The sequence below is a fragment of the Haloferax sp. Atlit-4N genome (assembly GCF_003383025.1).
Classification (GTDB): Archaea; Halobacteriota; Halobacteria; order Halobacteriales; family Haloferacaceae; genus Haloferax; species Haloferax gibbonsii.
The window spans coordinates 168,517-283,859 of sequence record NZ_PSYY01000004.1 but is presented as its reverse complement, the minus strand read 5'-3'; the positions used below and the strand labels follow the sequence as shown (position 1 = coordinate 283,859).

95 protein-coding genes (1 of these 95 running past the window's edge) are annotated in these 115,343 nt (G+C 66.3%); 48 read left to right on the top strand and 47 right to left on the bottom strand.

What is annotated here, in order from left to right; translation table 11 throughout:
- The first annotated feature begins 131 nt into the window (after positions 1 to 131).
- The 4 genes from C5C07_RS18845 to C5C07_RS18830 are packed head-to-tail and all read left to right on the top strand — an operon-like array spanning position 132 to position 3,476.
- Positions 132 to 959 carry a DUF4129 domain-containing protein gene (locus C5C07_RS18845; protein WP_115805807.1) on the top strand — a complete coding sequence of 276 codons (828 nt, stop codon included), beginning with the start codon at positions 132 to 134 and terminating at the stop codon, positions 957 to 959.
- Entirely contained in the window at positions 956 to 1,537 is a 582-nt protein-coding gene (locus tag C5C07_RS18840; RefSeq protein ID WP_233510456.1) for a hypothetical protein, read from the top strand. The genes C5C07_RS18845 and C5C07_RS18840 overlap by 4 nt, the downstream gene beginning before the upstream one ends.
- Entirely contained in the window at positions 1,534 to 2,796 is a 1,263-nt protein-coding gene (locus C5C07_RS18835; protein ID WP_004977908.1) for a DUF58 domain-containing protein, read from the top strand. Before C5C07_RS18840 ends, C5C07_RS18835 begins: the two co-directional genes overlap by 4 nt.
- A complete protein-coding gene (locus C5C07_RS18830; protein ID WP_004977909.1) occupies positions 2,793 to 3,476 on the top strand; it encodes a hypothetical protein in 684 nt (227 codons plus the stop codon). The genes C5C07_RS18835 and C5C07_RS18830 overlap by 4 nt, the downstream gene beginning before the upstream one ends.
- Here the strand turns inward: C5C07_RS18830 and C5C07_RS18825 are convergent.
- Positions 3,454 to 4,422 carry a MoxR family ATPase gene (locus C5C07_RS18825; RefSeq protein WP_004977911.1) on the bottom strand — a complete coding sequence of 323 codons (969 nt, stop codon included), beginning with the start codon at positions 4,420 to 4,422 and terminating at the stop codon, positions 3,454 to 3,456. The two genes, C5C07_RS18830 and C5C07_RS18825, sit on opposite strands and share 23 nt — an antisense overlap.
- A gap of 115 nt (positions 4,423 to 4,537) precedes the next feature.
- On the opposite strand from C5C07_RS18825, the gene C5C07_RS18820 reads away from it, so the two are divergent.
- Complete coding sequence (locus C5C07_RS18820; RefSeq protein ID WP_050460407.1) at positions 4,538 to 5,452, top strand: glycosyltransferase family 2 protein; 915 nt, start codon at positions 4,538 to 4,540, stop codon at positions 5,450 to 5,452.
- Between the two features lie 52 nt (positions 5,453 to 5,504).
- Here C5C07_RS18820 and C5C07_RS18815 read toward each other — a convergent pair whose 3' ends face one another.
- The 4 genes from C5C07_RS18815 to C5C07_RS18800 form a co-directional block, all read right to left on the bottom strand.
- Positions 5,505 to 6,809: a helix-turn-helix domain-containing protein gene (locus C5C07_RS18815; RefSeq protein ID WP_115805805.1), complete on the bottom strand. Its 1,305-nt coding sequence runs from the start codon at positions 6,807 to 6,809 to the stop codon at positions 5,505 to 5,507.
- Positions 6,810 to 7,133: 324 nt separating this feature from the next.
- Positions 7,134 to 7,736 (bottom strand): hypothetical protein, encoded by a 603-nt coding sequence (locus C5C07_RS18810; RefSeq protein ID WP_115805804.1) that lies wholly within the window; start codon positions 7,734 to 7,736, stop codon positions 7,134 to 7,136.
- A 262-nt stretch (positions 7,737 to 7,998) separates the two neighbouring features.
- Positions 7,999 to 8,988, bottom strand: a complete 990-nt coding sequence (locus C5C07_RS18805) for a Gfo/Idh/MocA family protein (protein ID WP_115805803.1) — start codon at positions 8,986 to 8,988, stop codon at positions 7,999 to 8,001.
- Positions 8,981 to 10,123: a DegT/DnrJ/EryC1/StrS aminotransferase family protein gene (locus C5C07_RS18800; protein ID WP_004977921.1), complete on the bottom strand. Its 1,143-nt coding sequence runs from the start codon at positions 10,121 to 10,123 to the stop codon at positions 8,981 to 8,983. The genes C5C07_RS18805 and C5C07_RS18800 overlap by 8 nt, the downstream gene beginning before the upstream one ends.
- A gap of 249 nt (positions 10,124 to 10,372) precedes the next feature.
- Here C5C07_RS18800 and C5C07_RS18795 point away from each other — a divergent pair, with 249 nt between their 5' ends.
- Together C5C07_RS18795 and C5C07_RS21360 are read left to right on the top strand one after the other, a co-directional pair.
- Positions 10,373 to 10,981 (top strand): hypothetical protein, encoded by a 609-nt coding sequence (locus tag C5C07_RS18795; protein ID WP_049905290.1) that lies wholly within the window; start codon positions 10,373 to 10,375, stop codon positions 10,979 to 10,981.
- Between the two features lie 286 nt (positions 10,982 to 11,267).
- Positions 11,268 to 11,429: a hypothetical protein gene (locus C5C07_RS21360; RefSeq protein WP_156224453.1), complete on the top strand. Its 162-nt coding sequence runs from the start codon at positions 11,268 to 11,270 to the stop codon at positions 11,427 to 11,429.
- Positions 11,430 to 11,554: 125 nt separating this feature from the next.
- Here C5C07_RS21360 and C5C07_RS21965 read toward each other — a convergent pair whose 3' ends face one another.
- The 5 genes from C5C07_RS21965 to C5C07_RS18770 form a co-directional block, all read right to left on the bottom strand.
- Positions 11,555 to 12,034: a hypothetical protein gene (locus tag C5C07_RS21965; RefSeq protein ID WP_231608393.1), complete on the bottom strand. Its 480-nt coding sequence runs from the start codon at positions 12,032 to 12,034 to the stop codon at positions 11,555 to 11,557.
- Between the two features lie 384 nt (positions 12,035 to 12,418).
- Complete coding sequence (locus C5C07_RS18785; RefSeq protein WP_004977928.1) at positions 12,419 to 12,988, bottom strand: helix-turn-helix domain-containing protein; 570 nt, start codon at positions 12,986 to 12,988, stop codon at positions 12,419 to 12,421.
- A 146-nt stretch (positions 12,989 to 13,134) separates the two neighbouring features.
- A complete protein-coding gene (locus tag C5C07_RS18780) occupies positions 13,135 to 13,968 on the bottom strand; it encodes a phosphatase PAP2 family protein (RefSeq protein WP_004977931.1) in 834 nt (277 codons plus the stop codon).
- Positions 13,965 to 15,863 (bottom strand): ABC transporter substrate-binding protein, encoded by a 1,899-nt coding sequence (locus tag C5C07_RS18775; RefSeq protein WP_233510454.1) that lies wholly within the window; start codon positions 15,861 to 15,863, stop codon positions 13,965 to 13,967. The genes C5C07_RS18780 and C5C07_RS18775 overlap by 4 nt, the downstream gene beginning before the upstream one ends.
- A 63-nt stretch (positions 15,864 to 15,926) precedes the next feature.
- Positions 15,927 to 17,396 (bottom strand): hypothetical protein, encoded by a 1,470-nt coding sequence (locus C5C07_RS18770; RefSeq protein WP_004977935.1) that lies wholly within the window; start codon positions 17,394 to 17,396, stop codon positions 15,927 to 15,929.
- 139 nt (positions 17,397 to 17,535) lie between these two features.
- Here C5C07_RS18770 and C5C07_RS18765 point away from each other — a divergent pair, with 139 nt between their 5' ends.
- The 4 genes from C5C07_RS18765 (at position 17,536) to C5C07_RS18750 (ending at position 22,701) form a co-directional block, all read left to right on the top strand.
- A complete protein-coding gene (locus tag C5C07_RS18765; protein WP_004977936.1) occupies positions 17,536 to 18,888 on the top strand; it encodes an arylsulfotransferase family protein in 1,353 nt (450 codons plus the stop codon).
- Positions 18,889 to 18,898: 10 nt separating this feature from the next.
- A complete protein-coding gene (locus C5C07_RS18760; protein WP_115805802.1) occupies positions 18,899 to 20,602 on the top strand; it encodes a glycosyltransferase family 39 protein in 1,704 nt (567 codons plus the stop codon).
- Between the two features lie 28 nt (positions 20,603 to 20,630).
- Positions 20,631 to 21,965: a phosphoglucosamine mutase gene (locus C5C07_RS18755; RefSeq protein WP_115805801.1), complete on the top strand. Its 1,335-nt coding sequence runs from the start codon at positions 20,631 to 20,633 to the stop codon at positions 21,963 to 21,965.
- A 139-nt stretch (positions 21,966 to 22,104) separates the two neighbouring features.
- On the top strand, positions 22,105 to 22,701 hold the full coding sequence (locus C5C07_RS18750) for a SprT-like domain-containing protein (RefSeq protein ID WP_115805800.1): 597 nt from the start codon (positions 22,105 to 22,107) through the stop codon (positions 22,699 to 22,701).
- A 32-nt stretch (positions 22,702 to 22,733) separates the two neighbouring features.
- On the opposite strand, the gene C5C07_RS18745 is transcribed toward C5C07_RS18750, so the two are convergent.
- Positions 22,734 to 22,928 carry a hypothetical protein gene (locus C5C07_RS18745; RefSeq protein WP_049905292.1) on the bottom strand — a complete coding sequence of 65 codons (195 nt, stop codon included), beginning with the start codon at positions 22,926 to 22,928 and terminating at the stop codon, positions 22,734 to 22,736.
- 403 nt (positions 22,929 to 23,331) lie between these two features.
- Here C5C07_RS18745 and C5C07_RS18740 point away from each other — a divergent pair, with 403 nt between their 5' ends.
- Positions 23,332 to 24,021: a DUF1028 domain-containing protein gene (locus C5C07_RS18740; RefSeq protein WP_004977943.1), complete on the top strand. Its 690-nt coding sequence runs from the start codon at positions 23,332 to 23,334 to the stop codon at positions 24,019 to 24,021.
- 45 nt (positions 24,022 to 24,066) lie between these two features.
- On the opposite strand, the gene C5C07_RS18735 is transcribed toward C5C07_RS18740, so the two are convergent.
- The 4 genes from C5C07_RS18735 to C5C07_RS18720 are packed head-to-tail and all read right to left on the bottom strand — an operon-like array spanning position 24,067 to position 29,764.
- The gene (locus C5C07_RS18735) at positions 24,067 to 26,220 is read right to left on the bottom strand and encodes an ABC transporter ATP-binding protein (protein ID WP_115805799.1); all 2,154 of its coding nucleotides are present in this window, start codon (positions 26,218 to 26,220) and stop codon (positions 24,067 to 24,069) included.
- On the bottom strand, positions 26,217 to 27,116 hold the full coding sequence (locus tag C5C07_RS18730; protein ID WP_004977945.1) for an ABC transporter permease: 900 nt from the start codon (positions 27,114 to 27,116) through the stop codon (positions 26,217 to 26,219). Before C5C07_RS18730 ends, C5C07_RS18735 begins: the two co-directional genes overlap by 4 nt.
- On the bottom strand, positions 27,116 to 28,075 hold the full coding sequence (locus C5C07_RS18725; RefSeq protein WP_004977946.1) for an ABC transporter permease: 960 nt from the start codon (positions 28,073 to 28,075) through the stop codon (positions 27,116 to 27,118). The genes C5C07_RS18730 and C5C07_RS18725 overlap by 1 nt, the downstream gene beginning before the upstream one ends.
- Before the next feature lie 15 nt (positions 28,076 to 28,090).
- Complete coding sequence (locus C5C07_RS18720) at positions 28,091 to 29,764, bottom strand: ABC transporter substrate-binding protein (protein ID WP_004977948.1); 1,674 nt, start codon at positions 29,762 to 29,764, stop codon at positions 28,091 to 28,093.
- Between the two features lie 422 nt (positions 29,765 to 30,186).
- On the opposite strand from C5C07_RS18720, the gene C5C07_RS18715 reads away from it, so the two are divergent.
- Together C5C07_RS18715 and C5C07_RS18710 are read left to right on the top strand one after the other, a co-directional pair.
- On the top strand, positions 30,187 to 31,434 hold the full coding sequence (locus C5C07_RS18715) for a Zn-dependent hydrolase (RefSeq protein WP_115805798.1): 1,248 nt from the start codon (positions 30,187 to 30,189) through the stop codon (positions 31,432 to 31,434).
- Positions 31,435 to 31,835: 401 nt separating this feature from the next.
- Positions 31,836 to 32,651: an IclR family transcriptional regulator gene (locus tag C5C07_RS18710; RefSeq protein ID WP_115805797.1), complete on the top strand. Its 816-nt coding sequence runs from the start codon at positions 31,836 to 31,838 to the stop codon at positions 32,649 to 32,651.
- Positions 32,652 to 33,563: 912 nt separating this feature from the next.
- Here the strand turns inward: C5C07_RS18710 and C5C07_RS18705 are convergent.
- A complete protein-coding gene (locus C5C07_RS18705) occupies positions 33,564 to 34,325 on the bottom strand; it encodes a universal stress protein (protein ID WP_115805796.1) in 762 nt (253 codons plus the stop codon).
- Complete coding sequence (locus C5C07_RS18700; RefSeq protein ID WP_004977956.1) at positions 34,318 to 35,787, bottom strand: APC family permease; 1,470 nt, start codon at positions 35,785 to 35,787, stop codon at positions 34,318 to 34,320. The genes C5C07_RS18705 and C5C07_RS18700 overlap by 8 nt, the downstream gene beginning before the upstream one ends.
- A 203-nt stretch (positions 35,788 to 35,990) precedes the next feature.
- On the opposite strand from C5C07_RS18700, the gene C5C07_RS18695 reads away from it, so the two are divergent.
- On the top strand, positions 35,991 to 37,241 hold the full coding sequence (locus C5C07_RS18695) for a tyrosine-type recombinase/integrase (RefSeq protein WP_115805795.1): 1,251 nt from the start codon (positions 35,991 to 35,993) through the stop codon (positions 37,239 to 37,241).
- A 596-nt stretch (positions 37,242 to 37,837) separates the two neighbouring features.
- Here C5C07_RS18695 and C5C07_RS18690 read toward each other — a convergent pair.
- Together C5C07_RS18690 and C5C07_RS18685 are read right to left on the bottom strand one after the other, a co-directional pair.
- A complete protein-coding gene (locus tag C5C07_RS18690) occupies positions 37,838 to 38,302 on the bottom strand; it encodes a DUF1269 domain-containing protein (RefSeq protein ID WP_004977961.1) in 465 nt (154 codons plus the stop codon).
- 224 nt (positions 38,303 to 38,526) lie between these two features.
- Positions 38,527 to 39,783: an AI-2E family transporter gene (locus C5C07_RS18685; protein ID WP_115805794.1), complete on the bottom strand. Its 1,257-nt coding sequence runs from the start codon at positions 39,781 to 39,783 to the stop codon at positions 38,527 to 38,529.
- Positions 39,784 to 40,322: 539 nt separating this feature from the next.
- On the opposite strand from C5C07_RS18685, the gene C5C07_RS18675 reads away from it, so the two are divergent.
- From C5C07_RS18675 to C5C07_RS18655, 5 genes are all read left to right on the top strand, one after another.
- Entirely contained in the window at positions 40,323 to 41,693 is a 1,371-nt protein-coding gene (locus C5C07_RS18675; RefSeq protein ID WP_115805793.1) for a TIGR00341 family protein, read from the top strand.
- A 69-nt stretch (positions 41,694 to 41,762) separates the two neighbouring features.
- Positions 41,763 to 43,091: a metallophosphoesterase gene (locus C5C07_RS18670; RefSeq protein WP_115805792.1), complete on the top strand. Its 1,329-nt coding sequence runs from the start codon at positions 41,763 to 41,765 to the stop codon at positions 43,089 to 43,091.
- A gap of 72 nt (positions 43,092 to 43,163) precedes the next feature.
- Positions 43,164 to 44,003 carry an ion transporter gene (locus C5C07_RS18665; protein WP_115805829.1) on the top strand — a complete coding sequence of 280 codons (840 nt, stop codon included), beginning with the start codon at positions 43,164 to 43,166 and terminating at the stop codon, positions 44,001 to 44,003.
- 77 nt (positions 44,004 to 44,080) lie between these two features.
- A complete protein-coding gene (locus C5C07_RS18660; RefSeq protein ID WP_115805791.1) occupies positions 44,081 to 45,751 on the top strand; it encodes an MFS transporter in 1,671 nt (556 codons plus the stop codon).
- 452 nt (positions 45,752 to 46,203) lie between these two features.
- Complete coding sequence (locus C5C07_RS18655) at positions 46,204 to 50,361, top strand: PKD domain-containing protein (protein WP_115805790.1); 4,158 nt, start codon at positions 46,204 to 46,206, stop codon at positions 50,359 to 50,361.
- Between the two features lie 104 nt (positions 50,362 to 50,465).
- On the opposite strand, the gene C5C07_RS18650 is transcribed toward C5C07_RS18655, so the two are convergent.
- From C5C07_RS18650 to acs (C5C07_RS18620), 7 genes are all read right to left on the bottom strand, one after another.
- Positions 50,466 to 50,681, bottom strand: a complete 216-nt coding sequence (locus C5C07_RS18650; protein WP_004977969.1) for a hypothetical protein — start codon at positions 50,679 to 50,681, stop codon at positions 50,466 to 50,468.
- Positions 50,682 to 50,749: 68 nt separating this feature from the next.
- On the bottom strand, positions 50,750 to 51,232 hold the full coding sequence (locus C5C07_RS18645) for a universal stress protein (RefSeq protein WP_004977972.1): 483 nt from the start codon (positions 51,230 to 51,232) through the stop codon (positions 50,750 to 50,752).
- 3 nt (positions 51,233 to 51,235) lie between these two features.
- Positions 51,236 to 52,885 carry a VC_2705 family sodium/solute symporter gene (locus C5C07_RS18640; RefSeq protein ID WP_004977974.1) on the bottom strand — a complete coding sequence of 550 codons (1,650 nt, stop codon included), beginning with the start codon at positions 52,883 to 52,885 and terminating at the stop codon, positions 51,236 to 51,238.
- Positions 52,882 to 53,319, bottom strand: coding sequence for a DUF4212 domain-containing protein (locus tag C5C07_RS18635; RefSeq protein WP_004977976.1), 438 nt, complete (start codon positions 53,317 to 53,319; stop codon positions 52,882 to 52,884). The genes C5C07_RS18640 and C5C07_RS18635 overlap by 4 nt, the downstream gene beginning before the upstream one ends.
- 54 nt (positions 53,320 to 53,373) lie before the next feature.
- Positions 53,374 to 55,368, bottom strand: coding sequence for an acetate--CoA ligase (acs, locus tag C5C07_RS18630; RefSeq protein WP_115805789.1), 1,995 nt, complete (start codon positions 55,366 to 55,368; stop codon positions 53,374 to 53,376).
- Between the two features lie 198 nt (positions 55,369 to 55,566).
- Entirely contained in the window at positions 55,567 to 57,333 is a 1,767-nt protein-coding gene (locus C5C07_RS18625; RefSeq protein ID WP_050460387.1) for a bacterio-opsin activator domain-containing protein, read from the bottom strand.
- A gap of 143 nt (positions 57,334 to 57,476) precedes the next feature.
- On the bottom strand, positions 57,477 to 59,393 hold the full coding sequence (gene acs, locus C5C07_RS18620; protein ID WP_004977982.1) for an acetate--CoA ligase: 1,917 nt from the start codon (positions 59,391 to 59,393) through the stop codon (positions 57,477 to 57,479).
- 144 nt (positions 59,394 to 59,537) lie between these two features.
- Here acs (C5C07_RS18620) and C5C07_RS18615 point away from each other — a divergent pair, with 144 nt between their 5' ends.
- The gene (locus tag C5C07_RS18615; protein ID WP_004977983.1) at positions 59,538 to 60,701 is read left to right on the top strand and encodes a pyridoxal phosphate-dependent aminotransferase; all 1,164 of its coding nucleotides are present in this window, start codon (positions 59,538 to 59,540) and stop codon (positions 60,699 to 60,701) included.
- A gap of 37 nt (positions 60,702 to 60,738) precedes the next feature.
- Here C5C07_RS18615 and C5C07_RS18610 read toward each other — a convergent pair whose 3' ends face one another.
- Entirely contained in the window at positions 60,739 to 62,751 is a 2,013-nt protein-coding gene (locus tag C5C07_RS18610; RefSeq protein WP_115805828.1) for a histidine kinase N-terminal 7TM domain-containing protein, read from the bottom strand.
- Positions 62,752 to 62,899: 148 nt separating this feature from the next.
- On the opposite strand from C5C07_RS18610, the gene C5C07_RS18605 reads away from it, so the two are divergent.
- Together C5C07_RS18605 and C5C07_RS18600 are read left to right on the top strand one after the other, a co-directional pair.
- Positions 62,900 to 63,490 carry a TetR/AcrR family transcriptional regulator gene (locus C5C07_RS18605; protein ID WP_004977987.1) on the top strand — a complete coding sequence of 197 codons (591 nt, stop codon included), beginning with the start codon at positions 62,900 to 62,902 and terminating at the stop codon, positions 63,488 to 63,490.
- Positions 63,487 to 64,953, top strand: coding sequence for an MATE family efflux transporter (locus C5C07_RS18600; protein ID WP_115805788.1), 1,467 nt, complete (start codon positions 63,487 to 63,489; stop codon positions 64,951 to 64,953). Before C5C07_RS18605 ends, C5C07_RS18600 begins: the two co-directional genes overlap by 4 nt.
- A 28-nt stretch (positions 64,954 to 64,981) precedes the next feature.
- Here the strand turns inward: C5C07_RS18600 and C5C07_RS18595 are convergent, their stop codons facing one another.
- The 3 genes from C5C07_RS18595 to C5C07_RS18585 are packed head-to-tail and all read right to left on the bottom strand — an operon-like array spanning position 64,982 to position 67,828.
- Positions 64,982 to 66,040 (bottom strand): proline racemase family protein, encoded by a 1,059-nt coding sequence (locus C5C07_RS18595; RefSeq protein ID WP_115805787.1) that lies wholly within the window; start codon positions 66,038 to 66,040, stop codon positions 64,982 to 64,984.
- Positions 66,037 to 66,360 carry a hypothetical protein gene (locus tag C5C07_RS18590; RefSeq protein WP_004977992.1) on the bottom strand — a complete coding sequence of 108 codons (324 nt, stop codon included), beginning with the start codon at positions 66,358 to 66,360 and terminating at the stop codon, positions 66,037 to 66,039. Before C5C07_RS18590 ends, C5C07_RS18595 begins: the two co-directional genes overlap by 4 nt.
- 1 nt (position 66,361) lies before the next feature.
- The gene (locus C5C07_RS18585; protein ID WP_081605266.1) at positions 66,362 to 67,828 is read right to left on the bottom strand and encodes a sodium-dependent transporter; all 1,467 of its coding nucleotides are present in this window, start codon (positions 67,826 to 67,828) and stop codon (positions 66,362 to 66,364) included.
- Between the two features lie 360 nt (positions 67,829 to 68,188).
- Between C5C07_RS18585 and C5C07_RS18580 the strand changes: the two genes are divergently transcribed.
- Positions 68,189 to 68,413 (top strand): hypothetical protein, encoded by a 225-nt coding sequence (locus C5C07_RS18580; protein ID WP_233510453.1) that lies wholly within the window; start codon positions 68,189 to 68,191, stop codon positions 68,411 to 68,413.
- A gap of 271 nt (positions 68,414 to 68,684) precedes the next feature.
- Here the strand turns inward: C5C07_RS18580 and C5C07_RS18575 are convergent, their stop codons facing one another.
- From C5C07_RS18575 to C5C07_RS18560, 3 genes are all read right to left on the bottom strand, one after another.
- The gene (locus C5C07_RS18575; protein ID WP_004977998.1) at positions 68,685 to 69,425 is read right to left on the bottom strand and encodes a helix-turn-helix domain-containing protein; all 741 of its coding nucleotides are present in this window, start codon (positions 69,423 to 69,425) and stop codon (positions 68,685 to 68,687) included.
- Between the two features lie 352 nt (positions 69,426 to 69,777).
- Positions 69,778 to 70,470 carry a hypothetical protein gene (locus tag C5C07_RS18565; RefSeq protein ID WP_115805785.1) on the bottom strand — a complete coding sequence of 231 codons (693 nt, stop codon included), beginning with the start codon at positions 70,468 to 70,470 and terminating at the stop codon, positions 69,778 to 69,780.
- A 58-nt stretch (positions 70,471 to 70,528) separates the two neighbouring features.
- The gene (locus tag C5C07_RS18560) at positions 70,529 to 71,140 is read right to left on the bottom strand and encodes a hypothetical protein (protein WP_115805784.1); all 612 of its coding nucleotides are present in this window, start codon (positions 71,138 to 71,140) and stop codon (positions 70,529 to 70,531) included.
- Between the two features lie 191 nt (positions 71,141 to 71,331).
- On the opposite strand from C5C07_RS18560, the gene C5C07_RS18555 reads away from it, so the two are divergent.
- Together C5C07_RS18555 and C5C07_RS18545 are read left to right on the top strand one after the other, a co-directional pair.
- Positions 71,332 to 71,571: a hypothetical protein gene (locus tag C5C07_RS18555; RefSeq protein ID WP_004978002.1), complete on the top strand. Its 240-nt coding sequence runs from the start codon at positions 71,332 to 71,334 to the stop codon at positions 71,569 to 71,571.
- 377 nt (positions 71,572 to 71,948) lie between these two features.
- Positions 71,949 to 73,247: an ATP-grasp domain-containing protein gene (locus C5C07_RS18545; protein WP_050460380.1), complete on the top strand. Its 1,299-nt coding sequence runs from the start codon at positions 71,949 to 71,951 to the stop codon at positions 73,245 to 73,247.
- Between the two features lie 207 nt (positions 73,248 to 73,454).
- Here the strand turns inward: C5C07_RS18545 and C5C07_RS18540 are convergent, their stop codons facing one another.
- The 3 genes from C5C07_RS18540 to C5C07_RS18530 form a co-directional block, all read right to left on the bottom strand.
- A complete protein-coding gene (locus C5C07_RS18540; protein WP_004978004.1) occupies positions 73,455 to 73,883 on the bottom strand; it encodes a type II toxin-antitoxin system VapC family toxin in 429 nt (142 codons plus the stop codon).
- Positions 73,880 to 74,155 (bottom strand): hypothetical protein, encoded by a 276-nt coding sequence (locus C5C07_RS18535; RefSeq protein ID WP_004978005.1) that lies wholly within the window; start codon positions 74,153 to 74,155, stop codon positions 73,880 to 73,882. The genes C5C07_RS18540 and C5C07_RS18535 overlap by 4 nt, the downstream gene beginning before the upstream one ends.
- A gap of 73 nt (positions 74,156 to 74,228) precedes the next feature.
- Positions 74,229 to 75,659, bottom strand: a complete 1,431-nt coding sequence (locus C5C07_RS18530; RefSeq protein WP_004978007.1) for a twin-arginine translocation signal domain-containing protein — start codon at positions 75,657 to 75,659, stop codon at positions 74,229 to 74,231.
- A gap of 393 nt (positions 75,660 to 76,052) precedes the next feature.
- On the opposite strand from C5C07_RS18530, the gene C5C07_RS18525 reads away from it, so the two are divergent.
- The 3 genes from C5C07_RS18525 (at position 76,053) to C5C07_RS18510 (ending at position 79,867) form a co-directional block, all read left to right on the top strand.
- Positions 76,053 to 77,309 carry a polysaccharide deacetylase family protein gene (locus C5C07_RS18525; protein ID WP_004978008.1) on the top strand — a complete coding sequence of 419 codons (1,257 nt, stop codon included), beginning with the start codon at positions 76,053 to 76,055 and terminating at the stop codon, positions 77,307 to 77,309.
- Between the two features lie 322 nt (positions 77,310 to 77,631).
- Positions 77,632 to 78,747: a glycosyltransferase family 2 protein gene (locus C5C07_RS18515; RefSeq protein ID WP_004978010.1), complete on the top strand. Its 1,116-nt coding sequence runs from the start codon at positions 77,632 to 77,634 to the stop codon at positions 78,745 to 78,747.
- Between the two features lie 73 nt (positions 78,748 to 78,820).
- Positions 78,821 to 79,867 (top strand): DUF1616 domain-containing protein, encoded by a 1,047-nt coding sequence (locus C5C07_RS18510; protein ID WP_394338709.1) that lies wholly within the window; start codon positions 78,821 to 78,823, stop codon positions 79,865 to 79,867.
- A 189-nt stretch (positions 79,868 to 80,056) separates the two neighbouring features.
- Here the strand turns inward: C5C07_RS18510 and C5C07_RS18505 are convergent, their stop codons facing one another.
- Positions 80,057 to 82,816: a hypothetical protein gene (locus tag C5C07_RS18505; RefSeq protein WP_115805781.1), complete on the bottom strand. Its 2,760-nt coding sequence runs from the start codon at positions 82,814 to 82,816 to the stop codon at positions 80,057 to 80,059.
- 456 nt (positions 82,817 to 83,272) lie between these two features.
- Positions 83,273 to 84,793: a lipopolysaccharide biosynthesis protein gene (locus tag C5C07_RS18500; RefSeq protein ID WP_004978016.1), complete on the bottom strand. Its 1,521-nt coding sequence runs from the start codon at positions 84,791 to 84,793 to the stop codon at positions 83,273 to 83,275.
- 450 nt (positions 84,794 to 85,243) lie between these two features.
- Between C5C07_RS18500 and C5C07_RS18495 the strand changes: the two genes are divergently transcribed.
- Complete coding sequence (locus C5C07_RS18495) at positions 85,244 to 85,570, top strand: NifU family protein (protein ID WP_004978017.1); 327 nt, start codon at positions 85,244 to 85,246, stop codon at positions 85,568 to 85,570.
- A gap of 204 nt (positions 85,571 to 85,774) precedes the next feature.
- Here the strand turns inward: C5C07_RS18495 and C5C07_RS18490 are convergent, their stop codons facing one another.
- Positions 85,775 to 87,577, bottom strand: a complete 1,803-nt coding sequence (locus C5C07_RS18490; RefSeq protein WP_115805780.1) for a hypothetical protein — start codon at positions 87,575 to 87,577, stop codon at positions 85,775 to 85,777.
- A gap of 302 nt (positions 87,578 to 87,879) precedes the next feature.
- Between C5C07_RS18490 and C5C07_RS18485 the strand changes: the two genes are divergently transcribed.
- Complete coding sequence (locus tag C5C07_RS18485) at positions 87,880 to 89,730, top strand: asparagine synthase-related protein (protein WP_115805779.1); 1,851 nt, start codon at positions 87,880 to 87,882, stop codon at positions 89,728 to 89,730.
- Between the two features lie 356 nt (positions 89,731 to 90,086).
- On the opposite strand, the gene C5C07_RS18480 is transcribed toward C5C07_RS18485, so the two are convergent.
- Positions 90,087 to 91,145 (bottom strand): glycosyltransferase family 4 protein, encoded by a 1,059-nt coding sequence (locus tag C5C07_RS18480; protein WP_004978020.1) that lies wholly within the window; start codon positions 91,143 to 91,145, stop codon positions 90,087 to 90,089.
- Between the two features lie 226 nt (positions 91,146 to 91,371).
- Positions 91,372 to 92,451, bottom strand: a complete 1,080-nt coding sequence (locus C5C07_RS18475; RefSeq protein WP_004978021.1) for a DUF354 domain-containing protein — start codon at positions 92,449 to 92,451, stop codon at positions 91,372 to 91,374.
- Positions 92,452 to 92,816: 365 nt separating this feature from the next.
- Between C5C07_RS18475 and C5C07_RS18470 the strand changes: the two genes are divergently transcribed.
- The 10 genes from C5C07_RS18470 to C5C07_RS18420 all read left to right on the top strand — a co-directional run bounded on the left by C5C07_RS18470 (position 92,817) and on the right by C5C07_RS18420 (position 103,664).
- Positions 92,817 to 93,404 (top strand): metal-dependent hydrolase, encoded by a 588-nt coding sequence (locus C5C07_RS18470; RefSeq protein ID WP_008094128.1) that lies wholly within the window; start codon positions 92,817 to 92,819, stop codon positions 93,402 to 93,404.
- Positions 93,405 to 93,586: 182 nt separating this feature from the next.
- A complete protein-coding gene (locus C5C07_RS18465) occupies positions 93,587 to 94,162 on the top strand; it encodes an N-acetyltransferase (protein ID WP_004978023.1) in 576 nt (191 codons plus the stop codon).
- Complete coding sequence (locus tag C5C07_RS18460; protein ID WP_004978024.1) at positions 94,159 to 95,262, top strand: DegT/DnrJ/EryC1/StrS aminotransferase family protein; 1,104 nt, start codon at positions 94,159 to 94,161, stop codon at positions 95,260 to 95,262. The genes C5C07_RS18465 and C5C07_RS18460 overlap by 4 nt, the downstream gene beginning before the upstream one ends.
- The gene (locus C5C07_RS18455) at positions 95,259 to 96,299 is read left to right on the top strand and encodes a Gfo/Idh/MocA family protein (RefSeq protein WP_231608387.1); all 1,041 of its coding nucleotides are present in this window, start codon (positions 95,259 to 95,261) and stop codon (positions 96,297 to 96,299) included. Before C5C07_RS18460 ends, C5C07_RS18455 begins: the two co-directional genes overlap by 4 nt.
- Entirely contained in the window at positions 96,296 to 97,729 is a 1,434-nt protein-coding gene (locus tag C5C07_RS18450) for a nucleotide sugar dehydrogenase (protein WP_050460369.1), read from the top strand. Before C5C07_RS18455 ends, C5C07_RS18450 begins: the two co-directional genes overlap by 4 nt.
- The gene (gene wecB / locus C5C07_RS18445) at positions 97,726 to 98,811 is read left to right on the top strand and encodes a non-hydrolyzing UDP-N-acetylglucosamine 2-epimerase (protein ID WP_004978045.1); all 1,086 of its coding nucleotides are present in this window, start codon (positions 97,726 to 97,728) and stop codon (positions 98,809 to 98,811) included. Before C5C07_RS18450 ends, wecB begins: the two co-directional genes overlap by 4 nt.
- A complete protein-coding gene (locus C5C07_RS18440) occupies positions 98,804 to 99,799 on the top strand; it encodes a polysaccharide deacetylase family protein (protein ID WP_233510452.1) in 996 nt (331 codons plus the stop codon). The genes wecB and C5C07_RS18440 overlap by 8 nt, the downstream gene beginning before the upstream one ends.
- A gap of 96 nt (positions 99,800 to 99,895) precedes the next feature.
- Entirely contained in the window at positions 99,896 to 101,218 is a 1,323-nt protein-coding gene (locus C5C07_RS18435) for an antibiotic ABC transporter permease (RefSeq protein ID WP_115805778.1), read from the top strand.
- 267 nt (positions 101,219 to 101,485) lie between these two features.
- Entirely contained in the window at positions 101,486 to 102,574 is a 1,089-nt protein-coding gene (locus C5C07_RS18425; RefSeq protein WP_004978054.1) for a GNAT family N-acetyltransferase, read from the top strand.
- Between the two features lie 52 nt (positions 102,575 to 102,626).
- Positions 102,627 to 103,664: a GNAT family N-acetyltransferase gene (locus C5C07_RS18420; protein ID WP_004978056.1), complete on the top strand. Its 1,038-nt coding sequence runs from the start codon at positions 102,627 to 102,629 to the stop codon at positions 103,662 to 103,664.
- Between the two features lie 57 nt (positions 103,665 to 103,721).
- Here the strand turns inward: C5C07_RS18420 and C5C07_RS18415 are convergent, their stop codons facing one another.
- On the bottom strand, positions 103,722 to 104,018 hold the full coding sequence (locus C5C07_RS18415) for a winged helix-turn-helix domain-containing protein (RefSeq protein ID WP_049905314.1): 297 nt from the start codon (positions 104,016 to 104,018) through the stop codon (positions 103,722 to 103,724).
- Between the two features lie 469 nt (positions 104,019 to 104,487).
- On the opposite strand from C5C07_RS18415, the gene C5C07_RS18410 reads away from it, so the two are divergent.
- Positions 104,488 to 105,420, top strand: coding sequence for a DUF6544 family protein (locus C5C07_RS18410; protein WP_004978061.1), 933 nt, complete (start codon positions 104,488 to 104,490; stop codon positions 105,418 to 105,420).
- A gap of 30 nt (positions 105,421 to 105,450) precedes the next feature.
- Entirely contained in the window at positions 105,451 to 106,326 is an 876-nt protein-coding gene (gene surE / locus C5C07_RS18405; protein WP_004978064.1) for a 5'/3'-nucleotidase SurE, read from the top strand.
- 30 nt (positions 106,327 to 106,356) lie between these two features.
- Here the strand turns inward: surE and C5C07_RS18400 are convergent, their stop codons facing one another.
- Positions 106,357 to 106,761, bottom strand: a complete 405-nt coding sequence (locus C5C07_RS18400) for a CBS domain-containing protein (protein WP_042665409.1) — start codon at positions 106,759 to 106,761, stop codon at positions 106,357 to 106,359.
- A gap of 189 nt (positions 106,762 to 106,950) precedes the next feature.
- On the opposite strand from C5C07_RS18400, the gene msrA reads away from it, so the two are divergent.
- The 3 genes from msrA to C5C07_RS18385 all read left to right on the top strand — a co-directional run bounded on the left by msrA (position 106,951) and on the right by C5C07_RS18385 (position 109,635).
- Positions 106,951 to 107,484 carry a peptide-methionine (S)-S-oxide reductase MsrA gene (msrA, locus tag C5C07_RS18395; protein WP_004978068.1) on the top strand — a complete coding sequence of 178 codons (534 nt, stop codon included), beginning with the start codon at positions 106,951 to 106,953 and terminating at the stop codon, positions 107,482 to 107,484.
- A 737-nt stretch (positions 107,485 to 108,221) separates the two neighbouring features.
- On the top strand, positions 108,222 to 109,046 hold the full coding sequence (locus tag C5C07_RS18390) for a ParA family protein (protein ID WP_004978071.1): 825 nt from the start codon (positions 108,222 to 108,224) through the stop codon (positions 109,044 to 109,046).
- Positions 109,039 to 109,635, top strand: a complete 597-nt coding sequence (locus C5C07_RS18385) for a hypothetical protein (protein ID WP_115805777.1) — start codon at positions 109,039 to 109,041, stop codon at positions 109,633 to 109,635. Before C5C07_RS18390 ends, C5C07_RS18385 begins: the two co-directional genes overlap by 8 nt.
- A 533-nt stretch (positions 109,636 to 110,168) precedes the next feature.
- On the opposite strand, the gene C5C07_RS18380 is transcribed toward C5C07_RS18385, so the two are convergent.
- Positions 110,169 to 111,419 (bottom strand): orc1/cdc6 family replication initiation protein, encoded by a 1,251-nt coding sequence (locus C5C07_RS18380; protein WP_004978076.1) that lies wholly within the window; start codon positions 111,417 to 111,419, stop codon positions 110,169 to 110,171.
- Positions 111,420 to 112,111: 692 nt separating this feature from the next.
- Here C5C07_RS18380 and C5C07_RS21150 point away from each other — a divergent pair.
- Together C5C07_RS21150 and eif1A are read left to right on the top strand one after the other, a co-directional pair.
- Positions 112,112 to 112,426, top strand: a complete 315-nt coding sequence (locus C5C07_RS21150) for a hypothetical protein (protein ID WP_147299501.1) — start codon at positions 112,112 to 112,114, stop codon at positions 112,424 to 112,426.
- 147 nt (positions 112,427 to 112,573) lie between these two features.
- Positions 112,574 to 112,858, top strand: coding sequence for a translation initiation factor eIF-1A (gene eif1A, locus C5C07_RS18375; protein ID WP_013035036.1), 285 nt, complete (start codon positions 112,574 to 112,576; stop codon positions 112,856 to 112,858).
- Positions 112,859 to 113,076: 218 nt separating this feature from the next.
- Here the strand turns inward: eif1A and C5C07_RS18370 are convergent, their stop codons facing one another.
- The 3 genes from C5C07_RS18370 to C5C07_RS18360 form a co-directional block, all read right to left on the bottom strand.
- The gene (locus tag C5C07_RS18370; protein ID WP_004978079.1) at positions 113,077 to 113,553 is read right to left on the bottom strand and encodes a YbaK/EbsC family protein; all 477 of its coding nucleotides are present in this window, start codon (positions 113,551 to 113,553) and stop codon (positions 113,077 to 113,079) included.
- Positions 113,554 to 113,665: 112 nt separating this feature from the next.
- Positions 113,666 to 114,781, bottom strand: coding sequence for an aminotransferase class V-fold PLP-dependent enzyme (locus C5C07_RS18365; protein ID WP_115805776.1), 1,116 nt, complete (start codon positions 114,779 to 114,781; stop codon positions 113,666 to 113,668).
- A gap of 16 nt (positions 114,782 to 114,797) precedes the next feature.
- Positions 114,798 to 115,343, bottom strand: the 3' end of a protein-coding gene (locus tag C5C07_RS18360; RefSeq protein ID WP_115805775.1) for a M20 family metallopeptidase. It continues 792 nt past the right edge of the window; the window shows 546 of its 1,338 coding nt (coding positions 793–1,338); its start codon lies off the right edge, out of view; the stop codon is at positions 114,798 to 114,800.

The following is a 115,343-nucleotide window of genomic DNA, read 5'->3' as shown; positions in this document are numbered from 1 at the left end:
AACGAGACATCACGGCCACCCACCGTTATTATCGACCACGTAGTGGCGGCTTACCGGGCGGATAATTAGTATGAGCGGGGGCGGGTCTACACCCATCGTGATACGCCTCGACACCCGCGGAGGTCGGTCGGATGGACAGTGACGCGCTCGTCACGCTCGGACTGGCTCTCGTGTGTCTGTTCGCCGTCGGGTCGGCGGCCGGGTCCCTCGAATCGGCGGTCGACTCCTCGCCGAGCGAGGCGATCGACCTCGATTACTCCTCGCTCCCGCTCGACAAGGGCGACGCCAACGACATCAAGCGCGAATACCAGACGCTGACGGACAACCCGAGCCAGCAGGAACACGGCGGCGAGCAGTCGTCGCAGTCGGGACAGTCTAGCGCGAGCGGTCCTGACGACGGTGACGACGACTCCACGTCCGACAGTTCGACAGACAGTTCGGACGCCCAGCGCGACCAATCTTCGGGGTCGAACGAGACGCCGGGCGAGCGAGACGGGCTAGAGGCGCTCATCGATGCCCTGCTCGCGCTTCTCTCGCGTCTCGTCGAACTGGTCGTCGGAGTCGTCGCGGTGGTCGCCCTCGCGCTCGTCGCTCGGTATCGAGACCGCATCGCGGCGCGACTGTCGCCGATAGTCGCTCGCTTCCGCGGGGGAGAGTCTCCGGCGGAAGAGCGCGCCGGAGGCGGGGTCGATGCGCCGCCCGAACCGGAGAACGAGGTCACCGAAGCGTGGTACGAGATGGTCGAGCGCCTCCGACTCGACGACCGTCAGTTGCTCACGCCGCGAGAGCGGGCGGCAATCGCCCGCGAGAACGGGGCCGACGCGAACTCGGTGTGGTCGCTCACGGAACTGTTCGAAGAGGTCAGGTACGGCGGCGCGCCGGTGACCGAAGACCGACGCCGCCGCGCGAGGGAGTGTCTCGAACGGCTCGGCCCGTCCGGGGGGCGAGACCAGTCGTGAACCGCCGAAAGATGCTGTTCGGACTCCTCGGACTCGGCTGCCTCGCCGTCGGGACGGTCGCACGCGGGGCGGTCCTCCCGATGGCATCGCTCGTCTCCGAGGCGGGCGGCGACTACGTCCTCGTGGCCGCGCTCTCGGGAGTCGCGCTGCTCGCGTCGCTGCCGGTCATCGCCTCCGGCCGGGAGAGCGAACTGCGGCAGGCCGACACGCCGGACCCGGAAGTTCCCGCTCGGGTCCCGCCCGCGGGGCGCGAGTTCGACGAGACGGTTCGGGGATGGGACTATCGGACGCCCGTTCTCGGCAACAGCGCCCGGCAGCGAGTGAAAACGCGGCTCCGAACGGCGGCCGTCGAGGCGGTGATGCGCGAGCGGAACTGCGGTCGAAGCCGCGCGCGTCAGCTCGTTCGACGCGGCGAGTGGACCGACGACGCCGAGGCGGCGTCGTTCCTCGGGGGTCCGAAACGGTCGACGCTCGCCACCGCGGTCGCCGCGCTTCGGCGACGACAGACGCCCGCCGAGTTCCGCGCCCGGCGGACCGCCGAGGCCGTCTACGCGGTCGATGGAGGGACGGACCGGTGACGACGCCACAACAGACGAACCGCTGGCGCGGCGTCGTCGCCGTCGCGCTCGTCGTCGCGGCCGCCGGGCTACTGGCGAAGCGACAGGAACTCCTCTTGCTCTCGACGGTCGGCGTCGTCTTCGCGGCGTACCACCGGACCGTCCCGATGCCGACGCCGAATCTCACCCTCGACCGCCGGGTCGACACCGCCGCACCGGCGAGCGGCGACGAGGTCGAAATCGAAGTCGCGGTGACGAACGAGGGCGACGAGACGCTGTACGACTGCCGGGTCGTCGACGGCGTTCCCCCGGCGCTCTCCGTCACGGACGGCCCGGCGAGGTGCGGGATGGTGCTTCGCCCCGGCGAGACGCGGACGTTCTCGTACGCCGTCGAAGCCGAGCGCGGGCGGCACGCGTTCGACGACGCGACCGCCATCGTCCGCGACCCCAGCGGCGACAGGGAGGTCGAACTCGACGTGCGCGCCGCGGACGAGACGGAACTCGACTGCACGACCGAGATTACGAAGCCGCCGCGTCGGTCACAGACGCTCGACACCGTCGGCAGCGTCGCCGCGAACGGGACGGGCTCGGGCATCGAGTTCCAACAGACGCGGTCGTACCGCCGCGGCGACCCGGTCAGCCAAATCGACTGGAAGCGGTACGCCGCTTCGGGTGAGTTGACGACCGTCGACTTCAGGGAAGAGCAAGCGGCGTCAATCCTCGTCCTCGTCGACGCGCGGGCGGTCGCCTACAGTGGCCCGCCCGGGGAGACGCACGCCGTCGACGCCGGGGCGTCCGCCGCGGCTCAGTTGACGACTGCCCTGCTGAACGGCCGGAACCACGTCGGCCTCGCCGCGCTCTCGGCCGAAGACTGCTTCCGAGCGCCGGGCGCGGGGCGGGAACACCGACTCCGGTTGCGGAAACTGCTTTCGAGGCACTCGGCGTTCGCCGCGAGTCCGACGGACACGGACGACCCAGTCGACGAACAGGTCGAATCGTACCTCGGTCGGCTCGGCGAACAGACGCAGATTCTCTTCGTCTCGCCGCTCTGCGACGACACCGCCGTCGAAGTTGCGCGCCGGTTCGACGGGCACGGCCACGCGGTCACGGTCGTCTCCCCGGACGCGACGGCGAACGAGACGCCCGGCGAGCGCTTGGCGGCCGCAGAGCGCCGGAATCGGTTGCGGGCGCTCCGGCAGGTCGGTATCCCCGTCATCGATTGGTCGCTCGACGACCCGCTCGCGCTCGCAATCGACGCACAGCGGGGGGTTCGGCTGTGAACGGGGAGATAACCAGACGGCCGGCGCGGCTCAGCGCGGCGCTGTCGTTGTTCGCCGCCGCGCTGTCCGTCTCGCTCGTGAACACCGGCGCGTCGACCGGGACGTTCGTCGCCGTGGTCGGCCTCGTCGTCGCGATGGAGGGCGCACACCGGTTCCGAACGGGGCAGCGACTGCTCGGGACTGCCGGACTGCTCGTCGGCGTCCTCGTCGCGACGGGCGGTGCGGGCCTCGCCGTATCGAGCGCCACCGGCCAGTCACAGCTCATCGAGGCCGGACTCGGACTCTTCGGCGTGTTCTGCCTCGGACTCGGCGTGCTTCCCCTTCGCGGAGCCGGGTCGCGCGGACTGAGTAAACTCGGCTGCGCGTCGGTCCTCTTGGCTGTCGTCGCCGGCGGGCTGTTCCAGACGGCCGACGCCGTGGCCCTGCTCGTCGCGTGCGCGGCGCTCGTCGTCTCGTGGGACGCCGCGGAGAACTCGGTGACGGTGGGCGAGCAACTCGGCCGGGAGGCGAAGACGTGGACCGTCGAGGCGGCCCATTTCGGCGGGACGGCGCTCGTCGGGGGCGTCGCGGTCGGTGCCGGGCTCGTGGTTCGCGACCTCGGGACGCCCGGTCTGCCGCTTCACGCGGTCGCGTTCGTGCTCGTCGCCTTGGTCTTTCTCACGCTCGCTCTCCACGACTGACCGTCGGGACGGAGACTTCGGCGAGCACGTCGTCGACGAGTTGGCTCCGCTCGACGTTGTCGACCGTCGCCTCGGCGGTCGGAACGATTCGGTGGGCGACCGTCGCGTGGACGACGGCTTTCACGTCGTCCGGAATGACGAAGCTCCGGCCGTGGACCGCGGCCGTCGCGCGGACGACCTCGAACAGCCGCTGACAGCCGCGCGGCGAGACGCCGACCGCGACGCGGGGGTTCTCCCGGGTCGCGCGAACGATGTCGACGATGTACTGTTTTATCTCGCCGTCGACGCGGACCGTCTCCGGGACGCGCTGCATCTCGCGGACGCGGTCCGTCGAGAGGACCGAAGAGACCGTCGGCGTGGGCTCATCGCGCGCGTCGCGGCGGTCGAGCAGTTCCAGTTCGCCCTCCTCGTCCGGGTAGCCGAGGCTGTCTTTGACGAGAAATCGGTCTTTCTGCGCTTCGGGCAGGGGGAACGTTCCCTCCCCCTGTTCGACCGGGTTCTGCGTGGCGATGACGAAAAACGGGTCCGGGAGCGGGTGCGTCTCGCCGTCGACGGTCACCTGCCCCTCGGCCATCGCTTCGAGGAGCGCGGCCTGCGTCTTCGGCGAGGCGCGGTTGATCTCGTCGGCGAGGACGACGTTCGCGAACAGCGGGCCCTCGCTGAACTCGAACGACCGGTCTCGCTCGTCGAACACGTACGTCCCGGTCACGTCGGCGGGGAGGAGGTCCGGCGTGAACTGGATTCGGCTAAACGAGAGGCCGAGCGCCGTGGCGAAGCTCTGTGCGGTCAGCGTCTTTCCCGTGCCGGGAACGTCTTCGAGGAGGACGTGTCCCTGCGAGAGCGCTCCGGTGAGGATGCGCCGAAGGACGGCTCGGTCCACGACGACTGACCGAGCTATCTCGTCGAGAACGCGCGTGCTGTGGTCGTGGAGTTCGCGGACGTCCATACTCCGGAGTCAGCCCAGCCGGCCATTATTATGCGATAGGTAAGCGCGCCACCGACCCGCGCGTTACCTGCTCGATAATAATGCGCCCCCGACGGAGAGTAAGAGGCGATACCCGATGCCGACAGTGAGCGTCATCATCCCCACGTACAACCGCGCGGACGACATCCCGCGCGCCATCGACAGCGCGCTCGACCAGACGCTGTCGGACGTTGAGGTCATCGTCGTCGACGACGCCTCCACGGACGACACAGCGTCGGTCGTCACCGCCTACGACGACCCGAGAGTGAACTACCTCGTCCACGAGACGAATCAGGGTGGAAGCGCCGCCCGGAACACCGGAATCGAGGTCGCGACCGGCGACTACATCGCGCTCCTCGATTCCGACGACGAGTGGGCAGAGACGAAGCTCGAACGGCAGGTCGAGACGCTCGAACGACGGTCCGACGAGTGGGTCGCCGCGTACTGCGGGACGATGATTCTCGACGACGCGGACGCCAACCCGCTCGTGGAGCGCGTCAAGTCCGTCCTCGGAACACACGACTCCCGAGAGGGGGCGGAAGGCGGCGAGGAACTCATCAAGGAGATTCTCATGGAGAACCTCCACACCAGCGCGGGCTCGACGCTCGTCGTCGAGTCCGAGGTGGTCGAGCGAATCGGCGGGTTCGACGAGTCGTTCGACCGCTACCAGGACACGGAGTTCCTCATCCGCGTCCTGAAGGAGGGAAAGCTCGCCTACGTCGACGAACCCCTGTTGCGGCGATACCCCTCCGGCGGACCGAGCGCGGACGCCGTCCGGCGGGCCAACGCGCACTTCCTCAAGACGTTCGCCGAGGAGGTCGTCGAGCTAGAGACCCGCGGCTACGACGTGACCGGCACCCACCAGTACGCGCTCGCCGCGCAGTACCTCCGCGAGGGGCGGTTCGACGCCGGACTGGCGTACCTGCGCGCGGGCTCGACACCCGGACCGGCGCAGCTCCCCGGTCTCGTCTACAGCGTCGTCAGAGGCGTTCAGAACAGAGTGGGCGCGTAACGGGGGGTGAAACCGGGGGAAGCCGAGTCGAAACGGCGAGGCGACGCCCGAGTCACTCGTCGAACGGCGACCCCGCACCCTCGGGCATCGACCCCTCTTCGGCGACGATGTTCTGTCGGCCGACAGATATCTTCTCCACCGTTCCGAGCTCGTCCATGCTCGAAAGCAGTCGACTGACCTTCGATTTCGACCAGCCCGTCTGCTCGACGATTCTACTCTGGTAGACCCAACCGCCGTTGTCGCGGAGCAGTTGGATGACTTTGTCCTCGTCGGTCAAGACGGGCTGTGACGACTGCTGGAGTTCGTCCCGGTCGAACTCCGGCGGCGTCGATGGCGAGTCCGATTCGTCGTCTCCGTCGTCCGTCTCGGTCCCGACCGGCTCGAACAGCTGCGGCGCGGACACCGGCGCTTCGAGCTGGTACTCCGACGAGGCGAGGAACCAGCGGCCGCCGACGGCGACGACGCCGAGCAGCGTCCCGCCGGTGAACACGAGCATCGGGGTGGTGCTGCCGTCGGTGGGGTCCGTTCCGAGCTTCCGCTCTAGCCCGTCGTTCAGTCCGTCGCCGTCCGTGTCGGGGTCGACGGGGTCGGTCCCGTGTTCGTACTCGTACCCGTCGTCCAGTCCGTCGCCGTCCGTGTCGGCGGTGCTGTCGTTCGGCGGCGTCCCGAGTCGCATCTCGACGCCGTCGGGGATGCCGTCGCCGTCAGTGTCGGGGTCTGTCGGCTCCAGCGAGTTCGACAGTTCGGCCGCGTCGTTCAGTCCGTCGCCGTCCGTGTCGGGCGTCGTCGGGGACGTCCCGTAATTTTTCACCTCGGCCCCGTCTTGGAGGCTGTCCTTATCGGTGTCCATGAGGAACATCGAGGTGTTGTTGGACAGTTCGTTCGCGTTGCTGAGTTTGTCGCCGTCGATATCGCCGTCTTTCCGGAGTATCGTGATGTTGACCGTGTCGCTGGCAATCTGCTCCGACTGTCCCGGGAAACTGTTCCAGAGGACGACGGAGACGTTGCTCGAGCCCTCGAACTCCGAGAGGGATTCGTACGAGAACTCGACGGTCTGCGTGCCGGACGAGACGCCCTTATCGGTGCAGTCGACCCGGTAGCCGCTCTCGTTTCTCACACACACCTCGTAGATGTTCGACTCGTTCGGGGCGTCGAACTCGACCGAGAGCGTGTTGCGTTCGGACGCCCAGAGGAACGTCGACTCCCTCGGCTGGTCGACCGGAACCGTGTTCGTGAACGCTCCTTCGATGGCCGTCTCGTTGGTCGTCTCTTCGTCCATCGCCATCACCGGTGCGGGAAGGACCGCGCCCGTGAGAACGAGCGCGACCAGAACGAACACCACGCGGGCGTACGACATGGTTATCGGAGAGTCACCTCGATTCGGGCGCGTCGGCTCGGGGGCGACGTGACGTTCGCTCGGCTCGCGGGAGGCCATTGAGAGGCTCCACCGGGTGCTCGCGAACGAAGAGGGCGCGCGTCTGAAATCATTGGGGCCAATTTTGCGCTGTATCGATGATTCTAGTTCAACAATATGAATCTCACGGCCTGTTATGACAGCTGGGCAGTAGCTATCTATCTGGATAGTTCGAGTCGAGAGACGGATAAATCACCCTCGATATAGCGGGTACTTAGGTCGGAACCAGACGAACGGCGTGCGTTGCGCGGTAGAACTCGAAGAGCGTTATTCTTCGTCGCCCGTCTCGAAGTTGTCGAGAACCTGCCAGAACGTGAGCGCCGTGTAGACGCTCATGACCGCGAGCGCGACGAGCAGGTGAGGGATGGAGCCGAACCCGAAGAGGCCGAGCCCCGATGCACCGATAAAGAGCGTACTCAGCCCCGAGACGGAGAGGTAGTACGCCCCCCACGGTCGCTCGGACTCGCCGTCCGTCTCGTCGTCGTCATCGTCGGGGAGTTCGAGGTGAGCCGCGAGCTCGTTGGCGAGGGGCGTCTTCTCGACGATACCCCTGCTCTGATTGTAGTCGATGACGCCCTCTTCGTCGAGTTTCGGGAGGTGCGCTTGGTAGAGGGCGATATAGACGCGCTGGCGCTGGTCGGACATCAACGCCTGAACCGTCGTATCGTGCTCCCACGCGGCGACCTGCTCCGCGATGTCCCGCATCTGAACCGGTCCCTCGCGGTCGCGCAGGTATTCGAGAACCTTCCGACGGCGCTCGTTCTGGAGCAGGTGGTATATCTCGTCTTTCCCAAGTTCCGTGTTCTGCTCGGCCGAATTCGTATGCTGGTCGATGAGCGCGTTCTCGGTACCGTTCACTTGAGTGGTCATGCTCGCTCCAACCGTTACTGTGGCCCCAAATAAAGCGTCAACACCGTCCCGGATTTTCCGAACTGTTGTGAAAACCCGACCGGAATCAAGGCGTATTGCAGCAGTTTAGTGACTGTTTCAGACTGTTTCAGGGGTGCATAATCGCAAGACAGCGGCTTTGTTGCCTGTTTGACAACAGTCGAGAAGCGCCCGATAGCAATTCGGCGAAAACCGGATTGTTGTTCCAGCAAAGGCACGTGATAAGCCCGATAAATCTCGTGTTTCAGTCGACCGTGGAGGTCAGTCGGGCCCCGCCGTCGAGGGTTTCTCGCGCAGCCTCGTCGAGTTCCTTCGTCAGCTTCAACACCCGAAGCCCCTGCTCGCCGTCCACGACGGGCTCCGTACCGGTCGAGGCGGCGTGCGCGAACGACCGCAGTTCGCTCTGTAGGGGCTCGACCTGTTCGACCGCGAGCGTCTCCACGAAGTTCTCGTGGCGGTGCCGGACGAGCGACTCGTCGTCGATGTACGAGGGGACCGACGAGCGGTGAATCTCGATGTTCTGTTCGATGTAGTCGACCTTCACGCGGCAGTCGGCCGCCGAGATGGTGAGGCCGCGGACTTTCTCTTGGGTGACGCGGCTCGTCGTGAGCGACGCCGTCACTCCCGAGTCGAACGCGAGGTTCGCGTTCGCGTGGCGGCAGTCCGGCGTTCCCACGGCGTCGTACGAGTCGACCGCGCCGTCGACGATGTCGAGGACGATGTCGAGGTCGTGAATCATCAGGTCCATCACGACCGTGTCGTCGATGGCGCGGTCGACGGGCGGTCCGAGTCGCTCGGTCGAGACCGCGTGGACGTCGAGGTCGTCGACGAGGTCGCGGAGGGCGCGAACCGCCGGGTTGAACCGCTCGATGTGACCGACCTGCAACACGAGGTCCCGCTCGTCGGCGATGTCGACGAGTTCCTGTCCGTTCTCGGGGTCTTCGACGAACGGTTTCTCGACGAGGACGTGAACGTCCGATTCGAGGGCGCGCTTCGCGTTCTCGTAGTGGAACTGCGTCGGCACGACGACGGAGACGATGTCCGCCGCGTCGAGGAGGCCGTCCATCGACCGCGCGGTCGTCCCGTAGTCGTCCGCGACGGACTCGGCTCGGTCGCCGTCGACGTCGAAGACGCCGACGAGCTCCGTGTCGCCCAGTTCGTCGTACACCCGGGCGTGGTTCTGTCCCATGCTCCCGACGCCGATGACGCCGGCCGCGACGGTGTCGTCAGTCATCGGACGCCTCCGCGGTGGACGCGCGAGTGCCGGCCGGAGGGACGATGGTGACCTCGTCTCGGAGGACGGTCCCGACTCGCTCGACCTCCGCTTCGGTGAGGCTTGGGTGTACCGGGATGGAGAGAGCCTGCTCTGCGACCCGTTCGGCGACGGGCGCACGGGCGTCGAGGAAGTCGTAGGCGGGCTGGTCGTGGATGCACCGCGGATAGTAAATCCCGCACCCGATGCCGCGTTCGTCCAGCTGTTCGACGACCGAGTCGCGGTTGCCGACCCGAATCGTGTACTGGTGGTACGAGTGGTCGAACCCGTCGGGGACCGTCGGCGTCGCCGCGTCCGTGTCGGCCAACAGCTCGTCGAGTCGCGCCGCGTTCGAGCGACGGTTCTCGATGAAGCCGGGCAGGCGTTCGAGTTGGGCGCGACCCATCGCGGCCGCGACGCTCGTCATCCGGAAGTTGTGACCGAGCGAGACGTGACGGTACCCGTCGGTCTCCCGGCCGTGGTTGACGAAGCTCGCGGCGTTCTGTGCGACGGTCTCGTCGTCGGTGACGACCATCCCGCCTTCGCCGGTGGTCATGTTCTTCGTCGGATAAAACGAGAAGCTCGCGGCGTCGCCGAGCGACCCGACCGGCGTGTCGAAGTACTCGGCACCGTGGGCCTGCGCCGCGTCTTCGACGAGAGCCACGTCGTAGTCGTCGGCGATGTCGCGGAGTTCGCCCATCGGCGCGGGGAGGCCGTAGAGGTGGACGACGACCATCGCCTGCACGTCCGAGTCGAGCGATTCGAGGGTCGCTTCGACCCGCTCGGGGTCGAGGTTGAACGTCTCGGGGTCGATGTCCGCGAACACCGGCTCGGCACCGGCGAACCGAATCGCGTTCGCCGTCGCGACGAACGAGAAGGGCGTCGTCAAGACGCGGTCGCCGGGGCCGACGCCGACCGCTTCGAGCGCCGTGTGCAGCGCGGTGGTCCCGTTCGACGTGGCGACGCCGTGGTCGGCGTCGCAGTAGTCCGCGAACTCGGACTCGAACGTCCGTACCTCGGGGCCGTCCGCGATCATGCCCGACTCGACGACGGACTCGATGCGGTCGAGTTCTTCGTCACCGAGAACCGGGGAGGCGATACTGATGTCTCCAGTCATCGGCGTCGTCCTCCGCGCGTCGGAGCAGCCGCGCCGTGAAGCGCCGAACAGTCGCGTCGATAGTCGCTTGGGTGTGTGCGTCTCATAGCATGTCCTGCGGTCCTGCGACCGCTGTCGAGTGCCAGACACCAGGAACCCATTATTATGGTTTAGATAAGCCCACAGCGCCACTGAAGCGTCGATTCCAGCGATTCAGTGGGGCGGGACACCGTAGTTTTATTTTTATAGATTACATAGTCGAGCACGTCAATGGCACCATCGTGGGCACCGGGCGGCCCCGACGACACCGGAGAGCAACCTGGACCATCACTCGACGACAGACCCGGTCTCGGCGGTGTCACCGAATCTCGACGACGGGACACCATCGTTTCGCTCGTGAACGAGCGTTCCGAGACGCCGTACACCGTCGGCGAGCTGACCGTCGCGCTCTCGGAGTGGTTCCAAGACGAGACGGACGGGATGGTCCCGACGGACGAGGAGATACACAGCGTGCTCTTCGACTTCGACCTGCCGCGACTCGACGCCGACGGTCGTCTCGTCTTCCACCGCGAGACCGGGCGCGTCTTTTCGCCGACCCACGACGGTGCCCACGCGACTCGCGCGTCGAGCGAGCTGAACGCGGGTTCGACCGTCGATAACGCGGGAGACACGAACCGCGGTTCGGTCGCGCCCGAGCCGACTGACGACCGAGTGACGGTCTCGCGAAAGCGGTTAGTGAACGTCGCCGTCATCCTGGTTGGCGTCGCCGGCGTCGCCGTCACCGCATCGAGCGTGAGTCCACTGGACACGTCTTTCGCCCTCGTCCCCGCCGCGCTCGTCGTCCTCTTTTTCGGCTATCGCGCGCTCACCGAGGAGTGACGCCAGCGAATCCCTGAGCAGTCGAACGGTTCGTCTCGCGGCACTATTTCGCTCGGCTTACCGAGGCTGTAACGCCGGCCGACGCCGAGCCGACCGCAGAGAGTTCGGTGAAGTGACAACAGGATATTATGAATGCGCCGTCTGTTCCGTTTCAGTTACAGCCTGAATAAGGATATGCCGATGCGCACAATCCACGACCATGCCTCGTGGACACGTAACAAGCGGGACAGAGACGCCGAGCGGGACAGAGACGCCAATCGCTGCCCCTGAGGAGGTTCGGTAGGCGATGCTCACGGGAGAATTCGCCGCGGTGAGCGCACTGTTCGTCGGCCTCGCGGTCGTCACGTCGGGGTTGGGCCACGTGAACCGCGTCGGACCGTCGTACGTCCGAGCGCGCCAGCTCGTGTTCCTGTTCATGCTGTTCGGGACGGTCACGCTCGCGCTGTGAATCGCGACAGTGGGACTTCGCCCGGTCCGCAATCGAGTCTCACGTCGGCGTCCTCGTCGCGTCTGTGCGCGGGGGCGCGCCCTCACGGCACGCTCCACGGCGAGTCGACCGAGCGGTCGAATCGGCTACTCGTCGTCCTGCGGGAGGACGACGCACTTCCCCGACCCGAGTTGGAAGCGCTCGATTCGCCCCTGCGTCTCCATCCGACACAGCGTTCGGCTGATCGTGGAGTCGGACCACCGCGTCCGCTCGACCAACTGCGACTGCGGCAGTCGGCCGCCCTCGACGATGAGCAGTTGAAGGATTCGGCGCTCGGAGTTGAGCAGTTCGGGGTCGACGCCGAGAAGCCCGTGATTCGCGTCGGGGGCGGACGACACGTATCTCTCTGAATACGGGGACGCGTCCACCGAATCAGTGGTCGGTTGCCCACCGTTTCTGCGGCCGGAGCGGTTCGAGAGGGACACAACGAGGCGGATGAACGCGTGCCAGTAGGCCGCGAAACGCGAGGCGATGGCTCGTCGATACCCGAGCGCACCACCTCCCGCTCCGGTGGTGCCCGCCGCGGTCCCGGCCAAGTGGGTGTCGTCGTTACTGCGGTCCGCCATAGCTCACTATCTGTTCCTCATCTTTTTGTACGTGTTACCAACGTGGTTAGGGATGCGTTCTGTGTCATAGATTGCGGTAACGGTACTCGGCTGGTTCGGTCGCCGGATAGCCGGCGGCTCGTCGATGTCGATGTCGATATCGAGGGCGGGAACGAGTGCCCGTCGCGCCGAGCGTTCGACGGCGGTGGAAGCGCCGGGACGTGGGACGCAACCGATGGGACGCGCAGGTCCCGGAGCCGACAGAACAGAGCGCGCAGTCGGTCGTGGGACCGACTGCTCGGCGAGGGGTCACAGCGTACGACTCTGTCGTTCACACCGAGTACTCATTCCAACAGTTGTTACCTCGACTAGACCCCTCGTCTTATCGGTTGCAAGTGCAAGCAACTAATAGGGGAGACTCGGAGGTGGCCGCTCGACGAGCGCCCTCCGAATCAGCCGCTCGTGACCGCGTCGGAGTCGCTGCGAGGTCGCCTGGTGGGTGACACCGAACGCGTTCGAGAGCTCCCTGATACCCGAATCGCGGGGAACGCTGTAGTACCCCTGTCGGAACGCGGTGACGAGGGTGCGGTACTGCCGGTCGGTCAGCCCGAACCGCGTCGGGTCCTCGAGGTTCTCGGGCGACCGAAGCCGTTCGACGTCGAACTCCGTTCCGGTGCGTCGCCATCCGTCGCCGAGCGACCCGATCGAGTCGCGGTCGTGGGCGAAGACGCGGACCACCCACTCACCGTCTCGGCCGTGGGCGTCGAGAACGCTGAGGCCGCCGTCGACGAACAGTTGCATGAACTCGTCGGCGAGCGGTCTGAGGCTCAGGCGGTAGACGCCGCCGTGGGACGACGGGGCGAACGGTGCGACCGACCCGACGCTCGGGTCGTCACGAAGCGACGACGCAATCTGCGCTGGGTCGTCACTCCGGACCCACAGCAGCGGCGAGAGCGTGGGCCCATCGAGTTGCACGGAGCGAACCAGACGCGCCTCGGTGATGGAACTGCGTGAGAGGACATCATCGAGAACGAACGCGGACGCCGGGATTCGAAGTGTAATGATGGCGCTCACGACCGACCACAGGAACCGCCCGGACCTTATTATCCGGGCGGTAAGGGTTACGCGTCGGCGGACCGGCGGCCGACGAGCCAATCGCCGAACGCGACGCTGCCGACTCCGAGGACGACGCCGGCGACGACGTCGGTCCCCCAGTGAATCCCGAGGTACATCGTCGAGAAGGCGACCGCGGCGGCGAGCACCGACGCGACGACGGCCCACGCGGGGTACGTCTCCCGCGTCCGAATCGCAATCGCCGCCGCCGAGACCGAAAGCGACGTGTGAAGCGACGGGAACACGTTCGTGTTCACGTTCACCTCGCCGGTGAGTATCTGCGTCTGCGGGTAGGTGCTGTACAGAAGCGACTCGACCTGTCCCGGCAGGAGGTTACGGGGACCGTAGGAGATAAACAGGACGTAGCAGGTCAGGCCGATGGCGTAGTTCGCCGCGTACGTGACCGCGGTGAGTTTCAGCGGTCGCTCGTCGGCCGCCGCGAAGTACGCGACGAACGGGAACGTGAGCAGGAAGACGTACCCCGAGAGGTACACGGTCGAGAGGACGGCGGTGAGCGCCGGCGTCGCGAGCGACTGAACGTGCTGGACGAAGTTCCCCTCGATAGCGTAGATGACGCCGGTGGCGTTCCAGCCCAGCGCCCACGACACTTCCGGGCCGACGCCGCGGGCGACCTTGTTCACGAGGAGAACGACCGCCAGCAGACCGAGGTACGGCGCGGCCTCGCGCAAGCGGTCGCTCCCCGACCCGCACGCCGCCGCGAGACGCGACGGGCCGACGATAGCGAGCGTTGCGAGCGCCAACGCGACAGCCGCGCCGCCGAGCACGCGGGCGAGAACCGCGACGAGCGGTGAGAAGCCTATCGAGGACTGAGCGGAAATCATTCTTGAATGAGGAGGTCGCCGTCGCCCGAGTAGGCGTATCCCGCGTCTTCGAACACCGACCGCGCTCGCTCCGCGTCGAGCGTGCCGGTCCCCGAGTCGCCGACGAACTCGAGTTCGGACACGGCCTCGTCCCACGCATCACCCGCTGGGACGTACGTCGTCGCGACCAGCGGTGACGACGCCGGTTCGGTCTCGCCGTCGAACACCGAATCCACGAGGAACTCGCGGTCGACGAGCCGGGCGACCGCCCGTCGGAACCGGGGGTTCATGAACGGCGGCCGTCGGTGGTTGTAGCCGACGTGATAGCACCACTCGGGCCGGCTGGTGCGAACGGAGATTCCGGGTTCGTCCGCCGCGGCCGCCCTCGAATCGGCCGACAGCGAGTTCGCCGTCGCGTCGACGGCGTCGGTCGCGAGCAGTTCGACGGCGGCGCCGTCGGAGGGAACGACGTCGAACCGCAGCGAGTCGAACGAGAAGCCGCCGTCGAACCGGGACAGTCGGCCGTCGAGCGCGTCGTCGGCGAGGAAGTGGTCCTCGAACGGTTCCATCGAAACCGACTCTCTGGCCGTCGTTCCCGTCACGCGGAGCGGTCCGCTTCCGACCGGGTCGAGGTTGTTCCGGACGAGCGCCTCGGTGACGTGGCCGCCGTCGAGCCACGAGGCGCTCGTCGGGCGGGCGAACGGCTCCCAGACGTGTTCGGGGAGCACCGGAATCGTCAGCGCGCGCGCCGCGACCGGTTCGCTCACGTCGCCGAACCGAATCGTCACCTCGCGGTCGGACGCGGCGTCGACCGACTCGACGAGCGAGGCGCGGCCGCGGTATCGCGGCGACGGGACCGGCTGGTCGAGCGAGCCGAGTGCCGTGTCGGAGATGAACCGGAAGGTGAACGCCACGTCCGCCGCCGTTATCGGCTCGCCGTCGTGCCACGCGAGGTCGTCGCGGAGCCGGACCGAAAGCGTCGTATCGTCCCCGTCGGCCCACTCCCACGACGCGGCCATCCACGGCCGCATCCGGTCGTAGACCGGACGACCCAACGAGTCGTAGACGAGGTCGAGGAGCGTCCCGTCCGACCGAAACGGCGTCGAAAGCGGGTTGAGGTTCTCCGTCGGACGCGAGTCGCCTATCGTCATTCGGAGTTCGTTTTCGGGGGTCGGTTCGTCGGTCGTCGTCGCGGGCGTCGAGGTCGGGGCGGGCGTCGAGGTCGTCGCTGACGTCGACTGCTCGGTCGGGGCGGGCGTCGCCGACGGCGTGACCGTCGACTCGGTCCGCGAGGCGGTCGCCGTGGTGGTGACAGCCCTCGCACCGAGGTATCCCGTGAGGCTGTGGATTCCAACGCCGTCGGGCCAGTCGACCCGCACCGGCCGCGTCGCCTGAGCCGGGGCGGGGGCCGCGACGGGCGTGAACGGTTGGGCCTCCACGACGCGCCGTTGAATCTCCGCGAGCGTCGCGGCGCGGACGGAACCGGTCTCGGTCCGCTGTCGCTCCAGAAGCGAGTCCAACGACAGGTCGCCGTATCCGAACGGGTTTTGCCAGCCGCGGCCCGGACCGTAGCGAGAGTGGAGCAGGGGACGGAGGAAGTCCGGGTCGCGCCGGAGCAGCAGCCGGGAGACGTAGATATCGAAGTCGTGGTTCGAGAGCACGTCGCGGAGGAGTTCCTCCCGGCTCATCGGGACCACGGTCGCCGCGACGCCGACCGTCTGGAGGCGGGTGGCGAGGTAGCGGGCGAGCCTCGTCGCCGTCGCGTCGGTGTCCGCGGGAACGGTCTTGATAGAGAGCGAAAGCGGCGTCCGCTCGTCGCGCGAGACCGTCGATTCGAGCTGCCGGACGCACCCGCTGGTCAGGCCCGCGCCTGCGAGCGCCAAAACCGACCGTCTAGAGAGCCGTGTTGATGACATGTACGGGAGGGCAGGTAACTGTCTTCGAGCGCGGTGTCGTTATTATCCGGGGGCTAAGAGCGCCTAGATACCCAAGAAAAGCGGCCACGCGAACAGGAGCAGCCACAGGCAGACGGCCGCCGAAAGCGCCGCTCGGCGGGGTTCCGACGACTCGAAGTGACGGCGGCCGGCGACGGCGAGAACCCCGAGGGCAACGAGCACGGCGAACCGGTGGAGGACGACTTCGACCGGGACGACGGCGACTCCTATCATCGCGAAGTCGGCGACGAGACCCGTCCCGTAGCCGACGAACGCGGTGCCGAACCACAGTTCCGACGAGTACCCCCGCGGCAGGCGAGCGGCGAGGACGGCCGGCGCGAGCGCGAACACCGGAAAGAGCAGTCCGGCGACGACCTTCGGGTGGTTCGGAACGACGCGTTCGAGCCCGAGTGCGGCCGAGCGGACCAAAACCGGGAGCGCGACGAGTGCGACCGCGAGCGCGACGACGCGCTGGAATCGGTCGTCGGCGAGCCGCGACCAGCGGAGGCGCTCGACGAGCGCGCCGAGTTCGTCTCGGCGAGTGGCGAGCGCGGCGAGTCCACCGACGGCGACGAAGCCGACGGCGAGCATGGACAGGACGGTTCCGACGCCCGCCGGCCCCGTCTGCGGCGTATCGAGTACCGAGGGGGTGTCGTCGCGTTCGGAGCCGGCGCGCTCTGCGGCCTCGTCTCTGCCTGTCGCCGACCCGACGCTCGCGGGGCGACGCGCGTCGTCTCTCGGGAGCGTCGAGAGTTGCGGCGGCCCGAGTTCGACGACCGACACCCAGCCGTCGGCGTCGATGATGCCGCCGTTGGCGAACCGCTCGCGACGAACGTCGACGACGGTCGGGCGGCGCATCAGGTCGCGTTCGACGGCGTGTTGCGGGCCGGCGAGGCTCGTCACCGTGTGGCGAAGCCGGAACCAGTCCCAGTAGTCTCGGTGGGCCTGAATCGCCGTCCACGAGTCGTCCGGCGTCCCGCCGCCGTACAGTCGGAGGTGAGTTCGGCTCCCGAAGTACGTCCCGTCGTGGAGCTGCATCGACTCCGCAATCCACAGCCCGCCCGAGTCCGCGGTGTCGACGAAGGTAAACCGGTCCGCGCCCGTGGCCGACCCCCACGGGGAGGCCGGCTCGTCGGTGGGGGCCTGTTCGGTGGACGCCTGTTGCCACGACTCGTTCGTCTCGTCCCACGTCGCGTCGCGCGAGTACAGGAGCAGCGAGCGGACCCGCGCGGGGTTCCCCTCGACGACGACGTTCACCGGGAGCGTCAGCGCGTCAAACGACCGGTCTCGGCTGGTGAACGGCCAGAGCCGGTCCCCCCGGTCGCCGACCGGGACCAGCCGAACGTCGTCGGCAGATTTCGGACCGTTCGGTGCCGACTCGGCCGTCGCGGCCGTCGAAGCGCCCCCGTTCGCGCCGAAATCGACGACGCTCGCGGTCGGCACCGCTGTCGTCGCCAACAGGAGGACGACACCGAGGACGACGAGGCTCTCGGCCGCCCCGAGACGAGACGCCATTGTGTCGTCTACCCGCCCTCGGGACCCTAATTATTCCGTGCGTAAGGTCCGAGTGGACGGATTCCGCGTCGGTGGCCACGAGCCCACCCGCGGTTTAGCACCCGGATAGTAAGACCGTCAACCCACGGACGACTACGCAATGGTCGAGCGGACGCATCTGCGAGTCGCCGCGGCAGTCGCCCTCCTCGTCTGCGCGGGTATCGTCGGGGCCGCGTACCTGAGCCGACCGACCTCGGCGGTGACGGACGCGACCGGCGAGAGCGCACGGGTCGCGCCCGCGAACGGGACGACGGTCATCGCGACCGACTCGAACACGTGGCTCGGACGAGAGAGCGACGGCCCGCGAGCGAACGCCGAACTCGTCGCGTTCGGTGCCGACGGAGAGCGGCAATACTACGACGATACCCACACCCGCTACTGGGACGTCGACCCCGTCGAGGGGACGAACGCGACGGTCGAGTACCTCTACGCGGACCACCTGACACCCGAAGAGTGCGGCGGCGAGAGCGCGTGCACGCGAAACGGCATCGAGCGCGTGAACCTCACCACCGGGAGCGTCGAGGGGATTTACAGTCGCGTGACCGCCGGGAAGCACTCGACGCGGTGGCACGACGGCGACAGACTGAGCGATTCGACGTACGTCGTCGCCGACATCGCCGCTGACCGCGTGTTCGTCGTGAACACGACGACGGACATCGTCGAGTGGTCGTGGGACGCGCAGGCGGCGTTCGACCCCGCGACGACCGGCGGGCCGTACCCGTCCGATTGGACCCACCTCAACGACGTCGAGGTGCTCGAAAGCGGGCTCATTCAGGTCAGCCTCCGCAACCACGACAGAGTGGTGTACCTCGACCGCGAGACCGGCCTCGTCGAGAACCGGACGCTCGGAAACGGGTCTCACGGCGTCCTCTACGAGCAACACAACCCCGATTACATCGAGAACCCGGACGGCGACGACGCCGTCCTCGTCGCCGATTCGGAGAACAACCGCCTCGTCGAATACCGCGACACCGGTGGCGAGTGGGTTCGCTCGTGGGTCTGGCAGGACAAGCGACTCCAGTGGGCGCGAGACGCCGACAGACTCCCGAACGGGCACACGCTCGTGACTGACTCGAACGGCAACCGCGTGTTCGAACTGGACGAGACCGGCGAGGTCGTTTGGAGCGTCCCCGTCGCGTTCCCCTACGAGGCCGAGCGCCTCGGGACCGGCGACGAGAGCGCTGGCGGTCCGCCGGCACACGAACTCGGCCTCCGGAATCGGACGGCCGGCGGCTCGACGGTCGGAGACGGCGGCCCGTCTCAGTCGTCGGTACTCCCCGGACCGGTCGTGAACGCCGTCTACTACGTCCTCCCGCGGTGGATGGGCGTCACAGAGCTGCTGGTGTCCTGTCTCGGGCTCGCCGTCGGAGCCCTGTGGGCCATCGCCGAACTGCGGTGGCTCCCGTACCGCGTCTCGCTCACGAACCCCGTCTCGCTTCGAAAGCGGAGGTGAGAGCTACTCCATGAACTCAACGACCGACGACACGGCGAACGGCCTCGACCCCGCGGCACCGGGCCGCGCGAACGCGTTCACCGACGGCGTTCCCGGCCTCGGCCGCGAGAGCCACGCGTGGTTCGCCCTCGCCCTCGTCGCCGGACTCGTCGTCTCGGTGACGTACGTGGCGACCCACGACTACCCGGCCTACGGGTCCGGGCTGTACCTCGAAATCGCCGAGCAGATTCGGACCGGCGGCTACGCGCTCCCGACTTCGATTCCGTACTACGACGGCGGGATTCCGTTCGCGTACCCGCCCCTTCAGTTCTACGCGGTCGCGCTCCTGACCGACCTCGGCGTCTCGGGAACGACGCTCAGCCTCGTCCTCCCGGCCGTGGTGACGGTACTCTACCTCGTTCCGTACTACGGAATCGCGCTCGAACTCCTCCCCACGCGGCGGCAGGCGGGGGTCGCGACGGCGATTCTCGCGGTCGCTCCACCGGTCCTGCAGTGGCACCTCTCGGCCGGCGGCATCGTCCGCGCGTCCGCGTTCTTCCTGTCCCTCTGCGGGGTTTACGTCGGGGCGAGGCTGTTCCGCCGCGGCACCCGGCGGCCGCTGTGGGTCGGCTCCGGCGTCATCTGCTTCGGACTGACCGTCCTCTCGCACCCGACGTACACCGTGTTTTTCGGGGTCAGTTGGCTCGTCCTCTACGCGATGCTCGACCGAACGCTGCCCGGGCTCCTCAGCGGCGCCGCGGTGGCTCTCGGGGGACTCGTCCTCGCCGCGCCGTGGTGGGCCAACGTCGTCACCACTCACGGCGTCGGGGCCTTCGTGGGTGCGGCGGGCAGTCACAGCGGTATCGCCGGCGGCGTCGGTCGGCTCCTCGACCAGTTCGTCTACCCGCTGGACCCGACCGTCGTCACGGTGTTCTTCCTCGCGAGCTTCGCCGCCGCGGGCGTGCTCGTCTCTCGGAGGACGTTCACGCTGCCGCTTTGGCTCTTCGTCTGCGCGTACGTCATCGGGAAGGAGCGCTTCCAGTTCGTCGCCGGCGCGATGATGATTTCGACGGTGCTTTTCGGCGTCGTCGTGCCGCGGCTGACCGACGGCGTTCGCGGGTCGCTCGACAACCGGCAGTTGATGGCCTCGTCGCTGGTCGTGGTCCTCGTCGTCGGGACGAGCCTCGGCGGGTTCTACGCCGCGAGCGGTCTCGGCGCGGCACACCACGGCAGTCCGAGTCTCCCCTCGTTCATGGACGACGACGACCGAGAGGCCATGGAGTGGGCGAGAAACGACACCGACGCGAACGCGTCGTTCGTCGTGCTCTCGGACGCGGCCGAGTGGTTCCCGCACCACGCGAAGCGGACGATGCTCGTGGGCCCGTGGGGGGTCGAATGGAAGAGCCCCGACAGGTACTACGACCAGATTTCGGCGTTCAAAACGGCGAGCACCTGCGAGAACGCGACCTGCGTGACCGCGTCGATGGAGTCCGTCGACGCCTCGCCCGACTACCTGTACGTCCCCCGCGGGACGTACACCGTCCGGGGGCTCGAAGAAGACGGGACCGAGCGGCTTCGCGCCTCGCTCGCGGACAGTTCCCGGTATCGACGAGTCTACGGAAACGACGGGGTCGTGGTGTACGAGGTCGTGTCGGGTGATACCGACGCCTCGACGACCGAACCCGCCGTTTTGTCGGACGCTAAGCGACGCCGACCGGGATTATCCGGCCGATAGTAAACACCCCTCGGGCGGACAGTGGGGTATGTTCGCACCATCACGAATCCGCGGTTCGTACGGGACGCAGGTGACCGCGAAACTCGCCCTCAAAGCCGGTCGCGCCCTCGCCGGAACGGGCGACGAAATCGTCGTGGGCCACGACCCGAGCGACAGCGCTCGCCTCCTCGCTGACGCGGTCGCGACCGGGGTCTGCGAGTGCGGCGGCACCGTCCACCGACTCGGGCCGGTGGCGAGCCCGACCGTCTCTCACGGCGTGCGGCGACTCGGCGGCGACGCCGGCGTGGCGGTGACGACCGTCAGCGACCCCGCCGAGGACACCGGGCTGAAACTGTTCGACGACGACGGCTCGCGCCTCTCGTGGGAGCGACAGAGCAGGGTCGTCCGTCGGGTCAACGGCTCGTCGGCCGAGGTCGCCCCGTGGGACGAAATCGGCGAGGAACGTCGCTGGGACGACGCCGCGGCACATCACCTCGACCACCTCTGCGAGGGGCGAACTTCGGTTTCCGACACGCGCGTCGTGGTCGACGTCGGCGAGCGGGACGACGACATCATGGCCGACGCGCTCGACCGACTCGGCTGTGACGTCGAGCGCCTCGACGGAACCGCGGACGACTCGTTTCCGCGCCGTCGGGTCGCCGCGGGCGACGACGCGTGCGGGACGCTCCGCCGAGCGGTCGCGGCCTCGGACGCCGATATCGGTCTGGCTCACGACGCCGACGCGGACCGTCTCGTGGCCGTCGACGAGACCGGCGAGGTCGTCGGCGGAGACGCGCTCCTCGCGCTGTTCGCGCGAGAGACGGTCCGCGATGCGGACGGGGACGCCCGCGTCGCCGTGCCGCTGGAGGCGAGCCGTCGCATCGGAGAGGTCGTCTCCGACGCGGGAGGAAGCATCGTCCGGGTCGAGATGGACGGGATTCCGGGGTCCGGACCGGCGGCGGACGCGGACGTCGTCTTCGGCGGCGAGCCGACCGGCGTCTACCAGTGGCCGGCCGAGTCGCCCTGCCCGGACGCGACGCTCTCGGCGATTCGCCTCGCGCGGCTCGTCGACGAGGGGGCGGCGCTCTCCGAACAGGCGGGCGACGTGGCGGCGTACCCGCTGTTTTTCGACTCGTTCGCGGTCGACAACTGCGCCCGCGAGATGACGCGGCTCGCGACGGAGTGTCAGGCGCGCTTCGACGACGTTCGGACCGACGACGGCATCTTCGTCGACCGCGGCGACGCGTGGTTCGTCGTCAGGGCGAGCCGAACCGAGCGCGTCCTTCGCGTGACCGTCGAAGGGACGTCCCGGAACAGCGCGAAGCGGCTGTTCGACGCGGTTCGGGAGCTCGTGTCCGACGAGAAAGCGACGCTCACAGCCTGACCGAACCCGCACCCATACCCGTACCCCACCTGCACCCACACCCGTACCCCACCCGCACCCGAACCAACACCGCTCGTCGGCGACCGCGCGGGTGGGCACAACACACATATCGGCTCGCTCCGAACCACGGCCCGAAACCGTGGGACACGAAGACGGGAGCCTCGGCGGGTACGACGCTATCGAGACCGGCGACGAGCTGGTGAGCTGGTCGCGGACGTACTGCCGCCGCGCGGCGAGCCACTACGACTTCACCGTGGACTTACACCGCGTCCGATGGAAAGTGTCTACCCGCGCGAAGCGGCGGGCGGCGGCCGTGAAGACACCGAGCGTCGACGACGCGAGGGTCGGGGAGCCGAGGCGGTGGACCGGCACGTCGTCGCAATCGGCCGAACTCGACGCCGCGCCCACGTGTACCATGTCGCTGTCGTGGCGGGCGTTCGAGTCGTTCGACCGCGAGGAATGGACGGCGACGCTCCGGCACGAACTCGTCCACGTCGAGCAGTTTCAGGCGTTCGGCGCGACCGACCACGGCCCGGCGTTCAAGCGCCGCGCCGAGGCGGTCGACGCGCCGGTCCGCGTCCGCCGGTTCGCGGAGCCGAAGTACACCCTCACCTGCGAGGCCTGCGGCGCGGACGTCGCCTACCGCTACCGCGAGTGCAAACTGGTCCGCGAGTCGGCCGCCTATCGCTCCGCCTGCTGCGAAGCGCCGCTCGACTGCAGAGAGCGCGAAGAGTAGCGGGCGAAAACCACGTTCCGAGCGGCGAACGACTACCGACTCGGCGGGTGCGCCCGGGCCTCCCGAATCGCCACGAACGCGACGACGAGGACGAACACGAGCGCCAAGAAGAACTCGACGCCGGGGACGGTTCCGGCGACGGCCCAGACGTACACGTCCTCCGCACCGAGGATGACGAACAGTCCGAGGAGAATCACCACGCCGGTTCGACCGATGCCGAGTCTCATACGTTCGTCTTGCCACCGCGACAACATAAGCCTTGGATTCGACTGCCGGCCCGCGAGACGGTCGGTATTGCCCACCAATACAAATACTGCACCGCAGCAGAGCGTCTCCCGAATTAGCTTTTCCGCTCAATCAGAAGCTGGGGTGACAATGCAATCATTCACGACCGATTCAAAAACATCCGAATAGGAAAGTCCGATAAATAAGAAATAGCGTTCAGCAATAATTTATATTGTTTGCAATACTATCTCGGCAGTTGCGAACGGGAAGAGCGCCGAATCCGGTGCGAGACTCGACAGAGTCCTAACTGTTACGCCGCACTCGGACACCACCCGCGTCTCCGTTCCGCCCCGCGAGAGGGAGAGTATTTACCGCGCGAGCGTGACCGAAACGCAGTACCGAACCATGCGACACGTCCCAGGAACCTTCTCGATAGCGGCGCGCGACCCGGACGCGAACGTCTTCGGCGCGGCGGTGACGACCGGCACGGTCGCCGTCGGCGCGACCTGTCCCTACGTGAGCGCCGGCGGCGCGGCCGTCACGCAGTCGTACACGAAGACCGAACACGGCCGCGACGCGGTCGCCCGCGCGGAAGCCGGCGAGCGCATCGACGACGCCTTCGAATCCCTCCTCGACGCCGACGACCACGCCGCCTACCGGCAGGTCCACGGCGTCGGCGCGGCCGGCGAGTTCGCCTTCACCGGCGGCGAGTGCGTCTCGTGGGCCGGCCACCGCGTCGGCGACGACTACACCGTCGCGGGCAACATGCTCGCCGGCGAGGCGGTCGTCGAGGCGACCGCCGAAGCGTACGAGTCCGCCGACGGCGACATGGCCGACCGACTCGTCTCGGCGCTCGAAGCCGGCGAGGCGGCCGGCGGCGACGACCGCGGCGAGATGAGCGCCGCGGTGCTCGTCCACGCGCCGACGCCGGAGTTCTACCACAACCTCCGGGTCGACCTCTCCGACGAACCGGTGTCCGACCTCCGCGACCTGCTCGCGGAGGCGCGGCGCGCGAAAGACCAGATTCGCCGCGAGACGGACGCGCAGTTCGGCGACTACCCCGACGAGATTCTCGACTTCGGCGTCAAGTACTGAACCGGCTTCGGCGCTAAATACTGAGAAGAGACCGCGCGGGCGGATTCAGTCCGAGTCGGCCGGACTGGTCTCCGCGCGCTTCGACGGCGTGATGAACGAGTCACGCTGGCTCATCTCCTCCTCCGAGAGGTGACAGGAGATGTAGTGGTCCGCGCCCCCGACCGATTCGAGCTCCGGGAGCTCCTGCTCGCAGACGTCGCCGATTTTCTTCGGACAGCGCGTCTGGAACGGACAGCCCGACGGCGGGTTGATCGGGCTCGGGACGCTCCCCTCCAAGAGGATGCGGTCCGTCTCGCGGTCCGGGTTCGCGTGGGGGACCGCCGACAGGAGGCTCTCCGTGTAGGGGTGGAACGGCGGCGAGAACACCTGCTCGATGCTCCCGAACTCCGCTATCTTCCCGAGGTACATCACGGCCACGCGGTCGCAGATGTGCCGGATGACGCCGATGTTGTGCGAGATGAACAGGAACGAGATGTTCTCGTCTTCCTGAATCTCGTTCAGGAGGTTGAGAATCTGCGCCTGCACGCTCACGTCGAGCGCCGAGACGGGCTCGTCGCAGACGATGAGCTTCGGTTCGACGGCGAGCGCGTGCGCGATGGCGACGCGCTGTTGTTGTCCCCCGGAGAACTCGTGGGGGTACTTGCTCGCGGCGGCCCGCGACAGGCCGACGCGTTCGAGCAGGTCGCCAACTCGTTCGCGCTTTTCCTCGCCGGTGGCGATGCCGTGTTTCTCCATCGCGCGCCCGACGATTTGGCCCACGGTCTTCCGCGGGTTGAGCGAACTCTGAGGGTCCTGGAATATCATCTGCATCTCGCGGCGCAGACTCCGAATCTCCGAGGAGCCGAGCTCGTGGAGCGGCTGTCCCTCGAAGTACACCTCGCCGTCGGTCGGTTCGAGGAGCCGGAGCGCGGTGCGAGCGACCGTGGACTTCCCGCAGCCGGACTCGCCGACGAGCCCGACGGTCTCGCCGGGATAGACGTCGAAGCTCACGTCGTCGACGGCCTTGACGTGCCGCCGTTCGACGGTCGGCAGGCCGCCGCCCTCCCACGTGAGGTGGACGTTGCCGAAGACGCCCTCGCCGGCGTTGAAGTACTTCTTCAGGTTCCGCACCTCGAACAGCGGCTCGCCGCTGCGGTCGATGTCGCGGCGGCCGGCCCCGGATTCGGGGACCGTGCTCTCCGAGAGGTCGAGGTCGGCGGCGTGGAGACACGCCGCGCGCGAGGAGTCGTCGCCGACGGAGTCGAGCGACGGGTCGCCGCCGGTCCGGCACGCCTCGGTGGCGTGGGGACACCGCGGCGCGAAGTTACACCCGCTCGGGAGGTTCCCGAGGTCGGGCATCGCGCCGTCGAGCGTCGGCAGTTCGTCGTAGTCGGTGTCGACCTCCGGGATGGAGTCGATGAGCGCGCGGGTGTAGGGGTGTCGCGGGCGGTCGAACAGGTCGCCGAGTTCGGCCGTCTCCACGAGGTTCCCGGCGTACATCACGCCGACGTGGTCGCACGTCTGGGCGACGACGCCGAGGTTGTGGGTGATCATCAGCACGGCCGTCCCCTCGCGCTCCTGCATCTCGTTGAGCAGGTCGAGAATCTTCGCCTGCGTCGTCACGTCGAGCGCGGTGGTCGGCTCGTCGGCGATGATGAGGTCCGGCTCGCAGGAGAAGCCGATGGCGACGAGGACGCGCTGGCGCATCCCCCCGGAGAACTCGTGGGGGTAGTCGTCGATGCGTTCTTCCGCGTCGGGGATGCCGACGTCGTCCATCGATTCGATGGCGAGCTGGCGTGCCTCTGACTTGGAGACGTCCTGATGGCGGCGAATCGTCTCCGTGATTTGCTCGCCGACGGTCATCACCGGGTTGAGCGACGACATCGGGTCCTGCGGAATCATCGCGATGCGGTTGCCGCGGATGTCGCGCATCTCGGCTTCCGTCTTCTGCAGGAGGTCTTCCCCGTTGAAGACGACCTGCCCGCCGGTGATTTCGCCGGGCGAGTCGATGAGGCGCATGAGCGACCGCGCCGTCACGGACTTGCCCGCGCCCGACTCGCCGACGAGACCCATGGTCTCGCCGCGGTCGAGCGAGAACGACACCTCGTTGGAGGCGACGATGGGGCCGGCGTCGGTGCGGAACTCGGTTCTGAGTCCGCGCACGTCGAGCAGCGGGCCGTCGTCGGCCTCGCGGTCGGTCGCGGTGGTTGGTGCGCTCATTCTATCGCCTCCACTTTGGGGTCGAGCACGTCACGCAGTCCGTCGCCGAGCATGTTGAACCCGACGACGGCGATGCCGATAGCCAACGCGGGGAACAGCAACATCCACGGCGCGGTCTCCATGAAGCCGCGACCGGTGTTAATCATCAGCCCCCACGACGGCCGCGGCGGCTGCGCGCCGAGGCCGAGGAACGACAGGCTCGCCTCCGCGAGGATGGCGAACGAGACGTTCAGCGACCCCTGAACCAGCATGGGAGCCATGCAGTTCGGGAACACCTCGCTGAAGACGATGCGCGAGTCGCTCTCGCCGCGGGCGACGGCGGCCTCGACGTACGCCTCGTTGCGCTCGGCTAACGCCGCGCTCCGCGAGACGCGGGCGATGTACGGCGTGTAGACGAACGCCAAGGCGATGACGACGTTACTCAACTCCGGGCCGAGGACGACGAGCAGGGTGAGCGCGAGCAACACCGGTGGGAACGCCATCGCGGCGTCCATGACGCGCATCAGTATCTCGTCGGTCAGGCCGCCGGCGTAACCGGCGACGACGCCGACGACCGCTCCGACCGCGAGCGCGCCGGAGATGGCTCCGAAGCCGACGTACAGCGAGATTCGGCTCCCCATGACGACGCGGCTGAAGATGTCGCGGCCGAGGTCGTCGGTGCCGAACGGGTGTTCGACCGACGGGGCCTGCGAGCGGTCTTCGATGTTCGTCGCGTCGATGGGGTACGGCGCGATAATCGGCGCGAAGATGGCGACGAGCACGAGCAGCACCACGATGGAGAAGCCGAGCATCGCCTTCGTGTTGCTGCGGAACTTCCGGACGAACCGGGCGATGCGGTCGCGCTGTGACTGCGTGATGGTGAAGCGACCGCGGTCGGTCTCCTGTTCGGTCGCCATCAGTCGTCACCTCCGTAGCGGATGCGCGGGTCGAAGTACGCGTACAGCAGGTCTGCGGCGAAGTTCGAGAACATGTAGATGAGTGCGACCACGAGGATGCACCCCTGAATCAGGGGGATATCGCGGCTCTGAATCGCGGTCAGCGTCAGCCGACCGATGCCGGGCCAGAAGAACACCTCTTCGAGCACGACGACCCCGCCGAACGCGTAGCTGAACTGGAACGCGATGACCGTGATGACGGGGATGATTGCGTTCTTGAGCGCGTGTCTGAGGACGATGACCCGTTGGCTCATCCCCTTCGCACGCGCGAGATTGATGTACTCCTCGCTGAGAACCTCCAGCATCGACGACCGGGTCATCCGCATGATGTACGCGGTGAGCGCGAAGCCCATCGCCCCCGCGGGGAGGACGAGTCGCGTGAGCGACCCGACGAGGTCCTCGCTCGGGGAGACGTACCCCCCGGTCGGAAAGAGGTTCAGCCAGACGGCGAACACCAGGATGAACACCAGTCCCCACAGGAATATCGGCATCGAGATGCCGACGAAGGCGAACATCGAGGCGCTCACGTCGGGCGCTTCGTTCTGGTTGACGGCGGCGTAGACGCCGAGCGGGACCGACAGCACGACGGCGACGAGCGTCGCGGCGACGGCGAGCATCATCGACCGGGGCAGGCGCTCGGCGATGAGTTGCGCCACGGGCTCGCCGAATCGGAGCGATTCGCCCATGTTCCCCTGGAGGAGCCCGACGACCCAGTCGATGTACTGCACGTACAGCGGGCGGTTGAGTCCCAGTTGGGTTTGGAGCGCTTCGAGCGATTGTTCGGTCGCGTTGGGGCCCAAGATGAGCAGGGCCACGTCACCGGGCAGGATGTTGGTGACGGCGAAGGCGATGAGCGTGACGAAGAACAGCGTCACCGCCATGAACCCGACGCGCCGAAAGACGTAGTTGTACATCGACATTGTGTGGAATCTCTGTTAGCGGTCGAGCCAGTTGTCGCCGAACTGCAGCGTCGACCCGTCGGGCGCGCCGATGTCGCCTTTGTACTGCGAGGCGGCTCCGTAGAGGCTCGGCTGCCACCACAGGAAGAGGTGGCCGGCGCGGTCCTCGTGGAGAATCTCCGTCGCCTGGTGGTAGAGCTCGGCGCGCTCCTGTTCGTCGTAGATGGTGCGCGCCTCCTCGACGAGCGCGTTGTAGTCCTCGTTCACCCAGTTGGTGAAGAAGAACGCCCCGTTGGGGTGTAGGAACTTGTAGAACGACACGTCGGGGTACCAGAGCGCGAGGTAGGAGCTCGTCGTCGCCTGGAAGTCGCGGTTGGAGTAGACGTCCGAGAGCCACGTGCTCCACGTGATCTGCTGGATTTCGAGGTTGATGCCGACCTCGGCGGCGTCGGCTGCGATGACCTCCGCGGCCTGCACCTGCGTCGGGTAGGACTGCGGAATCTTGAACGTCGCCGTGAAGCCGTCGGACATGCCGGCGGCGTCGAGGTGCTCCTGTGCCTTGTCGAGGTCACGCGGGCGCGGTTCGATGTCCGGGTTGACCCACGGGCTGCCGGGCGTCGCCGGGGACGCCGTGGTCTGACCGGTGCCGTAGAGGGCCGCCTCGGCGACCTTCTCCTTGTCGATGGTGTAGTCGAGTGCGAGGCGGGCGTCCTTGTTGTCGAACGGAGCCACGTCGCAGTTCAGGCCGAGGTAGACGAGCGATTTCGGGAACTGCTTTTCGAACCGAACGTCGGGGGCCTGCTCGACGCGGGAGACGTCCTTCGGCGCGATGCCGTTGATGAAGTCGTACTCGCCGGCGAGGAACGACTGGAGGCGGACGCTCGGGTCCGGCACCTCGCTCTTGACGATGGTGTCGATGAACGGGCCGTCCTCGTCGGACGCGCCCCAGTAGTCCTCGTTGCGCGACATCGTGAACGAGGTCTCGATTTCGCGGCTCTCGAACACGTACGGGCCGGTCCCGATGGGTTCTTCGACCATGTCCTTCTCGGCGTTCTCGGCGGGCATGACCGACAGTTCCGCCGTCGCCATCTTCGCGAGGAACGGCGCGAAGGGTTCGGTGAGTTGGACTTCGAAGGTGTAGTCGTCGGGGGCGCGAAGCTCCTCGACGTAGTCGAAGAAGCCGGTGGCGAGGTAGTCGCCGTTCTGGACGCGCTCGTAGCTCGCCAGCACGTCCTCGGAGGTCATCTCCTTGCCGTTGTGGAAGGTGACGCCCTCCCGGAGGTTGAACGTCAGGACCGTGTTGTCGTCGGACTGCTCCATCGACTCCGCGAGGTGCGGCTGGATGGAGTAGTCGTCCTGCAGCGCGACGACTTCCTCGTAGATGTTCTCCAGAACGCGCTTGGAGGCCGCCGAGGTGTCGATGTGCGGGTCGAGCCCCTGCACCGGCACCGCGCCGCCCCACTGGAGCGTGCCGCCCTGCTTCCCGCCGCTCGCGGCGGTCGTGTCGGTGCTCTCCGTGTCGTCGCTTCCGCCCGAGGAACCCGAATCTTCGGTCGTGCTGTCGTCCGAACCGCCGCCCGTACACCCGGCGAGCGCCACCGCGCCGGTCGTCGCCGCCGCCCCGAGGAAGGTACGGCGGTCGAAACGACTGCGACGCGTGCCGTCGCCGGTGCTGTCGGAGGAGTCGCTCCCCTTGCCATTCTCTTGCATACAGTCGCTCAAATCCGTTACTGTGTGATAAAAATTGTGGTTATGTGAGTACAATCCCCATATCGAGACGGAGAAGATGTAATATCAGAGACTGTTCCGAGCGCCGAGCGCGATGGAACTGTAGAATGACCAATTCTATCCCGTCTCTATGCGGGATTACTCCACGTATGTCAACCCCCTCGTCGCAAACGACGGCCCGCATCGGCGTCCCGCAGGTCGCGACGACCGAACCGTCGCCGACGCGCGTCCTCGAACGTCGCCGATGTGCGCCCTCGAACGACACGGGCGGTGGGCAGAGCCCCAGAACCCACATCCAGCGCGCCGTGCCTGCTGATTTCGGGGAGTTCGCGGCCGCTCGGTACTGTCACGCATGTGACCGAATTCCAAACAGTAAAATAGGGTTAGTCACGAATCCGGGAACCATGCGAGTCAATCAGCAGCGACTCCGCAGCGACATCGAGTCGAACGCGGAGTTCGGGGCCGTCCCGACGGACGAGGGTCGGGGGCGGACGGTCCTGAGCGGCAGCGAGGCGGACCGGCGGGCGAGAGAGTTCTTCTGCGAGCGCCTCCGGGACGCCGGTCTCTCCATCACCATCGACGAGGTCGGCAACATCGTCGGTCGGTGGGTTCCCGAGAGCGCGGACCCCGACGCGGCCCCCGTCGCCACGGGAAGTCACCTCGATTCGGTCCCCGAAGGCGGCATCTTCGACGGTCCGCTCGGCGTCTACGCGGGGCTGGAGAGCGTCCGCGCGATGCAGGACGCCGGAATCGAACCCGTCCGACCCGTCGAGGTCGTCAACTTCACCGAGGAGGAGGGCCAGCGGTTCGGCGGCGGCCTCATCGGGTCGGCGGTCGCCGTCGGCGAGTTGAGCGTCGAGGAGGCCCTCGACATCGAGGACGCCGACGGGATTCCGCTCGGCGACGCCCTCGCTGACATCGGCTACCGAGGCGAAGGACGCGTCGACGCCGCCGACTGGGACGCGTGGATAGAACTTCACATCGAGCAGTCCGAGCGCCTCGAAGACGCGAACGTCCCCGCCGGCGTCGTCACGAGCATCGTCGGTCTCTCCCGGTGTGCCGTCGAAATCACGGGCGAGGCCGACCACGCCGGGTCGACGCTCATGGACGACCGGTCGGACGCGCTCGCCGCCGCCAGCGAGTTCGTCCTCGACGTGGAGCGCGCGACGACCGAGCGCAACGAGGTCTCGGAGACCGCGGTCGGGACCGTCGGCAAACTGGAGGTCTCGCCGAACGCGCCCAACGTCATCGCCGGGAAAGTCGCCCTGACCGTCGACATCCGCGACGTGGCGTACGACTCCATCGAGTACGTCATCGACGAGGCGGAGGCGAGCCTCGACCGCATCGAGGCCGAGCGCCCGGTCGAGGCCGCGCTCTCGCACCCGTGGGACCGCAAGCCCGTCGAGATGAGCGAGCGCTGCCGCGCCGCGCTCCACGACGCCGGGACCGACGCCGACCTCGAAACCCTCGACCTCCACTCCGGGGCCGGCCACGACACCATGCACGTCGCGGCCGTCACGGACGCCGCGCTGCTCTTTGCCCCCTCCCGCGACGGCATCTCGCACAACCCCCGCGAGTGGACCGACTGGGAGGACTGCGCCGACGCGACTCGCGTGCTCGCCGGCGCGCTCGCCGACCTCGCGACCGAGTGACGGAACCGCCCGACTGACGACTGCTGTTCTCGGTTCCGCGCTCCGCGGACCCGCCCTATCGATGCGTTCGAATCGGCCGCCACCCGCCGCGCCGCGACGACCGCATCGTCGAAACGTCAGCCACCACGATGCGCTATTCTCCGCCCAGTGTCCCTGAAACCCGTGTTCTCTCGCTGTACGATGAGTCTGGAATCGGTCAGAGCATCGCGGTGTTTGTACAATGAGAACACGGTGTCTAAGTGGTCGAATTCACTCGTTTCGGCCACGTTACAGACGATATTCGAAATAAGAATCGCGCCAATTACGCTACTTTGCGGCAATCGGTGCGATTTGCCGGCGATTTCAGAAGTGACCGTTCGTCAAATACAAACACATATGACTTCGCGGCTTCGAACTTGACTATGGCAGACGAACACACGACCGGTTCGCCGCGGACCCTGAAGACGGTGTCTCGTGCGTTCGATGTCGTTCGGGCGCTCGAGGAGCTGGACGGCGCGCGGGTGACGGAGTTGGCAAACCATCTGGACCTCTCGAAGAGCGTCGTCTACAACTACCTGAGCACGCTTCGAGCCGAGAAGTTCGTCGTGAAGGAAGAAGACACCTACCGGCTGTCGCTGCAGTTCCTCCTCGTGGGCGAGTACGTCCGGTACCAGAACATCCTCTACCGCATCGGCAAGCCCGAAATCGAGGAACTCGCGGAGAAGACCGGCGAGTACGCGCACCTGGCGACCGAACAGCACGGGCTGGGCATCAACCTCTACAAGGTGAGCGGCGAGAAGGCCGTCGGGAGCGACTACCAGGTGAACAAGCTCCAGCGCGCCGACTACCTCCACTTCTCGGCGACGGGGAAAGCGATTCTCGCGCACCTCCCGAAAGAGCGCGTCGAGTGGATTATCGACCAGTACGGCCTGCCGGGCAAGACCGAGGCGACCATCACGACCCGCGAGGAGCTCTTCGAGGAGTTGGAGACGATTCGCGACCGGGGCTACTCGCTCAACGACGAGGAGGAAATCAAGGGCCTGCAGGCCATCGGGGCGCCGGTGACGAACCGTCACGGACGCGTCCTCGGCTCCATCAGCGTCTCCGGTCCGGTCCGCCGGATGAAACAGTCCGACTACCACGAGCAACTCATCGAGAGCGTCGTCAACACCGCCAACGTCATCGAAGTCAACGTCAACATGGAGGAGTCCGACGACGATTTCCCGACGTTCAGTTAGCGGTCCGCGTCGTCCTCAACGCTTCTGCGGCAGTATCGCCTTCGCGCCGACCGCGCGTCGATACGGTTCACAAACGGAGAACCGACGGTCTCGGCCGAGTCGCGGGCGAGTCGGAGACCGCTCTCGGTACGATCGACGGGCCGAACGAGTCGCCAGTCCCCGAATCTCGGCGTATGCTGTCGAAGCCGCGCTCGGCCCCTCGATACGGCTTGCCGGACGAGATTGACGTTTTCGAACGTCGGACGGTCAACGCGCCCCGAAAAGTTTCGAGAACGGAACATCTGAGAGACGACACACGACAACGAGTATCGCGGTGTATTGACCATATATGAACACAGTCAGGACATCCGTTAGAGAAGATACAACGATACACCATATTACAGCTAGTTCCCCGTAGTTCTCGTCACTAGCGATACGCCTCACCGGAGGAACTGGCGGTGACTAACGCCACGCAAACGACCCACACTACATTACATAATTACTGGTGTAATGGAAGTGCGAACGTCCACAGCAGTCGGATGTCGTTCGCGGACGACCGAGTCGGCCGAGCGAGTCGCCGATGGGGAGACGCTCCGCGCCGACCGAGTGAGTCGAGGCGGGCGAGACCCGTCGGAGACGGTCGTCTGCCCGAGATAGTAATTCAGTTATTTTGCAATAATAATCGATTCCGAATCGACTGTCGATTGTACTCTGGATTCGCGGGAGAATCACGTTCGACAGGCCCGGACACTGATATCAAAGCATCATCGCCCCACACCTACAAACAATTTGAAATTTGTAAAATTTGTAGAAATTTTTATTCTACCTGTATTTTGTGCAGCTCTCAGAACAGTCGGTCCGTGTCGTGACAATTGGAACAATAGTACAATAGTGTCCCGTGTCGGGCCGGAGACGTTCGAGGGCGAACCGCCCTCACTCCGAGTCGTCGGTACCGCCGGCGTCGTCAGGTTCGGGGTCGAGCGGTCGCCGGACCACGAGCACCGGGGCGACGGTCTGCTCGGCGACCCGGTCGGAGGTCTCGCCGAACAGTCGGCCGCGGAGCGTTGGCTTCTCCTCGCCCATCACGACCACGTCGTGGTCGTCCGCGCCCTCGATGAGCGCCTGGAGCGGGTTCTGTGCGACGACGACGACGCGCGAGACGTGCTCGCGGTTGACGCCGAGGACCGCCAGGTCGTTCGCGACCTCGTCGAGGAGGGCTTCGCCGTCCGGGACCGCGCCGTCGTCTTCGACCGCGTGGAACAGCGTGAGTTCGACGTCTCCGTGCTTTCCGACCGCCGCGGCGACCTTGGTAATCGTCTCGAGGTTGATGGCCTCCTTTATCGGAACGATGACGCGGTCGATGGTCGGTGCGGGGTTCGAGAGTAGTACCGCGTCGCACTCCGCCTCCGTGGCGATGCGCTCCGTCGTCTGGTCCATATCGTGAGTGAACACGAGTCGCGTCTCGACGGTCGCACCGGCGGATTCGAACACCGAGACGAGTTCGTCGAGTTCCTCGCGGGCCTTCGGTTCGAACTGCTCTCTGGCCTGTTCGGGGGCCGTCTGCTCGGGTATCTCGTGGTACGCGAGCAGGACGACCGTCGTCTCCGAGAGGAGGTGAATCAGTTGGTCGGGAATCACTTGCCCCTCCAGTACCGCGACGGGGACGAGCACGCGAACGTCGGGAGCGTCACGCATCGGCGCTCACCCCCTTCAGGCGCACGTCTCGGGCGTAGACGAAGTACCACACCAGCGCGGCGAGCGCGACGACGACGCCCACCGCCTGCGAGAGCGGTTGCATGAACGCGACGAGGCTGAAACTCGCGAGCGCCCCGAGGACCGGGACGACGGGGTAGCCGGGGACGCGGAACGACGGGTCGTACCACGCGGGGTTCGAGCGACGGAGCCCGATGAGCGCCACGCAGATGAGCCCGTAGGTGACGAGGTGCAGGAACGACGCGACCTCGGCGAGTACCTCCGTCCGACCGACGGCGACGAGGACGACCGTCGGTCCGCCGACCAGCGCGAGCGCGACGTGGGGCGTCCCGTACCGGAGGTTGATTCGCGCGAGTTGCGGCGGGACCAGCGCGTCGCGGCTGAGCGCGTAGAGGGCGCGCGACGAACTGAGAATCGAGGCGTTCGCGCTCGACACCGTCGCCAAGAGCCCGGCGATGAGGATGGCGACCGCACCGGGGAAGCCGAGGTACGAGCGCGCGACCTCGACGATGGCCGTCTCCCCGAACGTGGCGAGTCGACCGCTCCCGAACGCGCCGGTCGAGACGAGGATGGTCACGACGTACAGCACCCCGACGACGACCACGGACCCGACCATCGCCAGCGGGAGGTTCCGCCCGGGTTTCGTTATCTCGCCGGCGACCGTCGCCACCTGTGCGAACCCGAGGTACGAGGTGAACACGAGCGCCGCCGTGGTGAAGATGCTGAGCGTCCCGTAGGGCATGAACTCCTCGGGGACGGTCTGACGGCCGAACAGCCCGAGCGTGTCGAGCGAGCCGTAGACGAGGAACACGAGGAGGATGCCGAGGAGCAGACTCACGATGCTGTTCTGGAGCTTCGTCGCGTTCTCGGTCCCGAACATGCTGAGAGCCGTCAAGACGACCCCGAAGCCGACTCCGAGGACCGCCACGAGCGGCAGGTCCGAGACCATCGACGCCGCACCCAACTCCGTCAGCACGGCGATGGCGTACTGCGCGAAGCCGACGAGGTAGAACGCCGAGGCGAAGACGAGCCCCAACCAGAGCCCGATGCCGACGACCGCGCCGAACGCCGAACCCATGCCGCGGGAGATGAAGTAGTACGCGCCGCCGCTTTTCGGCATCGCCGTGGCCAACTCGGAGGTCGGGAGCGCGACCAACAGCGCGATGACCGCCCCGAGCGCGAACGAGAGCGCGGCCGCGGGACCCGCCTGCCCGGCGGCGAGGCCGGGAAAGACGAAGATACCCGCGCCGACCATCGTCCCGATACCAATCGCCAACCCGCCGCGAAGGCCGATCGTCCGCTCCAACTCGGTCCCGCTTTCGAGGACCGTCACCTCGTCGGCCGCGGCACCGACGTCGACCGCCGGGTCCGCGTCGCCGACCCGTCCCCCCTCGCCGGGCGGGTCCGCCTCGAGCACCGAACCGCCGTCGTTTCCATCGGACATTGTGGTTTCCTGTTATCGCGTCTCCCCAATATATCTACTACCCGTCATATTGAGGGTCGACGGGTCGGTCGGCGGGCACAACTCACCGACGCGCCGTCGGTCCCAGCGAGAGAAAGTGTTAATCCGTCCGCGGCACGCCCTGCATGCAGAACGATGGCGCACGGAACGCGACGCGGCGGCCGGTTCGCGCGGGGTGAGCCGCGGTGAACTGGTCGCGGAAGTCGCTCGACGAACTCGAAGCGTTCTACTGGGAGACGATGGCACCCGCGATGGACCGCGACGGGATGGACCCGACGCGGGACGTGCCGACCTACTCGTGGTTGACCGAACACGGCTGGTCGGGCATCGCCTACGCGCTCCGCGAGAAACACGACCTCACGCCGCGGGAGTTCTTCGTCGGCGTCGTCGGCCTCGGCGACGAGGCGACCGACGAAGGCTACGACTGGGGTATCGACGACGACCGCACCGTCGAGGCGTTCGAGACGTACCTCGACATGCTCGAATCGCGGCGCGGCCTCGCGGACTCGACGCTACCGACCCGCCGGACTCACCTCGCGCGGTTCGCCCGGGTCTACCGCGACCGACACGGTTCGGCCGACCTGCTCTCACGACTGGACGACCGCGACGCCGAGCCCGACGAGATAGACCGCTGTCTCGCGGTCCTCGACGAGTTCGACGCCGAACTCGCCACCGACGGGACGAAGCTCAAGTACCTCCAGACGGTCCGGTCGTTCTACGAGTACCTCGTCGACTTCCGGCGCGCGCGGTACAACCCCGTCGGGAACGCCGCCAAACAGTTCCGCTGGGAACAGGGCCAGCCCGACAACCGCACGATGACCGCGGACCAAGTGAGCGACGTGTACGCCGTCGCCGACGACCTCGAAGACCGCCTGCTCGTCCTCGGACTCGCCGGCTGGGGGCTCCGCCCGAACGAGCTCGCGTCGCTCCGCGCGTCGCAACTCGTCCTCTCCGGCGACGACCCCCACATCGCGTTCGAAGCGCGGAAGAACGGGCCGGGAACCGTCGCGCTCCTCTACGGCGTCGACGCCGTCGCCGCCCGCATCGACGCGCTCGCCGAGGACGACGACTGGAACGGCGCTCTGTTTCCCTCCTCGCGGGCCGCCTCGGGCCACATCGCCCGCGAGACGGTCAACCGCCGGTTCAAGCGCCTCGCCGACGAGGCCGGCGTGACCGTCGACGGCGAGGTCCCGACGGCGAAGCTCTGTCGGCGCTTCTGGTACACGGCCTATCAGGCGGCGGTCGACGAGATGCTCGCGCAGCTGGAGGGCGTCGCCGCCGACCAGGGGTCGAAGAGCGCCGACGTCGTCATGTCGAACTACCTCTCCGAGGAGCGCCGGCGGTCGTTCCGCCGGCAGGCGATGCGCGAGACGCTGGCCGGGGTGTTCGAATCGACGGACGAGTCCGTGTCCGTCGAAGAGCAGATAGCGCAGTAGCTGTCGGTTGCGCCGCGGCGCGTGCTCTGCGAGCCGGCGACGATTCGGAGTGAACACCCGTATAAACTGCATGTCGCGATACACAACAATCGTGCGATGAGCCGAAGAGAGGAGTGACGTATTTCTGTACAAGAACGGCCCGGTGAGGGTCCAGAACGGCCAAACTGTTCAGCGGCGGACACCCGTTCTAGACGACAACGACCCTTCGCGGCCGGGAGAAGCCGACAGGTGACGCGATTATCGGAGGCCCGCGTTCCCCATACTGACGACCATCTAACGTTTTTGTTACACAGCTACCTTTGTAAAGTATAGTGAATCTCGTTCCGGGGACCAAGATACTGAAGAGCACCGGAACGTCCGCTTGAGTCGGGGACGCGGACGCCTCTCGCGCGTCTCCGAGAAAACCCCGAGCGAAATCGGGCGATTACGAGAGAATCGAGCCAACGGGCGGTTGCGGGGCGACCGCCGCCTGCTTCGACAGTCATGGGCGAAGCGCTCCGCTCCGCGCAGGCGCTCGCCACCCGTCGCACGTCGCGCCGTCAATCGAACACGGCGAGGCCACTATCGCGCCCGGTCAGACGGGGACGGGTTACCATCTATCCCGAAATTTCCTCGGCGGCGAACGCCTCACGGAGCCGGTCTTCGTCCTCGGGCGAGAGGTTCGTCTCGATGATCTCGAACTTGTCGTCGGACAGTTCCGCTCTGATTCGCTCCATCTGTGCGCCGCGGGACAGGAGGAACAGCGCGGAGTCGCCGGGTTCGACCGTGTTGGCGACCTCTTTGATGAACGCGTCGTCGATACCGATATCGGTGAACTTGCCGCTGAGCGCGCCCGTCACCGCCCCGACCGCCATCCCGAGCCAGGGCATCCAGAAGATGACGCCGATGAGGAGGCCCCAAAACGACCCGCCGAGCGCGCCCACGCCGACGAGGCTCTGGGCCTGTTTGACTTTCACCTGACCGTTCTCTTTTCGAACCGCGATAGCGGCGTCTTCTATCGTAATCAGTTCGCGCCGCTGGAGTTGGTACAGCTTCTCCCGCATGTTCTCCGCCCCGTCCATCGTATCGAACGCGAGTACTACTAGTGAACTCATCTATTCAACCCGGCTACACGTAAGCAGGAAAGCATAATAAACTGCATTTATCGGGTCGCTGAGAGTCTCACGGGCAGGAATTTGCTGGGAATCGTGAGAACGAAACGGAGTAGAAACCCCCGTGCAGAGAGGGATAGGCCCGCGCCAGCCGCCGTGGACACCAACCCCGTCAACTAGCCGCTCCCCAGTTCTCATTCGTCCACAGTCGGTCCGTCGCTCTCGACGGGGGCCGAAAGCGACTGGGTGCCTTCAGCCATCGAAATATCGGCGTCCCGAATTTTCGAGGGCGGCTTCGACGGTGTCTGCGCGCCCTCGGCTTGTCCGAGGCTGTCGGCGTCCACTCCCGACGGGTCGAGGAGCCAGGGGAAGAGTATCCGACCGAACTCGAACACCGCGACGAACAGGAGCGGTGCCAAGAAGATGCCGTACCAACCGAAGAGAAGCGGTCCGATGGTGTACGCGAGCATCACTGCGCCGACGTGGAGCGTCCGGCCGCTGACGTACGGACGGAGGAGTTGGTCGGGGACGTAGTCCACGATGACGAAGGAGACGGCGAAGAACGCGATGGGAAACCAGACGACGTCCGGGTCGAGCCAGAGTGCCCGTCCGAGGAGGTACGCGCCGACCGGCCACGTGACGAGCTTGATTCCGATGACCGGAATAAGGCTCGCCGCGCCCACGAGGAGGCCGAGGAACGCCGCCTCCGGGATTCGAGTGGCCGCGGGCGCGAAGACGTTGAGCAGGGAGTACGTCGTCGAGGCGAGCACTCCCGTAAGAAGCGCGTTCAGGATGTTTCCGAAGTAGACGTTGTGAAGGTCCCTGTCGACCCGAACGAAGTAGGCGTCCAGGTGGCCGTCCTCCTCAACGAACGTGTTTCGAGCCCACCGAGCGACGCGGTAGTCGTCCCTGAGCAGGTAGAAGACGATGATGAGGACGACGAACGCGTGGATACCCACGTTGACGGCGACACCGACCCAGCCAAGTATCGACCCGACGACGTCCCCGGCGAAGCTTCCGAGGTCGACGTCGGCGAGCCGACTCGGGTCTCTGATGACCGCCTCGGTGAACGCCCCCAGTTGGCTCAGCAGGGACGTGAGGTCGAGGTACGGCTGGACGAACGCCTCGACGTTCCCGAAGACGTCCGATTCGAGCAGGTCGTTCACCGACGTGACGAGGATGGTGAACGTCCAGCCGACAACGAACAGGAGCGGCAGCGCGACCGCGGTGAGCGTGAGAGCGACCGACACTGTGCGCGACTCGAACCGACCGTCGATGCGGCGTAGCACCGGGCGCGTCACGTAGTAGACAAACAGCCCCAAGACCACGCTGCCCACGTACCGCCACGCCACGTAAAGGAGACCGGTCACGGCGACGACGGTGATGAACCAGAGCGCCGCACGCTCGCGGTCGACCGCGGGCCACTCGACAGTCACGCTATCGATGGTCACGTTGATTCGCCCGAGTCGATTCGTATCGGGGGTATCGGACGCCGGTGAACTGGGACTGGATTCTTCGGCCATGGGACAGGTGTGAGACGGCGGTAACGGACGGTGTCGAGGACGCTGCGCGTGTCTCGCCTACGCGTGGGAGGATGCGAGGAGGTCAAATAGCTCTTTCTCGCGCCGTCTCTCGGCGACCTCCACGTCACCGGCGGCTGGCTGCCGCGGTTGAAGCGCCCGAATAGTCGGTCGGGGGCGACCCACGTCGCTATACTCGCCGCCCGCCAATCGTCAGAGCGCGGGCGACTGCGGCGGAGCGAAACGAGTACGGACAGTTCGTCAGATGGTGCGCCGAACGAGTCGCCGACGCCGGTGTCGAAGGCGGGCTACTCCGACTGGGCGGCCGGCGAGTCAGTCCCGCCGAACGGGCGTTCATCGACGCCATCGGAGAGTCGCTCTCCGTCGACGACGCGTCGAGCGAGACAATCGAGTAAGCTATCCTATCAAAGCACTCATATTTTTTGTCCCCTCGTGACGTTGTAGCCCGTATGCGACTCGTTCAGGTGCTGATACCACGGGGGAGACGAGAGAGCGTCCTTGAGTCGCTCGACGAGCAAGGCATCGACTACGCCGTCTTCGAAGAGGTCGGACGGGGCGACTTCGAGGCGATGGTGCAGTTTCCGGTCCCGCCCAGCGGCGTCGAGACGGTGATGGAGGAGTTGACGAACGCGGGTGTCCGAGACGACACCTACACCATCGTACTCCCCACCGAGACGGTCGTTTCGCAGCGCATCTCGGCCCTGAAAGAGCGCTTTCCCGGTCTCAGAATCTCCCGCGAGGAGCTTCACGCCCGAGCGGAGGACCTCGCGCCGGCGAACTCGACGTTTTTCAGCTTCTTGATACTCAGCACGATCATCGCCGCGACGGGCCTGCTGCTCGATTCCGCGGCGACGATTATCGGGGCCATGGTCGTCGCGCCGCTCATGGGACCGGCGGTCTCCGCGTCCGTCGGGGCGGTGCTGGCCGACCGACAGATGGCGTCTCGCGGCGTCGTCCTGCAGGTGTTGGGCCTCTTGGCGGCCATCGCGACGGCCGCGGTGTTCGGAGTAGTGCTCCAGGAGACGATACTCATCCCGCCGGGAATCGACATTCAAGCGATTCCACAGGTCGCAGAGCGGACCAGCCCGAACGTCCTGTCGCTCTTTCTGGCGTTGGGGTCGGGAATCGCGGGGGCGATAAGCATCATGCGTGGGTCCGGTTCGACCCTCGTCGGGGTCGCCATCGCCGTCGCGCTCGTCCCGCCGGCGGCGACGTCCGGCTTGGGGCTGGCGTTCGGTCTCCCGGGAGTCGCCGTCGCGGGCGCGGTGCTCGTCGTCATCAACCTCCTCGCAATCAACCTCTCGGCGCTGATTCTGTTCTACCTGTCGGGGTTCAAGCCGTTCGACACCGACCAACGGGAGCGGGTCAAGGCGTCTATCGCCTCCCGAATCGCCGTCATCGGGGTGGCTATCGCAGTCCTCTCGCTCGTCCTCGCCGGCGTGACGTACGCGTCGTTCCAGACCGCCTCGTTCGAGCAACAGACGCAGGTCGAACTCCAGCGACAGTTCGACGAGGCGGACATCGAGGGCGTCGAACTCGTCAGCGTCACGGTGGAGTACGAGCCCGCCGACCTGATTCTCGGGAACCAGCCGCGAGTCGACGTGCTGGTCGGGATTCCGCGCGACTTGCAAGCGCCGCCCGACCTCGCACAGCGGTTCGACGACCGACTGACCGAACAGTTCGACCGGGACGTGGTCGTCAGAGTCGGCTTCGTCGAGGCGCAGGTCTCCGACGACACGGCGACGAGAGCCTCGGTGAGTGGCTCCGCGTTCGACCGTACCGCGCGGTTCGACCGCACCACGCGGGGCCGCCATGCGTGAGCGAGGCGAACCGCGCGGCGTGAGCCGCCGCGGAAGGGTCTCGGCCCGAAACGGTCCGGAGGGCCGACCGTGACCGACTCGTACTACCTCATCAGCGACCTCCACATCGGCGGCGACGAGCAGCTGGGGCGCGTCGATTTCCTCGACGAACTGCTGTCGTTCCTCCGGACGCTCGAAGCGAGCGACGAGGACGCCGAGCTAATCATCAACGGCGACGCGTTCGGGCTGTGGGAGTTCACCGACGTCGACGGGCTCGACAAGTTCGACGCGCTCGTCGACCGCTACCCGGAGCTGTTCGAGCAGTTCGAAGCGACCGGCGACCGAATCCCCATCACGCTCATTCCCGGCAACCACGACTACGAACTCGCCGCCTACCCCGAGTACGTCGACCGACTGGCCGAGTTCAACGTCACGCTCCGACAGGAGGTCTCGCTCACCCGAAACGTCGGCGACCACGTCCTCTACGTCGAACACGGGATGCAACGGGACCCGAACAACCGGATTCCCGACTTCGGAAACCCCTACGCGAACCCGCCGGGGTACTTCGTCAACAGACAGCTCACGAGTCGCGCCGGCAGGCTCTCCGAGCGCGGGAAGTTCAACTGGCTCAAGGACATTCAGGCGGTGACGCCGATGACGCAGATTCCGGCGTGGATGCTGTCCAACTATTTCTATCGGGAGATGAGCCCGTGGCTCAGGTACGTCTCGGCCCCGTTTCTCCTCCTGTTCAACGTCGGGTTCCTCTACGTGCTCGCGTTCGCGCTCGACGCGACGGGGCTCTGGTCGCTTCCGATGGACCTCATCGAGCGGTTCCTCGGGCTGTTCGGCCCGGTTGGGCTGCTGGTCGACGTACTGCTGACCGCGAACCTCGCCGTCACGTTACTGCTGATACTCGTCGCGATACCGCTTTTCGTCTTCGCCAGAGACGTCCGAAAGACGCTCAGACGGTTCGGCATCGACCAGCCGGACGAACGGGACTCGGCGGACACCTATCTGGAGGGCGCGAGGGCGCTGTTCGCGTCGGACCCGGCAGTCGCCGTGTTCGTCTACGGGCACACACACCGACCCGCGGTCACCGAAATCGACGGCAGGGTCGTCGTCAACACGGGGACGTGGTTGAAGCGACTGCGACGCGTCGAGTCCGCGTTCGGCGTCTTCCCCCCGGTCTTCTACTCGTGGTACCAACTCAACTACGTGCGCGTGTCCGCGACGGAAGACGGCGGTGTCGCCGTCGACTACGAACTCGTCGCGAAGCAAGCGCCGGACGAGGAGACGTGGTTCCAGCGACTCGTCACGCCCGCACCGAAGCGGGACGACGCGATTCCGCCGCGGACCGTCGTCCGACCGACGGGAGAGCCGAGCGAAGCGGACGCCGAGTCCGACCCGAGCGGACGCTGACGGCTCGACTCGACCCGTCGGGTGAGAGGTAACGACATATTGCTCGGCGAACATAACTGTGGCATGGCACAGATGTCCAGAGACCAAGTGTGGACGGTGGTCGACCCGGAATCGGAAAACCGGTGGGGCGAGCGGTTCAGCCGACTCGTGTTCCTCTTGGCTTCGGCGAACGTCGTCGCCGTCGTTCTGTCGACCGTCGAGTCGCTTTCGGTACGGTTCGGCGTCTACTTCGACGGCCTGCTCGTCGTCTCCATCGCCCTGTTCACGGTCTTGTACGTCGTTCGACTCTGGGCCGCCGGCTCCGACGCCCCCGAGTCTGGTCGGCACAGTCGGGTCGCGTTCGTCCGCGACCCCATCGCGGTCGTCGACTGCTTCGTCATCGTAACGTTCTGGGTCGGACTCCTCTTCGAGATACGGCTGTTCGAGTCGGGACTGTTCCGCGTCTTCTGGCTGGCTCGCGTCCTCAATCTCTCGTGGTTCAGGCGCTCGCGGGGGCGGTTCAAGCGGGTCATCGACGCACAGCGCTCCGACCTCGGCGTCGCGTTCAGCGGGGCCGGAATGCTGGTCCTCGTCTCGTCGACGCTCATGTACTTCGTCGAGGGGAACGTCCAACCGGAGGCGTTCTCGTCGATTCCGGAGACGCTCTGGTGGGGCATCGTGACGCTCACCACGGTCGGGTACGGTGACGTGGTTCCCGTGACGCCGCTGGGCCGTCTGCTCGGGGCGGTGACCATGCTGGGCGGCGTCGCCTTCTTCGCGCTCCCGTCGAGCATCTTGGCCGCGGGATTTTTCGCAGAGCGAACGGGAGAGCGGATGCAACCGGGCGAACGGACACGACCGGGAGAGGGGCCGAGGTTCGAGTGGTGTCCGTACTGTGGCGAGTCGCTCGACGCGGAATCGTCTCACGGCTGAACCGAGCCGGCCGGGAGACCAGCGCCGCTCCGGTCTGTCAGAGAGATTTATTGAGTGAGGCGTGCTATCGAAGGGCAATGGACGCAGACGCGAACGCTCACGTTCTCGAAGGAGGAGGAGCGGCGGCGACCGGTTCGGCGGGAGGGTTGGCGTACTGGGGCCCCGCGGTGGCGGTGAGTCTCGCGATGTTCATCGGCGTCATCGATTCGACGCTCATGAACGTCGCGATTCCGTCCATCGTCGCCGACCTCGACACGACCGTCACGGTCGTACAGGGCGCGATTTCGTTCTACGCGATGGTCATGGCGGCGCTGATTCTTCCCGGCGGCAAGCTGTCGTCGATGTACGGGATTCGCCGACTGATGACCGCGACCCTACTCGTGTACGGCGTCGGGACGACGCTGGCGGCGCTGAGTTGGAACGTGGTCGTCCTGTACGTCGGCTGGTCGGTCATCGAGGGGGCCGCCGCGGCCGTGTTGCTCCCGCTGACGTTCACCGTCCTCCTCGTCAGCTACGAGGGCGCGGACCGGGCGAAAGCCCTCGGCATCCTCGCCGGGGTGAACGCGGCCGGGGCCGCGTTCGGGCCGCTTTTGGGCGGCGCGGTCACGACGTTCGCCAGCTGGCGATGGGGGTTCGGCGTCGAGGTACTGATCGTCCTCGTCGCGCTCGCGTTCGTCCGGTATCTCCCCGAGGAGTCCCTGAGCGAGACGCGGACGAAACTGGACGTCGGCGGGACGCTCCTCTCGGTAGTGGGGACGACCGCTCTCGTCGCCGGCGTGCTGCTGGCCGGGCGGTACGGCTGGATATCGGCCCGCCGGCCGTTCGCCGTCGGCGACGTTCGACTGGACCTGTTCGGCGCGTCGCCGACCGTCTGGCTCGTCGGCTTCGGAATCGTCGTGTTCGCGGCCTTCGTCCAGTACGAACGCCGCGTCGAGCGCGAGGGCGGGTCGCCCCTCGTCCCGGTCCGCCTCCTGTCGAACGGCCCGTTCACGGCCGGCATCGCCACGAACGCCGCGCGGTCGCTGGTCCTCGCGGGATTCATCTTCGTCGTTCCGGTCTTCCTCCAGTCCGGGGCCGGCTACACCGCGTTCGAGACCGGGGTGGCGATGCTTCCGTTCTCCGTCGCGACGTTCGTCGCGTCCATCTTCACGACCGACTGGCGGCGGTTCGTCGCACCGAAACTGCTGATTCAGGGCGGCGTCGTCCTCATGGGACTCGGCGTGCTCGCGCTCGTGTCGCAGACGGCGCTGGACGCGACGGTCGCCCAACTGGCGGTGCCGATGGCGCTCGTCGGACTCGGCCTCGGGTTCGTCATGGCACAGCTCATCGACATGACGCTCTCGTCGGTCGACCAGCGGGACTCGGCGGCGGCGTCCGGCCTCCTGAACGCGACGATGATGCTCGGCTACTCGTTCGGGACCGCTATCGTCGGCACGTACCTGCTCAGGGGGTTTTACGGCGGCGCCGTCGACGGGGTGTTGACCGCCGCGGGCGCGGGCGTGTCGGCGAGCGACCGAGGGGCGCTCGTCATCGCGCTCGAAGACGCCGCGGAGACGGCGACCAAAGAGACCCAGCGGGCGGTCCTCGACGGTCTCGCTCCGGCACAGCGGGAACTGCTGGCCGACGTGTTCGACGCCGCGATAGTGCAGGCACAGCGGGAGACGCTGCTGCTCCTCGCGCTGTTCGTGTTACTCGTGCTCCTCGTTTCGACGCTCCTCCCGGGCGGTGAGACCGACAGCGGACCGTGAGCGCAGCGGCACCGTTCTCCCGAGGAACTGAACGGAATAGACGTCCGCACGGCCCGACTTCAGACGGGGAGCCATCGATGGGACATCCGGCTAGCTAAAATCTTCAATTTGATAATTTTAATTTCATCAGTAGTGCGTGTTTTCCAAATTACCATCCACTATACAATAGTTTGTATTTCTGGAATGCAAGATAGAAACACTGTATTGAAGTAGCAGAGAAAAATCTATTTTCGTCACAGATAGTAGTGTCTACTACAGACATTAGTCATAATTTCTCTTGCTCGTCTGCTGTAAGATTTACACCGTATATTCCGTTTTTATACGAAATTATTATATCTTCATCCAGACAGTCTGAATCGCCTAATTATCGGTGGTGAAACCGAATTCGGCAGGGAAATGACATCGAAGGGAACCACAGGGAAGGTTGCGGCGGACAGGGAGGCGAACAGCAGGTGACGCAGAGACCACGGATAACGCGACAGCAGGCCAACACGCTCCTTCTGACGCTCGTGACGGTGATTTCGCTCGTCGCGTGGGTTCCGGTCGGCGCATCGGCGGTCGCGAACGGCGCGGATATCTCGTATACGAACCTCTCGGTGACGCCGACGACGCTCTACGAGGGAAGCGCCGTCACCGTGAACGTCACCGTCGAGAACACCGGCGGGACACAACAGTCGTACAACGCGACGCTCACCGTCGACGGCGACGTCGTGGCGTACCAAACCGGGACGCTCAACGCGGGCGCGACCGAACAGGTCACGTTCACGAAGACGCTCTGGGGGGCGGGCACGTACGACGTCGCCGCCGGGGGACTCGCCGCACAGACCGTGACCGTCGAGGAGGCCAACGCGAAATTCCACGGCGGACCGGGGAACCACGGCTACTACCCGAATCAAGAGGGGCCGCTCACGGAACCAGTCGAAGTGTGGAACATCTCGGACGGAGCCCCGCAGGTGATGCAACCGACCATCGTGGGCGACACGCTCTACACCGCCTTCCACAACGGCGGCAGTCTGTACGCGTTAGACCCCGAGACGGGCGAAGAGAAGTGGAACGCGACGCCCGGCGGCCTTGACGGGTCGACGTGGACCACGCCCGCCTACGCCAACGGCGTCCTCTACATCGGAAGCAACAACCACAAGCTACACGCGATAAACGCGACCGACGGCACCGAAATCTGGAGCTACGGGACGCAGACGAACGTCCGGTCGGCCCCCGCGGTCGTCGACGGCGTCGTCTACTTCGGAAGCAACGACGGGAACCTGACCGCGGTGGACGCCGACACCGGCGAAGAACTCTGGTACTACACGATGTACCAGCCGGTGCTGGTGGAGTCGAACCCCGCGGTCGTCGGCGGCGTCGTCTACGTGTCGGGCGACGACGACAACCTGACCGCGCTGAACGCCACCACCGGGGCGCGACTCTGGAACTACACGCTCATCGACGAAAGCCAGTCGGGCCCGACCGTCGCGAACGACACGGTGTTCGTCGGGAGCGATAGCACGGCGGGCGAAACCGGCGGAACCGGGAGAGTGTACGCGATAAACGCGACCGACGGCACCGAGCGCTGGAACTACTCGATGCCGGGGGACGTGGATTCGAGTCAGGTGTACGCCGACGGCGTCGTCTACGCCGGGAGCCGCGGCGGCGAGCTCGTCGCGCTGGACGCCGACGACGGCAGCAGACTCTGGAACGCGACGGGGAGCAGTTTCCGCGGCGCGCCGGTCGTCGCGGGCGACGTGCTCTACATCTCGGATTTCGGTAACGACACCGTCCACGCGTTCAACGCGACCGACGGCACCGAGCGCTGGTGGTACGACTCGCCGGTGAACACCCTCTACCCGACGCCGCTCGCGTGGAACGGCTACCTCTACTACGGCAGCGGCAGCCAGTTCCACGCGCTCGCGGAACCGGCACCGGCCGTCTCGGCGGTCAACGCGACGAACCCCTCGGGACAGAACCTCTCGGTGTCGTTCGACTCGTCGCAGGAGCTGGTGAACATCTCGGTCTCTGTGTCGGGACCGGGTTCGACGACGTTCACCGAGGGCGACTTCGCGGAGTCGGGAACCGGCCCGTACACGTACGCGCTCGCGTCGCCGTACGAGACCGGAACCGACGGCACGTACACCGTCACGGTCCGGACCGCCGAGAACGCCGACGGGAAAGACGGGGCCGGAAACGAGTCCGACAGCGTCACAATCGATACGGCCGCACCCGCCGTCGATGCGGGCGAGGACGCGACCGTCGACGAGGACGTCGCGCTCGACTTCAACGCGACGGCGACCGACGCCGTCGGCGTCACGAGCACGTCGTGGGACTTCGGCGACGGCTCCGCGAACGAGACGGGCGAGAACGCGACCCACACCTTCGCCGACCCCGGGACGTACACGGCGACGTTCACCGCCGCCGACGCCGCGGGGAACGAGGAGACCGACTCGCGGGTCGTCACCGTCAACGACACGACCACACCCGCCGCCGACGCCGGAGTGAATCAGACGGTCGACGAGGACACCGCCGTCAGTTTCGACGGCTCGGCCTCCACCGACAACGGAGCAATCGCCGCCTACGAGTGGGACTTCGGCGACGGCTCCGCGAACGTCACGGGCGAGGGCGTGACCCACGCGTTCGCCGACCCCGGAACGTACACCGTCACCCTGACCGTGACCGACGGCGGCGACAACGCCGATTCCGACTCGCTCGTCGTGACGGTCAACGACACGACCGCACCCGCCGCCGACGCCGGGGTGAACCAAACGGTCGACGAGGACACCGCCGTCGAGTTCAACGCGAGCGGGTCGGTCGACGCTTCGGCAATCGACTCGTACGAGTGGGAGTTCGGCGACGGCTCCGCGAACGCCACGGGCGAGAACGCGACCCACTCCTTCGCCGACCCCGGGACCTACACCGTCGTCCTGAACGTGACCGACACCGTCGGGAACACCGCGTTCGACACGCTCACCGTGACGGTCGACGACACGACCTCGCCGACGGCCTCCGTCGGAACGAACCAGACGGTCGACGAGGACACCGTCGTCAGTTTCGACGGCTCGGCCTCCACGGATAACGGGGCAATCGCCGCCTACGAGTGGGACTTCGGCGACGGCTCCGCGAACGCCACGGGGGCGACTCCGAACCACACGTTCGCCGACCCCGGAACGTACGACGTGGTGCTGACCGTGACCGACGGCGGCGACAACGCCGATTCCGATTCGCTGGTCGTCACCGTCAACGACACGACCGCACCCGCCGCCGACGCCGGCGACAACAGGTCGGTCACGCGGGGCGACGCGGTCGAGTTCGACGCCAGCGGCTCCGCCGACAACGGAGCAATCGACGCCTACGAGTGGGACTTCGGCGACGGGTCGAACTCGACGAACGCCTCCGAGACGCACAGCTACGACTCGACCGGGACCTACACCGTCACGCTGACCGTGACCGACGCCGCCGGCAACGTCGGGTCGGACACGGCGACCGTGACCGTGGCCGAATCGTCGTCCTCGTCCTCGTCCTCGTCATCGTCGTCGTCTTCGTCCTCGTCATCGTCGTCGACATCGGAGTCCCCCGAGGCGACCGGCGGTGACTCAGAGGTCGTCGTCGACACGAAGGGCGAAGGCACGAGTAAGCGGTCGAACGTGTCGGTCAGAAACGTCGACACGAGCCGCGCCGTCGTCATCGCGCTGGAACCGGTCGCGAACGACACCGAGACCGGGGCGGTCGAGAACGGAACGACCGGGACCGACGCGACCAACGACTCCGCCGAAGCGGCGGACGGGTCGGCCTCGCCCGCCCCGGAGAACATCTCGGTCGCACAGCTCTCGATGAACGTGAACAGCGGCGAGGACTTCACGCTGAACGTCACGACGTACGAGGCGGCCGACGACGAGGCCACGGGCGAGCGCTTCCAGCGCGAGACGGGCGCGACGTCCGCGGGCTACGTCGTGGTCAACCACTCGATACACGACGACGACATCGAGGACGTGACGTTCACCTTCAGCGTGCGAAAGCGCTACTTCGAGACGACGGGCATCAGCCCGGAGTCGGTCGCTCTCTACCGCGACGAGCACACGCAGTGGCGCAAGCTCGACGCAAGCCTCGTCGAGGAGTCCGAGACGCACTACGTCTTCGAGGCGACCTCGCCGGGCCTGTCGCTGTTTACCATCGGCTCGACCGTCCCCGTCTTCGAGACGACCGCCGCCGAAGTCACCGAGACGAGCGTGTCGGTCGGTCAAGCGGTCGAAATCGCGGTCGACGTGTCGAACCTCGGCGGCGCGGGCGGAGTCCACGCGCTCGACTTACTGGCCGACGGCGAGCGCGTCGCCGGCGGGACCGTCGAACTCGGCGCGTTCCAGAACGGGACGGCCACGCTCAGCTACGCCTTCGACGAGCCCGGGACGTACGAACTCGCGGTCGGCGAACAGGTCGTCGGCAGCATCACCGTCGAAGAGCCGCAAGCGGCTCAGACGGCGGCGTCGGTCGACGGGGCGGACCCCGACGCTGACGACAGTTCCGGAGACGGCGACAGCGCCGGGTGGACGATTACCGTCGTCGTCGCCGTCCTGTTGGCCGCCGGACTCGGCGTCGCCTACCGGCGGCGGGAGCGCGACGAGTAGCCGCGGAGCGGTCCACTCTTTTCGGCGGGTCGTGTACAGAACAGTTAGACAATTGGTACTATTGGACGTATAGAAAACCACAGCCGTCCCGGTCGAGTCCGTCGTCAGCGCTGCTCGCGGACGGCTTCGACCGAGGCGAAAAAGCCGAAGTACGCGACGACGCCGGCACCCAGACAGAGGTAGAAGGCCCACTGCGGTCCGTCGAGCACGTCGAACAGGACCGAGACGACCGTCACCCACGCTAGGGCGAACAGCAGGTCGGTCAGCATCCCCGAGCGGTGTTCGCGCACGTGGGTTCGAATCGTCTCCGCGAGGCTCATCGGCGGGTCACCCCGTCCGGAGCCGCGGGTGGCGTGGTCGTCCTCGCGTGGGTCGTGTTGTACATGGCTTACGCTTCCGCTTCTGTTTCCGCTTCCTTTTCGTGGACGTCGACGACGAGCACCGGGAGCCGAGTCCGCCGCAGGACGCGTTCGGTCACGCTCCCGAGGACGACACGGGAGAGACCGGAGCGGCCGTGAGAGCCCATCACGACGAGGTCGATGTCGTTGTCCTCGACGAACTTCCTGATGGCTCGCGCCGGTTCGCCCGCAACGACGTGTTCGCGGACGGCCAGACCGTGCTCGGTTGCGGCGTCGGCGACGTACCCCGTCGCCTTGTCGGCCGCCTCCTTCACTTCGGGCATGTCGTCGAGGCGGCCCTGTCGGATGCGGTCGACCTGTTCCGTCCCCAGCGAGTAGCTGGTGGCGTCCACGTCGACGACGTACAGCGCGTGAACCGTCGCCCCGTACTTCGACGCGATGTCGACTGCCTGTTCGACGGCGTACTCCGCCGCGTCGCTTCCGTCAGTCGGAATGAGGATGTGTTCGTACATTGGTTAGTCGTCCGCGGGGGACTGCCCTCCGTCTGCGCTCATGACCACGTCTTCTGCGGACTGTTGCTGACCCATCGGTTCGGGGCTGTGACACTGCCGAACCATCTTCTTGATTCGCTCCGGCGGTTCGTCCGTCGCCATCGAGACGGCGATGGTGATGACGAACACCAGCGGCGTGCCGACGAGCGCCGCGCCGATGGCCGGCACGAACTCGGCGAAGGCGTCGCTGAAGTGGAAGATGAGGTCGTTGACCACCGCGGCGACCCAGAGCGCGAGGCCGACGCTCATACCGGCGAGCGCGCCCTGACGGTTGGTGTTCTCCCACCAGAGGCCGAGGAAGAACATCGGGAACAGCACGATGGCCGCGAGCGAGAACGCGAGCGCGACCAGTTCGCCGACGAGCGCGGGCGGGTCGAACGCGGTTATCGTCACGATGATACCGAGCGCGACGATGGTCGCGCGACCGACGAACACCTGCTGGCGCTGGGTCGCGTCGGGGTTGATGATGTTCGTGTAGATGTCGTGGGAGACGGCGGACGAGGCGGTGATGAACAGCCCCGCCGTCGTCGCGATGGCGGCGGCGATGCCGCCGGCCGCCACGAGGCCGACGAACCACGTCGGTAGGTTCGAAAGCTGCGCCGCGAGCACCACGATGAGGTCGCCCTCACCGCCGCTCATGCCGCCGTTGGCCGCGAACGTCGGGCCGTACTGGGAGGCGTCGTAGAGGTCGACGCCGAACGTCGCCAGCGCCGGGGCGCTCCAGTACAAAAGCAGGATGAAAAACAGCCCCCAGACGGTCGACTGACGCGCCGTCTTTTCGTTTTCGACGGTGTAGAACCGAACCAGCACGTGCGGGAGCCCGCAGGTCCCGAAGATGAGCGAGAACGCCGTGGCGATCCAGAGGTAGAACCCCGCGTTGGCGAACGGTTCGGAGAACTCGGCCGATAGCTCGCCGATGAGTCGGCCGTATTCGATTTGCGGGAGGACGGTCGAGTAGCCGCCGGTGAACCCGACGACGTAGACGGCCGTCAGGAACGCCACGATGAGGATGACGTACTGGACGGCCATGTTCTTAGTCGCGCCCATCATGCCGGAGATGGTCAGGTAGCCGACCGTAATCGCCATCATGATGATGACCATCGTGACGTAGTCGGTCCCGAAGACGTACAGTCCGACGAGACCCATCCCGCGGGCCTGTCCGACCGAGTAGACGAACCCGATGAGAATGGTCGTCAGCGCGCCGATCGCCCGCGCCGTATCGGAGTTGAATCGGTCGCCGACGAAGTCGGGCGCCGTGTACTTCCCGAACCGACGCATCTGCGCGGCCAGGAAGATGAGGAGGACGAAGTACCCGGCCGTCCAGCCGATGATGAACGCGAGCCCGTAGAAGCCCGCGAGGGCGACCAGTCCCGCTAACCCGAGGTACGACGCCGCCGACATCCAGTTCGCGCCGATTGCCATGCCGTTTTCGACGTTTCCAATCGACCGACCGGCGACCCACATCCCTTCCGTGTCGGCGACTTTGAACACGTAGCCGATGGCAAGAAAGAGGGCCAACATCCCGACGACCATGATGGCCGGCACGAGTTTGAACGAGATGTTGAGCGCCTCGGGGAGCAGGTCGCCCGACTGGAGGAACACGCTCGCAGTCATTCGACGCTCCCCCCGTCGGTGACGGCGGCCTCGCCCTCACTCTTCGAGCGCGACTTCGAAGCCGCGTGGTCGATGCCGTACCGCCTGTCGAGTTGGTCGCGCTTGCGGGAGTATACGAACGCGAGGACGAGCGAACTGGTCGGCGACAACACGGCGACGAGGAAGTAGTGCGCCGGGAAGCCGATGACCGGGAGCTGTGCGGTCATCGTCGCCGGTGCGAAGTAGGTGAGAACCGGCGGTCCGAACGTGAGAAGCGCCCACGCGATGAACCCGGCCCAGATTATTTTCAGGTGGTCTCGCATGAACGGGGTGCTCGGTTTCAGCAGGTTCACCTCCCTCGACAGGTAGTCTACCTCGTCGTGGTCGGGAGCTGTGCTCCGGTCGGTGTTCGCGGCGTGTGAGTCAATTTCTGACTCGGTTGATTCGCGTGACATAGATTGTTGGTCGTCTCGTAGTTACACTCGATACGGGCGGCCGAAGGCGGCCGCTCAGTCGCTCTGCGCGCGGACCTTCGCTTCTATCTCCCCGACGATTTCGGGGTTCCGGAGCGTCGAGGTGTTACCCAGTTCCGCGCCGTTCGCCACGTCTTCGAGCAGGCGACGCATGATTTTGCCCGAGCGCGTCTTCGGCAGTTCCGGCGTGAACACGACCTGTTCGGGTCTAGCGATGGGCCCGATAGCGTCCTCGACGCCCTCGATGATGCGCGCGCGGAGGTCGTCTCCCTCCTCGTACCCGTCTTCGGTGATGACGTAGGCGTAGACCGCCTCGCCTTTCACCTCGTGGTTGCCGCCGACGACCGCCGCCTCGGCGACGCCCTCGACGCCGACGATGGCCGACTCGATTTCCATCGTCCCGAGGCGGTGCCCCGAGACGTTGATAACGTCGTCCACGCGGCCAAGTACGGTGATATAGTCGTCTTCGTCCACTTTCGCGCCGTCCTCCGGGAAGTAGACCCAGTCGTCGGGGTCGTCGCTGTCGGTGTCGGAGTACTCCTCCCAGTATTCGGAGATGTAGCGCTCGTCGTTGTTGTAGAGCGTCCGAAGCATCCCCGGCCACGGCTTGTTCACCGTGAGATAGCCCGCTCGGCCGGGTTTCACTTCGTCGCCGTTGGTGTCGACGATTTGGGCGTCGATGCCCGGCAGCGGCGGCCCGGCCGACCCGGGTTTCATGTTCTTGACGCCCGGGAGAGTCGTTATCATCATGCCGCCGGTCTCGGTCTGCCACCACGTGTCCACGACCGGGCAGTTTTCGTTGCCGATGTGCTCGTAGTACCACTTCCACGCCCGCGGGTTGATAGGTTCGCCGACCGTGCCGAGCAAGCGGAGACTCGACAGGTCCCGCGATGCCGGGTACTTGCTGCCCCACTTCATGAACGCGCGAATCGCCGTCGGCGCGGTGTAGAAGATGTCGACGGCGTACTTCTCGACGATGTCCCACATCCGGTCGCGGTTGGGGAAATCGGGCGTCCCCTCGTACATCACCGTCGTCGAACCGAGCGCGAGCGGCCCGTAGACGATGTAGGAGTGACCCGTAATCCAGCCGATGTCCGCCGAACACCAGTAGGTGTCTTCCTTCTCGATGTCGAGGACAGCGTGGGAAGTCCACGTCGCGTAGGAGAGATACCCGCCGGTGGTGTGTTTGACACCCTTCGGCTGGCCGGTGGTCCCCGAGGTGTACATCAGGAACAGCATGTCCTCGGCGTCGCGTTCGACGGGCTCGACGCGCTCGCCGCGCTGTTCGTCGAGGAGGTCGTCCCAGTCGTGCTGGTTACCCTTCAGGTCGTGACCGAAGCCGTCGTCGCCGAGGCGGTCGACGACGACCGTGGCGTCCACACCGTGGTCGACACTGTCGAGTCCCTCGTTGGTTTTGTCGAGGTGGTCGAGCGGGTCGCCGCGGCGGTAGTAGCCGTCGCAGGTGACGAGGAACCGGGAGTCCGCGGCGTTCATCCGCGTCGCCAGCGCCTCGGCGGAGAAACCGGCGAAGACGACGTTGTGGGGCGCGCCGATGCGGGCGCAGGCCAGCATGGCGATGGGCAGTTCGGGAACCATCGGCATGTAGAGCGTGACCACGTCGTCTTCCTCGACGCCGAGGTCGCGCAGCGCCGCCGCGAACTCGTTCACCTCGCGGTAGAGGTCCTGATACGTGTACGTTCGCGTCTCGCCGTGTTCGCCCTCCCACTTGATGGCGACCCGGTTCTTGTCCCCGTTTTCGACGTGCCGGTCGACGCAGTTGTAACAGGCGTTCAGTTCGCCGCCGGTGAACCACTCGTAGAACGGCGGGTTCGAGTCGTCCAGCACCTCGTCGTACTCTTCGTCCCAATCGAGCAAGTCGGCGGCCCGCTCCCAGCACTCGGGCCAGTTCTCCTCGAACTCGTCGTAGATGTCGGAGTCCGAGACGTTCGCTTGCGCGACGAACTCCTCGGAGGGTTCGAACTCGTCTTGTTCTTCCAGCCGTGCCTCCAGTTCGGTGTCACCCTGTGCCATATGTCGTGTTAACGAGCCACCACAAGGGGCATAAGTAGGGTAACTAATTATCGAAAATTAACATCACTATTATGAATAGCAGTCTAAACTCGGTTCGATAGGCTCCAGAGAGGGATACAGAAGATATAAACAACTATCGAGATGTATTGATAAAATTTCAGTCAATAATGAACGTTCGTGTGCTAACCGGTCGCACGCCTAAGGGTTTAGGGTCGAAGCGTGTTCGTCGCTGTCATCGTCGAAGAACGCGGTCATGAGTTTCTGCTGTGCGGTTCGGAGGTGCTGGTGGAGCGTCGGCGACGAGATGTCTATCGAATCGGCGAGGTCTTCGGCGGTACTACCGCGGGGCCACTCGAAGTACCCGGCGAGATAGGCCGCTCGCAGGACGGACTGTTGCTTGTCAGTGAGTCGCGCCACGAGCGACTCCCGAAAGTCGGCGGTGTTTCGCGTGGGCCGTTCGACCTCCTGTTTCGCGACGAGTTCGGTGGCGGGATACGCGTCGGTCAGGTCGGACATCACGTCTCGGAGCGGCGCTTCGTTCGAAAATTCGCCGACGAAACGGGCCACGCCGTCCTCCGCGACGAACCGCGAGACGGTTCCGTCGTAGGACGTGAGCGTCGTAATCGTCGACCCCGCGGAGAGCGCGACTTCGAGGAGCGACTCCGTTCCCCGGTCGCGGATCAGGCGGATGTGTTCGACGGCGTCCGTGGCTTGCAACTCGTCGAACACCGCGTCCGTCGTCGCCCCCCGAACGGTGAGAAAGCACAGCAGCGACCGCTCCTCGATAGGAACGACGCCGCGGAGTCGAACCGAACAACCGAGGTCCGCGGAGAGTCCGACGAGCACGTCCTGTTCGTCCGATGATTCGAACTCCAGTTGAACGACCGTGTCGGCGAGGAGTAGCTTCCGACGCTCCGCGGCGGCGATAGCCTGTCCGACGTGGCGGCCCAGCGTCACCAGTACGTCCGTCTCGGCGTCGGAGGCCGCTTCCTCAGCTAGCGCGACGTAGAGCGCGCCGTAGGCGGTTTCGCCGTGTACCAGCGGAACGACAGCGAGGTGGCCGCTCTCGGAGTTCGGCGGCAGGTCGATACGCACGGTCTGCACGGCACCGGTATCGCACGCGCGTCGAGCGAAGTCCGCGTCTCGACCGCCGAGCGAGCGACGAACCGCTTCGAGCGATTCCTCGTCGAGTCCGGCGACGGTGAGTTCCGCTCGCGCATCGGTTTCGTCCGACGCTATCCAAGCGAAACGGTAGTGGCTCGAATCGGCGAGTCCGTCACAGACGGCCTGTTCGACCTCGCCTCGCGTGTTCACCCCCGAGAGTGCCGACCCGACGCTTCGGGCGGTCTCGACGACCTGACGCACTCGGTCGGCATCGCCGCCCGCGGGACGCCCGCCGCTGTCGACGGCGTCCGGCGAGAGCGCATCGAGCACCTCGTCTTCGCTCGGTTCGTCGAGGAGCGGCGCGAGACTCTCGATGCGGTCCCAGCCGCCGATTCGCATGACGACGCTCGGCGGGACGCCGTCACCGAGCATCGTTCGGGCGAAGTGCCGACGCAGGTCGCGGGTCGAAACGTCCGCCAACCCCTCGCGGCCGGTTCGTTCGGCGGCCCGCGTTCCGACCGACGCCACGAGCATCTGCAGACGCCGCGGCGTGACCGGAAGTACCCGTTCAGTCTCGTCGATGTCCGTCGTCGTGACGTACTTGCGAACGTCGTGTTCGACCTCGTTCGGTAGGTACGCCTCCCGGCCGTCGGTCGGAACGGCGAGGAAGTGGAGCTCCGTTCCCCGGTGTCGCCGCTGGGTCACGTGTGCGGGTTCGAACTGACTCATCTCGGCCGGCGTGAGCCCGACTTCCGCGCCGAGTCGAAGCACGAGGTCCTCGCGGTACGTCTCGGTCGACCGTCGCAGTTGCTCGTACCCACCCGCGGACAACGGCGTCGGCTCGGAGTCTCCGCCCGGCATTCGTTTCGGAATAATATCGAAGAGCGAACTAAATCTTCCGGTAAAAGGAGAACGGAGACACAGAGAAGCCAGCGAGCGGGGAAGAACACCGCTCATCAGGGTAGAAACAAGATTTCGTAGAGAGAGTATTATCCGAAACGTCGTCAGCTGTCTCGGACGATGGATTCGAGTTCGCCGACGATTTCCGGGTTCTGAAGCGCGGACGTGTCGCCGAACTCCTCGCCGTTGGTGATATTCTCGAGAAACCGACGCATGATCTTCCCGGACCGCGTCTTCGGGAGGTCGGGCGTGAAGACGACGGCGTCCGGAGTGGCAATCGGACCGATGCGCTCGCGGACGTGCGAGCCGATTCGCTCGCGGAGGTCGTCGCTCCCGGAGACGCCCGTCTCCAGCGTGACGTACGCGTGGATACCGCCCGTGTCGGCGTCGTCGACGCTGACGACCGCGGCCTCGACGACGCCCTCGACGTCGACGATGGCCGACTCGATTTCCATCGTCCCGAGGCGGTGCCCCGAGACGTTGATGACGTCGTCCACGCGCCCGAGCACGGTGACGTAGCCGTCTTCGTCCACTTTCGCGCCGTCGCCGGTGAAGTAGTGCCAGCCGCCCACGTCGAGCTTCGCCGCCTCCTCGCCCCACCGCTGGCCGTGTCGCAGCGCGAGCGGCATGCCGGGCCACGGGCGAGTGAGAACGAGATACCCCGCCTCGTTCGCAGGGACTTCCTCGCCGCGGCCGTCGACGACCCGAGCGCCGACGCCCGGCAGCGGCGGCCCGGCGGTGCCGGGCTTCATGTTCTTGACGCCCGGGAGGGTCGTTATCATCATGCCGCCGGTCTCGGTCTGCCACCACGTATCGACGATGGGGCAGTTCTCGTTGCCGATGTGCTCGTAGTACCACTTCCACGCCCGCGGGTTGATTGGCTCGCCGACTGTGCCGAGCAGGCGTAAACTCGACAGGTCCCGCGACGCCGGGAGCGACGTGTCCCACTTCATGAACGACCGAATCGCCGTCGGGGCCGTGTAGAACACGTCGACGGCGTTCTCCTCGATGAGGTCCCAGATGCGGTCCTTCTCCGGGTAGTTCGGCGTTCCCTCGTACATGACCGTCGTCGTTCCGAGCGCCAGCGGGCCGTAGACGACGTACGAGTGGCCGCTAATCCAGCCGATGTTCGCCGTACAGAGATAGGTGTCCTCCGGCTTGAGGTCCAACACCGCCTGCGACGTCCACGCGACGTGGGCGAGGTAGCCGCCGGTGACGTGTTCGACTCGTTTCGGTTCGCCCGTGGTCCCCGACGTGTGGATGAGAAACAGCACGTCGTCGGCCGTCCGCTCGACCGGGTCGACCTCCGCGCCGGCGTGGGCGTCGACCAGTTCGTCGTAGGTGTGCTGTCCCGCTCCGAGGTGTGCGGTCTCGCCGAGGTGCTCGACGACGACCATCTCTTCGAGGTCGTGGGCGGCCTTGAGACGGGCGTCGTCGGCCTTGCTCTTCAGGAAGATGGCGCTCCCTCTCCGGTAGTAGCCGTCGCAGGTGACGAGGAACGCCGAGTCCGCGCTCTCCAGTCGCGTCGCCAACGCGTCCGCCGACAGTCCCGCGAAGACGACGTTGTGGGGCGCGCCGATACGGGCGCACGCGAGCATGGCGATGGGCAGTTCGGGAATCATCGGCATGTAGAGCGTGACCACGTCGTCCTCCTCGACGCCTTGCGCGCGGAGCGCCGCCGCGAACTCGTTGACCTCGCGGTAGAGGTCCTGATACGTGTACGTTCGCGTCTCGCCGAGGTGGCTCTCCCACTTGATGGCGACGCGGTTCTTGGCCCCGGCTTCGACGTGCCGGTCGAGGCAGTTGTAGCAGGCGTTCAACGTCCCCCCGGCGAACCACTCGAACGGGGGTTCGTCGGCCGGAAGGACCGACTCGTAGGGGTCGAACCAGTCGAGCGTCGCCGCCGCTCTCCCCCAGCAGTCGGGCCAGTTCTCCTCGAACTCGCCGTAGACGGAGTCGTCGGTAACGGTGGCCTGTTCGACGAACGACGCCGGAGGCGGTATCTCCTCGTCTTCGGCCATCCTCGTTTCGAAGTCCGGCCCACGACGGTTCGACATACAGGAGGTACGTCGGCCTCATCGCATTAAAACGTTCGTCGGGGTGTGCGACTCGGGCTCCCGATGGCGTCCGCCAAGCTTCTTGTGTCAGCCAGTCCCAGCCCACGTATGCCACATCCGACCGCGTTCTCCCGGCCCATCGGGAGCGAGCGCGTCGCGGGAACCCGCGAGTCCGTCATCCGGGAGATGACCCGCGAGGCGCACGAACACGACGCCATCAACCTCTCGCAGGGCATTCCCGACGAGGACGAGACGCCGGCGAGCGTGAAGGAGGCCGCCAAGGAGGCAATCGACACGTCGAGCCAGTACACCATCACGTGGGGGCTCCCGGAACTCCGCGAGGCGGTCTCGGAGCGCTACGCCGAGTGGAAGGGCGTCCGCTACGACCCCGAAACAGAGGTCACCGTCACCACCGGGACGAGCGAGGCGGTGGTCTCGACGCTCCTCGCGCTCTGCGACCCCGGCGACGGCGTCATCTACTTCGAGCCGACCTACGAGAGCTACATCCCGGCCGTCCAGTTCGCCGGGGGAGAGCCGATGCCGCTCGACATCACCGACGGCCTCGAACTCGACGCCGGCGCGCTGTGGGACGCCGCCGAGGACGCGTCCATGCTGATTCTCAACCACCCCCACAACCCGACGGGGAACGTCTTTTCGCCCGCCGAACTCGAACTCGTCGCGGAGGTCGCCGAGGCGGAGGACCTCGTCGTCGTCACCGACGAGATATACGAGCACATCGTCTACGCCGACGACTACGTCAGTCCGGTCGAAATCGACGGACTCGCGGGCCGGACCGTCGTCTGCACGGGGCTGTCGAAGACGTACTCCGTGACGGGCTGGCGCGTCGGGTTCGCGCTCGCGCCCGAGCCGCTGTCGGCCGAACTCCGGAAGGTCCACGACTACACGAGCATCTGCGCGCCGACGCCGTTCCAGCGGGCGGGGGTGGAGGCGCTTTCGCTCCCGGCGGACTACTACGACGACCTCTCGGACTCGTACGAACGCCGCGGCGAACTGCTGTACGACGGGCTCCGGGATGTGGGCCTCGACCCCGTGAAACCGGACGGCGCGTACTACATGCTGACGCGCTATCCGGGCGACGCCGACGACGCCGAGTTCGCGCACCGACTCGTCCGCGAGGCCGGCGTCGCGGTCGTCCCCGGGAGCAGTTTCTACACCGAGGGGTCCGCGGACTGGGTCCGGTTTACCTTCTCCCGCAACGAGGCGACCATCGAGGAGGCGCTGCGACGGCTCGACGAGAACCGCTTCTGGTAGGTCCGGTCGTCCCGGCTCGGCGGTCCGCAGGCGGCGGTTAGGCGTCGTCGGACGACGCCGAGCTCGACGCCTGAACCGGGTCCTCGGCGCGTTCGACGCCCCGAATCACGAACCGAGCGCCGGCGTCCGCGGCGTCCTCGTAGCCGACCGACCAGTCGTGGGCGTCGGCGATGGTGCGGACGATTGCGAGGCCGAAGCCGGTGCCGTCGGCCGCGGTCGTGAAGCCGGATTCAAAGAGCTTCGGGCGGTCTTCCGACGGGACACCGGGCCCGTCGTCTTCGACGTAGAAGCCGTCCCGAGTCGCGCCGACGGTGACGGTCACGCCGTCGCCGGCGTGCTCGACGGAGTTCCGAAACAGGTTCTCGAACAGTTGGAGGAGCCGAGTCCGGTCCGCCATGAACGACGCGCTTTCGGCCACCTCGAGCGCGGCCGATTTGGTGTCGACGTTCGCCCACGCCTCGGTCGCCACGGCGTCGAGCGAGACCGTCTCGCGCTCGTCGACCGTGCCGCCGCGGGCGAGCGCGAGCACGTCGGTGATAATCTCGCCCATGCGGTCGTGGGCCGCCTCGATTCGCTCGACGTGGTCCGGGTCGGGGCGCTCCGCCCCCTTCACCAGTTCGAGGTAGCCCTCCGCCACGTTCAGCGGGTTGCGCAGGTCGTGCGAGACGACGTTCGCGAACGTTTCGAGCTGCTGTTCGTGCTTGCGCCGGTCGGACACGTCGTGGGCGTTGACGACGACGCCGCCGACGACGGGGTCGTCCAGAAGGTTCCGACACCGGACGCTGAAGACGCGCCACCCGCGGGTCGAACTACGGAACCGGAGTTCGGCGGTGGCGTCCTCGTCGGGGCGCGCCAGCGCCTCCCGGAACGTCTCGACGGCGGCGTCCTCGTCGTCGGGGTGGAGGAACCGCGCCAGCGACCGAACCTCGCTCGGGTCCGCGTCGGCGCCGAGCGTCTGCGCGGCCGAGTCGCTCAGGTAGCTGACCGAGCCGTCGGCGTCGAGGACGAAGATGAGGTCGGAGGCGTTCTCCGTGAGCGCGCGGAACCACCGCTCGCGGACGCGGCGCTCGGTGATGTCGTGGAGGATGTGCAGGTGGCCGCGAACCGCGTCACGGCCGTCGGTCACGGCCGACCTGTCGACCTCGAAGTAGCGCGCCTCGCCGTTGTCGTCGACGACCCGGAGCTCCCCGTCGGTTTCGAGGGCCTCGGCGACCTCCGCGTCGAACACGTCGGCGACGGGCGTCCCCAGCGACGAGGGCTCCACGTCGAAAAGCGCCCTCGCCGACGGGTTGGTGTCGGCCAGCCGGTCCTTTCGGTCGACGACGATGACGGGGTCTGCCATCCGCTCGATGACGAGGTCCCGCGCGATGGGGCTGATGTCGAGGATTCGGTACCGCGAGAGCCCGATGGCGAGCAGCGACGACGTGGCGGCGAACGAGATGGCGATGGGGTTCGCGGGCGAAAACGGCGTCCAGAGATACACCGCGCCGACGATGGGGGGAACGAGAACCGCGACGAACAGAAGGAGCGCTTGCTTTCGGTATATCTGTCGGCTCCGCAGGCAGTGGATGCCGAGGACGACGAGCGCGGCCCCGACCGCGACGTAGCTGTAGACAATATCCACCCAGAACAACGGTCCGTAGACGACATCGGCCGTCGTGATTCCACCGGTGGTCGAAAACGACAGCGACTCCCACAGCAGCGTGTGGAGTCCGAGCGCGTTCGTTACCGCCCCCACGACGGTCAACGTGGGCCACACGGCGAACAGCGCGGCGGTGCGGCGAGAGACCAACCGCTCGTAGCCCGCGATTTCGAGGGCGAAAAGCAGGGTGAAAAAGACCGCCGCCTCCGCGGGTATCAAGATGAGAACGTACCACAGGAGGCGGGCGGACGCCGAGTCGGCGAGGAGGTAAAACGCCTCGACCAGCGCCCAGCCGCTGGCGCTCAAAGCGAGGGCGATGAACCACCGTCCGGTCGGTTCGTCGCGGTACTGCCAGCCGTAGCTCGCGACCCCGGCGGAAATCGCGGTCGCGAGGAGAAGCGCACCCACGTACGGTGACAGCGAGAGAGGCACTACACTCGGGTACCCGGCTCGGCCACTTAGAAACTCTGGCAGACGGCCGGCCGTGAGTCGCCCTGACGAAGGGGTTCGCGGTCCAAAGTCTCTTAACTGACCGGTCAGTAAGCCGGGACAGAAGATGGACGCAGAGACCAGGGCCGAGATACTCGGGGCGACCAACCGGGCGCTCTGCGAACACGGGTACGCCGGCCTCACGGTACAGCGAATCGCGGACGAGTCGTCGGTGACGAGCGCCGCGATTCACTACCACTTCGACACGAAAGAGGAGCTCCTCAACGCCTTCCTCGACGACCGAATCGAGCGATTCGAGTCGAAGTTGTCGTGCGGCGCGTCCGACCCCGGAAAGCGGCTCGACGCGGTTCTCGACGCGGTGTTCAACCCCGAGGACCCCGACGTCGACGGCTTCCCCGTGGCGCTCATGGAACTGAAGGCGCAAGCGCCCTACCACGAACTGTTCCGCGAGCGCTTCCTCGACCTCGACGACGTGATGCGCGGAACCGTCGCCGACATCGTCCGCGACGGCGTCGAAACGGGGGTGTTCGATGAGACCGATCCGGCGGAAATCGCGCGGCTCGTCACGACCATGAGCAACGGCGCGCACGCCCGCGCCGTCGCGCTCGGCGAACACCCCGCTGAGACCCGGCGGGTCGTCGAAGACGCCCTCGAACTCCACCTCGGCTGGACGCCGGGGTCGGAGGTGGACGAATGAGCCTGTTCAAGGGACAAGAGGAACTCAACCTCACCGAGGGCGGCATCGTCAAGCCGCTTCTCTACCTGTCGCTCCCCATCGTCGTCACGAACCTGCTCCAGACGGCGTACAACCTCGCGGACACGTTCTGGCTCGGCCAGTACTCGACAGAGGCGCTCGCGGCCATCTCGTTCGCCTTCCCGATGGTGTTTCTCCTCATCTCGCTCGGGATGGGGCTGTCCGTCGCCGGGAGCGTCCTCGTCGCCCAGCACACCGGGGCCGAGGAGACGGACAAAGCCGAGTACGCGGCCTCCCAGACCGTCACGTTCGCGTTCCTCGGGTCCGCGATGCTCGGCGCGCTCGGCTACCCGCTCGTCCGCCCGTTCCTCGATTTCCTCGGGGCCTCGCCGGACGTGCTGCCGGGCGCGACGGCCTACATGCAGGTCATCGCGCTCGGTCTGCCGTTCATGTTCGGCTTCTTCGTGTTCATCTCGCTGATGCGCGGAGCGGGCGACACCATCACGCCGATGCTCGTGATGTTCGGGACCGTCGTCCTCAACGTCGTCCTCGACCCGTTTTTCATCAACGGGTGGGCGCTGGGCCCGATTCAGTTCCCCGAACTCGGGATTCAGGGCGCGGCCATCGCCACCGTCATCTCGCGGGTCCTCGCGATGGTCGTCGGCATCGCCATCATGGTATCGGGCACCAGAGGCATCCAGATTCACCTCACGGACATGCGACCGGACTTCCGGTACCTGCGGAAGATTCTCCGCATCGGCATCCCCGCCAGCATCGAGGGGACGGGCCGCGCGCTCTCCATCAACGCGCTTCTCATCGTCGTCGGCCTGTTTTCGACCTCCGTCGTCGCGGCGTTCGGCATCGGGACCCGCGTGTTCTCGGTCATCTTCCTCCCGGCTATCGCCGTCGCCCGCGGCGTCGAGACGATGTCCGGCCAGAACATCGGCGCGGGGAAGTACGACCGCGCGGAGCAGGCGAACTACGTCGCGGCCAAGGGCCTGTTCTTCGTCCTCGGCCTGCTCGGACTCGCCATCTTCCTCGTTCCTGAGCCCATCGTCTCGGTGTTCACCACCGACGCGGCGGTCCTCGACGTGGGGGCGCAGTTCCTGCGGTACGTCTCGCTGTCGTTCGGCTTCATCGGCATCATGCGGGCCTTCACCGGCGGCTTCCGTGGCGCGGGCAAGACGCTCATCGCCGCGGTGATATCGGTCGTCACGCTCGCCGGTATCCGGCTTCCGGTCGCCTTCGTCGCGTCGCAGGGGCTCCTGCCGACTGACTTCTGGTTCCTCGGGAGCATCGACGTGCGAGGAATCTGGATCGCGTTCTTCGTCTCGAACGTCGCGGGCGCGTTCATCGCGTGGCTCTGGTTCCGCCGGGGGACGTGGCGCGAGGGCGACGTGCGCGGGACGCCGGCCGGCGGCGAGTTGGAGAACGACGACGTGGAACTATCGAGCGGGATGGACTGATTCGGAAAAAGGAGGCGGTCCGAACCCGCTACTCCGCCGAGATGCTGAACCCGGAAAGCGAGTCCTTCGCGTCTTTGACGAACGTGTGTTTTCCCGTGATGCGGGCCGAACCGGTGATGAGCGGCGTCGTCAGCGTCACGCCGTCCCGCTCTTCGGCCGCGACGAGTCTGCCTTCGAAGCGCGTGCCGACGATGCTCTCGTGGAGGTACGACTCGCCGATGTCGAGCGCGCCGGCGTCGTGGAGGAGCGCCATCTTCGCGCACGTTCCGGTCCCACAGGGCGAGCGGTCGACCTGTCCCTCGCCGAAGACGACGATGCTCCGGTCCACCTCGTCAGGCGTGCCGTATATCTCGGTAATCGAGACCGAGCCCGCCTCGCCGGTGAGCGGGTGGACGATATCGAGGTGCTCGTTGACGGCGTCGCGGATTTCGAGGCCCCAATCGACGAAGGTCGATGCGTATCGCGGTTCGACGGGCAGGTCGAGCTGGTCGCTGTCGACCAGCGCGAAGAAGTTGCCCGCGTAGACGACGTCGACGCGGAGCGGCGAGTCGAGAAACGAGACCGGGACGGTCGCCTCGTCGTAGACGAACGACCGGACGTTCTCTATCGTGACGCGCTCGACGCCGCCGTCAGGCGCGTATTCGGGCGTCGCCTCGACGAGTCCGGCCGGCGTCTCGACGCGGACGGTCTCGCGTCGGTCGAGTCGCCCCAGTTCGAGGAGCGCGGAGACGACGCCGATGGTCCCGTGGCCGCACATGTCGAGATAGCCCCGACTGTCCATGAAGAAGACGCCCAGGTCCGCGTCGGGACGGGTGGAGGCGACGACGACCGCTCCGAACATGTCGTCGTGGCCGCGGGGCTCCCGCATCAGCAGGTCGCGTACCCAGTCGTGGGTCTCGGCGAACGAGTCGCGGCGCTCCCGAACCGAGTCGCCCGCGAGCGCGGCGCGGTCGATGCCGTCGACGACGATGCGGGTCGGTTCGCCCTCGGTGTGCGTGTCGATGGTCGTGAACGACGCGTCCGTGGTGAGGTCGTCGAACTCGAACTCACTCTCGTTCGCGAGTTCGTCGGCGTCGTTTCCGTTCATTCGTCCACCAGTTCGAGCCGGGCGATTTGCTCGTCTGACCAGTCGTAATGCGGCTCGTCAATCGCTCGGAGCGACCGCACGCACTCGTTGTAGCGGCGGCGGGCAATCGGCGCGTAGGGGTCGTCGGGGTTCGCGCGAATCCACTCGCGGAGGTCGGATAGCGCCCGCGGCGAGTAGCTATCGACGTCGTCCTGTTCCCGTAAGAGCGCGAGTTTGCGCTCCTCGGTTCGGAGCGACCTGACGAGGACCGCGGCCGCGACGCCGGGCAACAGGAGGAGCGAGACGAGCATCGAGACCCACGTGAGCGTCGAGAGGGCCATCTCAGTCGTCACCCCCCGGGACGGCCGCGGAACCGGACGGCGGCTCGTCGCCGACGACGCTCATCACGACCGTGCTCACGACGACGAGCGCGGCCATGAACGCGACGCCGAGCAGCATCAGCCGCTGGTTCGACGTACCGATGCTGGAGTAGACGCCGTAGCCGAGGATGAACACCATCACGACGGGGATGACGTACTTCACGACCGGATTCCACCACGGGCCGACGTAGATGCCGGCGTTACGGTTGAGGTCGAGAACGCGGGCGCGCTCGGGACCGAACTTCCACGCGACGAGCGCGATGATGGAAAGCGTCGCGAGCGGGAGGCCGAAGCTCCCGAACATGAAGTCCATCCGCCCGAGGAACGCCGACGAGTAGGCGCTCGGGAGGCCGAACAGCCAGATAGCGCCGCAGGACGCGAGCACGGCACCCGTCCGAGAGAGCCGCGTCTCCTCCGAGACGGTGGTGACGGCGACCTCGGTGATGCCGAGGCCGGAGGTGAACGTCGCGAAGAAGAAGGAGACGAAGAACACGATGGCCCACAGACTCCCGCCGGGGAGTTCGGGGAACACCTGCGCCATCGAGATGAAAAGCAGGTTCGACCCGGCGCTCGGTTCGAGTCCGAACGCGAAGACGACGGGGAACGTGGCGAACACCGCGAGCAGGCCGATGCTCGTGTTCCCGATGGCGGTGAACAGGCCGCCGCCGAGCGGCACGTCGTCGTACCGGCTGAGGTAGCTCCCGTAGGTCAGCGCGATACCCCACCCGAGACCCGTCGAGAACAGCGCCTGACTGAGCGCCGCGACCCACGTACTGCCGCGGGTGAGGTAGCCCCAATCTGGCGTGAAGACGAACGCGACGCCTTCCATGCCGCCGGGGAGCGTGATGCCGCGAATCGAGACCGCCACGAGCGCGACGACGAGCAGCGGAATCATCCACTTCACGACGCGCTCGATGCCGCGGCGGATACCGAACACGAGGACGCCGGCCAAACCGGCCATCGTCACCGTGTGCATCCCGACGACGAGCGCCGGGTTGTTGATGAAGCCATCCCAGAACGCCTGCGGCTGGAACCCCGGCTGGGTGAACGTCATGAGCACCGAGTGGCCGGCGTAGTAGAGCGCCCAGCCGATGATGGGCGCGTAGTACGACATCAGCGCCACGTTGACGATGAGGACCACGAGGCCGAGACCCTGCGCCCGCTTGCTCCCGAGGACCTGCTTGAACGCCCCGATGACCCCGTTGTTCGTGTAGCGGCCGATCATCGTCTCGGCCATCAGTCCGGGAACCGCGATGAGGTACAACAGGAGGATATAGGCCACGAGGAAGGCGCCGCCGCCGTTTTCGCCCGTCGTGAACGGCATGCGCCAGATGTTGCCCGCGCCCACCATCGCGCCGAGCATCGCCATGAGGAAGCCGAACCGGCTTCCCCACTCCTCTCTCGCCGTTCTCGCCTCTGAGTCTGACATGATAATCCTACCCAGAGCCTTGAACAGGAGGTAGTTATACGGATGTGCTACTATGGTCGGGGTCGTCAATGGAAAATATATATGAACGCTGTTGTAATGGGTTTGATAGTCCCACGATATTCCGAAATTAATCCTCATCAGGAGGTCTCTAAGGGTTTTGAGGATTAGGCACCAAACATCAACAGCTGGGAAGTTTCGACCCGAATCGTCGGCCGGACCGTATCATAGTCGGGGATGGGTATATAACCGCGAAGCGAACACCACCGGTATGGTCACGACCAGCGACGAGCGAGTCGAAGACGACCGGACGCCGAGAGACGAACGCCGGACGAAACGCGACTCGGAAGCGCGTCGGTGTGCGTGAGAGAGCGGGCGGACGAGGTCGAGCGGGCGGTGCTCGCGCTTCTCGACCGCCGCGGACCGACGCCGATAGACGAGATACTCGCCGGAGTGGACGGACATCCGATCGAGATAGAACACGCCTGTAGCCGACTCCAGCGGGCGGGCGAACTCCGAAGCCGGAGTTGCGGCGTGTACGCTCGCCCGACCGCTCACCAGGGCCACCCTCCCATGGACAGACACTAGTATAACTCGCCCTCCGCCGAGGACTCAGCCATGACGAACTCAGTCACGGGGCGACTGTCGGCCCAACGATGCCCGGAGTGCGGTTCGGAGACGCAGACGCGACACGGAATCGAACGCTGTACGGACTGTACGTGGCGCGCGCCACAGGGGGCCGACTGAACGGAAAGACGCTGTCGGTACCGCGGGCGCGACCCGTCGAGCCGACACCACCGTGTCCGGAGTAAACCGGGGAGAAAGTTATCGAATCGAATAACGAGCGGGGTCGACGGCGTTACGGAGTTGACTCCGCGTACTGGTTGAGGAGTTTCGCCTCGGCCTTCCGGAGATGTTCGAGCAGCGTGGTCTTCGAGATGTCGAGTTCGTCGGCCAGTTCCCGCGTCGTCGTCGCCCGCGGCCACGTGTAGTAGTCGCGCCGGCAAGCGAGTTCGAACACCTCGCGCTGGCGGTTCGAGAGCTTGTCCAGTTGGTGCGAGACGTGGTTCTTCGCGCCGGCGACGGAGGTGACCTTGGTGACGATGATTTCGGCCTGATTCGCCGCCTCCAGCGAGTCGAGGCGCTCGCGGAGGTCGGCCCGGTCGTCGGTGTCGATGACCGGCCAGTACTCCCATCCGTCGTCGACGCGGACGGGCGCGTCGTGGACGAAGCCGTGCGACAGAAGCGAGTCGGTCATGCTGTTTTCGGGGTCGTACTCGACCATCATCTCCCGCGTCGTGTTACCGACGTTCGACGCGCCGTTGTCGAACTCGTGGCGGGGGCTCAACTCGGAGACGGAGTCGGTCAACCGCGACCGCTCGGTCGCGCGGACGAAATCGTCGATGTCCTCGACCCGGTCGGCGTAGACCGTGAAGTGTCCCTTGACCGTGTCTTCGGGCGTGTTGTACACGGTGTGAGCGGTGACCCCGGCGTCGACGTTCTCCGTCACTTCCAGCGTCCAGCAGTCCGGGTGCCAGACCTTGAGCGTGAGTCTGGTCGGGCCCGTGAGTTCGGAATTCGGTGCGCTAGCGTTCGACATACGACGACGGTTTCGTCCCCGCGGCGTATATATTCAACCGACCATGGGAGGGCGGTATAGCCAACGCTCCCACCCGCGTTCGCCGACGGCTCCGAACCGAAGCCACGCATCAAACCCGAGAACAGACCGCTCGAATAGGGGCGAGTGAATTGCCGCAGACTCCCTAGAGACGGTACTGGACAACCCGGCGATGCGGGAGGCGCTCTCGGTCGTCGTGGAACGGTCGAAGGACACGACATCGACCCTTCGGGGTGGTCGGTCGTCTCGGACTCGACCGCCGCAAAGGAAGCCGAGTAGCCCCCGAGTCGACGGCGTTGGCGGCGTCGACGGTCGCGTTCGGTACCCGCGGCCCTCACTCCAGCGTGAGCGAGAAGCCCCACGTCGCCTCCCGTCTGTCGTCGTCAGCGGACCCCGAGAGCCCGCCAGTGGCGAAGTCAGCCTCGAAGCGGAACTCGCCGACCGGGAGACAGCTCGCTTCCTCGTCCTCGGACTGGGCGACGCCGTAGAGGTTCAGCAGCTCCGACCGCGACTCGCCGGGTTCGAGCGAGAGAATCCGGTACTCCTCGGTCACGGCGATGTGGTCTTCGAGCCGCCAACAGCCCGCCTCGGCGGGATACTCGCCGTCCGCGGGGAGGAAGATGAGGTCGTTCGTCGTGTCCGAGACGTACTGGAAGAAGACCGTTCTCCCCTCGCCGACCTCGACGACCTCGTCGCCGGTGTTCGTCAGCGTGATGCGGACCTGCGGCGGGTGGTCCTCGGTCGCGAGGTCCTCCGTTATCTCGATTTCGTGTTCGACGGGCACGTCGGGAGTGTCGTCGACGCCGACGAGCGAGATGCCGGGACCGCCGGACGGGCGGGTGCCGCCGGTGCCGTCGTCGGTGCCGTTTCCGTCCGGGAGGTCGTCCGTCGTGTCCGTCGGCTCGTCGGTCGTCTCGTCGTCAGTCGTCGCGCCGTCGTCCGACCCGCCGTCGCCGACGCAGCCGGCGAGGAGACCGAACGAGAGGAGGGCGGTCGAACCGAGGAAGGTGCGTCGTGTCAGGGACATACCCGTTAATCGTCGCGGACGGGAATAACCCTACGCGAGAGTCAAATCGCGATTTGAGTCACGGGGCGGCGTCGCGGTGGCTGCGGTAGTGCTCCCACTCCGCGTCGGTGCCGTAGTGGACGAGCAAGTCGGTCGCGGTCTGCTCTGCGACCCCCGACGCGCGCCTGAGCGCGGCGGTGTTCCGTTCGAGCACCGCGGCCGCGACGGCGTCCGCGCCCCCGAAGTGCTCGAAGAGCGCCCGCGAGACGCGGTCGCCGGCGTTGGGAACCGGCGCGCAGGCCGCCCGGATGCGCGCCCGTTCGGCCCGGTCGTCCACGCGGTCGACCCACGTCCGAACCCACGCGGCGACCGCCTCGCGGTCCTCGTCCGACGCCGGCGGCTCGAACTCGCGGACCGAGTCGTCGACGACGCCGCCGAACCGCGCCGAGACGGAGAGGCCGCCCGGATGCGGGAGGACGTGGACGCCCAGCGAGTCGCCGGGGTCGATACCGACGAGCACCGCGGGGACGGCCTTCTCGAAGCGGAGCGCGAAGTTCGCCGGCCGCGGCTCGCCGGGGGGATAGATGACCCACTCGTCGCTCGGCAGTTCGACGCGCTCCGGAAGCCAGCCGAGCGCGTCGCTCTCGGCGGGGGCGGCGTCCTCGGTCGCCGGGTCTGTGTCGCGTGTCACGTCGGTCCCTCGCTCGGGGGCGTCGGAAATCGACGCCGTTCGTCGCGTGGACGGACTGACCGGGCGCTGATAAGACACGCGGTTACGACTGCCGGGCGACGCGGACTGTCACGCGGAGCGACCGATTACCACGCTCGGCACGAACTACTCACACCCGGCCGCTCAAGTACATCGAGCACGAACGCGTCTCTATGCCCGTCGTAGAAGTCAATCTCCCGGACGAACTGCTCGTCGAGTTCGAACAGCTCGTCGACGAAGAGTTCATCAGCGAAGAACAGGCCGTCGAGGAGCTCCTCTCGATGGGAATGGACGCCTACGGTGCCCCCGTCGACGACGAGGACGGCGTCCAGTCCGACTTCGTCCAGAGCGCCCAGAACAACCTCTTCGACACCGCCGGCGACCCCGGCGGACTCGACGACGACGTGCTCTGAGGCGGCGACGCTCCGCCTGAACCGTCGGCACCGCGGCACCGCGCCGAACCGAACCGTTCTCGGACGAGAGCGTCTGCCTCGCCGACTCGGCAGGTCCGCTGACCGTGGAGACCATCTCTCTCGCCCCGGTATGCTGTGGATAACCGAGCCGAAACCGTCGGTTTTCTCGACTCTCACGAATCGAATCCGGTCGGGCGCGTTCGAATCCGCAGTTCGGTCGGCGACGCGACGAACCCCCGACGGCGCAGTCTGACCCCGTCGCGGACGGCCGCCCACGCTCTGACCCCCGAGTCGAGCGGTCAGAACCGACTCCCGGCACCGACCCCGAACCCGTTAGCGGACCCATACTAATTCCGTCACCGCGCGACGGTTCAGGCATGTCCAAACGCGCGCACGCCCGGAACTCGGTGCTCGTTCCGTCGGGCAACTACACTTGCATCCGGTCGCTCGGCGAGCGGGGAATCCACACGGTGATGGCCTCCGAACACGACGACACGCCGGCGGCCTCGTCCCGATTCTGCGACGAACTCGTCCGCATTCCCGCCCCGAAAGACGACCTCGTTGCCTACAAGGACGCCCTCGTCGGCATCGCCGCCCGACCGGACGTGAAGACCATCATCCCGACGCGGCCGGAAGACGGCTACATCTTCTCGAAGTACCTCGACGAGTTCGAGCAGTACGTCGACCTCGTCGTCCCCGACTTCGAGACGCTCCGCCGGGTCCACGACCGAAAACTCCTCTACGAGGCCGCCGTCGAGGCCGGCGTCCCCATGCCGCGGACCCGCCTGTTCAGCGAGGTCGAGGCGTTCGACGAGCCCTCGATTATCAAGCCGCGGTACAACGTCGTCGCCGGCGAGTACGTCGACAGCTACGACCCCCACGAGTACGACATCGTCAAGAGCGTCCGCCACGTCCGCCCCGGCGACCGCCCGGACCCCGACGAGATATACGCCGAGATGAAACACGACCCCATCGTGCAGGACTACGTCCCGACCGAGGACAAGTACATGTTCGCGGCGCTGTACGACCACGGCGAGCCCCTCGCGACGTTCCAGCACCTCCAGATTCGCGGGAACTCCTACACCGGCGGCGGCGGCGTCTACCGGACTTCGGTGTACGACCCCGAACTCGAATCCGTCGCGCGGAAGCTCCTCGGCCACATCAACTGGCACGGCCTCGCGTGCATCGAGTACCTCAAGGACGCCGAGACGGGCGAGTTCAAACTCATCGAAATCAACCCCCGGATGTGGCAGTCGCTCCCCTCGACCGTTCGCGCGGGCGCCGACTTCCCGTACTACTACTGGCTGCAGGCGACCGGGCAGAAACACCGCATCGAACCGGGGTACGAACTCGGCGTCGGCACCCACTACCTCTGGGGCGAACTCGGCTACGTGATGAGCGTCCGCCGCGACGACTCGCCGCTCGTCGAGCGCCCGTCGCTCGCCAAGACCGTCTGGGAGGTCGCCGCCTCCATCTACCACGAGCCGAGATTCGACCTCGCGCGACTCGACGACCCGGTTCCCTTCGCCCGCTACGTGCACCACGCGCTGTTCAACCGGGGCGGCGACGAGACCGAAGAGGAACCGACCGCCGACCGCGACGGAGACGGAGATGAGTCGGACGAACCGAGGACCGGCATCACGCTGACGCCGGGGCTCAACTTCAGGGGTCGCTGAGCAGACTGGGTGTCGCCGCGTCACCACTCGCCGCGAGGCTGTTTGAATTCCGAGCGCGTGCCGAAGTGGCGTGCTGGGCGGAGAGGATGTCGTCAGACAGTAGTGATTTTATTCCGCGTAGAATTTTATGGAAATCCAGTTGATAGGTATGTCAAAGAGTAGGTGAGCCGCCAACGACTCGGCTCGAACAGGTCGGAGAAGACACCCCTAGTATCTCGGTTCGATGCGGTCGACGAGTCCATCGAAATCCGTGTCGAAACTCAACACGGCGTCGATGCCACGCGACTCGCACAGCGAGACGATGGTCGCATCGGTGAAGCTGAGGTCGTGGTCCTCGTATCGACGGAGCGTCTCCAGCGACGCCCGGACGTCGTCCGGTTCGACGTGAATCAGCTCGAACACGTTCGGAAACGGTTCCTCGCCGAGAATGCGACTGGCGACGGTATCCGCAGCCTCGAACGAACCCGTTCGAGCGCGCGTGAGCGTTACCGTCTCGTCGAGGACGTAGTCGTTCGTGTACGGCTGTCCGAACTCCCCGTCGAACAGTTCGTCGAACGCGCTGACGGCTTGGTCGTGCCGGTCGGCATCCGTATCGTGGTGCGCGAAGAACACGCCGGTATCGACGAGGACGCTCATCCGTACAGCACGTCGTCGATGTCGTCTTCCGTCGTCGTGACGCCGGACGAGACCATCCCGTCGTGGAACTGCTCGCGCTCGGACTCCGAAAGCGGGACACGCTTCTCGCGGAACGAGTCGATGAGGTCCGCCTTGGACTCGACGGCGTTCTCGACGAGCCGCGCCAAGACTTCCTGCTGCGTCACTCGCGTCCCGGTCTGCAGCCGAATCTCGGCCTGTAACCGTTCGAGACGAGATTTCGTGTCGTCGTCCATCTTCACCGACGTGGCCATGTTCGCTGGTAGAACATGCTACTGGGTAAGGTTTGCTACCAGTCTGACTGGAGAAATACGGACCGGCGTCGGCTCACTCGTCGCGGAACGCGCAGGTCGCGGTGTAGGACACGTTATCGAGCAGGAGTTCGACGCCGCGGGTCCGGGTCGGCGGGCCGCTGACGTTGATGCTGGATGACTCGACGGCGCAGTTCGACGCGCGGTTGACGAGCACGCCACCGACCCGGCCGTTCGGCAGGTGGATACAGCTATCGACGATGCGGGAGCCGTTTCGGTTCTCGTCGACGACGACCGCCGAGCCGTAGGGTTGGCTCTCGCACGCCCCCGAGATGGTGACGTTGTCGAGGACCATCCCCCACGGCTCCCGCGCGATGTCGGTGTCGACCGGTCCCGCGTAGATGGTCTGGACGCCGGTGTCGTTGACGATGCGGCAGTTACGCAGGGTGAAGCCGCCGTGGCTCCCGTACGTCGGGGCGGTGATGATGCCCGGAGAGGAGGGACTCGACCGGAAGATGAAGTCGCAGTCCTCGATGAGAACCCCCGTGTAGCCGTGGCCCGTCGAGTCGATGCGGAGGCCCTCGGGACTGTCGAGTCTGTCGCCCTCCCGCGCGTGTTCGTTGAGGTTGTCGGCGTCGACGATGACCGTCGCGCCCTTGATCCACGAGGTCTTCGTGGGGTGGTCGCCCGCGGAGATGCGCATGTTGGTGTTGTCGTTGTTCTTGAACAGGCCGCCCTCGACGCGGAGGACACCGCGGGTGTGGGTCGCGCGGAACGACGACGACCCGCGCTGTTCGATGTGGCAGTCTATCATCCTGACCTCGCCGACCGACCGCTCGGTGATGCGAATCCCGGCGACGCCGTTCGGGTAGCCGGGGAGCGCCGCGCCCTCGCGCATGTAGACGCGACGGATGACGTTGACGCCCTCCACCGAAGTGCAATCGAAGAGGAGCAGTTGGTCGCGCGCGTGGCTGTCCGTGGGGGTTCGACCGAGCCACTCGACGTCCTCGATGAGCGCGCCGTCGTCGTTGGCGAGCCAGATGTCGGCGCTCGTGGTGTCGTCGTCGGTCTGCTGGACGGAGAAGTTCTTCAGGACGTGGTGGTCCCCGCTCGTGATTCGGAGCATCCGGAACCGCTCGCCGGGGTCCGCCGGCGGGAAGACGAACTGCACGTCCTTGTGGGAGTCGCCGAGGCCGACGAGTCGGAAGTTCGAGACGCCGCGGTCCCAGTCGTGCTCGCGGGTGATGAGGTAGTCTCCCGGCGGGAACTCGACGGCCGTGTCGTCGCCGTACACCCCGTCGAGGATGTCGTCGACCGGCTCTTGGCCCGTCGGGTCCATCCCGAGGTCGTCGACCGCGTCGAAGACGGTGAGGTCCGGTTCGGGCGTCGGCGTCTCCTCGGTCGTCGGCGTCTCGGTCGGCGTCTCCTCGTCCGGCGTGTTACAGCCGGCGAGCGCGGCACCGATGCCGACCGCGCCGAGCGTCTTCAGGTAGGTTCTGCGATTCACCGGCGACCACCCGCGTGCTCGGGGCGTTCCCGGTGACTGTCGGGCGTCCGTCGAGCGTCGGGGCCGGGTCGCCTCGAAGGGCGAGACGAGAGTTGGAGAGAGAGGGACCGACGTCGGTTACACATGTTTCCCGTCAGTTGGACCGGGGAGGTGATTGGTAAACGGTGTGTAACCGCGGGTGGCGGGGAGAAAGCCCCTGAATTCGGGCGGGTCGACGGCGGCGAAACGGGCGAGAGACTGTGCGAAAGGACGGGTCAAAATCGGCGACAGTCGCGGTTTCCGACGCCGTCAGTCCGTGGCTACGGAAATTACGAGTGGCATTACTATCGACTCGTGACGACAGTTATCCGTATGAAACTATCACGGCGTTCGTATCTTGGACTGAGCGCCGCCGTGCTCAGCGGCTGCGTCGCGAGGGGCGGTGAATCGGCCGGTACTCCCGAGGCGACCGCGACGAGCGAGCCACCGGTCCCGACGCCGCGGTTCAGCTACGACGACCCGAGCGTCGACGCGGCGGGCGACCCGCTGGCGGTCGCGTTCAACAGCCGAGAGCGGTTCAGAGACGTTGGATGGCTCGTCGACGACTTCGAGGACGAACGGCTCTGGGGGACGTTCGCGGGGCGGTACGCCGTCGAAGAGGACGTCGTCTACTGCGGGACGCAGTCGCTCCGGCTCGAAGCGACGCCGGACGACGAGCGGGTGTGGATTTACCGGACGTTCGAGGACGGTATCGACCTCTCGGAGGCCGACCTCTCGCTGGCCGTCAACCTCGAAACGCCCGACACCGAGGGCATCACGGTTCGCCTCGCCGCGCCCGACTACGACAACACGCTGCTTCTCGGTCGGCACATCTGGAAGGCAGGCTGGCAGCGCCTCGACCTCGGTCCGCAGCGCGTCACCGGGTCGCCGGACCTGACGAACGTCACCGAGATAAGCATCCAGCTGTACACCGGCGGTGGCACCGCGGCGCGGTTCTACGTCGACTCGCTCCGGGCCAAACCGCGGGCCGGCGCGGGGTCGGTGATGATAACGTTCGACGACAACACCCTGAGTCAGTACGACACGGCGTATCCGATACTGGAGTCCCACGGCTTCCCCGGCGTGGTCGGCGTCATCCCGTGGACCGTCGGGTCGAGCCACCGCATCCCGCGGTCGGGGATGGACGAGATGGTCGAGTCGGGGTGGGACATGGTGAGCCACCCCCAGCAGTCGGACTCGTTCCGCGTCCTCTCGCCGGCCGACCAGCGCGCGAGCATCAGGGAGTCGAAGGCGTGGCTCGTCGAAAACGGGTTCGAACGCGGGGCCGACTTCATCATCTGGCCGTACGGCCGGTACAACGAGTCGGCGCTCGACGTCGCGAGCGACTACCACTACCTCGGGTTCGTGACCGTCGGGGGGCCGACCGGCGCGATATCCGACCCGCAAATCGTCGGCCGGACCGACGGCGACGACGTGCAGAAGGCGAAGAAGGCCCTCGACTTCGCCGCCCAGTACAACCAGCTCGCGGTGCTCATGTACCACGACGTGACCGGAGAGGGACGCTCCGTCAGCCCGGCGGCGTTCGCCGAGACGATGGACTACATCGACGAACTCGGGCTGGACGTGGTCACCGCGTCGAGCTACTGGGACTCGATCCGAGACACCATCTGACGCCGCGGTTCGCCCGGTACGCCGGCCCGAGTACGGCGACATGCTGCTTTTCAAGACAGTCTCGACGGACGTGATACGGATTCGATTAGTCGCGGTTTCGTGAACGTTAGACAGCCGTTCTAACCGTCCTAAACGCCTGAAATTCGGCTTTACATACGTGTTGCTGACGACTAACAAAGACCCGAACGGCCCAATCACCGGATCGAAGTATCGATGTTCCTACGCACTCTCCAACTCGATTCGCGGCCGCGGGACGACACGCCCGGCGGCGGCGGACCGGTCGACACGCCGCGTTCAACACAGGGGTCGCACGCGAGGGGCGATGTACCGCGGTAACGCCGTCGGCGTCGTCGTGCCCGCGTACAACGAGGCGCGGTTCGTCGGCGGCGTCGTCGACACGCTCCCCGCGTTCGTCGACCGCGCGTACGTCGTCGACGACCGCTCGACCGACGGGACGTGGGAGGAGATTCGGCGGCACGCGGCGCGCGCGAACGAGCGAGCGGCCGAACCGGTCGTCGCCGCGGCCGACGGCGGCGCGTCGCTCGACGGGCGCGTCGTCCCGATTCGACACCCGGTCAACCGCGGGCGCGGCGCGGCCGTCAAGACCGGCTACGAGCGCGCTCTCGCCGACGGGATGGACATCGTCGTCGTGATGGACGGCGACGGACAGATGGACCCGGATATCATGCCCGCCATCATCGACCCCGTCGTCGACGGAGACGCCGACTACGCCGTCGGCGACCGACTCGCCGCGCGGGACACCCGCCGGGGAATGCCGCCGTGGCGACTGTTCGGCAACCTCCTGCTGTCCGGGCTGACGCGCATCGCCAGCGGCTACTGGCACATCCGCGACCCGCAGAACGGCTACACGGCCATCTCGGCGGAGGCGCTCTCGGAGCTGGATTTCGACCGGCTGTACGACCAGTACGGCTTCCTGAACGACCTGCTCGTGAACCTGAACGTCGCGGAAAAGCGCGTCGCCACCGTGCCGATGCGCGCGCGCTACGGCGACGAAGAAAGCGGTATCAGGTACTCGACGTTCGTTCCCGGGCTGTCGTTCCTCCTGCTCAGGGACTTCCTCTGGCGGCTCCGCGTTCGATACCTCGACGGCGGCGTTCACCCGGTGGCCGTCCTCTACGCGCTCGGCGTCGTGAGCGTCCTCGCCGGCGCGCTCCGACTGGTCGGCGGGGTCGCGTCGAAGGACCGACCGGGCCGGCAGTCTCTCACCGGACTCCTCGTCGGCCTCGGGTCACTCGGCGGCGCGATGGTCCTCGACAGCCGCGAGAACGAACGGTTGCGAGTCGCGGCGGAGCCGTCCGCGTCGTTCGAGCGGAGCGCGTCGAACGGGGCACAGCCGTCGTCCCGCGTCGACGGTGCCGACGAGACCGACGAGAGAACTGAGAAGGGGCCAGACGGCCGCGAGATAGTCGGGAGTTAGTCACCTCGTACCGCCGAAATCAGGGGTGTGAGGCGCTCAATAACAACAGCCTAGTCGCGTCATCTAGCCGGTAATGGGGTCTACATCACACAGCAAAGGACGGTTGAACCAGGCACTCGACGAACTCTCGTTGGACGTGCCCACTGCGCTCCTCGTCGTCGTCTCGAGTAGCCTCGTCGCGGTTCTCGACGTCGTTCCGACCGTCGAAGCCCTCGTCGGACTCCCCGTGCTGCTGTTTCTTCCCGGTTACGCGCTGTTGCTCGCGCTGTTTCCCGCCGGGTCGTCGGGCAATTCGGGCGAGGGACCGTCGTTCGGCCGGTTCGAGTGGCAGCCGGACCTCGGCCTCACGGAGCGATTTGCGCTGGCTTTCGGGATGAGCGTCGCGCTCTTGCCGGTGGTCGGGCTGGCGCTCCTCTGGGCTGGCGTCGGACTGAACGCCGCGCCCGTCCTGCTCGCGCTGTCGGCGATCATCGTCGGCGGTCTCGCCGTCGGCGAGGTGCGGCGGCGACGACTCCCCGAGGGAGAGCGCTTCCACGTCCCGATTCGGCGCTGGTACGCCGACGTGGTCCGGTCGTTCGACCAGTCCTCGCGGGTCGATTCGCTCCTGAACGTCGCGCTCGCGTTCGCCGTCCTCCTGGCCGTCGCGAGCCTGAGCTACGCGCTCGTCGCACCGGGGACGGGCGAGTCGTATTCGAGCCTGTCGCTTCTCACGCAGGACGCCGGCGGCGAGTTCGTCGCCGCCGACTACCCCGAGGAGCTGACGGTAGGCGAGCAGACCGAACTGTTCGTCTCCGTCGCGAACGCCGAGGGGGAGGCGACGAGCTACACGCTCGTGGCCGAACTCCAGCGCGTCGAGCGGACGAACGGCGAGACGACGGTCGTCGAGCGACAGGTGCTCGGGTCGCGGACGGAGACCGTCGCGGACGGCGAGACGTGGCGGACCCGCCACACGTTCGCCCCGGCGCTGACCGGCGAAGACCTCCGTCTCACCTACTTCCTGTACGAGGGCGACGCGCCGGCGGAACCGAGCACCGACACGGCGTACCGCTCGGCGTACGTCTGGCTCACCGTGACCGAGGAACCGACCGAAGACGCGGCCGCCGGCGACGACGCGGCATAACCGCGTCGTACTGGCGTCCGAACTCGGTCCTCGACGTACTGCGTCGCCGAACGCGGCGGTCGCTCGGACGCGCGGGGAAAACGGAGAAAACCGCGTCGAAGCGCGAAAATTGGGTGCCTCTGTCGCCTGCGGCGTCACCGCGCGAGCGACGCGCCGTCTACTGTTCTGCTATTCTGCCGTGCTGTCGTCTCAGCCGTCGTTGTCTTCGAAGGTCAGCGCCGCGTCGCCGGTCAGGTTCATCTTCCTGATATCACCCGAGAACCGGAAGGCGTCGACGCCGTCCGTGACAGAGCCCTTCACCTTGCCGCTGGTGACGCTGTCGTCGCTCTCGATCGCCCCGACGAGCGGGTCGTTCAGGATGTCGCCGGAGACCATGAAGTCGTACGTCGTCTCCGTGCCGTCGCCCTCGACCACGAGGGTGTTCGGCAGCGAGAACACGCTGGGGTCGACCCGCGTGCCGTTGACGTAGACCTCGGCCTCGCCCTGGAGGAACGACAGCGACGTAATCGTGCCCGTGAAGGTGTACGTGTCGTCGACGCCCTCGGTGGTCACCCACCCCGTCGCGGAGCTTTCGGACACGTCGTCCCACTCCTCGATGGTGTCGCCCGAGGCTTCGAGCGTGCCGCTGACACTGACTTCGTACTGCGTCTCGACGCCGGTGCCGACGAGGCGCAGTTCGTTCTGGCTGTCGGTGGAGTCGTCGGTCGAATCCGTCGAGTCGTCCGTGCTCGAATCCGTCGAGCCATCGGTCGAGGAATCGGTCGTGGCGTCGGTGACCGTGCTCTCGGTCACCTGCTCGTCGTCGACGTAAATCTCGGCCTCGCCTTCGACGAAGCCGAAGGAGGTGACGCTTCCCGCGAAGTTGAACGTGTCCTCGACGCCCTCGGTCGTAATCCAGCCGCTGGCGGAGGTGCCGTCGATGGTGTCCCACGTCTCGACGGTGTCGCCCGAGGCTTCGAGCGCGTCGCTGACGGTGAACTCGTAGTTGGTCTGCGTGCCCGTGCCGACGAGTCGAAGCTCGTGCGAGAGGTCGGTCGTCGAGTCCGTCGTCGAATCGTCCGTCGAATCCGTCGAGCCGTCCGTGCTCGAATCGGTCGACGAGTCGGTCGTGGCGTCGGTGACCGTGCTCTCGGTCACCTGCTCGCCGTTGACGTAAATCTCGGACTCGCCTTCAAGGAAGGAGAACGAGTCGACGTCGCCGGAGAACGTGTAGGCGTCCTCGACGCCCTCGGTCGTAATCCAGCCGGTCGCGGTGCCGCTGGAGATGTCGTCCCACTCCTCGATGGTGTCGCCCGACGCCTGCAGCGAGTCAGTCACGGTGAACTCGTACTGGGTCGTCGTGCCCGTGCCGACGAGGCGAATCTCGTTCGGGAGGTCTTCGGTCGTCGAGTCGTCCGTCGAGTCCGTCGTCGAATCGTCGGTCGTCGAATCCGTCGAGTCGTCCGTGCTCGACGAGTCGCCGCCCGTGCTGTCGTCGGCGCTCGGGAGCGGACAGGAGTCGCTGCTCGTGATGTTGCTCGTGTCGACGTCGGAGCCGCTGAACACCGTCGCCTGCCCGGAGACGTTGATGTTCGAGTCCAGAATCTCGCAGTTCGTGGCGTCGTTGACGAGGACGCCGTCCACGTCGCCGTTCGGGAAGTGGATACAGCTGTTCTGGACGGTCGAGCCGTTTCGGTCGTTGTCGATGCAGACCGCCGCGCCGGCGGGCTGGGACCGCGTACTCCCCGTGATGGAGACGTTCTCGAGGTTCACGCCCCACGGCTTGTCCGCGGTGTCGGTGTCGACGGAGTCGGCGTGAATCGTCTGGACCGACGTGTCGTTCTGGATGCGGCAGTTACGCAGGGTGAAGCCGCCGTGGCCGGCCCACGTCGGCGACGAGACGATACCGCGCGAGGTGGGACAGGACTTGAAGATGAAGTCACAGTCCTCGATGAGGACGCCGGCGTAGCCGTTGCCGGTGGAGTCGATGCGGAGGCCCTCGGGGCTGTCGAGGCTGTCGCCGTCGCGGGCGTGCTCGTTGAGGTTGTCCGCGTCCATGATGACCGTCGCGCCCTTGATCCACGAGGTCTTCTCGGGATGGTCGCCCGCGGAGATGCGCATGTTGGTGTTGTCGTTGTTCTTGAACAGGCCGCCCTCGACGCGGAGGACGCCGCGGGTGTGGGTCGCGCGGAACGACGACGACCCGCGCTGTTCGATGTGGCAGTCGACGAGGCGAATCTCGCCGACGGAACCGCCCTGCACGCGGATACCCGCGACGCCGTCGGGGTAGCCGGGGAGTTCGGCACCCTCGCGCATGTAGACGCGGCGGGCGACGTTGACGCCGTCGACGGAGGAACAGTCGTACGCGAGGAGCTGGCGGCGAGCGTCGTTGTCGGTGGGGGTGCGGCCGAGCCACTCGACGTCCTCGATGAGGCCGCCGTCGTCGTTTATCATCCAGATGTCAGCCGTGGTGGTGTCGTCGTCGGTCTGCTGGATGGAGAAGTTCTTCAGGACGTGGTGGTCCCCGCTCGTGATTTCGAGGAACCGGTACTTCTCGCCGTTGTTGCCCGACGGGAAGACGAACTGCACGTCCTTGTGGGAACTGCCGGTGCCGACCATCCCGAAGCGGGAGACGTCGTCGTTCCAGTACTGCGTCTCGGTGGCGAGATACTCACCCGGAGGGAATTCGATGAGCGTCCCGCTCCCGTACGCGGCGTCGAGTTGGTCGTCTATCGGTTCGTTTCCGTTGGGGTCCATTCCAAGGTCGTCCACCGCGTTGACGACGCGGTCCCATTGGATACCGAAGCGCTCCTCTGGTCCAGACGCAGCCGACGCGACGCCGGCAGAGAGGGCAGTCGATGCGGCCATCGCACCGAGTTTGAGGTAGTTCCGCCTGTTGAGTTGCGATTCGAGGATGGAGTCTGAATCCGCCGCAGATTCGTCGTCATCTCCATCGGTTAGTCGTACCATACCCGAGGAAAGCCCTCGTTAAGGTGATAATCATTATTGCGAGGTATAATCAGGTTGGCTACGATTACTTGCGGGATTGATTCGGATGGAGGCCAGTTAGTTACCAGTTGCATTCCAAAGACACACCTTATATTCTTGCGGAAAAATATCAACTAGATATGTATATTCGACCAGTTCGGCAGTCAAAAACGACCACTTAATCGGTACTATACGGGTCAAATCGGCATCCGGTGTCGAATCAGAATCGGTCCGTGAAACGTCTCTCCTCGTCAGATAATTAATCTATGAACTGGTAATTACGCTCCCACCGAATCTTGCGAGGGCGTTCGTTTCACCGCACCCACATATTCTGACGGGGTTCTGATAGTTTTGATTCACGGTCGAGGTTCAGCTAGCAATGAGAGTCAGTCGAATCGACCACTCGCCGGGTTCCGGTGGGGCGGCCGAACGCCCGCCTCACTTCGACATCACCGAGACGAGTTCGCGGAGGTTCTGTTTGACCCGCCAGTCGAAGAGCGTCATGAGCGACGCCGCGCTGACGGCGTAGGCGACGACGCCGATGGCGACGAGGAGCGCGAACTCGACGAGGGGCGACCCGACGCGGTTCTGCGCCGCGAGGACCGCCAGCGCCATCGCGCCGCTGGCAGCGACGGGGTACGAGAGTTCCCGGAGGAACCGTCGGTACGTCGTGCCGAGCGTTCGTTTCATCTCGCGCGCGTAGAGCGGGACCATCGGGAACGCGAGGATGCCCGTGACCGCGAGGGCGGTCCCTTCGATGCCGTAGGCGCTCGTCGCGGGGACGATGGCTATCGCGAGCAGGGCGACGCGGAGGAAGCCGAGTTTGGTCTGGACGTCGGGGCGGCCGACGGCGCGCCAGACGGGGTTGAACGTCGCGAAGAGCGTCCGAAAGAGCCCGTAGGCGACGAGAATCTGCATGGCGAGCACCATCGGGAGCCAGTCCTCACCGAGGAACGCCCCGACGAAGGCGGGCGCGACGAGGTAGATGCCGACCGACATCGGCAGCGCGACGAAGGCGGTGAGCCGGAAGGTGCTGAAGAACGCCTCGCGGAGGGCGCGTTGGTCCTCCTGAAGCTTCGAGTAGGTCGAGAACATCACGCTGGAGACGACGACGGCGATTTCGGTCGCCGGCGCGTTGGAGATGCGGTAGGCGAGCTGGTAGTAGCCGAGCGAGGTCGCCGTCAGGAGCCAGCCGACGACCGCGTCGTCGCCCTGTCCGTAGAGGAACTCGACGATTGACGACCCCGTGACCCACTTCCCGTAGCCGATGAGTTCGGCGGCGTACGCGCGGTTCAGCGCGGGGCGCGGGCGGTACGGGTGCAGGAAGTAGGTCGCGACCGACCGGACGCTGGCGTCGGCGAGGTAGCCGAAGATGAGCGCCCAGACCGTCGGGCTGACCGCGGCGTAGCCGAGCGCGACAACGACGTAGGCCGTCGTGCCGCTGACCCGGTAGGCGAACTCCTTGTGGAACGCGAGGTCCTTCTTGAAGTAGACCATCGCGGGATTCCGCAGCGCGAGGAAAATCGGGACCAGGGCGATGGCGCGGATGAGGTCCCGCGCGGCGGGCTCGCCGAACAGCGAGGCGAGCGACGGGGCGGCGAGGTAGAGAATCGAACTCATCAGCAGGCCGCGGAGGAGTTCGAGCGTGAACGTCGTGTTCAGGTACTCGTCCACGTCGTCGTCGACGCGCTGGATGAGCGCGGCGTCGATGCCGAGGTTCGTCAGACTCAGAAGCGCCGAGATGGTGAGGAGCGCGATTCCCATCAGCCCGATCGCCTCCGGGCCGAGCAACCGCGCGAGGACGATGAACATGACGACCTTCAGCACCCGGTCGAGGACGTTCATCGCCGAGACCCACATCCCGCTTTTCACCGTCCGCTCCGTGAGGTCGCTGTCGTCGTCGCCGGGGACGAACCGGCGGCGAATCGTCCGGACGACCGAGCGAATCTTATCTCTCATCGAACGCACCTCGCGGGTCGCCGCTTCGGCGAGGACCCGGCGTATTCACGAACGGTAACACTCGGCTACACATCGGCTCAGGAGCCGATTAATTATTGACTCGCTACTGGATTCCGGCGGGGTCGCGGTTCCCGCAGGCGCGAGAATTAGGCGCCGTTTGACGGGGGAGGAAACGAGCGGTCGGGCGGTGGGGGGCGACGAGCGGCGAGACCGAGTCGGCGGCTCGAAGCCGTGCGGTGACATTCAGCACACACCGATGAGCGCGAGGAATATGCGTGCCGGCTCGGAAGTTGAAAATCGCGGTGTTTTAGGGTGCTCGAAAAGTGATAAGAATCCGAGTTCAGAAAGTTCGTGTGGCCTAAAACTACCACACAAGCCCTGAATCCCTCGTGTTTAGGTACCCCTAATAGCCCAGATTTATTACAAATGGGGCCGTATCGACGAACGCCTATGAGCGCGCAATCACTCGAACGGCAGACACGGAACTACCTGAGCAACAACGTCCCGCAGATTCAGGAACACGGCGGGCACTTCGAAATCGAGGACGTGAACGACGAGACCGGGGAGGTCACCATCGCCATCGGCGGCGCGTGCTCCGGATGCGGCATCGCGCCGATGACGATGAAGGCCATCAAGAGACGCATCGCCGACGAGGTCGACGACGTGTCCTCGGTGACCGTGCGGCGGGCGGGCGGCCCGCGGGCCGCCGTGATGCCGTCGAAGACGGACGAGATGGACCAGATGGAAGAGTACGAGGACTACAGCCCGCCGTTCTGAGCCGGTGGGCCGTCGACTTACCTCACCGTTTTTCTGACCCGCCGCTCGGCGGTGGCCGCGACGCGACCGCGACGCACTCGAATCCGAGAGATGCGTCTCCGGTTCGAAGCGGAGGAACCGAGGGAGAGAAATAGCGGCAGCACCGGCAAATCGACGGTCTCGGCACCGGTGTCGGCGTGAAACGAAAAATCGGACTCCGTGCCGCTACCCGGACACGTAGTAGAGGTCGGCCGAGCCGTTCGACATGACGCGGTTCACGTTGGGCTGATTCTGAACGGCTGTGAGATTCGCCGCGGAGTACCGGAGTTCGCGGTACGCGACCACCTCGCGGTCGTAGTCGGTCTTCGAGACCATCAGATACCGCGGCCCGTCGTAGTAGCTCGGCAGGTCGGTGAGCGCCTCGTCGGGCGTCGTGAAACCGAGCGCCGGCGTGGTTCGCTCGGGAAGCGCCTCGGCGAAGCGGTCGGGGTTCCCGCGGATACCCACGTAGCGGATGTCCTCGTCGGACATCTCGAAGGCGGTGTCGTACGCCCCCATCTGCTGGGCGGGGACGTGGTTCGAGGGGAGGTAGATGTACGGCGACGGGAACATCACCATGAGCGTGAGCCCGATGACGAGCGCCGTCGCGACGGGCGCACCCGCCTTGACCGCCGTCCCGTACTTCGACCAGTAGCTCGTCCCCGCGAGCCACTCGAACGCGTAGAACAGCCCAACGCTCCCGACGATGGTCGCGATAATCATCGCGAAGCCGACGTGGCGGAAGAAGAAATTCGTCTCCGAGATGACGCCGAGGAGGTGCGCGAAGAAGTACGGCACCAACACGACGAGGCTGAACGTCAGCGTCCGCAGGACCGACCGGCCCTGACCCGACAGCTTCGGGAGCCGCCCGAACAGGACGCCGAGGAAGACGCCGAAGGTAATCAGGGCGTACACCGCGTTCACGAGGAACAGCTTCACGAACACGTCGAAGATGCCGCCGCCGACGGCGGTCACGGAGCCGGTGCGTTGGGAGATTGCCGTTCCGGCCTCGGAGCTTCCCGAGAGAATCCCGAGCACGCCCTCGACGAACAGGCCGCCCGTCGAGAAGCCGACCGTGTACTGGGTCAGCCAGTAGACGAACGCCGCGGCGAAGACGAGCGTCAGACCGTAGACCGGTCGCTGCTCGGCCACGGCGTCCGGGGTCCGCCAGCGCTGGACGAGTTGGATGGCCGCGGCGACGGCGAACAACACGAGGTAGTTGACGGCGACCTGCAGGTGGTACGACACCAGCGCGACCGTCCCGATGGCGAACAGGACGGAGACGGGCGTGACGTGGCCGCGCCACCGGCTCTCGACGGCGTCGGTGCCGGAGAACTGGTGTTTGAAGAAGAGGTACAGAAGCACCAGTCCGAGGAACGACGCCAGCGAGTAGGGGAAGAACATGAGCTTGAACCCGTTGAGGTTCACCGGCAGGAACAACAGCGCCGAGAACACCGCGATGAGGACCGCCCGGCGGTCGGGGACGACGAGCGAGACGATGAGCGGGACGAACACGAGGTAGACGACCGAGACGAAAAACACCACGAGCATCATCGCGGTGGTGATTTCGACGCCGAGGGCGGCGCTGAACATCCCAGCGGAGACGTGACCGCTCGGGTAGACGATTTCGAGCGGCGTCAGCGTCTCCGAGACGAGCGACTTCGCCCAGCCGAGGTGCGTCAACGAGTCGTTGAACCCGTAGAAGTAGTACTCCCGGACGAGCGGAAGCGCTGAGACCGCGGCTATCGCGAGGGCCGCCAGCCCCACCCCACCGACCGCGAACCGACTGTTCGGGGCGCGAACGACCACGACCAACGCGGTCAGCACCGCCACCGCCACGCCGACCCAGAAGACCACCGGAGTCGACTGGTAAATCGAGACCTCGTACGCGCGCGCCGGCGACGCGCGAGCGACGAGGATACCGACGGCTATCGCGAGAAATCCGACGAGGAGGAGTGTTCTCGTGAGCCGCGAATCACGTTGCTTCATCCCGTGAGAGAAGGCGAGTAGCGTAGTTTGTTATTGAGAATGTAATCGGTGTCTGCGGACGGTATGGGCGTTCTTCCCCACGTCTCGCGCGGTCAGCAACCGAAGCGTCGGGCGTCGAGGGGGCCGTCCGAGACAGAGACCCGTTCGAGCCTCGGTTCCGGTCGGTTCGACGCCGCTCGACGCCGCCGCGCGACGTATAGGCGCGTGATAACAAAACCCGACGCACGCGGATATCGGGCAACGATGTCACTCACAGTAGTCACGCCACAGACCGCCGAGCGAACCGGACGCGAGGGTCTTCGATGACCGGCTTCGTCGGCGGCGCGCTCGACGCGGCGACGCTCGACGCCTGCGCGGCCGAACTCCACCACGAAGACTGGTACGAGTCGGCGACGCGGTCGACCGGCCGCTTCGGCGTCTCGGTCCTCCACCACGGCGCGAGAGACCCCAAGGGCTGTACCGTCTGGGAGGACGGCTCGCGCGTGGGAGCCATATACGGCGCGGTGACGAACCTCGACGAACTCGCCCTCGACGCCGACGGGCTGTTCGACCGACTGTTCGAGGACCCGCACGCGCTCCTCCCCGAGCTCGACGGCTCGTTCCTCGTCGTCGGCGTCGACGGCGACGACGAGCGCGTCGTGCTCGCCAGCGACAAACTCGGGACGCGACAGTGCTTCTACGTCGCGGGCGAGCCGTTCGCCTTCGGGACGGAAGTCGGGGCGCTGACGACCCTCTTGGACGACCCGCAGGTCGACGAGCGCGCCATCAGCGACCTCCTCATGATCGGGCACGTCTGGGGCGACAAGACGCTCGTGCGGGGCGTGAAGTTCCTCCCCTCGGGGTCCGTCCTCGACTACCGGGCCGACACGGGCCGCGAAATCGAGTCGTACTGGCACCACACGTTCGAACAGAGCCCCGACGACTCCTACCTCGACGACCTCACCGCGGCCTATCAGGACGTCATCGCCGACATGGCCGACACGATAGACGGCGACATCGGCCTGTGGCTCTCCGGCGGCCTCGACAGCCGCTCGATGGCGGGCGAACTCAGCCGCTACCACGACCTCACGACCTACACCTACGACTCGAACCCCGCGAACGGGAGCAACCTCGAACTCGCCGCGAAGGTCTCCGAGGTGCTCGGCCTCGAAAACAGGCGCGTGCCCGTCGAGTCGAACGCGCTCGTCGACTCGCTCGACAAGTCGGTCCAGCTGACGAGCGGGATGGTCGGCCTCTCAACGTTCGTCAACCTCGCGAACGTGTTCAACATCGAGGACATGCCCGACGTGCTCATCGAGGGCTGCGGACAGGGCGGGATGATGGGCGACGGCATCGGCCGGGCCGCCGTCGAGGGAAGCAAATCCCCCGAGGCGGCGCTCTACCGCGCGAAACACCGCATCGACGTGGACGACGCCCGCCGGCTCCTGCGGACCGAGTTCGACCCGATGACGACCTACCGCGAGGAGGTGCGCAAGAGCGACCAGCCGGACCTCTACAGCACCGCGATGGACTGCTACTACCGCAACTACTTCCCGCGGTGCGACTTCGCCAGCAACCCCATCGCCGAGAGCCAGGCCGGCACGCGGGTCCCGTTCAGCGACACCGAGTTCCTCCGAGCTGTGACGCGGATGCCGCTGTCGCACCGCGTCGGCTCGATTCCGTTCACCAACGGGAAGATTCCCGCCGGGACGGCCTACCCGAAGGTCGAGCTGGTCCGCCGCCTCGACGGCCGACTCGCGGACATCCCCTACGAGCGGACGAAGGTCCCGCCGGCGCGCCCGATGTGGCAACACGCCGCCGGCTTCGTCGTCGGCACCTCCGTCGACCGCATCCGCGAGCGACTCGTCGGCGACGTGCACACCTACGGCGGCCGCTCGACCATCGGCGACTGGTACCGGACGAACCGCGCGCTCCGCGAGCGCATCGACGACCTGCTCGACTCCGCCTGCGAGCGCCCGTACTTCGACGCCGACGAGATTCGACGCCTCCAGCGCGAGGAACTCACGGGCGAGGCCGAACACATGAGCGCCATCTCCGGCATCATCACCGGCGAACTCTGGGTTCGCAAGTACATCGACCGCGAGGGCCGCGGCGTCGGAGAAGGTGCCGCGAGCGCGACGGAAGCCGAAGACGCGCCGCAGCCGGCCGACTGAGGCCGGGCGGGCCTCTCAGAACTCTTTTTAGTCTGTCTTCGGTCGTGAAGAAAGATGATCCGTGTCTGTCGACGGCATCAACGCCCTCGGACGTAGGCAGTAGACGCCGACGCCGAAAGCGAGATGAGGCTTGCCCCAAGAGAAACAGTTGCTCATCGGGTAAACTCCCGAGGGGAACTCCTGACATCTGAGCGACGGTTTCAGCAGAAACCTTGTTGACTGAAGCCATCAGTCGCCGAACTCCTCGCGTGCGCCGTCAGCCGCGTGTCGCGGAGCCCGCGTGTCGTCCACGAACCGAGCCCGGAGAGAACTATCTACGGCGGGAAACGGTACCGACGCAAAAACAGACTCCGACGCTACGCCGCCTCGGCGTACATCGCCACCAACTCGTCCGCGTTCGACTGCCACGAGTAGCGCTCTTCGATGACCGCCCGATTCGTCCGGCCCATGCGGACGGCCTCCTCGGGGTTGGAGACGAGTCGCGCGAGCGCCCGCGCCAGCTCTTCGGCGTCGCCGGGTGCGACGAGAATCCCGCGGTCGTCGGTGATGACCTCGGGGATGCTACCGACGGGCGTGGTCACGATGGCGTTGCCGCCGGCCATCCCTTCGAGCATGGCGATGGGGAGCCCCTCCGCGTAGGTCGGGAGGACGAACACCGTCCCGCGGCTGATGAGGTCGCGCTTGTCTTCCTCGGAGAGGAAGCCGAGGTACGAGACGTTGTCGTGGGCGGCGGCGACCGCCTCGGCGCGGTCGGCGTGGGGGCCGCGACCGCCGATGCTCACCTCGAAGTCGAGGCCGGGCGTCGATTCGAGTATCTCGATGGCGTCGAGGAACTCGCGGATACCCTTGCGCTCGATGAGGTTCGAGACGAAGACGAGGTGGACGGGGTCGGTCGGGTAGGTCGGGTCGTACTCCGCGGGCTCGACCGCGTTGGCCATGACGTGGACTTTCTCCTCGCCGGCGAGCCGGGAAACGAGGCCGCGCCAGTACTCCGAGAGGACGACCACGTCGTCGACGGCGTCGAAGACGAGCGATTGGAGTCGGCGGACGGCCCGCGAATCGGTCGCGAGGAAGTCGTCGAACGACGAGCCGTGGATGTGGAGGACGACGGGAACCCGCCAGACGTACTTCGAAAACAGCGTGAAGAACGCCGCGCGGTAGAACGAGTAGGTGTGCGACGAGTGGACGTGGACGATGTCCGGGCGTCGCTGGAAGGGAAAGAGAACGACGGCGATGAGCGACGAGAGGAGCATCCGTGCCGCGAGTTCGAGTCCCTCGCCCTTCGGCGCGGTGTAGCGCGTGTAGACGCGAACGTCCATCCGGTCTTCGAGGTAGCGACGCTGTTCGGTGATGTATCGGTCGATGCCGCCGGTTCCTTTCGGGCCGACGATGAGGAGTGTTTGCTTGGGCTTCATGGATTGGTTCTGGTTGGTTCCGCGGGTCGTGGTCGGGGTATCCCGAGTCCGAGTCACGAGACGCGTCGAGGCGGGCACGGGCGCGCGCCGGCCGATGCGCGAAAATTGGGCGGTTCGGCGGTTAGTTATGGGTCGATTGACCGCCTCCGAGGGCGTGGGGGAATCAGAGGCGGTTTCGATTACGCCGGACGCCGGCGGCGTGAAGTCGGCGATGGCGCGACGGCGACTACGCCGGGACTGTGTGTCGCGTCAGCGAGTCGACCGTCTCGACGGAGCCGTAGTTCAGCGCCACCTGGACGATGACGTCGGTGAGATTGACCTTGTCCGCGAGGAACGCGTCGCGCTTTTCGGCCCAGCGGGTCTTCGCGCCGTCGTCGTCGAGGAGTGCTTCGGCGCGGGCCATCACGTCGTCGAACGACTTGAGGTTGGAGATGAGCCCCTGTCGTTCGAGTTCGACGAAGTTGCCCATGTCGTCGTCTCCGACGAAGGAGTTCGACCGGATGGCGGGCGTCCCGAGCAGCGCCGCCTCGGTGACCATGGTCTGAGTGTCGGCGACGAGCAGGTTCGCCTCGGCGAGCACGTCGTGGACGAGCGCGGGGTGGAAGTCGAACGGCCGGGTGTCGAGGTCGCCGTCGCGGCGCTCCTCGCTCTCGTCGAGGACGAAGACGGTCGCGCGCTCCCCCAGCATCTCGATGAGTTCGCGGCGGCGCTCGGGGGTAAAGCCGCCGTGGCCCACGTCGTGGTGCGAGCCGAACGCGTTGAACCGGACGACGACGAACTTCTCGTCGGGGTCGAGACCGAGTTCGGCGCGGATGTCCACCGAGGGCTCGTACACGTCGGGGTGGAGGTAGGCCGTCTCTTTGAACCCGCGGAACTGGTAGTGGTTGTCCGCGAGGTCCTTCCCGAAGGTGTGGGGCGTCAGAATCGCCTTGGCGAACGGCCGGGAGACGACGTGGTCCAACGAGGTCGGCTCGGAGTCGAGGACGAGGACCACGGGCGTCCGCGAGACGGCCCCGGCGTGGGCCGCGTAGCCGCCCATCCCGAAGATGAGGTCGGGCTTGAACCGCCGCACGGCGCGGAAGATGTTGACGTAGTGGAACGGGAGCGACTTGAAAAGCGAGTACTTCGTCGTCCCGCAGGAGCCGTACATCTCGTGCGGGAGGTCGTAGTACTCGAGCAAGTCCTTGGTACAGCCGTAGTCGCGGCCGAGGACGAGCACGTCGTGACCCATCGCCTGAAGCTCTCTGACGGCGTACTTGTAGAGGTGAACGTGCGCGGGCGTGTTGGTGAAGAACAGGTATCGCATACTCTCTGGAGATGCCACGCGCCCCGCGGGAGTAGTTATACGGCGTCTACCCGCCGCCGCCGCTCGAATCGACGCCGACTTCCGGCGGCGAAAACCGCCCCGAGGCGGTTACAGTCGCCATAACAAAACCCGGACGAGCACACGGGTCCCCTGACCGGGCGCTCGCGCGCCGTTTCGCCCAACACCGCGTCCGACGCGGACGGAAACCACGTCCTCCACAGCCGACCCGACGCGCCCGACACACACCAGATGTTTCAGACACGTACCCCCACTATCACCCCGCGACGACGAACCGCCGACAGAGAACCGCCGACGCGGACGCAATCGACCGAGACCACGGGCCAACCGACCGGGAGCGACCGCTGATGTTCCCGTGGGAGCACGCCGCCGTCGGCTACATCCTCGTCTCGCTGTGGGCTCGGGCGACCGGCCGAAAGCTCGACGGCTGGGCCGCGCTGGCGGTGCTCGTCGGGACGCAGTTCCCCGACCTCGTCGACAAGCCGCTTGCGTGGTCGTTCGGCATCCTGCCGAGCGGTATCTCGGTTGCGCACTCGATTCTCGTCTCGGTGCCGGTCTCGATACTCGTCGTGGCCGTCGCGCGGCGCTACGGGGCGGCCACGGTCGGCGTCGCTTTCGCCCTCGGCTACCTCTCGCACATCCCCGCGGACCTGCTGTACAACGGCTTTTTCTTCGGGAACTACGACGTGATTCGGGCGTTCCTGTGGCCGCTGTCCCACGGGAGCGAGTCGTCGATGGGCGGCTTCTTCGCCCAGACGTGGTTCTACCTGCGCCGCTTCGTCGTCTTCCTCGGCCGACCCGAGGCGTGGGTGCTGGTCGCGTTCGAGCTCGCGTTGCTCGGGAGCGCCGTCTGGCTCTGGCTCGGCGACGGCGCGCCCGGCGTGGAGCTTCTCAAGCGCTCCGTGACCGGAATCCGCCGCGGCGTTACGAAGTGACTGCGACCGGATTTCGGGCGGCAATCACTCCATAACAAAGCCCTCACCGAGACTGAATTTCGCTAAGGCAGGCAGACTCCCCGCCGACATGATATGAAATTCCAGATTTTCCAGTCGATTCGGCCGTTCGCCGAGTCGACACAGACAGTCGATGGAGCGCGACCGACGCGAGGTGGACGACGATGAGCGCCGAGATGGGCGTCGAATCCCACGTCGACGACGGCGTCACCATCGGCTACGGCGACGGCGACGACCCGGTCATCGGCGACCGGGCGCGAATCCGCGCCGGAACCATCGTCTACCACGACGTGAGCATCGGCGACGACTTCGTCACCGGCCACAACGTCCTCGTCCGCGAGCACACGACCATCGGCGACCAGGTGCTTCTCGGGACCGAGACGGTCGTCGACGGCACCACGACCATCGGGTCGCGCGTGAGCATCCAGACGAACGTCTACATCCCCACCAACACCCGCATCGGCGACGACGTGTTCGTCGGCCCGGGCGTGGTGATGACGAACGACCCCTACCCGGTCCGCGCCGACGCGGAACTGGTCGGCCCGACAATCGAGAACCACGCCTCTATCGGCGCGAACGCGACGCTCCTCCCCGGCGTGACCGTCGGCGAGGGCGCGTTCGTCGCCGCCGGCGCGCTCGTCGTGAACGACGTGCCGCCGCGAACCCTCGCCGTGGGCGTCCCCGCCGTCCACCGCGAACTGCCGGAGCAACTGCGGGGAGAAAACAGGATACGACGATGAGTTCAGACCACATTGCCATCGCCGCGCCCCAGCTCGGCGCGGCGGAACGGGACCGAATCGCGGCCGTCCTCGAAAGCGGCATGATAGCCGACGGCCCCGAGGTTCGGGGCTTCGAGCGGGAGTTCGCCGACTACTGCGGCGCCGACCACGGCGTCGCCACCTCGAACGGGACGACGGCGCTCCACGCCGCGCTCCACGCGCTCGGCGTCGGCCCCGGCGACCGCGTCCTGACGACGCCCTTCACGTTCATCGCGACGGCCAACGCCGTCGCGTTCACGGGGGCCGAGGTGGGTTTCGTCGACATCGACCCGCGGACGTACAACATCGACCCCGACGCGCTCGAAGCGCGGCTCAGGGCCGGCGAACAGGTGGACGCGGTCATCGCGGTCCACCTCTACGGTCTCCCGGCGGACATGACGCGCCTCACGGAACTCGCCGAGGAGTACGACTTCCTGCTCGTCGAGGACGCCGCGCAGGCCCACGGCGCGGAAGTCGAGGGACGGCGCGTCGGCTCCTTCGGCGACGCCGCGTGCTTCTCGTTCTACCCGACGAAGAACATGACCACGAGCGAGGGCGGGATGATCACCACCAACCACGCGGACGTCGCCGAGCGCGCCGCCCGATTCGTGGACCACGGCCGCGTCTCCGGCTACGAACACGCCGAGGTCGGCCACAACTTCCGCATGACGAGCATCGCCGCGGCCATCGGCCGGGTCCAGCTCGAACGCCTCCCCGAGTTCACCCGCGCGCGACAGGCCAACGCCGCCGCGCTCACGGAGTACCTCGAAGACTCGCCGGTCACGACGCCACACACGCCGTCGGACCGAACCCACGTCTTCCACCAGTACACCGTCGCCTGCGACGGCATCGAGCGCGACGCCCTCAAGTCGTACCTCGACGCGAAGGGAATCTCCACGGGCGTCTACTACCCGAAGCCCGTCCACAAGCAACCCGCGTACGAACACCTCGCGGTGTCGGCCCCCGTCGCGGAAGAGGCCGCGGAACGGGTCCTCTCGCTGCCGGTCCACCCCGGACTCAGCGAGGCCGACGTAGAGCGCGTCGGGACTGCGGTCGCCAACTACGCGGAGGTGGCGAGGTGAGCCGAGAAACCACCGGATTGCGAACAGACGGCGGCCGGGAGCGCCCGGTCCGCGCGGGCGTCGTCGGCGTCGGGTCGATGGGAACCAACCACGCGCGGGTCTACGCGGAGCTTCGCGGCGTCGAACTGGTCGGCGTCGCCGACGCGGACGCGGACCGCGCCGCCGAGGTCGCCGCCGACTTCGGCACCGACGCGTACGGAATCGAGGAACTCCTCGACCGCGTCGACGTGGTGACGGTCGCGGTGCCGACGCCCTACCACGAGTCGGTCGCCCGGCAGTGCATCGACGCCGGCGTCCACGCGCTCGTCGAGAAACCCTTCGTCGACGACCTCGACGCGGGCGCGGAGTTAGCCGCGCTCGCCGAGGAACGCGGCGTCGTGCTGCAGGTCGGTCACATCGAGCGGTTCAACCCGGCCGTCCGCGCCCTCCCCGACCTCCTCGACGGCGTCGAACCCATCGCCATCACCGCGAACCGGCTCGGCCCGCCGCTGAACCGCGAGATGGGCGACGGCGTCGTCATGGACCTCATGATTCACGACATCGACGTGGTGCTCTCGCTCGTCGACGCCGCGGTCGACCGCGTGGCCGCGACCGCCACGCCCGACGAGCAGTACGCGACGGCGCAGGTGACCTTCGAGAACGGCGTCATCGCCTCGCTCACCGCGAGTCGGCTCACCCAGCAGAAGACGCGGACCCTCGACATCACCGCGCGCGACCGGCTCATCCGGGTCGACTACCTGAACCAGTCGGTCCAGATATTCCGCCAGTCGCGGCCGGACTACCTCCGTGACAACGGGGGCGTGCGCTACCGCCACGAGGTGGTCATGGAACAGCCGATGATTAACACCGGCGAGCCGCTGAAACGCGAGCTACAGGCGTTCGTGGACGCCGCGACCGACGGCGGCCCGGTCCTCGTCACCCCGGCCGACGGCCTGCGCGCAATCGAACTCGCCCGGCGCATCGAGGCCGACGCCGAGTCGGCGATTCGGAGCGTCGAGACCGCGGAGACCACGGAAACCCCGGAGGGCCGGCAATGAGCCGCGAACGACCCGGACTGTACGGCTCCGACCGCTCGCCCGAAGAACAGACGCGGGCCCTGCGCGCCGGCGAGGTCCCCGTCGCGGTGTACGGCCTCGGGAAGATGGGCCTCCCGCTGGCGGCCGTCTACGCCCGCGCGACGGGCAACGTTACCGGCGTCGACATCAGCGAGGACGTGGTCCGCGGCGTCAACGACGGCGAGTGCCACGTAGCGAAGGAGCCGGGACTCCCCGAGTTAGTCGCCGAGCAGGCCGAACGCGGCGCGCTTCGGGCGACCACCGACGGCGTCGCCGCGGCCGAGGGAGCCGCGATTCACGTCATCATCGTCCCGACCCCGCTGACCGACGACCGCGAACCCGACCTCGCGGCGTTCGAGGCCGTCCTCGACAGCATCGCGCGGGGCCTCGCGCCCGGCGACCTCGTCGTCGTCGAGTGCACCGTCCCGCCGGGGACGAGCAAGGACCTCGTCGTGCCGTACCTCGCGGAGCGAAGCGGCCTCTCGGCCGGCGAGTTCGGCGTGGCGTTCTGCCCCGAGCGGACCTCGTCGGGCCGGGCGCTCCGCGACATCACCGAGTCGCACCCGAAAATCGTCGGCGGCGTCGACGCCGAGAGCACCCGCGTCGCGGCGCTCGTCTACGGCGAACTGACCTCGAACGAGGTGATTCCCGTGCGCGACGCGACGACCGCGGAGGCCGTGAAGCTGTTCGAGGGCGTCTACCGCGACGTGAACATCGCGCTCGCGAACGAACTCGCGCGGCTCCGCGACGACCTCGGCATCGACGTGACCGAGGCCATCGACGCGGCCAACACCCAGCCGTACTGCGACATCCACGCGCCCGGCCCGGGCGTCGGCGGCCACTGCATCCCGTGGTACCCGTACTTCATCACGAGCCGAGTCGAGGCCGAGACGCCGCTGCTCCTGACCGCCCGCGAGGTCAACGACAGCATGCCGGCGTTCACCGCCGACAAGCTCCGCGACGAGTTGGCCGCGACGGGACGCGACGTCGAAGGCGCGACCGTCGCCGTCCTCGGCGTCACCTACCGCCCCGGCGTCGCCGAGACCCGCGCGACGCCCGCCGCGGGCGTCATCGACCGACTGAACGAACTCGGCGCGACCGTCCTCGCGGTCGACCCGATGCTCTCCGACGAGGTCGTCGCGTCTTTCGGCGCGACCCCCGTCTCGCTCGCCGACCTACCGGCTCGCGCGCTCGACGCGGCCGTGGTCGTCACGCCGCACGAGGAGTTCGACGAAATCGACTGGGCCGCCTTCGACGACCTCGTCGTCGTCGACGGCCGCGGCACCCTCGGCGACATCGGCCACCGCGTGTACGAAATCGGCGGTGGACCGCGAGGCGAGTCGTCCGAGGCCGACGCCGACACCGATCCCGAGATTGCGGCCGACGCGCCGCACGGAGGACCGGGCCGATGAGCCGTCTCAAGGTGCTCTCGGTCGTCGGCGCGCGCCCGCAGTTCATCAAGGCGTTCCCCGTCTCCGACGCGCTCAGACGCGACCACGACGAGGTGCTCGTCCACACCGGCCAGCACTACGACGAGTCGATGTCGGGCGTGTTCTTCGACGAACTCGACATCCCGGAACCCGACTACAACCTCGGCGTCGGCTCGGGCGGCCACGCCGCCCAGACCGCCGAGATGATGACCCGGCTCGACGCCGTCGTCGCCGACGAGGAGCCCGACGTGGTGCTCGTCTACGGCGACACCAACTCCACGCTCGCGGCGGCGCTCGTGGCTTCGAAGCGCGAGCCCGCGCTGGCGCACGTCGAGGCCGGCCTGCGGAGCCACAACTGGGAGATGCCCGAGGAGGTCAACCGCGTGCTCACCGACCACTGTTCGGACCTGCTGTTCGCGCCCTCCGAGTCGGCCGCCGAGACGCTGGCGGCCGAGGGCATCCGCGACGGCGTCTCCGTGACCGGCGACGTGCAGTACGACGCGGTCCTCCGGGTCCGCGAGGCCGCCCGCGAGCGGTCGTCGATACTCGCCGACCTCGACCTCCGAGACGGCGAGTACGTCCTCGCGACGGTCCACCGCGCCGCCAACACCGACGACTACGACCGCCTCGAAGGTATCGTGGAGGGGCTCGCGTCGTCGGAACTCCCGGTCGTCTTCCCCGTCCACCCGCGGACCGAGGGGGCGCTCGAAGCCAGCGGCCTCTGGTCGCGGCTCGCCGACGCCGAGAACGTCGTCCTCGTGGAACCGGTCGGCTACCTCGACTTCGTCCGCCTGCTCGACGGCGCGGAGCGCGTCGCCACCGACTCCGGCGGCGTCCAGAAGGAGGCGTTCTACCTCGACACCCGGTGTCTCACGCTCCGCGACGAGACCGAGTGGACGGAGACCGTCGACGCCGGCTGGAACGCCCTCGTCGGCGCGGACGCCACGGCGATTCGGGCGGCGCTGGCCGACGACGACCCGCTTCCCGAAAAGCCCTCGCTGTACGGCGACGGGAGCGCCGCCGAGCGAATCGTCGCCGCGCTCTCGGAGTACGAGTATGCGTGAGACGAAGGGAGATTCGGATGCGCGAGCTGACCACCGCGTGACCGCCACGGAACCGAGCGAACCGGGGTTCGCCGTCTGTCTGACCCACGACGTGGACCGCCCGTACAAGACGTATCAGGGGCTGTACTACGCGGCGAAGTCGAACCCCGGCTACCACCTCCGGACGCTCCTCCGGCGGGAGAACCCCTACTGGCAGTTCGAGGAGGTCATGGCGCTCGAACGCGACCTCGGCGTCCGCTCGTCGTTCTACTTCCTCAACGAGCCGAGCCTCCTCGAGACGGGGTCGCTTTCGGACTGGCTCGAACCGAAGAACTGGGTCGAACACCTCGGCCGGTACGACCTCGACTCGGAGTCGGTCGCCGCCGCCGTCCGCGCCCTCGACGACGGCGGCTGGGAGGTCGGCATCCACGGCTCGTTCCGGTCGTGCGACGACTTCGACCGCCTCCGGACCGAAAAGCGCGAACTCGAAGCGGTCCTCGGCCACGAAATCGTCGGCGGCCGCCAGCACCACCTCAAACTCGGGCCGAACACGTGGCGCTACCACCGCGAACTCGGCTTGAAGTACGACGCCAGCCCCGGGTCGAGTTCGGAAAACGGCTTCCAGCACGGCTACCAGCCGTTCCGCCCCTTCGACGACGACTTCGTCGTCTTCCCGCTGACGCTGATGGAGGTGTCGCTTCCCGACCCCGGGTCGGCGTTCGACGAGGCGTGGGCCGAATGCGAGCGCCTCCTCGACGAGGCCGAGGCGAACGACGCCGTGATGACGGTGCTGTGGCACCCGCGGTACTTCAACGAGGACGAGTTCCCCGGCTACCGCCGGCTCTACCGCCGCATCATCGAACGGGCGCTCGACCGCGGCGCGTGGGTCGGCCCCCTCGGCGACTACTATCGCGAGTTCCTCGCCGAGCGCGATTCCGGCGACGATTCGGAACAGCGGGCGACCGACAGCGCGACCCACGCCGGCGCGAATCACTCGTTCTCCCGGTAGAATACGGCGGCGTCGGCCGGTATCGGCCCCATAACAAAGCCACCAGCGGGCTACCTCTCGGACAGCCAATACCCCTCAGAGAGGCTATTCTATATCATGAATCCACCATCGAAGACACAGTATCGCCGCGACGGCGACACCGACGCCGACACGGAGCGACTCCAGCGGTACGTCGACGTGCTCGACGACGTGCTCGACTACGCCCGCGAACGCGACTACAAGGGCTGGGACTACGGCGACGGTATGAGCAGCAGGCTCCTGCTGTCGGTCCCCATCGACAACCGCTGGTTCAACCTCGCGGTCCAGGAGTTCATCAAGCGCTCGCCCGTCAACGTCCGCCCGCTGTTCCTCGTCGAACAGCGACGGAACTTCAAGGGCATCACGCTGTTCGCCATGGCGAACCGGACCCGCGCCCAGTTGGCCGGGTGGTTCGACGGGGACCGCCCGGCGGAGACGTACCGCGACGACGCGGAATCGCTGACCGAGTGGCTCGTCGAAAACCAGGCCAAGGGCTACAGCGGTTTCGCCGGCAGCCACCGCCACGTCATCCAGCACATCTCCGGTCGCAACGGCCCGCGGTCGGGGATTCCCCACTCGCCGAACATCGTCTCCACGTCCTACGGCGTCAAGGCGCTCCTCGCGGGACGGGAGTTCGACCCGGACTACCCGGACATCGCTAAGACCGCCGTCGACGTGATGCTCGACGACCTCAACTACCGGCCGAAGGACGACGGTGCGGTCATGGACTACTACCTCTCGCACCCGAAGGACAGCTACACCCTCAACGCGCTTGCCATCGGGGCGCGGCTGTTCGTCGAGCTGTACGACCACTTCGGCGACGAGGAACTGCTCGAACGCGCCGAGAAGGTGTACGACTTCGTCGCGTCGAAGCAGACCGACCGCGGCGGGTGGTACTACCGCGAGCCCGCGAGCGCCTCGCACCTCTCGATGGACAACCACCACAACGGCTTCATCGTCGAGTGCTTCCAGCGCTACGAGCAGCTCGTCGGCAGCGGCCGGTACGACGAGACGCTCGAACGCGGCCTCGACTTCTACGCCCGCGAGCTGTTCGACGAGGACGGCGCGCCCAACTTCGACGAGGAGCACCCCTACCCGCGGGACATCCACGCGACGGCGCAGGGCATCCTCGTGTTCACCTACGCCGGGCAGTACGACCGCGCCGAGCGCGCCATCGACTGGGCGCTCGCGAACATGTACGTCCCGTCGGAAGGTCGGTTCTACTTCCGCAAACACCGCTTTTACACCAAGCGCATGACGCTCATGCGGTGGTGCCAAGCGTGGATGGCCTACGCCATCGCCGAGTACGTCGCCACCAGAATCACCGGCGAACCGACGCACGGCTACGGCATCGACGCCGACGGTATCGAGCGCCTACGAGCGGCGGCAGAGCGCCCCTGACGGGGAGCAGGCCGGCGCGAACGCCGGCTAGTCGCTTCATAACAAATCCCCATCCTCCCGTCACAGTAGTTCGAGAATGTCTTTTCGAATGATACACGCCGACGCGGCCCGACCGAATCGCGGGTCGATTTACGGGGCTGCCGCGTCGGCCGGCGATTCGGCTGATTTCGGTCGGTACGGTCGGGCCGAGCGGACCGGATGCGTCGACCGCAGCCGGCGTTGTCGGTGGCAACGGGCGCAGTACGAACTCCCTTCACCCCTCAGCCCATGACCATCGAGATTACCGAGTTCGACCACCGCGACCGCGACGAGTGGGACACGTACGTCGAGCGGTCGAGTCAAGCGAGCCTCTTTCACCAGTACGAGGCGCTGCGGCTCCAGGCGAAGTACTCGAACTCGAAGCTCCACCTGCTCGTCGGCTTCAAAACCGAGGAGCCGGTCGGCCTGTTCCCCGTCTTCGAGATTCGGAAGGGACTGGTCAAGACGGCGTTCTCGCCGCCGCCGCACATCGGCGTCCCCTATCTCGGGCCCGTGATGCTCGACGCCGGCAACATCAAGAGCCGGAAGTTCGAGCGCCGCCGCAACCAGTTCATCGACGGCTGCACCGAGTGGATAGGTGAACACATCGGCCCGAACTACACGCACGTCCGCGTCGGCGACTACTACACCGACATGCGGACGTTCCTGTGGGGCGGCTGCGACGTGTCGCCGAAGTACACCTACAACGTCGACCTGACCCGGGGCGAAGAGGACCTCCTCATGTCGTTCAGCCGGAGCGCCCGACGGAACATCCGCGACGGTCGAAAGCTCGTCTCGGGTATCGAGGAGGGCGACCGCGACGACATCTGTTCGATTCTCAGGCTGGTCAAAGACCGCTACGAGGAACAGGACCTGTCGTTCGACGTGCCGCCGCAGTTCGTCATGGACCTGTACGACTCGCTCCCGGCGGGGCAGGTCCGGCCCTACGTCTTCCGGTACGACGGGACGTTCGTGAGCGGGATTCTCGTCCTCCAGTACGGGGACACGCTCTACCGCTGGCTCGGCGGCGTCCGGCCCCAGCGGGACTTCGGCATCGACGTGAACGACCTGCTGGACTGGCGCATCATGCGCGACGGCATGGCCGCCGGGATGCGCCGATACGACCTCGTCGGCGCGAACAACCGCCGGCTCAACCGCTACAAGAGCAAGTACAACCCCGAACTCGTCACGTTCTACCAAATCGAGCACGGCGCGCTCCCGGTCAGAACCATCGCGCACCTGTACAAGAGCCGCCTCGGACCCGGCATCGAGATGCTGTCCCGGGGAAACGGGACGAGCCTCCCGTCGCGACTCGTCTCGGGCTTCCTCCACCGGTGACGACCCGCCCGACGTACCGCCCGACGACCATCCAATCACACGACCACGACACATGTCACAACTCCGTATCGAAACCCTGAGCCTCGACGAGTGGGGCGACGCGCTCCCCTCGTCCGGCACCGAAGTCTTCCACACCCCCGCGGTGCTCGCCGCCATCGACGAGCACTTCGACGGCGAAATGCACCTGTTCGGCGTCTTCAAGGGCCAAGAACCGGTCGCGCTGTTCCCGACGTTCGTCCGCCGCAACCCCCTCGGGCGGGTCGTCGTCTCGCCGCCGCCGTCGATGGCGATTCCCTACATCGGCCCGGTGATGATGCCGAACAGCCCGAAACAGAGCGCCTACGAGTCGGTGAACCGCGAGTTCGCCGACCTCGTGGTCGAGGAGCTCGGCATCCGCTCGAACCGGACGTTCGTCCGCCTGCTCTGTTCGCCGGCGTACCTCGACCCCCGCCCGTTCGAGTGGACCGGCTTCGCGGTCAAGCCCTCCTTTACCTACCGGCTCGACCTCGGCGGGCGCTCGCTCGACGAGATACAGGCCCAGTTCAGCAGCAGCCTCCGCCGGGAGATTCGGCAGGCGCGCGAACTCGACATCACCATCGCGGACGAGGGGCTCGACGGCGCTCGCGTCGTCTACGACGACGTGGTCTCTCGGTACGACGAACAGGACGAACCGTTCGGAATGCCGTGGGAGTTCGTCGAGTCGCTGGTCGAGAACCTCGGCGACCGGTGTCGCGTGTACGTCGCCCGCGGCCCCGACGGCGAGTACCTCAGCGGGATGATCGTCCCCTTCTCGGACGAGGTGGGCTACTTCTGGCTCGGCGGCGCGCGCGGCGAGTACGACGGCGTCAGCATCAACAGCCTGCTCCACTGGACCATCATCGAGGACATCGTCGAGGACGAGGCGCTCGCGTCGGTCACGAAGTACGACCTCGTCGGCGCGAACACGGAGCGGCTCTGCAACTACAAATCGAAGTTCGGCGGCGAACTCGTCCCGTACTACGTCGTCGAGTCGACCGGCGTCGGGATGAACCTCGCCAAGCGGACCTACCAGCTCCTGAACAAGGGGACGGAGCGAATCGCGACGAAGTAGTTACCGGGTCGAACGACGCGCCGCACCGTCCGTGAGAAAACTGCGAGACGGCCGCGCTCACGTCATCTGCTGTGTCTGGATGACGTCCCAGATGTTCTCGGCGTCGTCGGTGATGCCGTACACACGCCCTTTTCGACGCTGTTCCGGGACGAGCAGTTCCACGAGCGAGCGGTCTCTGAGTTCCTGCAGCGCCCGCGAGACGTGAGCGACCGCGCTCTCGGAGTCGGTGGCGATTTGCGTCGGCGTCGCCGGCCCCTCGGAGAGCCGATCGAGGACCGAGACCCGGTAGCGAGAGCTGATGACGAAGCCCACGTCGTCCCACGGCACGTCGTCGGTCTCACCGACGTGGCTCACGCAACGCCCACCTCGCTTGGGGAGACGGGTCGGTCGGCGTGACAGTCGGGGCGCGCTCTCGAGGACGTACGACGGCGAGTAGAGAAGGCGGACCGGCGGAGGCGACAACCCGAATCGCTCGCGGCCGTCGTGGCGGTCGAAGACCGAGGAGCCGTCGACCACGACGGAGTCGAATCTGCCGAAAACAGACGAATTAACGGGAGATTAACCGCGATGTCGGCGGGTGCCCGGCGTGCCGGCCGCATCGGTTCGGTGCGCATTCGTTCGTTAGTACGAACTTAATTACATAAAGTCATCGTTTGAATTATATTCACGCGTTCGTGAGTATCTCGATTTTGTGGACGAACCGTTGACAGAAGTCCGGTGGGAGGCGCCGTTAGCGACGGTTCGCCCGCGGCCCGAAGGTGGTCAGTGTCAGTCCGTGAGAGTCACGACGAGACTCATATCCGTCTCTCGCGTATCGTCCGGTATGTCACGGACGCGAACCTTCGGACAACTCGGCATCGCGCTTGTCGTCGGTGTTCTTGCCGTCGGCGCTCTCCTCGCCGCGGTTCGGGCGCGAGCCGACGATACGGCCGCGCGACTGCTCGACGTACTCCAGCGAGAACACGCCGAAACGACCACGGACGACAGCGGGAACGGCGAGGCGCTCGACGAGGCCGACCTCAGCGACCTGCCCGCCCCAGTTCGCCGGTATCTCGAACGCGTGCTACCGGACGAGTCCCGCCGGGTTCAGTCGGTCCGGCTCCGCCAGACGGGGGCGTTCAGGCTCGGCGACGCGGACTCGCCGTGGAAATCGATGACCGCGACCCAACACTACACCGTCGACCCGCCGGGGTTCGTCTGGGACGCCCGAATCGACCTCGCGCCGTTCCTTCCGATTCGAGTCGTCGACGCCTTCGTCGGCGGTTCGGGGTCGCTGGAGGCGAAACTACTTTCGGTGGTCACCGTCGCGGACGCCCCGCGGTCGCCGGAGTTGGACGAGGGCGAACTCGCCCGCTACCTCTCCGAGATGGTCTGGTTCCCGACCGCGTTCCTCCCCGGCCACGGCGTCAGGTGGGAGCCGAGAAACGACCGCTCGGCTCGGGCGACGCTCGCCCACCGCGGCTCGACCACGACCGTCGTGTTCCACTTCGACGAGAACGACGAGGTAGCGCGCGTCACCGCGGACCGGTGGCGCGACACGGGAGACGGCGAGTACGAACGGTGCCCGTGGACGGGACAGTTCAGCGACTACCGCGAAGTGAACGGGGTTCGCGTGCCCGCGGCGGCCGAGGTTGCGTGGAACCTCCCGTGGGTCGACCTGCCGTACTGGCGGGCGACTATCGACGACGTGGAGTACGACCCGCTGCCGACGGCGACGCGGCGGTCGAATACGCCTCCGGGTCCGAATCCGGAATAGCTACGGCGACCGACAGAAATTCCCGAGTAGATGACCGATTCCTCGTCTCCGCTCCGAATCCTCCTCACCAACGACGACGGCATCGACGCGCCCGGCATCGCCGCCATGCGCGAGGAACTCACCGCCGTCGGCGACGTGACCGTCGTCGCGCCCGCCGAGAATCAAAGCGGCGTCGGCCGCGCCCGCAACGAACACGCGGTCCGCCGCGACCACCCGTGGGGGTACGCCCTCGAAGGGACCCCCGCGGACTGCGTCGCCTACGGGCTCCGCGGCCTCGACGCCGACTTCGATATCGTCGTCTCCGGTATCAACGACGGTCCGAACGCGGGCAACTACGTCGTCGGCCGGTCGGGGACCGTCGGCGCGGGCGTCGAGGCCGCGTTCCTCGGGACGCCCGCCATCGCCGTCTCCGGCTACCACGCGCGGGACTTCTTCTGCCACCCGCCCGAGGAGTACGACTTCTCCCGCCCCGCCCGGGTCGCCCGCGCGCTGACCGAGCGCGTCTTCGGAACCGACGTGTTCGACGAGGTCGACCTCCTGAACGTCAACGCTCCCGCCGACGTTCCGAGTCCACGGATGCGCGTGACCCGCCCCTTCGCGGACTACGACCAGCAGGTCGACCACCACGCCGACGCCGGCGCGCTCCCGGACGGCGACCGCGAAGGCGGCCTCGACGACGACGAGGTCTACGTCCGGCTCCAAGACGTTTCGTGGCCCGACGCCGTCGGCTTCGAGAACCCGTTCCCGCTCGGCGACGAACACCGCGACCGCTATCCGGTCGGGAGCGACCGCCGCGCGATGGTCGACGGCGAGGTGAGCGTCTCGCCCCTGGCGGTCCACCACGGCCACGCGACGGACCCGCGGCTGGCGAGTGTCGTCGAGAGCCTCTCCGAACAGGTGGAGTAACGCGGAGTTACCGGCAGGGAAAAGACCGCGTTACGACCGCGCCAGCTGTCCGGTCTGCGAGAGGTAGGCCGCGAGGTCCGAGGTAGTGATCATCCCGATGACGCCCTCCTCGTCGTCGACGACGGGCATGTGGTGAAAGCCGTGTTCGGTCATCGACTCCGCGACGGTGACGATGGAGTCCTGCGCTCCCGCGGTAATCACGTCGGTGGTCATGTAGCGCTCGACGGTCGTCTGCGCTTTCGGCTGGCTCTTCGCGACGATGTCGACGAAGTCGGTCGTCGTCAGGATGCCTTCGAGTCGGTTGTCCTCGTCGACGACGATGACCGAGCTGATGTTGTTGTCCAGTATCAACTGCGCCGCGTCTTCGACGAGCGTGTCTGGGGTGACCGTGTGGAGGGTCGTGGACATGAGCCTCGCGACGAATACATCTTCCATAGTAATTGCTGACAGACGGGGCGGTTAAATGTTGGCTTCGGGTACACTCCGGCCGGGAAAACCAACGGACGCGTCCGGGGCTCGCTCGCCGGAGCGCCGGCGTGGGTCGGCGGTCGTCGGCGAGCGCCAGCCCTCGGCCGCGACTGCCCCCGCCGCGGGGCTTAATTCCTCGGCGACGTAACCGGGCCTATGGGAAGCACACAGACTGCGACGTTCGGCGGCGGCTGTTTCTGGTGCGTCGAAGCCGCGTTCAAGGAACTCGACGGAATCAGCGAAGTCACGTCGGGTTACGCCGGCGGGAAGACGGAGAATCCGAGCTACGAGCAGGTCTGTTCGGGGAACACCGGCCACGCCGAGGTCGTGCAGGTGGAGTACGACCCCGCGGCCGTCGGCTACGACGAACTGCTCGAGGTGTTCTTCGCGGTCCACGACCCGACACAGCTCAACCGACAGGGCCCCGACGTGGGAACGCAGTACCGCTCTATCGTCCTCTATCACGACGACGAACAGGAGCGACAGGCGTCCGCCTACGTCGAAGCCCTCGACGAGGAGTACGACGACAAGGTCGTCACGGAGTTGGCCCCGTTAGAGACGTTCTACGAGGCCGAGGAGTACCACCAGGACTACTTCGAAAAGAACCCCAACGACGCGTACTGCCAGTTCCACGCGAGCCCGAAAATCGAGAAGGTCCGCGAGAAGTTCGCCGACAAACTCGCCAACTGAACCGAGACGGCGGACAACACCACTGTGTCCGCAGTATCTGCGGACGAGAGACGCTGAATGTCGCTTTCTTCGGTTCGGTTCGAATCGCGCGACGGTCGGAACGGAGTTCGCACAGTCGACACCGGGCGGACTGCGAGGAGGGTGTAAACCGCGGTGACAGTGCGGACTGCGAGGAGAGCGTGAACTTCGAGCGCAGTGGAGACAGCGAAGAGAGTGCGAACTTCCGAAGCAGCCCAAACGGTTCGAACGGTGGACGAATCTGAAACCGTCTGGGAAGTCTGCACCGCTTACGAGTCTCGAACCGTGCAGAAATTGTACAAATTGTGGAATTTGTACGGATTGTAACGGTTGTAGAGTGTTGAAGGAGTCTACACCGCGAAAGATTCGCACAGTGTGAAAGCTTCGCAGAACGCGAGCGATGTTCGGAAACCGAACGCCTCGGACGAAGCTGAAACCGTTCACAAACCGAGAGCGCGGACGAATCACCGGTCACCGACAGGCGACAGTTCACAATTTTTAAAATTTGTAGACATTGTGGAAATTATAGAATGTGGAAGCAGTCCCAACGGTTCAAAAGTCGTGGATAAAATTATGTGGTACGCCGCGGAAGGTCCGGTCAAGTCCCTCAAATGTCCGCACAGTCCACAGTTCAAACGGAGTTTGCACCGCTCAAACAGCAGACACAGCGTAGACTGTGTACAATTTGTGAACATCGCGCTCCGCAGGAGGCCCGATAGATGTCGCGAGCCGTGAGCGTCTCCCTCCAGAAAGGCGGCGTCGGAAAGACGACGATTGCCATCAACCTCGCCGACGCGCTCGCCGCGCGGGGGAACGACGTGCTCTTAGTCGACCTCGACCAGCAGGGGAACGCGACCGAGGGCGTCGGGATGAAAGACGCCTACGAGTCGTCGGAGCCGAACGTCGGCGACGTGCTGACCGACGACGAGCCCGTGGACGTGCGCGAAGTGATACGCGGCCGCGAGGGCTTCGACGTGCTTCCCGCCCACGTCGACCTCGACGACATCGAAGACCGAGTCCGGAACTCGACGTTCGGCGTGCTCTGGGTCCGCCGCCGAATCGTCGACCCGCTGTTGGACGACGACTACGACTACATCGTCATCGACTCGCCGCCGAGCCTCGGCCCGCTGTCCGACGCGGCGCTCATCGGAACCGGGAACGTCGTCGTTCCGCTCCTCATGAGCGAGCCGAGCGTGAGCGGCTTCGAGCGGATGTTCGAACAACAGATCGGGCCGATTCGCCGCGAGGTCGACCTCGACATTCTCGCTATCGTCCCCAACGACCTCACCGGAAACAACGAGGAAAAGCGCATCATCCGCGACCTCGAAGATTCCCCCTTCGAGCAGTTTATCCCCCCGTTCGCCCGCTCGGAGCTGTTCGACGACCCCGACTCCAAGGGGCCGGGAATCAGACACCGAATCGCGTTCAGTCGCGCCTGGCGCGACGGGAAAACCCTCCGGGAGTACGACCCGTCGAACGACATGCTCGACCGACTCGACCAACTCGCGGAAATCGTCGAGCGCGGAGGGACCGACGATGCCTAAGGAAAACCGGTTCGCCGGCCTCGGCGAGGCGATGGAATCCGAATCCGAATCCGAATCGGAACCAGAGACGGAACTCGACGACGAGCAGACCCCCGACGAAGAAGCTTCCGACGGGTCCGAGAAGTCAGCCCCCGAACCAGCGGTCGAAGCCGAATCCGAGGGCGACGCTGCGCCCGACTCGAACCCCGAAACCGCCTCGGAGTCGGAGTCAGGCGAAGCGAGCGAGAGCGACGACGCGGGCGAAAGCAGCGAGGGCCCCGAGAGCAGCGAACGCGACGAGCCCGGAGAGCCGGCCGAGTCGACCGCGGAGGAAGACGGTGCGGAAAGCGCCGGCGAGACGGAGCAGGCGACGGAGGCAGCGGGCGGTCCGGCGTTCGAGTTCGAGGCGACGACCGCGAAGAGCATCTACGTCCGGACCGCGACGCTCGACCGACTGGACGACGCCGAGTTCGAAGTCGAATCGCACCTCCGCCGAGAATACGACGTGCGCGACCTGACCGGCCGCGAGTTCCACGACGCGCTCGTCCGCGTCGCCGCCGAGTACCCCGAGGAAATCGCCGACGCCGTCCTCGAAACTCGCGAGGAGTGAGAAGCCGAAGAGTCGAACAAAACCGGCTCGAACGTCCGGAGAACAGCGGACAGTGTGGTGTTCGAGACCGACAGTCCGCGGCCCGGTTATCGAAACGCACGGTGACAATCGACAGCGGAGCGGAGAAAACGACGGCTGAGCACCGCGGCGTCCGCTGTTGTCGCAGACGCGGAGTGAACGTCGCGTTCGAACGTGGAAAGACGCGACACCGAACACCGGTATGTCCGCTGTTGTACCGCTGGCGAGCCACGGAGATGGCCGCTACCTGGTGAATAGCCGGTCGCGTAAGTTGGGAACACCACACTGTCCGCTGTTCGAACAAGCGGCGAAAATAGCCGATTTACTGCGGACATCGTGGTGTTCCGAACGGCCGGAAACCGGTAACGAAATCGGCCGGCGAATCCGAACGAACGCATGCTTTTGAGGAACGAGTCGAAGTCACAACCGCCTCCAAAACACGGCAGAGAGCCGTTTTGACGGGGGTTGGTTCGAGACTAACACCATCATGTCCGCAGTAATTTCAGTCGGGTCACCTACTGCTGGATGAAATCGTCGAGCGTGCTCGTCTTCTCGCCGTCGAGGAAGGGTTCGACCGTCTCGTGGACGCCCACGAGTTCGATGGTGTCGCGCATGGCCGAGACGATGAGCCCGACGTCCATATCGAGGGCGTACTCGCGGTACGTCCCGCCGCGTCGGCCCTCGTTTCGCTCGGTGACGGAGACGATTCCGAGCATCGCGAGCTCGCTGAGGTGGTCGCGCATCCGTCGCGGGACGAGCGGGTCGCGGTTGGCGAGTTCGGTAAAGCGGGTGTAGCGGGGGCGGACGTCCCGGGAGCGAATCGGCGTCTCGTCTTCAAGTTCGAGCGTCAGAAGCGAGTAGAGGACGAGGTGACCGTGTTCGGTCAGTCCGTTGATTCCCTCTTTGATGCGGCCGCGCTCGAGGGCGCGCCGACCGCGTTTCACGTGCTCTTCCTCGATGCGGTCGGTGTCGTCGTCGCGGGCTAAGTCGCCGGCTTTCATCAACAGGTCGATCGACTGGCGGGCGTCGCCGGCGTCTTTCGCGCCGTAGGCGGCACAGAGCGGAATCACCTCGTCGGCGAGGACGCCCTCGCGGAACGCAACCTTGGCGCGCTGTTCGAGGATGGCGCGGAGGTTCTTCGCGTTGTACGCGGGGAAGTGAATCTCCTGTTCGCACAGGGAGCTTTTGACCTTCGGCGAGAGGTCGTCGCGGAACGAGAAGTCGTTGGAGATGCCGATGAGCCCGACTTTGGCCGCGTCGAGGTTCCCGTTGGCCCGCGCTCGCGGGAGTTGATAGAGGATGCTGTCGTCGTTGACGTGGTCGATCTCGTCGAGAACGATGATTATCGTCCCACCGCAGTCGTCGAGCTCCTGCCAGAGCATCTCGTAGACGGACCCGAGCGGGTAGCCCGTCGTGCTAATCTGGTTCGACTCCGACCGGAACTCGTTGACGAGTCGGGTCGCGATCTGATACGAACTCGTGAGTCCGTCGCAGTTCAGGAAGACGACCCTGAGGTCGATGTCGTCGTAGTGGCTCGCGTCCTCGCGGAGGTGCCCGAGTAAGTACCGCGACGCGGCGGTCTTGCCGACGCCGGTCTTCCCGTAGAGGAAGATATTGTTGGGCTGTTCGCCGTTGATAACCGGTTGCAGCGCAGCCTGAAAGGTACGGAGTTCCTCGTCGCGCCCCACGAGTTCCTCGGGTTGGTAATCCTCGCGGAGGGCGTCCCGGTCCCGATAAATCTCGGTGTCCCGCTCGAATAGGGGCATACTACCACGGTTCGACCACTTCGTTGATAAAACCACCGCGTCCGGAGTGTCCGCTGTTCTCGTGTTTTATATACTCGGGCGGGGACACACCCCCTCCACTTTGTCCGCTGTTCTGGGAAACGAAGGTAACCGGTGGAACAACTGGACGGAGCCGCGTGTTCTGATATAGAGAAAGATTTAATATACAATAGTTTAAACTAAGTCCGTAATACAGTCAATTATAATAGTTGAATGAGTGCTGTATGAGTACTAGATGAATGCTGTACGAGGACACCTATTTTATTCTCCCTTCTAAACCACTAAACTAAATCGGTCGGCACGGAACCGACAGTAAAGGACCGGTTCACGGTGACGGGGGGTTCCGTCTCACACCGAGAACAGCGGACAAAGTGGTGTGAGTGTTCCCCGTTTCGCACCGCCTCGTCCCTACCGTTCACACGCCCCAAGAACAGCGGACAAAGTGGTGTCCGTGTCAACCACTAACCATCGAACGTCAATCCAATTCCGATCAACCACTCCCAGGTCATACCCACGGAACGCGTACTGAAGCGATTACCACACGCGTCGTCGGTTCTCACACGACCGGGCCGACCCGACTGCTTCGCTCGCCTGCTCACCCGAACACCCGTACTCTCGACTTTCGACTCTCGTTTCCCGCTCCGCTTGACTATGAACGCTCTGAGAGAGGACACGTGACCGAGAAGGACGTGGGCAACCGCGGCGGTGATAGCAGTGATACTGTGGCGGTGACTCAGTCTCCCGACACCTCGTCTCCCAACGCCTCGTCCCCCGACGATATCTGTCCTCCGTGGCTCGGAGGAACCTCACGACTCGAAGAAAGCGTCTTTGCAGGGGCTGAGACGACGAACAACTGCGGACATAGTGGTGTTCCCGGGGAATCCTCGAACCCTCGCGACGCGTCCGACCGCTTCAGCGACGACTCGGTGATGACCGACTGCGACCGGTATCCCAAGATGAAGCCTCGGGCGAAACTATGTCGTGTGTGACCGCGAACCACTCCCTACTCGTGGTCAGTCTGTCAAAAACAGCGGACAACGTGGTGTTCGAACCCGTCGCCACCGCGATTTCAACGTCATGACATTTGGTATCACGAGTATCCGATAAGTTATCCGTCTCCGTCCCCGAGCAAGAATGTGAGTGAAAATCAAGGGCGTCGAAACCTTCGAATGCCCAACGACAACGAGCTGTTCGCAGTCGTCACAGAGCACAACGGTGGCAATCACGTCCGAATCCGCTGTGAAGACGGAAAGAACCGCATGGGCCGCATCCCCGGCCGCATGAAGTACCGCACGTGGATCAACGAGGGCGACGTCGTGCTCGTCGAACCGTGGGACTGGCAGGACGAGAAAGCCAACATCGAATGGCGATACACCGGCGAGGACGCGGACCAGCTCCGGCGCGAAGGCCACATCCAGTAATCATTTTCTCCGAAAGGAGAGTTTATCTCGCCTGACGAACCAGCCGTGGCTCCCCGATAGCCCCGTGTTTTCTCTCCAGCGATTCCCGATTAGTACCGACGGAACGGAACAGAACAGAACAGCGGACATAGTGGTGTTGCTCTCGTCGCGCCCGGCAAAATAGAACGAGGGCGCGAGCGCGAACCGCCTCCCGGAGGTCCGCTCGTTTCGCCCCCGTCTCACTCGAACACGTCGACGAATCGCGGCGCCGACAGTGTCTGCAGGTCCTCCGGCGTGAGTCGGAACACCGCCTCGGGCGTTCCCGCGGCGGCCCAAATCCGGTCGAACGACTCGAACGTCGGGTCCGCGAGGACGGGACAGTCGGTCGCGTGGCAGGTCGGCGGCACGCCGCCGATGCTCCAGCCGGTCGCCTCCTTCACCTCGCCGGGGTTGGCGCTTCGAACCGAGCCTCGTTCGACGTCGAACTCGGAGGCGAGCGTGGCTTCGTCGACGCGGTTCGCGCCGCTCGTGAGGACGACAACCGTCTCGTCGCCGACGCGCATCACGATGCTCTTGACGATTTGGGCGACGTCGCAGCCGACGGCCGCGGCCGCGTCGTCGGCCGTCTTGGTTCCCTCCGGAAACTCCTCGATAGTCACTTCGAACCCGTGAGAATCGCGTACTTGGTCGGCGAAGTTGCGTGCCGTGGGATGCATACTCAGGGGTACCCCCTCGCCGGATATGAACGTTCGCTGACCAGGCAGATTCTGCGAGGGAGTCAACGACCGCACGCGAATCGCGTTCTCGACACCCCCGCGAGCTACGGAGCTACCACTCCCCGTCGAGTCCGTCGCGAAGCGCCGCCACGTCCGACTCGTCGTTGAAGTTGTGGAACGACGCGCGGACCGCTTTCGGCTCGGGGAGCGTCCGGACGACCACGCCCGCCGACTTGAGACGCTCGACCGTCTCCTCCGGGTCGGAGACCTCGAACGAGACGAGTCCCGATTCCGGGTCGTGGGGGCTCAACAGCCGCCCCTCTGGGACGGTCTCGATGAACCGGCTCGCGAGATTGCGAATGTGCGCTTCGGTCCGGTCGAGACCGACGCGCTCGGCGATGTCGATAGCCTCTCGGAGCGCGACGTGCGGGGCGGGATTGGTCGTTCCGACCTCGAAGCGCTTGGCTCCCGGCGCGAAGTCGAGCCCGTCGGCGTTCGGCTCCGTGACGCCGCGGTAGCCGACGGCGTGTGGCTCGATTTCCTCCGCGATTTCGCGCCGGACGTAGAGGAACCCCGCGCCCCACGGCCCGAGCAGCCACTTGTGGCCCGCGCCGGCGACGATATCTGCTCCCCAGTCTTCCACGTCGACGGGATACTGGCCGAACGACTGGACCGCGTCGACGACCGACAGCGCGCCGGCGTCGCGGGCGATATCGGCGAGTTCGCGCACGGGGAGCCGCGTCCCGTAGTTCCACGTCAGGGCGCTGAAGCAGACGAGTTTGGCGTCGGCGACGGCCTCGGCGTACTGGTCCATATCGAGCCGCCCCGCGTCGCTCTCGACGACGCGGACCTCGACGCCCTCGCGTTCGAGCCGCCGCCACGGGAGGATGCCCGCCGGGTGTTCGAGGTCGGTCCGGACGACCACGTCGCCCGGTTCCCAGTCGAGTGCGGTGGCGATTCGGTTGATACCGTCGGTAGTGCTCTGGGTCAGCGCCACCTCCTCGGTCTCGGCACCGATAAACGCGGCCACGTCCTCGCGGACGGCCTCGTAGGCGTCGAACGCAGTCGGATAGGGGCCGTCGTCGCCCGGCGAGTCGTACTCGTGGTATTCGAGGAACTCGGTCGCCCGCTCCACGATGGGGCGCGGGCTCGGGCCGTGCGCGCCGGTGTTGAGATACGTGACGTCGTCGAGGGCCGGAATCGTCGTTCGGAGTTCGTCTGGTGTCATAGTTCGTTATCGGGTGTCATCGTGAGTTGTTCTCTCGCCGTCCGCGTCGCGAAGGAGTCGTGCCTGCTGGTGACACGTCCGTCGAATCAAACGTTCTGGTACCACTATCGAATTGCCGCAACAGCTCGTCGGGGAGTCGGGCGTACACCTCGGCGTTGCCGGCGAGCGCCCCGGCCGTGGTGAACTCGTCAGCCGCGTGAGCCGTCTCGGTCCCCAGACCGAACTCGACGGTCGGGACGCCCGCGTTCCGCATCCGTTTCGCGTCGCCGCCGCCGGTCGCGCTCCGGCGGTACACGCGCCCGCCGGTGACGCCCTCGGCGACCGAGCCCACGGCGTTCGCCAGCGGGCCGTCGGGGTCCTCGAACGTCCCGACCGACCAGTCCGCGTCGACAATCTCGACCCCTTCGTGACCGGCGACCACCTCCCGAACACCGTCGAGTATCGTTTCCGTGTCGACGCCAGCGGTCACGCGAATATCGAGTTTCGCCCGCGCCGCGGCGGGAACGACGTTCACTCGGTCGCCGCCCGACAGGACGCCCAGATTGACCGACGGCCGCTCGAA

Bases quoted from the DNA above. Each gene is read 5' to 3' on its own strand.
- C5C07_RS18365 (WP_115805776.1), bottom strand. From the start codon at position 114,781: ATGACACCAGACGAACTCCGAACGACGATTCCGGCCCTCGACGACGTC.
- C5C07_RS18780 (WP_004977931.1), bottom strand. From the start codon at position 13,968: ATGATTTCCGCTCAGTCCTCGATAGGCTTCTCACCGCTCGTCGCGGTT.
- C5C07_RS18795 (WP_049905290.1), top strand. From the start codon at position 10,373: ATGGCACCATCGTGGGCACCGGGCGGCCCCGACGACACCGGAGAGCAA.
- acs (WP_004977982.1), bottom strand. From the start codon at position 59,393: ATGGCCGAAGACGAGGAGATACCGCCTCCGGCGTCGTTCGTCGAACAG.
- C5C07_RS18370 (WP_004978079.1), bottom strand. From the start codon at position 113,553: ATGCATCCCACGGCACGCAACTTCGCCGACCAAGTACGCGATTCTCAC.
- C5C07_RS18640 (WP_004977974.1), bottom strand. From the start codon at position 52,885: ATGACTGCGAGCGTGTTCCTCCAGTCGGGCGACCTGCTCCCCGAGGCG.
- C5C07_RS18450 (WP_050460369.1), top strand. From the start codon at position 96,296: ATGAGCCGCGAACGACCCGGACTGTACGGCTCCGACCGCTCGCCCGAA.
- C5C07_RS18585 (WP_081605266.1), bottom strand. From the start codon at position 67,828: ATGTCAGACTCAGAGGCGAGAACGGCGAGAGAGGAGTGGGGAAGCCGG.
- C5C07_RS21965 (WP_231608393.1), bottom strand. From the start codon at position 12,034: ATGGCGGACCGCAGTAACGACGACACCCACTTGGCCGGGACCGCGGCG.
- C5C07_RS18440 (WP_233510452.1), top strand. From the start codon at position 98,804: ATGCGTGAGACGAAGGGAGATTCGGATGCGCGAGCTGACCACCGCGTG.
- C5C07_RS18805 (WP_115805803.1), bottom strand. From the start codon at position 8,988: ATGACTGACGACACCGTCGCGGCCGGCGTCATCGGCGTCGGGAGCATG.
- C5C07_RS18650 (WP_004977969.1), bottom strand. From the start codon at position 50,681: ATGAGCCTCGCGGAGACGATTCGAACCCACGTGCGCGAACACCGCTCG.
- surE (WP_004978064.1), top strand. From the start codon at position 105,451: ATGACCGATTCCTCGTCTCCGCTCCGAATCCTCCTCACCAACGACGAC.
- C5C07_RS18800 (WP_004977921.1), bottom strand. From the start codon at position 10,123: ATGACTGGAGACATCAGTATCGCCTCCCCGGTTCTCGGTGACGAAGAA.
- C5C07_RS18385 (WP_115805777.1), top strand. From the start codon at position 109,039: ATGCCTAAGGAAAACCGGTTCGCCGGCCTCGGCGAGGCGATGGAATCC.
- C5C07_RS18380 (WP_004978076.1), bottom strand. From the start codon at position 111,419: ATGCCCCTATTCGAGCGGGACACCGAGATTTATCGGGACCGGGACGCC.
- C5C07_RS18540 (WP_004978004.1), bottom strand. From the start codon at position 73,883: ATGAGCGTCCTCGTCGATACCGGCGTGTTCTTCGCGCACCACGATACG.
- C5C07_RS18730 (WP_004977945.1), bottom strand. From the start codon at position 27,116: ATGGCGACCGAACAGGAGACCGACCGCGGTCGCTTCACCATCACGCAG.
- C5C07_RS18635 (WP_004977976.1), bottom strand. From the start codon at position 53,319: ATGTCACGCGAATCAACCGAGTCAGAAATTGACTCACACGCCGCGAAC.
- C5C07_RS18820 (WP_050460407.1), top strand. From the start codon at position 4,538: ATGCCGACAGTGAGCGTCATCATCCCCACGTACAACCGCGCGGACGAC.
- C5C07_RS18590 (WP_004977992.1), bottom strand. From the start codon at position 66,360: ATGGCCCTCTCGACGCTCACGTGGGTCTCGATGCTCGTCTCGCTCCTC.
- C5C07_RS18390 (WP_004978071.1), top strand. From the start codon at position 108,222: ATGTCGCGAGCCGTGAGCGTCTCCCTCCAGAAAGGCGGCGTCGGAAAG.
- C5C07_RS18825 (WP_004977911.1), bottom strand. From the start codon at position 4,422: ATGGACGTCCGCGAACTCCACGACCACAGCACGCGCGTTCTCGACGAG.
- C5C07_RS21360 (WP_156224453.1), top strand. From the start codon at position 11,268: ATGCTCACGGGAGAATTCGCCGCGGTGAGCGCACTGTTCGTCGGCCTC.
- C5C07_RS18410 (WP_004978061.1), top strand. From the start codon at position 104,488: ATGTCACGGACGCGAACCTTCGGACAACTCGGCATCGCGCTTGTCGTC.
- C5C07_RS18565 (WP_115805785.1), bottom strand. From the start codon at position 70,470: ATGTCCCTGACACGACGCACCTTCCTCGGTTCGACCGCCCTCCTCTCG.
- C5C07_RS18485 (WP_115805779.1), top strand. From the start codon at position 87,880: ATGACCGGCTTCGTCGGCGGCGCGCTCGACGCGGCGACGCTCGACGCC.
- C5C07_RS18420 (WP_004978056.1), top strand. From the start codon at position 102,627: ATGTCACAACTCCGTATCGAAACCCTGAGCCTCGACGAGTGGGGCGAC.
- C5C07_RS18745 (WP_049905292.1), bottom strand. From the start codon at position 22,928: ATGAGACTCGGCATCGGTCGAACCGGCGTGGTGATTCTCCTCGGACTG.
- C5C07_RS18705 (WP_115805796.1), bottom strand. From the start codon at position 34,325: ATGCGTGACGCTCCCGACGTTCGCGTGCTCGTCCCCGTCGCGGTACTG.
- C5C07_RS18690 (WP_004977961.1), bottom strand. From the start codon at position 38,302: ATGGACGGGGCGGAGAACATGCGGGAGAAGCTGTACCAACTCCAGCGG.
- C5C07_RS18810 (WP_115805804.1), bottom strand. From the start codon at position 7,736: ATGACCACTCAAGTGAACGGTACCGAGAACGCGCTCATCGACCAGCAT.
- C5C07_RS18595 (WP_115805787.1), bottom strand. From the start codon at position 66,040: ATGAACGGAAACGACGCCGACGAACTCGCGAACGAGAGTGAGTTCGAG.
- msrA (WP_004978068.1), top strand. From the start codon at position 106,951: ATGGGAAGCACACAGACTGCGACGTTCGGCGGCGGCTGTTTCTGGTGC.
- C5C07_RS18715 (WP_115805798.1), top strand. From the start codon at position 30,187: ATGCGAGTCAATCAGCAGCGACTCCGCAGCGACATCGAGTCGAACGCG.
- C5C07_RS18815 (WP_115805805.1), bottom strand. From the start codon at position 6,809: ATGTCGTACGCCCGCGTGGTGTTCGTTCTGGTCGCGCTCGTTCTCACG.
- C5C07_RS18470 (WP_008094128.1), top strand. From the start codon at position 92,817: ATGTTCCCGTGGGAGCACGCCGCCGTCGGCTACATCCTCGTCTCGCTG.
- C5C07_RS18765 (WP_004977936.1), top strand. From the start codon at position 17,536: ATGGTCGAGCGGACGCATCTGCGAGTCGCCGCGGCAGTCGCCCTCCTC.
- C5C07_RS18645 (WP_004977972.1), bottom strand. From the start codon at position 51,232: ATGTACGAACACATCCTCATTCCGACTGACGGAAGCGACGCGGCGGAG.
- C5C07_RS18725 (WP_004977946.1), bottom strand. From the start codon at position 28,075: ATGTCGATGTACAACTACGTCTTTCGGCGCGTCGGGTTCATGGCGGTG.
- C5C07_RS18480 (WP_004978020.1), bottom strand. From the start codon at position 91,145: ATGAAGCCCAAGCAAACACTCCTCATCGTCGGCCCGAAAGGAACCGGC.
- C5C07_RS18400 (WP_042665409.1), bottom strand. From the start codon at position 106,761: ATGGAAGATGTATTCGTCGCGAGGCTCATGTCCACGACCCTCCACACG.
- C5C07_RS18845 (WP_115805807.1), top strand. From the start codon at position 132: ATGGACAGTGACGCGCTCGTCACGCTCGGACTGGCTCTCGTGTGTCTG.
- C5C07_RS18660 (WP_115805791.1), top strand. From the start codon at position 44,081: ATGGACGCAGACGCGAACGCTCACGTTCTCGAAGGAGGAGGAGCGGCG.
- C5C07_RS18770 (WP_004977935.1), bottom strand. From the start codon at position 17,396: ATGGCGTCTCGTCTCGGGGCGGCCGAGAGCCTCGTCGTCCTCGGTGTC.
- C5C07_RS18435 (WP_115805778.1), top strand. From the start codon at position 99,896: ATGAATCCACCATCGAAGACACAGTATCGCCGCGACGGCGACACCGAC.
- C5C07_RS18425 (WP_004978054.1), top strand. From the start codon at position 101,486: ATGACCATCGAGATTACCGAGTTCGACCACCGCGACCGCGACGAGTGG.
- wecB (WP_004978045.1), top strand. From the start codon at position 97,726: ATGAGCCGTCTCAAGGTGCTCTCGGTCGTCGGCGCGCGCCCGCAGTTC.
- C5C07_RS18600 (WP_115805788.1), top strand. From the start codon at position 63,487: ATGAGCCTGTTCAAGGGACAAGAGGAACTCAACCTCACCGAGGGCGGC.
- C5C07_RS18615 (WP_004977983.1), top strand. From the start codon at position 59,538: ATGCCACATCCGACCGCGTTCTCCCGGCCCATCGGGAGCGAGCGCGTC.
- C5C07_RS18735 (WP_115805799.1), bottom strand. From the start codon at position 26,220: ATGAGCGCACCAACCACCGCGACCGACCGCGAGGCCGACGACGGCCCG.
- C5C07_RS18700 (WP_004977956.1), bottom strand. From the start codon at position 35,787: ATGTCCGATGGAAACGACGGCGGTTCGGTGCTCGAGGCGGACCCGCCC.
- C5C07_RS18500 (WP_004978016.1), bottom strand. From the start codon at position 84,793: ATGAGAGATAAGATTCGCTCGGTCGTCCGGACGATTCGCCGCCGGTTC.
- C5C07_RS18505 (WP_115805781.1), bottom strand. From the start codon at position 82,816: ATGGTACGACTAACCGATGGAGATGACGACGAATCTGCGGCGGATTCA.
- C5C07_RS18495 (WP_004978017.1), top strand. From the start codon at position 85,244: ATGAGCGCGCAATCACTCGAACGGCAGACACGGAACTACCTGAGCAAC.
- acs (WP_115805789.1), bottom strand. From the start codon at position 55,368: ATGGCACAGGGTGACACCGAACTGGAGGCACGGCTGGAAGAACAAGAC.
- C5C07_RS18720 (WP_004977948.1), bottom strand. From the start codon at position 29,764: ATGCAAGAGAATGGCAAGGGGAGCGACTCCTCCGACAGCACCGGCGAC.
- C5C07_RS18460 (WP_004978024.1), top strand. From the start codon at position 94,159: ATGAGTTCAGACCACATTGCCATCGCCGCGCCCCAGCTCGGCGCGGCG.
- C5C07_RS18755 (WP_115805801.1), top strand. From the start codon at position 20,631: ATGTTCGCACCATCACGAATCCGCGGTTCGTACGGGACGCAGGTGACC.
- C5C07_RS18625 (WP_050460387.1), bottom strand. From the start codon at position 57,333: ATGCCGGGCGGAGACTCCGAGCCGACGCCGTTGTCCGCGGGTGGGTAC.
- C5C07_RS18675 (WP_115805793.1), top strand. From the start codon at position 40,323: ATGCGACTCGTTCAGGTGCTGATACCACGGGGGAGACGAGAGAGCGTC.
- C5C07_RS18475 (WP_004978021.1), bottom strand. From the start codon at position 92,451: ATGCGATACCTGTTCTTCACCAACACGCCCGCGCACGTTCACCTCTAC.
- C5C07_RS18740 (WP_004977943.1), top strand. From the start codon at position 23,332: ATGCGACACGTCCCAGGAACCTTCTCGATAGCGGCGCGCGACCCGGAC.
- C5C07_RS18510 (WP_394338709.1), top strand. From the start codon at position 78,821: ATGGGGTCTACATCACACAGCAAAGGACGGTTGAACCAGGCACTCGAC.
- C5C07_RS18605 (WP_004977987.1), top strand. From the start codon at position 62,900: ATGGACGCAGAGACCAGGGCCGAGATACTCGGGGCGACCAACCGGGCG.
- C5C07_RS18760 (WP_115805802.1), top strand. From the start codon at position 18,899: ATGAACTCAACGACCGACGACACGGCGAACGGCCTCGACCCCGCGGCA.
- C5C07_RS18465 (WP_004978023.1), top strand. From the start codon at position 93,587: ATGAGCGCCGAGATGGGCGTCGAATCCCACGTCGACGACGGCGTCACC.
- C5C07_RS18515 (WP_004978010.1), top strand. From the start codon at position 77,632: ATGTACCGCGGTAACGCCGTCGGCGTCGTCGTGCCCGCGTACAACGAG.
- C5C07_RS18555 (WP_004978002.1), top strand. From the start codon at position 71,332: ATGCCCGTCGTAGAAGTCAATCTCCCGGACGAACTGCTCGTCGAGTTC.
- C5C07_RS18775 (WP_233510454.1), bottom strand. From the start codon at position 15,863: ATGTCATCAACACGGCTCTCTAGACGGTCGGTTTTGGCGCTCGCAGGC.
- C5C07_RS18710 (WP_115805797.1), top strand. From the start codon at position 31,836: ATGGCAGACGAACACACGACCGGTTCGCCGCGGACCCTGAAGACGGTG.
- C5C07_RS18535 (WP_004978005.1), bottom strand. From the start codon at position 74,155: ATGGCCACGTCGGTGAAGATGGACGACGACACGAAATCTCGTCTCGAA.
- C5C07_RS18665 (WP_115805829.1), top strand. From the start codon at position 43,164: ATGTCCAGAGACCAAGTGTGGACGGTGGTCGACCCGGAATCGGAAAAC.
- C5C07_RS18545 (WP_050460380.1), top strand. From the start codon at position 71,949: ATGTCCAAACGCGCGCACGCCCGGAACTCGGTGCTCGTTCCGTCGGGC.
- C5C07_RS18575 (WP_004977998.1), bottom strand. From the start codon at position 69,425: ATGTCGAACGCTAGCGCACCGAATTCCGAACTCACGGGCCCGACCAGA.
- C5C07_RS18490 (WP_115805780.1), bottom strand. From the start codon at position 87,577: ATGAAGCAACGTGATTCGCGGCTCACGAGAACACTCCTCCTCGTCGGA.